The sequence below is a fragment of the Streptomyces sp. YIM 130001 genome (assembly GCF_003574445.1).
GTDB lineage: Bacteria > Actinomycetota > Actinomycetes > Streptomycetales > Streptomycetaceae > Streptomyces.
The window spans coordinates 1-115343 of sequence record NZ_KZ984553.1; the positions used below are offsets into that span (position 1 = coordinate 1).

Annotated in this window: 98 protein-coding genes and 2 pseudogenes (1 of these 100 running past the window's edge); 50 read left to right on the forward strand and 50 right to left on the reverse strand. The window is 71.2% G+C overall.

Annotated features, from left to right (window positions below; all coding sequences use genetic code 11):
* Positions 1–139: 139 nt before the first annotated feature.
* Entirely contained in the window at positions 140–712 is a 573-nt protein-coding gene (locus DSC45_RS11950) for a TetR/AcrR family transcriptional regulator (RefSeq protein WP_119289995.1), read from the reverse strand.
* Positions 713–779: 67 nt separating this feature from the next.
* The gene (locus DSC45_RS11955) at positions 780–1625 is read right to left on the reverse strand and encodes a helix-turn-helix transcriptional regulator (protein ID WP_119289997.1); all 846 of its coding nucleotides are present in this window, start codon (positions 1623–1625) and stop codon (positions 780–782) included.
* Between the two features lie 183 nt (positions 1626–1808).
* Here DSC45_RS11955 and DSC45_RS11960 point away from each other — a divergent pair, with 183 nt between their 5' ends.
* Positions 1809–3497 carry an AMP-binding protein gene (locus tag DSC45_RS11960; RefSeq protein WP_119289999.1) on the forward strand — a complete coding sequence of 563 codons (1689 nt, stop codon included), beginning with the start codon at positions 1809–1811 and terminating at the stop codon, positions 3495–3497.
* 222 nt (positions 3498–3719) lie between these two features.
* On the opposite strand, the gene DSC45_RS11965 is transcribed toward DSC45_RS11960, so the two are convergent.
* Entirely contained in the window at positions 3720–5261 is a 1542-nt protein-coding gene (locus DSC45_RS11965; RefSeq protein ID WP_119290001.1) for an AMP-binding protein, read from the reverse strand.
* A gap of 251 nt (positions 5262–5512) precedes the next feature.
* Between DSC45_RS11965 and DSC45_RS11970 the strand changes: the two genes are divergently transcribed.
* The 3 genes from DSC45_RS11970 to DSC45_RS11980 all read left to right on the forward strand — a co-directional run bounded on the left by DSC45_RS11970 (position 5513) and on the right by DSC45_RS11980 (position 7798).
* A complete protein-coding gene (locus DSC45_RS11970; protein WP_119290003.1) occupies positions 5513–6268 on the forward strand; it encodes a GNAT family N-acetyltransferase in 756 nt (251 codons plus the stop codon).
* Positions 6269–6339: 71 nt separating this feature from the next.
* Positions 6340–7143, forward strand: coding sequence for a lysophospholipid acyltransferase family protein (locus DSC45_RS11975; protein ID WP_240434593.1), 804 nt, complete (start codon positions 6340–6342; stop codon positions 7141–7143).
* Positions 7136–7798 (forward strand): DedA family protein, encoded by a 663-nt coding sequence (locus DSC45_RS11980; protein ID WP_119290007.1) that lies wholly within the window; start codon positions 7136–7138, stop codon positions 7796–7798. The genes DSC45_RS11975 and DSC45_RS11980 overlap by 8 nt, the downstream gene beginning before the upstream one ends.
* On the opposite strand, the gene DSC45_RS11985 is transcribed toward DSC45_RS11980, so the two are convergent.
* The gene (locus DSC45_RS11985) at positions 7762–8925 is read right to left on the reverse strand and encodes a winged helix DNA-binding domain-containing protein (RefSeq protein WP_119290009.1); all 1164 of its coding nucleotides are present in this window, start codon (positions 8923–8925) and stop codon (positions 7762–7764) included. The genes DSC45_RS11980 and DSC45_RS11985 overlap by 37 nt on opposite strands.
* A 76-nt stretch (positions 8926–9001) precedes the next feature.
* Positions 9002–9463, reverse strand: coding sequence for a hypothetical protein (locus DSC45_RS11990; RefSeq protein ID WP_346426656.1), 462 nt, complete (start codon positions 9461–9463; stop codon positions 9002–9004).
* Between the two features lie 113 nt (positions 9464–9576).
* On the opposite strand from DSC45_RS11990, the gene DSC45_RS11995 reads away from it, so the two are divergent.
* Positions 9577–10188 carry a TetR/AcrR family transcriptional regulator gene (locus DSC45_RS11995; RefSeq protein ID WP_119290013.1) on the forward strand — a complete coding sequence of 204 codons (612 nt, stop codon included), beginning with the start codon at positions 9577–9579 and terminating at the stop codon, positions 10186–10188.
* A gap of 16 nt (positions 10189–10204) precedes the next feature.
* Here DSC45_RS11995 and DSC45_RS12000 read toward each other — a convergent pair whose 3' ends face one another.
* Both DSC45_RS12000 and DSC45_RS12005 read right to left on the reverse strand, forming a co-directional pair.
* Positions 10205–11119 carry a universal stress protein gene (locus DSC45_RS12000; protein WP_162929198.1) on the reverse strand — a complete coding sequence of 305 codons (915 nt, stop codon included), beginning with the start codon at positions 11117–11119 and terminating at the stop codon, positions 10205–10207.
* Positions 11120–11446: 327 nt separating this feature from the next.
* The gene (locus DSC45_RS12005; protein WP_119290016.1) at positions 11447–12925 is read right to left on the reverse strand and encodes an NCS2 family permease; all 1479 of its coding nucleotides are present in this window, start codon (positions 12923–12925) and stop codon (positions 11447–11449) included.
* 686 nt (positions 12926–13611) lie between these two features.
* Here DSC45_RS12005 and DSC45_RS12010 point away from each other — a divergent pair.
* The 3 genes from DSC45_RS12010 to DSC45_RS12020 all read left to right on the forward strand — a co-directional run bounded on the left by DSC45_RS12010 (position 13612) and on the right by DSC45_RS12020 (position 17367).
* Positions 13612–15279: a PucR family transcriptional regulator gene (locus tag DSC45_RS12010; protein ID WP_119290018.1), complete on the forward strand. Its 1668-nt coding sequence runs from the start codon at positions 13612–13614 to the stop codon at positions 15277–15279.
* Between the two features lie 398 nt (positions 15280–15677).
* Positions 15678–16199, forward strand: a complete 522-nt coding sequence (locus tag DSC45_RS36800) for an FAD-dependent monooxygenase (RefSeq protein WP_276145454.1) — start codon at positions 15678–15680, stop codon at positions 16197–16199.
* A 400-nt stretch (positions 16200–16599) separates the two neighbouring features.
* Entirely contained in the window at positions 16600–17367 is a 768-nt protein-coding gene (locus DSC45_RS12020) for a hypothetical protein (protein WP_119290020.1), read from the forward strand.
* A gap of 119 nt (positions 17368–17486) precedes the next feature.
* Here the strand turns inward: DSC45_RS12020 and DSC45_RS12025 are convergent, their stop codons facing one another.
* Positions 17487–18341 (reverse strand): putative protein N(5)-glutamine methyltransferase, encoded by an 855-nt coding sequence (locus DSC45_RS12025; RefSeq protein ID WP_119290022.1) that lies wholly within the window; start codon positions 18339–18341, stop codon positions 17487–17489.
* Positions 18342–18546: 205 nt separating this feature from the next.
* A complete protein-coding gene (locus DSC45_RS12030; RefSeq protein ID WP_240434594.1) occupies positions 18547–19572 on the reverse strand; it encodes an FCD domain-containing protein in 1026 nt (341 codons plus the stop codon).
* Between the two features lie 98 nt (positions 19573–19670).
* Between DSC45_RS12030 and DSC45_RS12035 the strand changes: the two genes are divergently transcribed.
* Both DSC45_RS12035 and DSC45_RS12040 read left to right on the forward strand, forming a co-directional pair.
* Positions 19671–20534, forward strand: coding sequence for a (2Fe-2S)-binding protein (locus tag DSC45_RS12035; RefSeq protein WP_119290026.1), 864 nt, complete (start codon positions 19671–19673; stop codon positions 20532–20534).
* A gap of 198 nt (positions 20535–20732) precedes the next feature.
* Positions 20733–21791: a DUF2637 domain-containing protein gene (locus tag DSC45_RS12040; RefSeq protein ID WP_119290028.1), complete on the forward strand. Its 1059-nt coding sequence runs from the start codon at positions 20733–20735 to the stop codon at positions 21789–21791.
* Positions 21792–21890: 99 nt separating this feature from the next.
* Here the strand turns inward: DSC45_RS12040 and DSC45_RS12045 are convergent, their stop codons facing one another.
* Positions 21891–22364 (reverse strand): ATP-binding protein, encoded by a 474-nt coding sequence (locus DSC45_RS12045; protein ID WP_119290030.1) that lies wholly within the window; start codon positions 22362–22364, stop codon positions 21891–21893.
* A gap of 235 nt (positions 22365–22599) precedes the next feature.
* Between DSC45_RS12045 and DSC45_RS12050 the strand changes: the two genes are divergently transcribed.
* Complete coding sequence (locus DSC45_RS12050) at positions 22600–25656, forward strand: alpha-mannosidase (RefSeq protein WP_119290032.1); 3057 nt, start codon at positions 22600–22602, stop codon at positions 25654–25656.
* A 70-nt stretch (positions 25657–25726) separates the two neighbouring features.
* Here the strand turns inward: DSC45_RS12050 and DSC45_RS12055 are convergent, their stop codons facing one another.
* The 3 genes from DSC45_RS12055 to DSC45_RS12065 form a co-directional block, all read right to left on the reverse strand.
* A complete protein-coding gene (locus tag DSC45_RS12055) occupies positions 25727–27469 on the reverse strand; it encodes a pyruvate dehydrogenase (RefSeq protein ID WP_119290034.1) in 1743 nt (580 codons plus the stop codon).
* A 66-nt stretch (positions 27470–27535) separates the two neighbouring features.
* On the reverse strand, positions 27536–29566 hold the full coding sequence (locus DSC45_RS12060; RefSeq protein ID WP_119290036.1) for a protein phosphatase 2C domain-containing protein: 2031 nt from the start codon (positions 29564–29566) through the stop codon (positions 27536–27538).
* A gap of 173 nt (positions 29567–29739) precedes the next feature.
* Positions 29740–33501, reverse strand: coding sequence for a S8 family serine peptidase (locus DSC45_RS12065; RefSeq protein ID WP_119290038.1), 3762 nt, complete (start codon positions 33499–33501; stop codon positions 29740–29742).
* Between the two features lie 151 nt (positions 33502–33652).
* On the opposite strand from DSC45_RS12065, the gene DSC45_RS12070 reads away from it, so the two are divergent.
* The 3 genes from DSC45_RS12070 (at position 33653) to DSC45_RS12080 (ending at position 35723) form a co-directional block, all read left to right on the forward strand.
* Positions 33653–34639, forward strand: coding sequence for a helix-turn-helix transcriptional regulator (locus DSC45_RS12070; RefSeq protein WP_119290040.1), 987 nt, complete (start codon positions 33653–33655; stop codon positions 34637–34639).
* 72 nt (positions 34640–34711) lie between these two features.
* Positions 34712–35197, forward strand: coding sequence for a DUF456 domain-containing protein (locus tag DSC45_RS12075; RefSeq protein ID WP_119290042.1), 486 nt, complete (start codon positions 34712–34714; stop codon positions 35195–35197).
* A gap of 130 nt (positions 35198–35327) precedes the next feature.
* Positions 35328–35723: a PPOX class F420-dependent oxidoreductase gene (locus DSC45_RS12080; RefSeq protein ID WP_119290043.1), complete on the forward strand. Its 396-nt coding sequence runs from the start codon at positions 35328–35330 to the stop codon at positions 35721–35723.
* An 18-nt stretch (positions 35724–35741) separates the two neighbouring features.
* On the opposite strand, the gene DSC45_RS12085 is transcribed toward DSC45_RS12080, so the two are convergent.
* The 4 genes from DSC45_RS12085 to DSC45_RS12100 form a co-directional block, all read right to left on the reverse strand.
* Positions 35742–36293, reverse strand: a complete 552-nt coding sequence (locus DSC45_RS12085) for a methylated-DNA--[protein]-cysteine S-methyltransferase (protein WP_119290045.1) — start codon at positions 36291–36293, stop codon at positions 35742–35744.
* 120 nt (positions 36294–36413) lie between these two features.
* Positions 36414–37796 carry a bifunctional transcriptional activator/DNA repair enzyme AdaA gene (locus DSC45_RS12090; RefSeq protein ID WP_119290047.1) on the reverse strand — a complete coding sequence of 461 codons (1383 nt, stop codon included), beginning with the start codon at positions 37794–37796 and terminating at the stop codon, positions 36414–36416.
* 263 nt (positions 37797–38059) lie between these two features.
* Entirely contained in the window at positions 38060–39136 is a 1077-nt protein-coding gene (rsgA, locus tag DSC45_RS12095; protein WP_119290533.1) for a ribosome small subunit-dependent GTPase A, read from the reverse strand.
* 346 nt (positions 39137–39482) lie between these two features.
* Complete coding sequence (locus tag DSC45_RS12100; protein ID WP_119290049.1) at positions 39483–40538, reverse strand: PP2C family protein-serine/threonine phosphatase; 1056 nt, start codon at positions 40536–40538, stop codon at positions 39483–39485.
* Between the two features lie 197 nt (positions 40539–40735).
* Between DSC45_RS12100 and DSC45_RS12105 the strand changes: the two genes are divergently transcribed.
* Both DSC45_RS12105 and DSC45_RS12110 read left to right on the forward strand, forming a co-directional pair.
* Positions 40736–41155: an STAS domain-containing protein gene (locus DSC45_RS12105; protein WP_119290051.1), complete on the forward strand. Its 420-nt coding sequence runs from the start codon at positions 40736–40738 to the stop codon at positions 41153–41155.
* Between the two features lie 28 nt (positions 41156–41183).
* A complete protein-coding gene (locus DSC45_RS12110; protein WP_119290053.1) occupies positions 41184–42695 on the forward strand; it encodes a bifunctional phosphatase PAP2/diacylglycerol kinase family protein in 1512 nt (503 codons plus the stop codon).
* Between the two features lie 37 nt (positions 42696–42732).
* Here DSC45_RS12110 and DSC45_RS12115 read toward each other — a convergent pair whose 3' ends face one another.
* Positions 42733–43224 (reverse strand): zinc ribbon domain-containing protein, encoded by a 492-nt coding sequence (locus tag DSC45_RS12115; protein ID WP_119290055.1) that lies wholly within the window; start codon positions 43222–43224, stop codon positions 42733–42735.
* Positions 43225–43402: 178 nt separating this feature from the next.
* On the opposite strand from DSC45_RS12115, the gene DSC45_RS12120 reads away from it, so the two are divergent.
* Positions 43403–44827: a prenyltransferase/squalene oxidase repeat-containing protein gene (locus DSC45_RS12120; RefSeq protein ID WP_119290057.1), complete on the forward strand. Its 1425-nt coding sequence runs from the start codon at positions 43403–43405 to the stop codon at positions 44825–44827.
* Between the two features lie 42 nt (positions 44828–44869).
* Positions 44870–45619 (forward strand): hypothetical protein, encoded by a 750-nt coding sequence (locus DSC45_RS12125; protein WP_119290059.1) that lies wholly within the window; start codon positions 44870–44872, stop codon positions 45617–45619.
* An 18-nt stretch (positions 45620–45637) separates the two neighbouring features.
* On the opposite strand, the gene DSC45_RS12130 is transcribed toward DSC45_RS12125, so the two are convergent.
* Both DSC45_RS12130 and DSC45_RS12135 read right to left on the reverse strand, forming a co-directional pair.
* Complete coding sequence (locus DSC45_RS12130) at positions 45638–46060, reverse strand: NUDIX hydrolase (protein WP_119290061.1); 423 nt, start codon at positions 46058–46060, stop codon at positions 45638–45640.
* A 147-nt stretch (positions 46061–46207) separates the two neighbouring features.
* Positions 46208–46975, reverse strand: coding sequence for a 4'-phosphopantetheinyl transferase family protein (locus DSC45_RS12135; protein WP_119290063.1), 768 nt, complete (start codon positions 46973–46975; stop codon positions 46208–46210).
* A gap of 131 nt (positions 46976–47106) precedes the next feature.
* Between DSC45_RS12135 and DSC45_RS12140 the strand changes: the two genes are divergently transcribed.
* On the forward strand, positions 47107–47502 hold the full coding sequence (locus tag DSC45_RS12140) for a VOC family protein (RefSeq protein ID WP_119290065.1): 396 nt from the start codon (positions 47107–47109) through the stop codon (positions 47500–47502).
* Positions 47503–47537: 35 nt separating this feature from the next.
* On the opposite strand, the gene DSC45_RS12145 is transcribed toward DSC45_RS12140, so the two are convergent.
* The 3 genes from DSC45_RS12145 to DSC45_RS12155 are packed head-to-tail and all read right to left on the reverse strand — an operon-like array spanning position 47538 to position 50457.
* Complete coding sequence (locus DSC45_RS12145; protein WP_119290067.1) at positions 47538–48239, reverse strand: helix-turn-helix domain-containing protein; 702 nt, start codon at positions 48237–48239, stop codon at positions 47538–47540.
* Positions 48240–48248: 9 nt separating this feature from the next.
* Complete coding sequence (locus DSC45_RS12150) at positions 48249–49184, reverse strand: AraC family transcriptional regulator (RefSeq protein WP_119290069.1); 936 nt, start codon at positions 49182–49184, stop codon at positions 48249–48251.
* Between the two features lie 31 nt (positions 49185–49215).
* Positions 49216–50457, reverse strand: coding sequence for a YihY/virulence factor BrkB family protein (locus DSC45_RS12155; RefSeq protein ID WP_119290071.1), 1242 nt, complete (start codon positions 50455–50457; stop codon positions 49216–49218).
* 17 nt (positions 50458–50474) lie between these two features.
* On the opposite strand from DSC45_RS12155, the gene DSC45_RS12160 reads away from it, so the two are divergent.
* The 13 genes from DSC45_RS12160 to DSC45_RS12220 all read left to right on the forward strand — a co-directional run bounded on the left by DSC45_RS12160 (position 50475) and on the right by DSC45_RS12220 (position 64306).
* On the forward strand, positions 50475–52109 hold the full coding sequence (locus DSC45_RS12160; RefSeq protein WP_119290073.1) for an acyl-CoA dehydrogenase family protein: 1635 nt from the start codon (positions 50475–50477) through the stop codon (positions 52107–52109).
* Positions 52110–52364: 255 nt separating this feature from the next.
* The gene (locus tag DSC45_RS12165) at positions 52365–53660 is read left to right on the forward strand and encodes a GAF domain-containing protein (protein WP_119290074.1); all 1296 of its coding nucleotides are present in this window, start codon (positions 52365–52367) and stop codon (positions 53658–53660) included.
* A 96-nt stretch (positions 53661–53756) separates the two neighbouring features.
* The gene (locus DSC45_RS12170; RefSeq protein ID WP_119290076.1) at positions 53757–54323 is read left to right on the forward strand and encodes a GNAT family N-acetyltransferase; all 567 of its coding nucleotides are present in this window, start codon (positions 53757–53759) and stop codon (positions 54321–54323) included.
* A gap of 630 nt (positions 54324–54953) precedes the next feature.
* Positions 54954–56648, forward strand: a complete 1695-nt coding sequence (locus tag DSC45_RS12175) for a nitrite/sulfite reductase (RefSeq protein WP_119290078.1) — start codon at positions 54954–54956, stop codon at positions 56646–56648.
* On the forward strand, positions 56645–56824 hold the full coding sequence (locus DSC45_RS12180) for a hypothetical protein (RefSeq protein WP_119290080.1): 180 nt from the start codon (positions 56645–56647) through the stop codon (positions 56822–56824). Before DSC45_RS12175 ends, DSC45_RS12180 begins: the two co-directional genes overlap by 4 nt.
* Positions 56821–57534: a phosphoadenylyl-sulfate reductase gene (locus DSC45_RS12185; RefSeq protein ID WP_119290082.1), complete on the forward strand. Its 714-nt coding sequence runs from the start codon at positions 56821–56823 to the stop codon at positions 57532–57534. The genes DSC45_RS12180 and DSC45_RS12185 overlap by 4 nt, the downstream gene beginning before the upstream one ends.
* On the forward strand, positions 57534–58091 hold the full coding sequence (gene cysC / locus DSC45_RS12190; protein ID WP_205571310.1) for an adenylyl-sulfate kinase: 558 nt from the start codon (positions 57534–57536) through the stop codon (positions 58089–58091). Before DSC45_RS12185 ends, cysC begins: the two co-directional genes overlap by 1 nt.
* Positions 58088–59026 carry a sulfate adenylyltransferase subunit CysD gene (gene cysD / locus DSC45_RS12195; protein WP_119290084.1) on the forward strand — a complete coding sequence of 313 codons (939 nt, stop codon included), beginning with the start codon at positions 58088–58090 and terminating at the stop codon, positions 59024–59026. Before cysC ends, cysD begins: the two co-directional genes overlap by 4 nt.
* Entirely contained in the window at positions 59027–60379 is a 1353-nt protein-coding gene (locus tag DSC45_RS12200) for a sulfate adenylyltransferase subunit 1 (protein WP_119290085.1), read from the forward strand.
* Positions 60380–60607: 228 nt separating this feature from the next.
* Complete coding sequence (locus tag DSC45_RS12205; protein WP_240434595.1) at positions 60608–61726, forward strand: ABC transporter substrate-binding protein; 1119 nt, start codon at positions 60608–60610, stop codon at positions 61724–61726.
* A gap of 39 nt (positions 61727–61765) precedes the next feature.
* Positions 61766–62566, forward strand: a complete 801-nt coding sequence (locus tag DSC45_RS12210) for an ABC transporter ATP-binding protein (protein WP_119290090.1) — start codon at positions 61766–61768, stop codon at positions 62564–62566.
* Positions 62553–63539, forward strand: a complete 987-nt coding sequence (locus DSC45_RS12215) for an ABC transporter permease (RefSeq protein ID WP_119290092.1) — start codon at positions 62553–62555, stop codon at positions 63537–63539. The genes DSC45_RS12210 and DSC45_RS12215 overlap by 14 nt, the downstream gene beginning before the upstream one ends.
* Positions 63539–64306, forward strand: a complete 768-nt coding sequence (locus tag DSC45_RS12220; RefSeq protein ID WP_119290094.1) for a sirohydrochlorin chelatase — start codon at positions 63539–63541, stop codon at positions 64304–64306. The genes DSC45_RS12215 and DSC45_RS12220 overlap by 1 nt, the downstream gene beginning before the upstream one ends.
* 95 nt (positions 64307–64401) lie before the next feature.
* On the opposite strand, the gene DSC45_RS12225 is transcribed toward DSC45_RS12220, so the two are convergent.
* The 8 genes from DSC45_RS12225 to DSC45_RS12260 form a co-directional block, all read right to left on the reverse strand.
* Positions 64402–64965 (reverse strand): hypothetical protein, encoded by a 564-nt coding sequence (locus tag DSC45_RS12225; protein ID WP_205571311.1) that lies wholly within the window; start codon positions 64963–64965, stop codon positions 64402–64404.
* Between the two features lie 218 nt (positions 64966–65183).
* Positions 65184–66293: a glycosyltransferase family 2 protein gene (locus DSC45_RS12230; RefSeq protein ID WP_119290096.1), complete on the reverse strand. Its 1110-nt coding sequence runs from the start codon at positions 66291–66293 to the stop codon at positions 65184–65186.
* 338 nt (positions 66294–66631) lie between these two features.
* On the reverse strand, positions 66632–67006 hold the full coding sequence (locus tag DSC45_RS12235) for a nuclear transport factor 2 family protein (protein WP_119290097.1): 375 nt from the start codon (positions 67004–67006) through the stop codon (positions 66632–66634).
* Positions 66999–67577: a DUF1697 domain-containing protein gene (locus tag DSC45_RS12240; protein WP_119290099.1), complete on the reverse strand. Its 579-nt coding sequence runs from the start codon at positions 67575–67577 to the stop codon at positions 66999–67001. Before DSC45_RS12240 ends, DSC45_RS12235 begins: the two co-directional genes overlap by 8 nt.
* Before the next feature lie 123 nt (positions 67578–67700).
* Positions 67701–68909, reverse strand: coding sequence for a S8 family peptidase (locus tag DSC45_RS12245; RefSeq protein WP_119290101.1), 1209 nt, complete (start codon positions 68907–68909; stop codon positions 67701–67703).
* A 311-nt stretch (positions 68910–69220) separates the two neighbouring features.
* Positions 69221–70507, reverse strand: a complete 1287-nt coding sequence (locus DSC45_RS12250) for an ABC transporter substrate-binding protein (protein WP_119290103.1) — start codon at positions 70505–70507, stop codon at positions 69221–69223.
* The gene (locus tag DSC45_RS12255; protein WP_119290105.1) at positions 70507–71340 is read right to left on the reverse strand and encodes a carbohydrate ABC transporter permease; all 834 of its coding nucleotides are present in this window, start codon (positions 71338–71340) and stop codon (positions 70507–70509) included. The genes DSC45_RS12250 and DSC45_RS12255 overlap by 1 nt, the downstream gene beginning before the upstream one ends.
* Positions 71340–72263 carry a carbohydrate ABC transporter permease gene (locus DSC45_RS12260; RefSeq protein WP_119290107.1) on the reverse strand — a complete coding sequence of 308 codons (924 nt, stop codon included), beginning with the start codon at positions 72261–72263 and terminating at the stop codon, positions 71340–71342. The genes DSC45_RS12255 and DSC45_RS12260 overlap by 1 nt, the downstream gene beginning before the upstream one ends.
* 281 nt (positions 72264–72544) lie before the next feature.
* On the opposite strand from DSC45_RS12260, the gene DSC45_RS12265 reads away from it, so the two are divergent.
* Positions 72545–73399 (forward strand): phosphotransferase, encoded by an 855-nt coding sequence (locus tag DSC45_RS12265; protein ID WP_119290109.1) that lies wholly within the window; start codon positions 72545–72547, stop codon positions 73397–73399.
* A gap of 93 nt (positions 73400–73492) precedes the next feature.
* Here the strand turns inward: DSC45_RS12265 and DSC45_RS12270 are convergent, their stop codons facing one another.
* Together DSC45_RS12270 and DSC45_RS12275 are read right to left on the reverse strand one after the other, a co-directional pair.
* Positions 73493–74206, reverse strand: a complete 714-nt coding sequence (locus tag DSC45_RS12270; protein ID WP_119290111.1) for a 3'-5' exonuclease — start codon at positions 74204–74206, stop codon at positions 73493–73495.
* Positions 74207–74410: 204 nt separating this feature from the next.
* The gene (locus DSC45_RS12275; protein ID WP_119290113.1) at positions 74411–75658 is read right to left on the reverse strand and encodes an SAV2148 family HEPN domain-containing protein; all 1248 of its coding nucleotides are present in this window, start codon (positions 75656–75658) and stop codon (positions 74411–74413) included.
* A gap of 361 nt (positions 75659–76019) precedes the next feature.
* Between DSC45_RS12275 and glgX the strand changes: the two genes are divergently transcribed.
* Positions 76020–78146 carry a glycogen debranching protein GlgX gene (gene glgX / locus DSC45_RS12280; RefSeq protein WP_119290115.1) on the forward strand — a complete coding sequence of 709 codons (2127 nt, stop codon included), beginning with the start codon at positions 76020–76022 and terminating at the stop codon, positions 78144–78146.
* Positions 78147–78174: 28 nt separating this feature from the next.
* On the opposite strand, the gene DSC45_RS36805 is transcribed toward glgX, so the two are convergent.
* Complete coding sequence (locus DSC45_RS36805; protein ID WP_276145455.1) at positions 78175–78297, reverse strand: hypothetical protein; 123 nt, start codon at positions 78295–78297, stop codon at positions 78175–78177.
* Here DSC45_RS36805 and treY point away from each other — a divergent pair.
* Positions 78296–80857 carry a malto-oligosyltrehalose synthase gene (gene treY, locus DSC45_RS12290; RefSeq protein WP_119290119.1) on the forward strand — a complete coding sequence of 854 codons (2562 nt, stop codon included), beginning with the start codon at positions 78296–78298 and terminating at the stop codon, positions 80855–80857. The genes DSC45_RS36805 and treY overlap by 2 nt on opposite strands.
* Positions 80858–80932: 75 nt before the next feature.
* Entirely contained in the window at positions 80933–82243 is a 1311-nt protein-coding gene (locus tag DSC45_RS12295; protein ID WP_119290121.1) for a M14 family zinc carboxypeptidase, read from the forward strand.
* 54 nt (positions 82244–82297) lie between these two features.
* Here the strand turns inward: DSC45_RS12295 and DSC45_RS12300 are convergent, their stop codons facing one another.
* The gene (locus DSC45_RS12300) at positions 82298–82720 is read right to left on the reverse strand and encodes an SSI family serine proteinase inhibitor (protein ID WP_119290539.1); all 423 of its coding nucleotides are present in this window, start codon (positions 82718–82720) and stop codon (positions 82298–82300) included.
* A 358-nt stretch (positions 82721–83078) separates the two neighbouring features.
* Between DSC45_RS12300 and treZ the strand changes: the two genes are divergently transcribed.
* Positions 83079–84827 (forward strand): malto-oligosyltrehalose trehalohydrolase, encoded by a 1749-nt coding sequence (gene treZ / locus DSC45_RS12305; RefSeq protein WP_119290123.1) that lies wholly within the window; start codon positions 83079–83081, stop codon positions 84825–84827.
* Positions 84828–84899: 72 nt separating this feature from the next.
* Here the strand turns inward: treZ and DSC45_RS12310 are convergent, their stop codons facing one another.
* From DSC45_RS12310 to DSC45_RS12320, 3 genes are all read right to left on the reverse strand, one after another.
* Complete coding sequence (locus DSC45_RS12310; RefSeq protein ID WP_119290125.1) at positions 84900–85673, reverse strand: PDZ domain-containing protein; 774 nt, start codon at positions 85671–85673, stop codon at positions 84900–84902.
* A 159-nt stretch (positions 85674–85832) separates the two neighbouring features.
* The gene (locus tag DSC45_RS12315) at positions 85833–87227 is read right to left on the reverse strand and encodes a L,D-transpeptidase (protein WP_119290541.1); all 1395 of its coding nucleotides are present in this window, start codon (positions 87225–87227) and stop codon (positions 85833–85835) included.
* Positions 87228–87358: 131 nt separating this feature from the next.
* Positions 87359–87856: a pyridoxamine 5'-phosphate oxidase family protein gene (locus DSC45_RS12320; RefSeq protein ID WP_119290128.1), complete on the reverse strand. Its 498-nt coding sequence runs from the start codon at positions 87854–87856 to the stop codon at positions 87359–87361.
* A 186-nt stretch (positions 87857–88042) separates the two neighbouring features.
* Between DSC45_RS12320 and DSC45_RS12325 the strand changes: the two genes are divergently transcribed.
* The gene (locus DSC45_RS12325; protein ID WP_119290130.1) at positions 88043–88810 is read left to right on the forward strand and encodes a PIG-L deacetylase family protein; all 768 of its coding nucleotides are present in this window, start codon (positions 88043–88045) and stop codon (positions 88808–88810) included.
* 13 nt (positions 88811–88823) lie between these two features.
* On the opposite strand, the gene manD is transcribed toward DSC45_RS12325, so the two are convergent.
* From manD to DSC45_RS12370, 9 genes are all read right to left on the reverse strand, one after another.
* Positions 88824–90038, reverse strand: a complete 1215-nt coding sequence (gene manD / locus DSC45_RS12330) for a D-mannonate dehydratase ManD (RefSeq protein ID WP_119290132.1) — start codon at positions 90036–90038, stop codon at positions 88824–88826.
* A gap of 49 nt (positions 90039–90087) precedes the next feature.
* Positions 90088–90954 (reverse strand): carbohydrate ABC transporter permease, encoded by an 867-nt coding sequence (locus DSC45_RS12335; RefSeq protein ID WP_119290134.1) that lies wholly within the window; start codon positions 90952–90954, stop codon positions 90088–90090.
* Positions 90951–91916, reverse strand: a complete 966-nt coding sequence (locus DSC45_RS12340) for a carbohydrate ABC transporter permease (protein WP_119290135.1) — start codon at positions 91914–91916, stop codon at positions 90951–90953. The genes DSC45_RS12335 and DSC45_RS12340 overlap by 4 nt, the downstream gene beginning before the upstream one ends.
* On the reverse strand, positions 91916–93244 hold the full coding sequence (locus tag DSC45_RS12345; protein ID WP_119290137.1) for an ABC transporter substrate-binding protein: 1329 nt from the start codon (positions 93242–93244) through the stop codon (positions 91916–91918). The genes DSC45_RS12340 and DSC45_RS12345 overlap by 1 nt, the downstream gene beginning before the upstream one ends.
* 147 nt (positions 93245–93391) lie before the next feature.
* The gene (locus DSC45_RS12350; protein WP_119290139.1) at positions 93392–94189 is read right to left on the reverse strand and encodes a FadR/GntR family transcriptional regulator; all 798 of its coding nucleotides are present in this window, start codon (positions 94187–94189) and stop codon (positions 93392–93394) included.
* Positions 94190–94336: 147 nt separating this feature from the next.
* A complete protein-coding gene (locus tag DSC45_RS12355; RefSeq protein WP_119290141.1) occupies positions 94337–95860 on the reverse strand; it encodes an FG-GAP repeat domain-containing protein in 1524 nt (507 codons plus the stop codon).
* A 239-nt stretch (positions 95861–96099) separates the two neighbouring features.
* Positions 96100–98247, reverse strand: coding sequence for a DUF6351 family protein (locus DSC45_RS12360; protein ID WP_240434596.1), 2148 nt, complete (start codon positions 98245–98247; stop codon positions 96100–96102).
* A gap of 267 nt (positions 98248–98514) precedes the next feature.
* Entirely contained in the window at positions 98515–99660 is a 1146-nt protein-coding gene (gene dgoD, locus DSC45_RS12365) for a galactonate dehydratase (RefSeq protein ID WP_119290143.1), read from the reverse strand.
* A gap of 530 nt (positions 99661–100190) precedes the next feature.
* Positions 100191–101207, reverse strand: a complete 1017-nt coding sequence (locus tag DSC45_RS12370) for an AraC family transcriptional regulator (protein WP_119290145.1) — start codon at positions 101205–101207, stop codon at positions 100191–100193.
* Between the two features lie 325 nt (positions 101208–101532).
* Between DSC45_RS12370 and DSC45_RS12375 the strand changes: the two are divergent.
* From DSC45_RS12375 to DSC45_RS12400, 5 genes and pseudogenes are all read left to right on the forward strand, one after another.
* Positions 101533–102098 (forward strand): annotated as a pseudogene (locus DSC45_RS12375) (3'-5' exonuclease); the annotation flags it as partial.
* 203 nt (positions 102099–102301) lie between these two features.
* On the forward strand, positions 102302–102886 hold the full coding sequence (locus DSC45_RS12380) for a dienelactone hydrolase family protein (protein ID WP_119290147.1): 585 nt from the start codon (positions 102302–102304) through the stop codon (positions 102884–102886).
* Positions 102886–103902: a GrpB family protein gene (locus tag DSC45_RS36300; RefSeq protein ID WP_240434597.1), complete on the forward strand. Its 1017-nt coding sequence runs from the start codon at positions 102886–102888 to the stop codon at positions 103900–103902. Before DSC45_RS12380 ends, DSC45_RS36300 begins: the two co-directional genes overlap by 1 nt.
* A gap of 223 nt (positions 103903–104125) precedes the next feature.
* On the forward strand, positions 104126–104728 hold the full coding sequence (locus DSC45_RS12395; RefSeq protein WP_119290148.1) for a TetR/AcrR family transcriptional regulator: 603 nt from the start codon (positions 104126–104128) through the stop codon (positions 104726–104728).
* A 55-nt stretch (positions 104729–104783) separates the two neighbouring features.
* On the forward strand, positions 104784–105764 hold the full coding sequence (locus DSC45_RS12400; protein ID WP_119290150.1) for a helix-turn-helix domain-containing GNAT family N-acetyltransferase: 981 nt from the start codon (positions 104784–104786) through the stop codon (positions 105762–105764).
* Positions 105765–105810: 46 nt separating this feature from the next.
* On the opposite strand, the gene DSC45_RS12405 is transcribed toward DSC45_RS12400, so the two are convergent.
* Complete coding sequence (locus tag DSC45_RS12405; protein ID WP_119290152.1) at positions 105811–106467, reverse strand: histidine phosphatase family protein; 657 nt, start codon at positions 106465–106467, stop codon at positions 105811–105813.
* 136 nt (positions 106468–106603) lie between these two features.
* Entirely contained in the window at positions 106604–108199 is a 1596-nt protein-coding gene (locus tag DSC45_RS12410) for an MFS transporter (protein WP_119290154.1), read from the reverse strand.
* Between the two features lie 213 nt (positions 108200–108412).
* On the opposite strand from DSC45_RS12410, the gene DSC45_RS12415 reads away from it, so the two are divergent.
* The 7 genes and pseudogenes from DSC45_RS12415 (at position 108413) to DSC45_RS12445 (ending at position 114847) form a co-directional block, all read left to right on the forward strand.
* Complete coding sequence (locus DSC45_RS12415; RefSeq protein WP_205571312.1) at positions 108413–109006, forward strand: helix-turn-helix domain-containing protein; 594 nt, start codon at positions 108413–108415, stop codon at positions 109004–109006.
* 99 nt (positions 109007–109105) lie between these two features.
* A complete protein-coding gene (locus DSC45_RS12420) occupies positions 109106–110281 on the forward strand; it encodes an amidohydrolase family protein (RefSeq protein WP_119290158.1) in 1176 nt (391 codons plus the stop codon).
* Positions 110282–110807: 526 nt separating this feature from the next.
* Complete coding sequence (locus DSC45_RS36810) at positions 110808–110942, forward strand: hypothetical protein (protein WP_276145456.1); 135 nt, start codon at positions 110808–110810, stop codon at positions 110940–110942.
* A 119-nt stretch (positions 110943–111061) separates the two neighbouring features.
* The gene (locus tag DSC45_RS12430) at positions 111062–112213 is read left to right on the forward strand and encodes a serine hydrolase domain-containing protein (protein ID WP_119290160.1); all 1152 of its coding nucleotides are present in this window, start codon (positions 111062–111064) and stop codon (positions 112211–112213) included.
* Positions 112214–112999: 786 nt separating this feature from the next.
* A complete protein-coding gene (locus DSC45_RS12435) occupies positions 113000–113389 on the forward strand; it encodes a nuclear transport factor 2 family protein (RefSeq protein WP_119290162.1) in 390 nt (129 codons plus the stop codon).
* Positions 113389–113613: pseudogene (locus DSC45_RS36310) on the forward strand (nuclear transport factor 2 family protein); the annotation flags it as partial. The gene DSC45_RS12435 and the pseudogene DSC45_RS36310, both read left to right, overlap by 1 nt.
* A gap of 259 nt (positions 113614–113872) precedes the next feature.
* Entirely contained in the window at positions 113873–114847 is a 975-nt protein-coding gene (locus DSC45_RS12445) for a serine hydrolase domain-containing protein (protein WP_162929200.1), read from the forward strand.
* On the opposite strand, the gene DSC45_RS12450 is transcribed toward DSC45_RS12445, so the two are convergent.
* A protein-coding gene (locus tag DSC45_RS12450; protein WP_240434598.1) for a DUF6262 family protein crosses the window boundary here: on the reverse strand, positions 114758–115343 show its 3' portion. The gene runs 59 nt beyond the window's last position; 586 of the gene's 645 nt are visible here — the last part of the coding sequence; its start codon lies beyond the right edge, outside the window — the gene reads right to left on this strand; its stop codon occupies positions 114758–114760. The two genes, DSC45_RS12445 and DSC45_RS12450, sit on opposite strands and share 90 nt — an antisense overlap.

The window sequence follows — 115343 nt, forward strand, 5'->3', positions numbered from 1 at the left end:
TTAATCCGCCGGACTTCCGGGGCGGTGAGCCATAGCGACTGCGCGTTGCGGCCCTCCGTCCGGGGCGCGGGCTCGGGCGCCGCGCCTCAGGCGGCAGGCCCGGACTTCAGGCCCGGACTTCAGGCCCGGACTTCAGGTCTCAGGCCGAGACCGCGTGCACGATCAGGGAGGCGAGTTGGGCGTAGGCGTCGGAGTCGCTGAGGCCGGTGCGTTCGCCGAGTTCGCCGCGCTGGATCTGGCGCATGGTCGCCGCAGCCACTTCACCGACGAACGCCGCGTCCACCTCGCGGAACGTGCCGGCCGACACCCCCTCGGCGATCAGCTGACGCACCCGGTCCGCGGCGAGTTGGGTGTTGGACTCGTAGACCTGGCGGGCTGGCGGGAAGTCGGCCATGTCGTCGAGGAACTCGCGGGACAGCGGCCGCAGTTGCTCGGCCACCGCGTTCAGATAGGCGCGGACCCGGTCCGCCGGCGCGGACGTCTGGGCCACTCGCTTCTCCACGGCGGTCGTCGCGCCTCTGAAGTAGTGCTTGACCGCCTCGACCACCAGATCCTGCCTGCTGCCCGCCAGCTGGTAGAGCGTGGTCTTGGAGCAGCGCAGCCGCACCACGAGGTCGTCCAGGGTGAATGCGGAGAAGCCCTCCGCGAGGACCAGCGCCACCAGGCGTTCCATGAGGTCGGCCTGGCGTGCGGTGCGACGGCTGGAAGGCATGCGACCAGCGTAGTCGTGCGCCGCCCTGGTGCTTCCCGGTGATCGGGAGCAGGTGCGCCCCGGGCCGCTACGGCAGGAGTCCCGCCCGGCGTGCCGCCACCACGGCGGCCTGTCGGTTGTTCACGCCGAGCTTGCCCAGGGCGCTGGAGAGATGTGACTTGACGGTCTCCGGCTTCACTCCGAGCCGGTCCGCGGTCTCGGCGTTCGTACAGCCGAGGGCGACCTGTGCCAGCACATCGGTCTCGCGCGCCGTCAGGACCACCACCGGTGTCCCGTGCTGCGGCTGCAGGCGCCGGGCGATCAGCTGAAGGCGCTGCCTCAGCTCCGGATCGTCGACCGCCGCGCTGACGCTGCGCAGCTCGGCGTGCGCCTCACGCAGCCGCTCACTGACGCGCGCCTCCGCCGCCCCCCGGGCGGCTGCCAGCTGCTGTTCGATACGCCGCTCCACCTCGTGGCGTACGGTCAGCTCCCCCGCCAGGCGGCGGGCCACCCGTACCAGGCCCTCGGTGACCCGGTCGCCGAGCGCGACGCTCTCGCGGACAGCGCCGTAGAGCACGCCCTGCGCGGCGCCGCGGACGACCACCGGTACCGCGGTGACGGCGTAGATGCCCTCGGCGAGCACCGGACCGTCGTAGTCGTGCGTGATGGTGCCGGCCGATGCGTAGTCGTGGACCGTGCCGGGCCTCGCCTCGTCGAGGACGCGCCCGCCGAGGCCGAAGCCGCGTTCCACGAGCAGTCCGCTGAGTCCGTCGGTGCGGTTTCCGTTGAAGTACGAGAGCCGCAGCGTGGGCTGCGAGGCGTCACCGGCGAACGCGAAGGGCACCCCGACCTCGCGCCGCACCGAGCGCAGGGCGGTGCGGAAGGCGTCGGCATTGTCGCGCCGCTGTGGCGCGGGCGCACTCTGTTCGGCCACTTCCTCGCCATCCCTCCGTCGACGGCCCTCTCCCCCGTTCGGGGGTATCCGGCTGCGCCGTGCGCGGCCAGAATGCGAAAGATCGCCTGGCGGCGTCAATCCCTCGGACAAGTGGCGGTGCCTCCTTGGACGAAGAGACGAGGAAGCGACACCGTCACGCCCACTGCACGATGGGATGACCGCATGGACTACCGCGACGCACGCGACCTTCTCGTCGGCCTGGCCGGCGATTACGACCGGGCCGTGGCGACCTTCGAGTGGCCGGTGCTGCCGGAGCGCTTCAACTGGGCCACCGACTGGTTCGACTCCTTCGCGCGGGGCAACGACCGCACCGCGCTGTGGATCCTCGAGGAGGACGGCTCCGAGCAGCGGCACAGTTTCGCCGAGCTCGTCGACCGGTCGGACCGCATCGCGACCTGGCTGCGGTCCATCGGGGTCGGCAAGGGCGACCGCGTCCTGCTCATGCTGGGCAACCAGGTCGAGTTGTGGGAGACGATGCTGGCGGTCGCCAAGCTCGGCGCCGTCATCATGCCGACCACGGTCGCGCTCGGGCCCGCGGATCTGGCCGACCGGATCGACCGCGGACGGGCCGGGTTCGTGGTCGCCAACCACGCCGACACCGCGAAGTTCGCCGATGTCGCGGGCGAGTTCACCCGCATCGTGGTCGGCTCACCCGCCGCGGGCTGGCATCCGCTCGCCGACGCCTACGCCATGGAGTCGGCCGGCCCGTTCACCGCGACGACCACGCCGGACGATCCGCTGCTCGTGTACTTCACCTCGGGTACGACCAGCAAGCCGAAGCTGGTCGAGCACACCCACACCTCGTACCCCGTCGGCCATTTGACGACGATGTACTGGATCGGGCTGCGGCCGGGCGACGTGCATCTGACGATCAGTTCGCCGGGCTGGGCGAAGCACGCATGGAGTCTGTTCTTCGCGCCGTGGATCGCCGAGGCGACGGTGTTCGTGTACAACTACGCGCGTTTCGAAGCCAGTTCGCTCCTGGAGCAGATCCGTCGTGCGGGCGTGAACACCTTCTGCGCCCCGCCCACCGTGTGGCGGATGCTCATCCAGTCCGAACTCGGGCCGCGTCCCGAGTCGTTGCGCGAGATTCTCGGCGCCGGCGAGCCGCTCAACCCCGAGGTGATCGCACGGATCGAGGAGGCCTGGGGGCTGACGATCCGGGACGGCTTCGGACAGACGGAGACCACCGCGCAGATCGCCAACTCCCCCGGCCAGCCGGTCAAGCCCGGTTCGATGGGCCGGCCGCTGCCCGGCGTCCCGGTGCTTCTGGTCGACCCGGTGACCGGGGAGCCGGCCGATGACGAGGGCGAGATCTGTCTGGACCTGGCCCGGCGGCCGGTCAATCTGATGACGGGCTATCTGGATGACGCGGAGCGCAACTCCGATGCCATGCAAGGGGGTTACTACCACACGGGCGATGTCGCCTCGCGGGACGCCGACGGCTATCTGACGTACATCGGCCGAACCGACGACGTGTTCAAGTCCTCGGACTACAAGGTGTCCCCGTTCGAGCTGGAGAGCGTGCTCATCGAGCATCCGGCGGTGGTGGAGGCAGCGGTGGTGCCGCAGCCCGACCCGACCCGCCTCTCGGTGCCCAAGGCGTACGTGGCTCTCGCGGAGGGCTGGAAGCCGGACCGGGAGACCGCGCTGGCGATCCTCAGGCATGCCCGCGACACCCTGGCGCCGTTCCTGCGCGTGCGCCGGATCGAGTTCTACGAACTGCCGAAGACGATCTCCGGCAAGATCCGCCGCGTCGAGCTGCGCCGGCGCGAGAACGCGGCTGCCGCCGATGGCACGGGCCCCGCAACGGAGTTCAGGTACGAGGACTTCCCGGAGCTCCGGGCCTGACCGTGGACCCCGGCCGGCCGTACTCCCCCCGAAAGGCGGCCGGCCGGCCGTGCGCGGCGTGCGAGCCTCCTCCGCCCTGCATGCCGCGCACTCCAGGGGATGTCCGCGCCGCGCGCATGGACACCGCCTGGAGCACGGCCGCCGCCGAGGTGCCTCGACCGGGCACCTCGGGGGTGGCCGTCCGGACCCTGGAGGCCGGGTCCGAATCGCCTTCTGTGTAGGTCAGTTGACCTCGCGCTCGTGACCGGACCAGTACGGCTCACGGAGCTTGAACTTCTGGATCTTCCCGGTGGCGGTGCGCGGAATGGCCGGGCGGAACTCGACGGTGGTCGGCGCCTTGTAGCCGGCCATGCGCTTCTTGCAGTGGGCGATGATCTCCGCCTCGTCCGCCTCGGCACCCTCGGCGAGTACCACCAGGGCCTTGATGGTCTCGCCCCACTTCGCGTGCGGTACGCCGATGACCGCGACCTCGGCGACGGCCGGGTGGCTGAAGACCGCGTCCTCGACCTCGATCGACGAGACGTTCTCACCGCCGGTGATGATCACGTCCTTCTTGCGGTCCGAGATCGCCAGGTGGCCGTCGTCCGGGGCGACGGTGCCGCCGTCACCGGTGTGGAACCAGCCGTCCCGCAGAGCGGCCGCGGTCTCCTCCGGCTTGTCCCAGTAGCCGTCGAGGACCACGTTCGACCTGGCAAGGACCTCGCCGGACTCGCCCTCCTTCAGGCGCACTCCGAGGGCGGGCAGGCCGGCCCTGGAGAGTTTGCGGGCTCGTTCCTCGGCGGGCAGTGCGTCGTCCTCGGGGCGGGTGCGGTTGAAGGTCAGGACGGGGGAGGTCTCGGTGAGGCCGTAGATCTGGGTGAATTCCCAGCCCAGCTCCTCGCCGACGCGCTGGATCGTCCGGGACGGCGGGGGCGCGCCCGCGCAGACGATACGTACCGTGTCGCGGCCCGGGATGTCGCCGTCCCAGGTGGCGGCCGCGTTCAGGACCGCGTTCCACACGGCGGGCGCTCCGCACATCAGGGTGACGCCGTGCTCCTCGACCCTGCGCAGGATCTCCGTGCCGTCCACCTTGCGCAGCACCACTTGCTTGGCACCGAGTCCGGCCATCACGAACGGCATGCCCCAGCCGTTGCAGTGGAACATCGGCAAGGTGTGCAGGTAGACATCGCGCTCCCAGGCGCGGGTGTGCAGGCCGAAGGTCAGGGCGTTGACCCAGATATTGCGGTGGGTGAGCTGAACTCCCTTGGGGCGCGCGGTCGTTCCGGACGTGTAGTTGATCGTCGCGGTCGCGTCCTCGTCGGGCTCGGACCAGGGCCGCGGCTGCACTCCGAAGCGCATCAGTTCCGTCTCGGTCTGCTCGCCGAGCACGAAGCGGTGGCGTGCTTTGACATCCGCCAGTGCCTGGTCGATCTCCGGGTCGACGAGCAGCACGGACGCACCGCTCTGGCGGACGACGTAGTCCACCTCGTCGGGGCTCAGACGGAAGTTGACCGGCACGCAGATCCGGCCGCTGGTGGTGATCGCGAACAGCAGCTCGAGGAGGCGGGCGGAGTTGTGACTGACCACGGCGACCCGCTCGCCGACGCCGATGCCCAGGGCGTCGAATCCCGCCTGCCAGGCCCGCACCCGGTCGGCCAGCTGACCGTAGGTGGCGGTGGGCACCGAAGGTGCGGGCTGGTCCGGTTCGTCGACGACGCCGGTGGCGTCGCGGAAGCCGAGTTCCGCCCGGTCCAGGAAGTCGCTGACAGTCATGGGTACGCGCATGGGTCTCCCACTCTCCCGCTCTTCTTCGCAGGCCGCGACCGGAGGAACCCTGACGCGACCCTGACTTTCCCTCATCCTTCCCCGACAAGTGTCAGAAGTCTTTGACACGTTCATCGCGTCGCTGCACCGTGAAGTGGAACGGGCCGCCGAGCTGCAACTCGACGGCCCGGCAAGACAAGAGGCGACCCGCCCGGCTGCGCTGCTCACGGTGCCGTGCGGGGTCTGACACCCCAGTCGATGGAGGTCCACCCATGCCCAGTCCTGCCCTGCCCACTGTAACCGCGGATTCCCGCACCTATGCCGTGTCGATCGCCGATACTCCGGATCAAGTACGGGCGGCCCAGCGGCTGCGATTCGAGGTGTTCGGCGAGGAGTTGGGCGCCCGGCTGCACTCACCGCTGCCGGGTCTCGACGCCGACTCCTTCGACGCGGTGGCCGACCATCTGGTGGTGACCGAGACAGGCTCCGGCAAGGTCGTCGGAACGTACCGGCTGCTGCCGCCCGGGCGGTCCGAACTGCTCTACTCGGACGGCGAGTTCGTGCTGACATCGCTTGCGGGCATACGTCCGCAGCTGGTGGAGGCGGGGCGTTCCTGTGTGCATCCGGACCACCGCTCGGGCGCCGTGATCAACCTGATGTGGTCGGCGCTCGCGCGCTATGTGCTGCTCTCCGGGCACCGCTATCTGGGCGGCTGCGCCTCGGTGCCGCTGGCGGGCGGCGCCCGGGCCGCGACCAGTGCCTGGCTGCTCGGCACGGCCAAGCACGCGGCGCCGCCCGAGCTGCGCGTCCACCCGCGACGGGCCTGGCAGCCGGACGGTCCGCTCGCGGAGCCGGCCAAGTACACCGATCTGCCGCCGCTGTTGCGCGGGTATCTGCGGCTCGGCGCGTGGATCTGCGGAGCACCCGCGTACGACCCGGAGTTCGGGGTCGCCGACTTCTACGTGCTGCTCGACATGGACCGCATCGGCGACCGGTACCGCCGCTATTTCCTCGGGGAGGCGGGGTGAGCGCCTGGACACCGGTCTCGCCGTGCACACCGCGGTGTGCGGTACACCGGGCGCCGCCGGTGCGGACTTCGGTGGCGGTTCGACGGTGCGTCGACTTCCTTGCGGTGGCGGCGGATTCACTGGCCGCGGGTGACTCGCTGGCCGAGCCGGCGGCGATACGTGAGCGCAGCCGGAGGTTCCTGGAGGTCCTCGGGATACGGCTCGAGGGCGCGGACGCGCCGTTGAGCGTGCCGGCCGGCGGGGGCCGGAGGGTGGGGACGCTGATCGCGGCGGACCATGTGTCGTGGCTGGACGTGGTGGCCCTGCTGGCCCGGGAACCGGCGGTGCTGGTCGCGAAGCGCGAGGTCGGGACGTGGCCGCTGATCGGGCGGCTGGCGCACCGCGCCGGCACCTGCTTCCTGGACCGGGATCGTCTCCGGGCTCTGCCGGGGGCCGTGGCCGCCGTGCGTGACCGGCTGACCGCGGGGCAGTCCGTGATGGTGTTCCCGCAGGCGACGACCTGGTGCACGGAGTCGGGCGGTTCGTTCCGCCGGGCGTTGTTCCAGTCGGCGATCGACGCGGGTGCGCCGGTGCGGCCGGTGACGATCAGCTACCGGCAGCACGGCACACCCAGCACCGTGGCGGCGTTCGTCGGTGACGACGGGTTCACCACCTCGCTGCGGCGGGTGGCGCGGGCCGACGGGCTCACCGTCCGGATCGAGGCGCACGAGGCGCTCCGGCCGGGCGAGGGGCTGGACCGCAGGGCCCTTGCCGCCGCCGCTCAGCACTCCTCGCTCGTCGGTTCCCGCACCTCCACGGAGCGCGACGAACCGTCGCAACTCGCCTACCCCACAGGCACGTTGGGGCCGGAGTCGGTGACGGGGCGACATGCTTGAGTGGCTCGACGGGTACGTGCGGCTGCTCCAGGGCGTGGTGGACTCGCCGTGGCTGTGGCTGGTCGTCTTCACGACGGCCGGCCTGGACGCGCTGCTGCCCTTCATGCCCAGCGAGACGACGGTGGTCACGGCGGCGGTCCTGATCGGCCCCGACCCGCAACGGCTCGCCCTGCTGACCCTGCTCGCCGCCACGGGCGCGCTGGCCGGGGACGTGGGCGGGCATGTTCTGGGTCGTCGGGCCGGTCCGCGGGTGCTGCGGCTGCTGTTGCGGGGCGAGCGGGGCCTTGCACGTCAGGAGTGGGCGCGTGCCCAGGTGGAGCGGCATGCCGCGGTGCTGATCGTCGCCGGACGCTACCTGCCGGGCGGCCGGGTGGTGTCCGCGCTGTGCACCGGAAGCATGGGCTACCCCCTACGGCGTTTCGTCGCCTTCGACGCGGTCGGTACGGCGATATGGGCGGTGATGGCGGTGACCATCGGCGCGCTGGGCGGCGCCGCCTTCGCCGAACAGCCGGTGCACGGACTGCTGTTGTCGTCCGCCGTGGTGCTGCTCGTCTCGGTCTCCGTGGAGTGGGGCAGGCGGTACCGGACAGGGCGGCAGGGCGCCGATGAGCTGCCCGCTCAGGTGCCCACGACCGGCCCGAAGCGGATGTCGTAGGCGGACCAGGGGCTGTCGGCGTGCAGCGGCCCCTCCAGGAGCGCGGCCGCCTCCGCCGTCAGCTCGGCCTTCTGCGAGCGGGTCGGGGTACCGAACGCCTCGATGGTCATGACGGCCGTGTCGCCGTCCTCCCGCAGCCGCCACACGCCGGCCAGGAACCCGTCGAGGAGGAACACGCTGTACGCGTAATTCCCTTGCCAGGTACGGCCCTTGTACTCGGCCGGCACGACTCGCGTGCGGTCCGCGTGGGACAGCAGAAGGTTGTCGAACTCGGGCAGGAAGCGGGCCGGGGCCGGGGTGTCCGGGTCGGGCCGCGGGGCGTCCGGCAGGTCGTACAGCAGCGTGCCGCTCTCGTCGTGGAAGGTACGCAGCCGGGGCGCGAGCCGCCCGAAGGCCTCACTCAGACGGGTGAGCCGTGCCCAGGTCTGCATGTCCTTGACGGAGGCGGGCCCGAACGCGGCGAGATAGCGCAGGATCACGTCTTCGGCACGGACCGGGTCCGACTGCGCCGCGCCGTCGGCGCCACGGGATCCCTCGGCGCCGGACGCGGCTGGGGCGACCCACTCGTCGAGGGGCGTGAGCGCCACCTGCCCGCTGCGGCGCCACAGTCCTCGCGGGGTGGCCTGGACCAGAGGCAGCAGACAACGGGCCGCGACGCCGAGCGCCCGGGGGTCGGCGTCCGGCCAGGTGCCCGCCAACTCTTCGCGGAGCTGCCGCAGCGTACGCGGCTCCTTCGCCGCGAACTCCCGGCTGAGCTCGGCCAGTCGGTCCAGATCGACGCCGACGAGCCCCTTGCGGAACTGTCGCAGTTCGCTCTCGATCGCCGGCTGGGTGAACCCGCGCAGAGTGCGCGCGTCGTCGGCCAGGTGCAGGTGGATGGTGGAGCGCATGGTGACCATGCGCACCGCCCGCCGGGACTCGAGCGCGCCGGACAGATCCGCCGGGTCGAAGTCCGCCAGGCGGGCCGCGAGCGCGTAGTAGGGAGGTTTGACGTTCTGCGCCTGGAGGCCGACGAGGTGGCCCACGGCCTCCGCGGCGCCCATCGACGACCGGCCGAGGAGCAGCTGGCGGCTGAGGGTGGCCCGGTTCAGGGCGCGCGGGCCGAGTACCTGCGGAGTGTTCGTCATACCCGGAACGCTAACGGGAGTTGAGGACAATCACGGTCCGCATGTCTGCTCGGGCCGTACGCAGGTGGGCCGTTGTTCACACCGCGGAGCGTGGCGCGTCGGGCCGCGGCGCCGGCGCAGTCCGCATCGGCCCGGACGCCAGGAGCAGCCCGGCGAACACGAGCGGCGCCACCACCTGGTAGCCGGTCCACAACTCGCCCCCGGCGGTGCCGCCGAGCCAGGCGGTGAGCAGCCCGGCCGCGGCCGCCAGCGCCCAGCCACTGTCGTAGGCGATCATCAGCCGGGTGAAGTGGCGCTGCGACCGGCTCCGCACGCAGGCGAGTTCGACGACGCCGCCGACCAGGAGCGCCGCGGCCGACGACCACATAAGCAGGCTGGAGACCCCGATCAGGTCACCGACCCACGAGGCGCAGGCCGCGAAGACCACCCCGAGCAGCACCTTCATCGCACCGTCGGCAGTGGCACCGACGCGCCGGAACGCGGGCGCCTCGGCCATGGCCCGGTCCGCACCCGCGCCCCGGGCCTGTCCTCGCGTCATGAGCAAGCCCTCCCGTGCGCTGCCCGCGCGGGTGCGTGCGAGCCGTCGCACGACGCGTGACTCAGCACCCGCAATTTCCGTAATCTCATTACTAGAATAACGGCATTATGAGAATGACGAGAGCGGAAACCAAGGAGCGCAACCGCCGGGCACTGCTCGACGCCGCACTCGCGGTCGTCTCGCGGGACGGCCCGCGCGCCAGGCTCGAGGAGATCGCCGACCTGGCCGGCCTGTCGACCGGCGCCGTCTATTCACTGTTCGACAGCAAGGGCGGTCTGGTGGCCGCTCTGGTATCGGACACGCTGCAGTCCCAGTACGCGGGGTTCGAAGCGGCCCTTCCCGCGGAAGGGGACCTGCTGGACGCGGTCGACGCCCTCGCGCGGCACAGCCGGCGCGAGTGGGACGCCCCCCAGGCGCGGGCCGGGTTCTCGCTGCAGATCGCGCTGTTCGAGATGGCGCTGCACGATCGCGAGCTCGGGGCGCGGCTCGCCGAGTCCGTACGGGCACAGGAGAGCCGGCTCGTCGAACTGCTGACGGGCCGCAGCCACGACGGGAGCCCCGTCACGGCGGATCAGGCGCGGCGGCTCACCACCGCACTTCGGGCGCTGCTGACCGGACTCGGCCAAGGCACCGCTCTCGGCCTCGCCCCGGGAGCCGACGAACAGTACTTCGCGGACGCCGCCCGCGCGCTGACCCCGGCACTGGTCGCGGACGAGGCGGACTGAGGCTCGGGCCCGCGGTCTACTCCGCCCGCTCTCCCGGCGGGACGATCGCGACCGGTCCGTGGGCATGGGCCACGACCGCGTTGGTGACCGAGCCCATCACCATCGTGTCGGCGCGCAGCCGTCGGCGATGCCGGCCGACCACCACCAGGTCCGCGTTGACCGACGCGTCCACCAGCTGCCCGGCCGGGTCGACGGCCCGCACCACCGGCTGCACGGCGACATCGGGGTAGCGCGCGCGGAACGGCTCGAGGCGGGTGGCCTGCAGGTCGCCGAGCTCGGAGATCGCACTCGGCGCCTCGGGGTCGTTCGTGTCCACGACGGCGAGTTCGCCGACGACCGCGAGAGCGGTGAGCGGGACCAGGAAGGTGGAGACCGTCTGCAGCCGGGCGCCGCGCCGCTGCGCCTCGGCAAAGGCGAACTCGACGACGTCGTCGTCCGTCTCGTCGGGCTCCACACCGAGGACGACCAGCCCGTGCCCACCGGGTGGTACCGGCTCGGCGGCCCGGTCGTCGCCCGGCACGATCACCACCGGGCAGGGCGCGTGCGCCGCGCTCTTGCGTCCGACCGAGCCGAGCAACAGGCTGCGGAAGCCGCCGAGCCCGCGGGAGCCGAGTACGAGCAGGGTGGCGTTCTGTGCGACCTCGGCGAGCGTCCCGGCCACCGGGCCGTTGACCGCCGTATAGCTCAGTGGCGGGAGTCCCGTACGTCCGTCGATGTGCTCACTGATCCGCCGCCGCACCAGATCGCGGTCGAACGCCGGGGACACGGATGCGGGATGGACGGTGGCGGGGGCGGCGGTGTCCCCGGAACCCACGTGCACGGCGAGCACCTCGGTCCCGCGGAACTGCGCTGCCGCCAGGGCCCAGTCGAGGGCCTTCAGGCTGTGGTCGGAGCCGTCAACTGCTGCGATTACCAGGTCGTCGCTGCTCATACGTCCAGGGTGCGCCACGAGTACCGCCTCCCGCAGCCAGGAATGTCCCGTACCGCCCGGTGCGGCGACCCTCCGCACCGGGCCGGACCGGGAGCGAACGCCGAGGCTGCGGACGTACAGTGCCGCGCCGTCCGGCCGGCTCGCCGCGTACCCACGACGGGGCCATCCGGGGGCCGGCACCTCGCCACGGGACAGACCGAAGGGCCCGGCCGAGGCCGAGCCCTTCACAGCACGCGTCGGCTGCCGCCGCCTCCCCCGAGGCCGCGGCAGCCGACGCGGTCGCGGGCACTTCCCGTCCCGAAGTGCCCGCGAGTCCGGAGCGACGTGCTAGTTCACGCCCAGCCAGCCCTCGATGGCGTGCAGGGAGAAGAAGGCCACGAAGATCAGGGCCAGCACCCACATCAGCCAGCCGATGTCCCGGATCCGGCCGGTCACGACCTTGATCAGGACGTGGGCGATGACACCGGCCGCGATACCGACGGTGATCGAGTACGTGAACGGCATCAGCACGGTCGTCAGGAACACCGGGATCGAGGTCGCCGGGTCGTTCCAGTCGATGTGCTTGGCGTTGGTGAGCATCATCGCGCCGATGACCACCAGGGCGGCGGAGGCGACCTGGGTGGGGATCACCTGCGCGAGCGGGGTGAAGAAGAGGCAGAGCGTGAAGGCGAGCCCGGTGATGACGGAGGCGAATCCGGTGCGCGCACCGTCGCCGACGCCGGCGGTCGACTCGACGAACACGGTCTGGCCGGAGGCGCCGGCGAAGCCGCCGATCGCACCGCCGGCACCGTCGACGGCGAGGGCCTTGTTGAGCCCCGGCATCTTGCCGTTCTTGTCGGCGAGGTTGGCCTGCTGGCCGATGCCGATGATGGTGCCCATCGCGTCGAAGAAACCCGCGAGGACCAGGGTGAAGACGATGACACCGACGGTGATGGTGCTGATGTCTCCGAACCCGCTGAAGGAGACGGAGCCGAGTAGCCCGAAGTCGGGACTGGAGACGATCGAGCCGTCCAGGACGGGCGCGTTGAGACCCCAGGCATCCTTGCCGAGGCCCGCGATCTGGTGGACGAGGGCGGCGAAGACGGTGCCTCCGACGATGCCGATGAGCAGCGCGCCGGGGACCTTGCGCACCTGCAGCGCGAAGATCAGCAGCAGTGTGACGGCGAAGCAGACGACGGGCCAGCCGATGAGCTTGTCGTCGATGCCCAGCTGGATGGGCTTGCTGCCCATGTCCCCGTGCTTGCTGGGCATCGAGGTGACGAAACCGGCCTGCACGAAGCCGATGAGCGCGACGAACATGCCGATGCCCATGGTGATGGCGTGCTTGAGGGCCAGCGGGATGGCGTTCATGATCATTTCCCGCAGCCCGGTGACCACGAGCAGGATGATGATGAGGCCGTAGATGACACACATGGCCATCGCGTTGCCCCAGGTCATCTCCGGTGCGACCTGGAAGGCGAGTACCGCGGAGACGCTGAGGCCCGCGGCGAGGGCGAGCGGCACATTGCCGATCAGGCCCATGACGATGGTGGTGGCAGCGGCGGCGAACGCCGTCGCCGTCGTGAGCTGATCGCCGTCGAGCTTGGCTCCGGTGGCGTCGGGCACCGAGAGGATGACCGGGTTCAGAAGGATGATGTACGCCATCGCCATGAAGGTGGTGACGCCGCCACGCACCTCCCGGCCGACGGTCGACCCGCGCTGCGTTATGTGGAAGTACCGGTCGAGCCAGGACCTGCCGGCCGGGACGCGAGATCCGTCACCCGCGTCGTCGGCGACTGCCCTGGGCTCCATGGACTGCTGGGTCATGGTGCCTCTCCCAAGGTTCATAGGGGCACCCGCGCCAGGGCTCCGGGAGTCGTCCGGCGCGGGTTTTGGGATGTTGCATGGCTGCACGACCCGGGGGACGGCCCGAGACGAACGGAAGGGGTACTGCGGGGTGCCGCGACCGCGAGCGGCGGCCGGGCATCCGGCGGAGCCGGAGCTCCGGACGGAAGAGCCGGTGAAGTGTGACGTTCCCGGGGCTCCCGTCCGGAGAGCTGTAGGGACTCGCGTCCCGGACGTAGGTCAGGTTCCGGTGGAGTGCCCGGCCTGCACGGCCGGCGCCTGGTTCCGCCTCGCGGAGCGAAGGAAGTCCATGGACGGCTCTCTATCTCTGTGTCGTTCGTACGAGGTACTGCGGGGGCCGGGTGGCCGGTGAGCCTCGGCCCTGGCGAGCATCGGGACGGCGCCCGGTTCTCCGCGCCCGGCCTCGATCTCGTTCATTCGGTGTTCATATGGAGTGGGCCCAGTACACCCGCCCGGCAGCGCCAGAGTCAGTCACCGAAACCATGAAGGAGTTGGCTGGCAGCAGCGGTGGTCTTGTAGATTCGTATGAACGGCGGGCTCCGTAACCCGTCGCGCCTCGGCTGCAACCACCACATCGGCCCCACAACGGTCCGCGCGGTGACCAGCAGGGTGAGTTACGTACACGACAAAGGATCGGCGGCGACACCATGCGGCTGCGCGCACTGCTCGACACGGACGCGCTGGGGCTGCGGCTGCTCGGCGGGACCGACGAACTGGACCGGGCGGTCCGCGGTGTGATGACCACCGATCTCAAGGACCCGAGCCGCTATCTGTCCGGCGGTGAACTGGTGCTCACCGGCCTCGCCTGGCGGCACGACCCCGCGGACACCGAGCCGTTCGTGCGCATCCTGGCCACCGCGGGTGTCGCTGCGCTCGCGGCCGGTGAGGCGGAGCTCGCCTCGGTGCCGGACGATCTGGTCGAGGCCTGCGCCAAGCACCGGCTGCCGCTCTTCGCGGTGAACGAGCAGGTGGCGTTCGCCAAGATCACCGAACATGTGGTCCGGCAGGTCTCGGGCGAGCGGGCGGGGGATCTCGCGGCGGTCGTGGACCGGCACCGGCGGCTGATGACCTCCGGCCCGACCGGCGGCGGCCCCGATGTGGTCCTCGATCTGCTCGGCTCCGACCTCGACCTGCGGGCCTGGGTCCTGTCCCCGACCGGACGCCCCGTCGCGGGCCGGGCAGGCGAGTTGACCGCGCCCGTCGCCGCGGCGCTCGCGGCCGAGCATCTCGCCGCGGCGCGCACCGACCGGCGCGCTCCGCACCGCGTCGCGGTCGGTGGTACGACGTACTCGCTGTTCCCGGTCCGCAGCAGCGGACGCGGCGCGGGGCAGGCGCCCCGCGACATACGGGAGAGCGTCCTGTCCGACTGGGTACTGGCGGTCGACGCGGATGCCGGCGACTGGCCGGAGGAGCGCCTCGACCTGCTGCGCGGCGTCACCCAGCTCATCGCCGTCGAACGCGACCGCCGCGACGCGGCCCGCACGGTGCGTCGCAGGCTCGCCCAGGAAGTACTCGAACTCGTCCAGGCCGGTGCGGCGCCCGCCGAGATCGCGGCCCGGCTCAGGGTCGCCGCCCCCGTACTCCTGCCGGGTCTCGGATCGGCACCACACTGGCAGGTCGTGGTGGCCCGGGTCGAGTGGGAGGGCGGGGACGTGGACGCCGGTCCCGTCACCCAGTCGCTGCTCGAGGAGATCCTGGTGGACCCGAGCGCCTCGGGCGCCGAACCGTCGGACCGTATCGCCGTCGCGCACGCGGGCGGCGAGGCGATCGCCCTGGTCCCCCTGCCCTCGGTACCCGCGGACGACGACGAGGGCGAGCAGGGTCTGCACGCCGACTCGCTCCTGGAGACGGTGCGCGATCCGCTCTCCGCCGGGCTCTCCGACGACGGTCGGCTCACCCTCGGCGTCAGCGCCGCCGTGCACTCCGCGGAGGGGCTGCGCGGCGCACTGGAGGAGGCCCGGCACGCCCGCCGAGTGGCGGCGGCCCGGCCGGGCCGGGTGTGCGCGGCGGGACATCAGGAGCTGGCGTCGCACGTCCTGCTGCTGCCGTTCGTCCCGGACGACGTACGCCGTGCGTTCACCGCGCGACTCCTCGACCCGCTGCGGGACTACGACCTGCGCCACCGCGCCGAGTTGATCCCGACCCTCGAGGCGTTCCTGGACTGCGACGGCTCCTGGACGCGCTGCGCCGCCCGCCTCCACCTGCACGTCAACACCCTGCGCTACCGCGTCGGCCGCATCGAACAGCTCACCGGCCGCGACCTCTCCCGCCTCGAGGACAAGCTCGACTTCTTCCTGGCCCTGCGCATGAGCTGACTGACCACCGCTGCGAGTGCGGCCTCGGGGAACGTCGGTACGGCGGTTGGCGCGGAGCCGTCGATCTCGGTCGCTGAGCACAGTGGGGCGGTCCGTCGGCAGGTTCCGGCCTGATGACCCGGTGGATGTGCCGTGGACGGTGCTCGGGCACGTCGCCCCGCACAGCAACTCGGCATCGAGGCTGCCTCTGCGTGAGCCGGCACACCGCACGAAGCAACTCGGCATCGAGGCTGCCTCTGCGCGAACCGGCACACCGCACGCAAGCCGACGGCGTACGAGCGACGGCGATCAGGTCCAACAAGTCGCCCAGGGCGTCATCTGGGCGTCCGGAACCGCGCGTTGGGCGAGGAACCGCAGCGGGAACGGCGCCGCGGTCCCGGCTGTGATCCTCTCCGGGAGTGCCGGGCAGCCCGGCCGGTGTCCGGGAGGCTCTCGGCCCGGTGGGCGGCTTCCCGCACGTCGGCGCCGCGCGGGCGTGGGCGGGGATGAACGCGACGGTGCCGGGCGGCAGATGGCCCTCGACGGTGCCGTCCACGGCCAGTGGGACGCGGGCGCGGCCGCGCAGTGAAGACGCGGGCGCGCGGCGCAACGATCTGTACGACCTCGCCGCACCACTGCCGAGCTATGTCAGCGGTCGCGTCGCACTGATCGGCGACGCCGCGCACGCGATGACACCCGATCTCGGCCGGGGCGCCTGTGAAGCGCTGGTCGACGGGGTAACCGTGGCCCGCGAACTCACCGGCCGCGCACGGGTCGAGGACGCCCTGGCCGCCTACGACGCCTCCCGCCGCCGGCCCACCCGGCGCCTGGCCCGCGCTGCCCGGATCATGAACCGGGCAGTACACACCCCGCGCCATATCGCTCCGGTCCGGAACTCGGCGATGCGGCTGTTCTTGGCTGTGGGCAGACCACCGGCCTGACCGCGCCGGGAAGCCGAGTGCCCAGCGGCACCCGCAGACCGGCTGCGGACGGCCGCCGCGATCAAGGCACCGACGCGACCCGACGCCTTGATCAACCGCTTGACGTCAACGACCGCTTGCCGTCAACAACCGCTTGCCGTCAACCGCTGTACCGAAGCCCCCAGGGCAGAAGTCCTGAGCGGCCCCTGGGCCCGACCGCCATCGCCGAGTCGGCCCGGCACATGAAGCCCTTCCGGCGATCGAGAACGGCGCTTACAGCACACCCCTGCCGCCGGTCAACCCCCGTACTCGTTTGTGAATTCCTTCACCCACCCCCTTGGCGGGTCGCCGGAATTCATGCTGAGATGCGGGCCACAGCTCAATGACGCGCTCCGGGGAGGGGAATGTGGCGGATACCGCCATGTCTGATTCAGGTCCCGTGTCCGATTCCAGGACGTCCGCTCTCCAGACCGCGGTATGGCGGCTGCGCTCACGCGGCTGCTGGACCGACGCGGCGGCGTTGCTCGAGCGGGACCACAGTCCCGGCGCCGCGGTGCAGCGCGTCTCCCTTCTCGTGGAGCGCTGTCTGTTCACCGAGCGCGGCTGGAGTGACGCCGAGGACGCCCTGCGCACCGCGGAGGCCATGGCGAAGAACGACGACGAGCGCGGCGCCGCAGCCTGCGAACGCGGCCAACTCGCCTACGCGGCAACGGTCCTGGGTGTGCGTGACCGCGCCGACGAAGCAAGCGCCGCACTCGGCAGAGCGGCCGCCCTGCTCGCACCGAACGCCGCCGGCCGACCCCTGCTCGACTTCCGCCGCGGTCTGATCGCCGAACACATCGCGGACTCACCGCAGTCCGCCCGCGCCGCATACCGCCGCGCACACGCAGGTGCCACTGCCGTACAGGACCCGCTGCTGCTGTCCTTCACCTGGCGGCACCTGGCCGGACTGGCCCTGCGCGAAGGCGAGTTGGCGGAGGCACGGCACGGTTTCGCGGAATCCCTGCGCATCCGGGAGGAACTCGGCTATCTGGTGGGCACGGCTCCGGCCCTCGCCGCACTCGCCGACGCGGAGCCGGACCCCGAGGCGGGGCGGCTGCGCGCGGAGGCGGCCCGCCTGTTCCGACTGCTCGGTGGCGTACCCACGTGGCTGGCGGCCCAGTTGACCCCGCCGGCGCCGGTCGTCTGACTCTGCGGCGGGTTCGAGTGAACTCCAGCCGTACGGGTCGTAGTTGACGATGCGTGAGCCCTGGAGCAAGGCAGGGGGTGCTTTCCCTCGGCGCCCCCTGCCGCTCCGTCACCCCCTGCCTACGACTGTTCGTCCGCTCCCCCGGCCGTCCCGACGAGCACTGTCGCCCACAGCTCCTCGCAGTACTCGACACGGGAGTCGAAACCGGCCGCGGTCATCGCTGCCAGCGTGTGTTCGGCCTGACGTTCGCCGGTCTCGATCAGCAGACTGCCGCCGGGAGCAAGCCAGTTCGGCGCTTCGGCCGTGACCCTGCGCTGTACGTCGAGCCCGTCCACGCCGCCGTCGAGCGCCACCCGTGGCTCGTGGTCGCGGGCCTCGGGAGGCATCAGGCCGATCGAACCGGTCGGCACATAGGGCGCGTTGACGACCAGTACGTCGATCCGTCCGCGCAACTCCACGGGGAGCGCGGCATAGAGATCACCCTCGTGGACGTGACCGCCGCGCGCCGCCACGTTGTGCCGCGCCCACCGGACGGCCTCGGGTTCCACGTCGGCCGCGTGCAGTACGACACCGGGTACGGCCTCGGCGACCGCGGCCGCCACGGCGCCGGAACCGCAGCACAGGTCGACGACGACCGAGCCGGGCCGCGCGAGCCGCCCGCCCAGTTCGGCGAGGAACTCGGTGCGACGCCTCGGCACGAACACGCCGGGCCCTACGGCGATCCGCAGACCGCAGAACTCGGCCCAGCCGAGCAGATGTTCCAGCGGGAGGCCGTCGACGCGGCGACGGACCAGCGCCCCGAGCCGGTCGGGGGTATCCGCGGCGGCGATCAGCAGTCGAGCCTCGTCCTCGGCGAACACACAGCCCCCGGCGCGCAGTTCGGCGACAACCGCGCCGAAGGTGGCGGACGGGTCACCGGACGCGGGAGCGGAGGAAGAGGTCGAACCGGACGAAGCAGAAGATGAAACGGGCATGGAAGCCTTCCGGAAACCGAAGGGCGCCCTCACGAACCGCACCGCCGCATCAGACGGATCGAACGGCTCCACGAGGAGAGCACCCTGCCAACACCTCGGAAATGGGTCTCACCTCCCCGGTCGTCTCCGTGTTCGGACGCCTCACCCTACATCCCGGCCGCGCCTCCCACCTGCGGGGTCCCGCTGCGGCTCGCGTCCCGCCGGGCTAATTCGTACGGCTGAAGTGCCGGCGTACGACGGACTCTGCGGTGGGCAGGTCCGCGGCAGCAAGGGCGTCGACGAGCGCCGTGTGTTCCGCGGCGTCGGCGACCAGATCCGCGCGCCGGACCACCGGGCTGACCTGGCTCGGCCACTGTGCGCGCCGGTGCAGGTCGTCGGCGACGGCGACGAGCTGGCGATTGCCCGCGAGGGAGAGGACCGCGCGATGGAAGGCCCGGTCCGCCTCCAGGTAGCGCCCCACGTCGCCGCAGACCGCAGCGGTCTCGGTCGCCTCGGCGAGCGGACGAAGGGCCGCCCAGCGCTCGGCGGGCTCCGACCGTGCGAGCTCCAGCACCACCGGAACCTCCAACAGGGCCCGCACCTCGGTCAGTTCGGCGATGTCCCGGGCACTGCGTTCGGCGATCCGGAAGCCGCGGTTGGGCACCACTTCGACGGCGCCGTCGTGAGCCAGTCGCTGCATGGCCTCGCGTACAGGCGTCGCGGAAACCCCGAATCGGGCACCGAGTGCGGGGGCCGAGTAGACCTCGCCGGGGACGAACTCACCGGCCGCGATGGCCGCCCTCAGCGCTTCGAGCACCTGCCCGCGTACCGAGTGCCGCTGGACCGGTACCGCCGCCGTGCGCCGCTCCCCGGCGTCGTGGTCGGGGCGGTCACCGCGGGTGGTGGCGTCTCGGGGTGCCTCGTACGCGGGGCCGTGATCGGAGCAGCTCGAGGCACCGGGCACGAGCCCCTGGGCGGGGTGGTCACCCGGATGGTCCCGCCAGGCGTTCCGAGTCGCTTGCGGGTCGCGCGGCGTGGGCACGTCGGTCCGAGCCGGCAGCGCGGACGCGGGACGCGGGGCCACCTGCGCGCGTTCGGCCGCCGTGCGCTGCGTTTCCGCGGCGGGCGCGGCGTCGGGCCGCGAGGCGTCAGGCCGTTCGTCACCGTGCGTAGCGCCGGTGCGACGCGCTCCGGGCTGCTCCACTCGGTCCTCCTCCCGGCGCTCCGGCGCCCGGCATGTCAGGCCGGGCACGACGTGCACGATAGGCGCAGAGTGCTCGAGTTCAAACATCAGAAGCCTCGGGTAAGGTAAGGCTTACCTGCCAACGATCTCGATTCGGTGGTCCCCGGATGTCAGTTCCCACCCTGGTCACAGGCGTCGCCAGGACGGCCCCCTCGGCCGTCTCGGAGGCGTACGCACGCGTGGCCGAGGTCTTCCCCTCGCTCTCCGTCCGAGAGCTCGGCGCGGGCGAGCGGGTTCCGCACGGGGACGGCTGGGTGGCCGCTTCCCGGCTGGCCGAGGGTGGCGCGGACCTGGAGACGTTCCTCGCCTGGGACGAGGCGCAGGTATTGCGCGACTACGGACAGCAGGCCCGGCCCGACGTGATCGCCGGCTTCGGCCTGCACCGCTACGCATGGCCCGCCTGCCTGCTGATCACTCTCCCCTGGTTCCTGCTGCGCCGGGTCCCGCGGCTGCCGGTGAGCGATGTCACCTTCCAGCGCACCCTCGGCAGGATGGCCGTGCGGGTGGATTCCTTCGCCTGCCTGCCCGACGACCCCGCCGCCACGATGCCGGGCGCCCGCGTGGTCGCGGACGAGGAGGCACTGCGGGCCGAGGTGCGTGACGCGGTCGCCGCCCACCTGCAGCCCGTACTCGACGGCTTTCGGCCGCGGATGCGGCGCGGACCACGCGCGCTGTGGGGCATGGCGACCGACGAGATCGTCGAGGGCCTGTGGTATCTCGCGCACCTCCTCGGCGAGGAGCAGCGCGCGATGACCGAGCTGGAGCAGCTGCTCCCCGGCACCACCGAGCCGTACGTCGACTCCGCCGCATTCCGTGAACTGACCGGGCCGAACGGGGAGTCGCTGCCGACCCGGGACCGTGCGAGCTGCTGCATGTTCTACACACTGCGCCCCGCGGACACCTGCGTGACCTGCCCGCGCACCTGCGACGCCGACCGCATCAGCCGGCTCGGCGCGACGACCACCGGCTGACCCGCCGCACCGCACTCCCGCACCGCCACGAATTCGAACCCAATTCGCCTGCCCCGTACGGCGGTTCGAGCAGGAACGCGCTATCCGGTGGCGCCCGCACCTCCATGGCGTGCTCTTGCACCGAAACCCTCTAAGGGCTCGTCCCGCTGCGCAACTATGGCGGCCGAAACGCCGTCATGCGAGGCAAAGGGACCCCTGATGAGAATGACCGATATATCGCTGGACTGGCTGCTTCCCGGCTGCGTACTGCTCCTGGGCATCCTGGCTGCGGTAACGGTGCTCGCGCGCGGCAAGCGCTCGGGGGACAAGGTCGTGCCCGAGGATTCCTGGGAGCGCAGCGAGGAGCGCCGCAGGCGCAAGGAGGCGCTCTACGCCACCGTGTCCTACCTGTTGTTGTTCTGCTGCGCGGCGGTCGCCGCCGCCCTGTCGTTCCACGGCCTGGTCGGGTTCGGCCGGCAGAACCTGAATCTGTCGGGCGGCTGGGAGTACCTGGTGCCGTTCGGGCTCGACGGGGCCGCGATGTTCTGTTCGGTGCTCGCGGTGCGCGAGGCCAGCCACGGTGACGCGGCGCTCGGCTCACGGCTCCTGGTGTGGACGTTCGCCGGGGCCGCGGCCTGGTTCAACTGGGTGCACGCGCCGCGCGGTCTCGGGCACGCGGGTGCTCCGCAGTTCTTCGCGGGCATGTCGCTGTCGGCCGCGGTGCTCTTCGACCGCGCCCTGAAGCAGACCCGTCGCGCCGCCCTGCGTGAACAGGGCCTGGTGCCACGGCCGTTGCCGCAGATCCGGATCGTGCGGTGGCTGCGCGCTCCCCGGGAGACCTTCGGAGCCTGGTCGCTGATGCTCCTCGAGGGCGTACGCAGCCTGGACGAGGCCGTCGAGGAAGTACGGGACGACCGTCGTCAGAAGAGCGAGAGCAAGTTGCGCAGGCGCGAGCAGCAGAAGCTGGAGAGGGCGCATCTGAAGGCGGTGAGCCGCGGCCACAGCGTGCTCCCGGGACGGGGCAGGCAGCCGAGGGCTCAGCTCGACGCCCCCGCCGCGGCCGGCGTCCCGGCGCCGTCGCCCGGCCCGGACTCCGTCATAGGCGGCGAACCGGAACAGCTGCCCGTGCGTCCGAGACCCCCACTGCAGGCGGTGACCGCGCCGGACGGCGCCGCGCCGGTCACCGTCGACCTCACCACGGAGGACGACACCCAGACGCTGCCCCGGCTCGACTCCCTCGAGCAGAAGCTCAAGGACCTGGAGCAGCAGTTCGGATGAACCCGCCGTTCGGTGCGGCGTGCACTGTCCCGGTCGCCCCTGCGGTGGCCGGGACGGTGTGCGTCCGGGCGACCGCGGTACGACGGAGGTGCGGACCGGTCAACTCGCCGGTGCCGGGGCCAGATCGAACCACACCGATTTGCCGACCTCGTGCGCCCGTATGCCCCAGGCGTCGGCGAGGGACTGCACCAGGAAGAGACCTCGGCCGCTCGTGCCCGGCTCGTCGTCGGCAGCCGGGAGCCGGCCCTGACCGCCGCGGCGGTTCGTGTCGGGCGTCCGTGGGGCGCCTGCGCTGAAGTCGCGGACCTCTACATGGAGTCCGCGCGGCCCGACCGTGGCCGTGATCTCGGCGTCGTCGTCCGAGTGCACCAGTGCGTTGGTGACGAGCTCGCAGGTGAGCAGTTCGGCGCTGTCACGGAGGTCACCGGTCCCCCAGCCGTGGAGCAACACGCGCAGCGCGTGGCGCACTTCGGGCACGGCGCGCAACTCCGCCCCGGCGAGCCGTCTGCTGAGGAAGGCCCCGCCGCCGTTTCGTGCGGCGGCCGTCGCTCTCGCGAGGCCACCTATTTCCATCCGCTGTCTCATGGCCCCCGCCCACATGACCGAATCGCCGTCCCTTCTCCCCGTACCGTCTCGAACAGCTACACGGGAATGCATGCCCCCTCGGACAAAGCGCACGCATGCCACGGGGCGACAGCTTCGGATTCGGGCGCGTGGGTGTGAACCGTGTGTGCGGGGAAGGGAAGCGGGGAACGTCGCGCCCGCGCCCGTCCGCCCGCGGTGGAGGGGCCCGTACCGAGGAGCCGTGATGCACGACGACCGCACATTGGTGGAGGGCCGCCTGGAGCGAGCACTGCGCCAGTTCGTCCGCCCCGCCCAGTACTCCGCACGTACGCCGTTGCGCCTGGCCGTCTGGCACGCTCCGGGCGAACCGCTTCCCGTGTCCGAGGCGTTGAAGGCCGAGTACGAGCCGTTCGCCGTCGGAACGGACTGGGGCAGTCCGTGGTCGACGAGCTGGTTCCGGATCGAGGGGGTGGTGCCCGACGAGTGGGCGGGACGGCATGTCGAGGTGGTCGTGGATCCCGGATTCTCCGGCGAGGGGCCGGGATTCCAGGCGGAGGGGATGCTCTACGATCCGGCCGGCGTACCGATCAAGGGAATTCACCCGCGGAACCGGCATCTGACCGTCGCCGCGCGGGCCGCGGGCGGGGAGCCCGTCCAGCTGCTCCTGGAGGCGGCCGCCAACCCCGCGGTGCTGAACGACTTCGAGCCGACCCTGCTCGGTGACGTCCTGACCGCCGGCGACCGGCCGCTGTACCGCTTCGCCTCCGCCGATCTGGCCGTGCTCGACGAGGAGGTGTGGCATCTCGTCCTGGACATCGAGGTGTTGTCGGAGCTGATGCAGGAACTGCCCGTGGACCGGCCACGCCGGCACGAGATCCTGCGCGCCCTCGAGGACATGCTCGACGCCCTCGATCTGCACGACGTGGCGGGGACCGCGGCGGCGGGCCGCGCCGCGCTCGCCGAGGTGCTGGCGAGCCCGGCCGCGCCGAGCGCGCACCGGGTGTCGGCGGCCGGGCACGCGCACATCGACTCCGCGTGGTTGTGGCCGCTGCGCGAGACCGTACGCAAGGCATCGCGGACGTTCGCCAACGTCACGGCGCTCGCGCAGGACTACCCGGAGCTGGTGTTCGCCTGTTCGCAGGCCCAGCAGTACGCCTGGGTGAAGGAACACCAGCCGCATGTCTTCGACCGCATCAAACAGGCGGTGGCGGACGGCACTTGGGCGCCGGTGGGTTCGATGTGGGTGGAGTCGGACGCGAACATGCCGGGGGGTGAGGCGCTCGCGCGGCAGATCGTGCACGGAAAGCGGTTCTTCCAGGAGGAATTCGGCATCGACACCGAGGAGATCTGGCTGCCCGACTCCTTCGGATACACCGCCGCCTTCCCGCAGTTGGCGAAGCTGGCGGGGGTGCGCTGGTTCCTCACCCAGAAGCTGTCGTGGAACCAGAGCAACAAGATGCCGCACCACACCTTCTGGTGGGAGGGCATCGACGGCACCCGGGTCTTCACGCACTTCCCGCCCGTCGACACCTACAACTCGCAGTTCCACGCCTCCGAACTGGCCCATGCCGAGCGGAACTTCGCGGACAAGGGGCGGGCCACCCGCTCCCTGGTGCCGTTCGGCTGGGGCGACGGGGGTGGCGGTCCCACCCGGGAGATGCTGGAGAAGGCGCGGCGTCTGCGGTCGCTGGAAGGATCGCCACGGGTCGCGGTCGAGCACCCGGATGCGTTCTTCGCCGCGGCCGAGGAGGAGTACGGCGAGCGGGCGCCGGTCTGGTCGGGCGAGCTGTATCTGGAGCTGCACCGGGCGACGTACACGACTCAGGCCAAGACGAAGCAGGGCAACCGGCGCAGTGAACACGCGCTGCGTGAGGCCGAGTTGTGGGTGACGGCAGCGGCGGTACGAGTGCCGGGCTACCAGGCTCCCCACGATGCGCTGGACCGGCTGTGGAAGACGGTGCTGCTGCACCAGTTCCACGACATCCTGCCCGGCTCGTCGATCGCCTGGGTGCATCGCGAGGCCCGCGACACCTATCGGGAAGTCCTCGACGAGGTGGCGGAGCTGACGGCCGACGCGGTGTCGGCGCTCGGCGGCGGGCAGCCGGCGGCGTTCAACGCCTCGCCGTACGAACGGCGCGAGGTCGTCCCGTCCGCGTCCGGTCTCTCACTGGTCACCGTGCCCGGCCTGGGCGCGGCCCCGCTGCCCGCCCCGCAGGACACGGACGGTCCCGATGTCGTGCGCGTCGGTGCCGAGGACGGCTCGTACGTCCTGGAGAACGAGCACCTGCGGGTGACCGTCGACGGGGACGGCCTGCTGACCTCGGTCTTCGACCGGGACGCGGGACGTGAGGCACTCGCCCCGGGAGCTCGGGGGAACCTCCTGCAACTGCACCCCGACCACCCCAACCAGTGGGACGCCTGGGACATCGACAAGCACTACCGGCGCAAGCACACGGACCTGACGAAGGCCGATGCGGTCGAGCTCACGGAGTCCGGCCCACTGCGGGCCGCGGTACGCGTGGTGCGGACCTTCGGCCGCTCCCGGATCACCCAGGAGCTGCGGCTCTCCGCGGCCGCCCGCCGGCTCGACGTGGTCACGGACGTCGACTGGCAGGAGTCGGAGAAGGTCCTCAAGGCCGCCTTCCCGTTCGACCTGCAGGCCGAACGGTCCGCCGCCGAGATCCAGTTCGGCCATGTGCAGCGGCCCACCCACACCAACACCGGCTGGGACGCTGCCCGTTTCGAGATCTGCGCCCACCGGTGGCTGAGGGTCGCGGAGGACGAGTACGGGGTGGCGGTGCTCAACGACTCGACGTACGGCCACGATGTGACGCGTACGCCGCACGAGGAGGGGCTCGGCACGACGGTGCGGCTCACGCTGCTGCGGGCCCCGCACTCGCCGGATCCGGAAGCGGATCTGGGGCACCATCGCTTCACGTACGCGGTGTGTCCGGGGGCTTCGACGGGGGACGCGGTGGCCGAGGGGCTGGCGCTCAATCTGCCGCTGCGCACGGCGTCGGGGCCGGCTCTCCCTGCACTGGTCGACGTGGACGATCCGGCCGTGACCGTCGAGTCGGTGAAGCTCGCCGAGGACCGTAGCGGCGACGTGATCGTCCGGCTCTACGAATCGCGCGGCGGGCGCGCGGCCGGGGTCGTCTCCACCTCGTTTCCCGTTGCGCGGGCCTCGGTGGTGGATCTGCTGGAGCGGCGGCTCGGGGACGCGTCTGCCGTATCCGGGGGATTTCGGGTCTCGTTGCGGCCGTTCCAGATTCTTACGCTGCGGCTGACTCCGGCTCGGTAGGCGGAGGTCCGCAGGCGCCGGGCAGGCCTGAAGGAACAGGACTGCCCGGCGGCCGGGTCGGCACGAGGCCTCAGGGCCTGGGCACGTTCCGGAGGTTGGAGCGGGCCATCTGGACCATCCGGCCCACTCCGCCGTCGAGGACGATCTTGCTGGCGGAGAGGGCGAAGCCGGTGACCATGTCGGCGCTGATCTTCGGCGGGATCGACAGCGCGTTGGGGTCGGTCACGATGTCGACCAGGGCCGGCCCCTTGTGGCTGAACGCCTCCTTCAGCGCTCCGGCGAGATGCTTGGGCTTCTCCACCCGCACCCCGTACGCCCCGGCCGCCCGGGCGATCGCCGCGAAGTCCGTGTTCTGGTAGCCCGTGCCGAACGACGGCAGGCCCGCGACCAGCATCTCCAGGTCGACCATGCCGAGCGAGGAGTTGTTGAACAGAACGACCTTCACCGGCAGGTCGTGCTGCACCAAGGTGAGGAAGTCACCCATCAGCATGGAGAATCCGCCGTCGCCCGACATCGACACGACCTGCCGGTCGCGGTCCACGAACTGGGCGCCGATCGCCTGCGGCAGTGCGTTCGCCATCGAGCCGTGCGAGAACGAACCGATCACGCGCCGCTTGCCGTTGGGCGTGAGATAGCGCGCCGCCCAGACGTTGCACATCCCGGTGTCGACGGTGAACACGGCGTCGTCCGCGGCCAGTTCGTCCAGCACGGAGGCCACGTACTCGGGGTGGATCGGCACATGCTTGTCCACCTTGCGGGTGTAGGCCTTGATCACACCCTCGAGGGCGTCGGCATGCTTCTTCAGCATCCGGTCGAGGAACTTGCGGTCCTTCTTCTCCCGCACCTTGGGGATCAGACAGCGCAGCGTCTCGCGCACGTCACCCCAGACGGCGAGGTCGAGCTTGGAGCGCCGGCCCAGATGCTCGGGGCGCACGTCGACCTGCACGATCTTCACGTCGTCCGGCAGGAAGGCGTTGTACGGGAAGTCGGTGCCGAGCAGGATCAGCAGATCGCACTCGTTCGTGGCCTCGTACGCCGCCCCGTAGCCGAGCAGTCCGCTCATGCCGACGTCGTAGGGGTTGTCGTACTGGATCCACTCCTTGCCGCGCAGGGCGTGGCCGACCGGGGACTTGACCCGTTCGGCGAGCTGCATGACCTCGGTGTGCGCACCGGCCGTACCGCTGCCGCAGAACAGCGTCACGCGCTTCGCCCCGTCGATCAGTTCGGCGAGGCTGTCGATCTCCGCGTCGCCCGGGCGGACGGTGGGCCGCGCGGTGACGAGGGCGTGCTCCACCGCGCGCTCCGGTGCGGTCTGCGCGGCGATGTCGCCGGGCAGTGTGACGACGCTGACGCCGCCCTGGCCGACGGCGTGCTGGATCGCGGTCTGCAGCAGCCGCGGCATCTGCTGCGGGTTGGAGATCATCTCGCTGTAGTGACTGCACTCGCGGAACAGCTGGTCGGGATGGGTCTCCTGGAAGTAGTTGAGTCCGATCTCGCTGGACGGGATCTGGGCGGCGAGGGCGAGGACCGGTGCCATCGAGCGGTGGGCGTCGTACAGGCCGTTGATCAGGTGCAGGTTCCCCGGGCCGCAGGAGCCGGCGCAGGCCGCCATCCGGCCCGTGACCTGCGCTTCGGCGCCCGCGGCGAAGGCGGCGGTCTCCTCGTGCCTGACCTGGACCCACTCGATCCCCTTGGTGCGCCGGATCGCGTCCACCACGGGGTTGAGACTGTCGCCGACCACGCCGTACAGGCGCTGGACGCCCGCGCGCGCGAGGATGTCGACGAACTGCTCGGCGACGTTCTGCTTGGCCATGGAAAAGCACCCCTTGGATCCGACGCTCATCGAGTCTTCGGACCCATCCATTCACGTACCGGCCGGTTACGCCTCCCAGATGGCGCAAGCCGTACGGTCGTCGGCGTAGCCCTTGACCCGGATCTGGGTGTCCGCGAGGAACTCGGTGAGTCCGGGCGGCTCGCCCTCGGCCCAGCGCTCGCCGAGCAGTCCGGACAGCGCGGGCTCGCCGCGCAGCGGTTCGGCGAGACCTGCCGTGCACAGCAGCAGGGCGTCACCCGGGCGGGCTACCGAGGCGCGGAAGCGGAACGGCTCACGCGGGCGCTCCTGGGCCACCGTCCCGTACGGGGTGACCGGTGTGGTGATGCCCAGATCCATGGTGAGGCGGTCGCCTTCCGGGGTCTCGCTCGGCGGGTCCCCGATGATGCCGCCGAAGCCGACGACCGGCTCACCGGTGGCCTCGGCGACCGCCGGTTCGATGTCCTGCCAGTCGCCGTCCCGCAGCCGGAACAGACCGCCGCCGCCGACGCCGAAGAACACCCGTGTCCGGCACTCCGGATCCGCGGGCAGCAGGAGGCAGCGCAGGCTGGTCGCCGCGTACTCCTCGGGCTCCAGGCCGAGTTCGGCTGCGCCGGCGCGGAGTTTGCCGAGGCTGTGGTCGGTGAGCCGGTGCAGTCCGGACTTGAGGTCGGCTCGGCGGGCGGCCCTGAGGTCCTCGGCGAGGCGCAGGTGGCTGCGGCCGACGGCACGCCCTATCCAGCGGCAGGCCTCGGCGGCGGCGCGGTGCGCTCCGGCGGTGGCCCGTGCGCCGGTCGCCATGGCGACCAGGATCAGGGCGCCGTCGTCGGTGCCGAAGCGGGCGGTGAGCAGGGAGTCGCGGCGGGGTTCGCCGCGGTAGCGGGCCGAGTCGCCGCGGGCTGATGCGGCGCGCAGGGTCCAGGGGCCGTAGGTCGCGCCGTCCAGGACGGTGTCGGCGACCAGGTCGCCGAGCGCGTCGGGCTCGGTGGCGGGCAGTGCGGTGGGCTCGGGGGCGTAGGTGGGCGGGCGGTCGCCGACGTGGCCGACGGCGGGCCGGCCGGGCGGGGCCTGCGGGATCTCGCTGGTGACGGCGTCCTTCGTGGCCGCGTCCGACGGCGGTCGCGAGGCGGGTACGTCGTTGCCGCGGCGCTCGGTGGACGCGGTGTCACGCGCGGGGGCGTCGACGGGTGCGGCGGCGAGGGGGTGACGGCGGCGGGGCGGGGCCTCGGTGCCGGCTGCTGCCGATTCGGCGGGCGGGGGTGCGTAGTCGCCCGTGGCCGCTGCCGTACTGCCCGGGGTTGCCGGGTCCGTCTCGGCCAGTGGTGGGCCGAAGGGGGCGGAAGCGTCGTCGGCGGAACGAGGGCCGAGCGCTGTTCGCTCGGGGGCGGGAGCGGAGGACGGTGGCCCGAACCGCGGCGGGGGTGTCGCGTCCTGCCGGCCGGAGGGGGTGCCGGGCTCGGGCGTGCCGGTCGAATCGTCGGCGGCCGGTGCGGGTGCTGGCGCTGCTGCTGATGCGGGCGCCGGTGCAGGTTCAGGCGCGGGCGCGGTAGGTCCGAAGGTGGTCGGGTGATGGTCCCCGTCCGGGGATGCCCACGGAGCGCGTGGCGCGTAGGGGGCACGTGGCGGTGCCGAATCCCCCTGTGCAGCAGGTGACTTGGGTGTCCGCGGTGACGGCGTCCCGGTGGCCCTGGGGTCCTGCGGCCGCTCCGGCACACCGTCCTCGTACGGCTCCGCGCGGGCCGGCCCCGCCGCCTCGTTCACGCCATCGGGTGCGGACTCCCCCGTGGCAGCCGGGCTTTCGGCGGGCGCGGCGGATCCCAGGGGCGGCCACGGCTGCCGCTGGGAGGAGGGAGTGGACGTCCCGGAGGACTCGGGTACGGGCTGCTCCGGCACCGACCGCCCCCGCGTGGCCCGATCGGGTGAAGCCGCCGGTCCGCCGTGCCCCGCCTCCGCGATGTCCGCCGCGGCTGCGTACCGGTCGTCGATGGTGTCCCGTGTGCCGGCCGGCCCTGTGTCCTCGGCCGACCCGTCGTACAACTGCAGCCACCAGTCGTCCCCTTGGTCCGAGGTGCCGGTGTGCCTGTCCCCCTGCTGACTCATGCCCCTATTGTCCACCGTCGGCGGCGCGCGAAAACGGGGCATCCCCAAAATGCCCTCGCACGGCAGCGCCCGGCGACCGGCAAAGGTCCGCCGGACGGCCCCACCCCCCACGGGAGGAACGCCCGGCGGACCGCTCGTCGGCGCGCGAGTCAGCGCGCGCCATATGACCGTGACTACCGCACGTCGTACGCACGCGCCACGGTCTGGCGCACCGAATTGCCGTCCGTGTCGGTCAGTTCGGTCCGCAGCCACACCTGCAAGCCCGAGGCTCCGGCGTGGTTCACGGTGGCCGTCGCGCCCCTGCCGTCGACGGACACAGCGGCATCGGTCCAGGTCTTGCCCTCGTCGTAGGAGTAGGCGAGGGACGCGGACTTGACCGCCTCGGGTGTGTATCCCGCATGCCCCGTGGCCGTGAGGCGAATCCGCTGACCGTTCTTCGCCGCCAGGGTCTTGAGACCGTCCTCGGGCAGCGCACAGCGCGGGAAGAGGATCGGCAGGGGCTGCGAGTACTGCGTGGGATCGGCCTTCGAGCGGAACGTCCAGGCCGTCTCGACCGAGGTGGACCGCTGCCAGACCTCCGCGGGCGCACCGGTCTTGGTGATGCTCTGGCGCAGTTCGTAGGCTCCGTCGTCGGCCGGTACGTCGAAGACGCCGGACGGGTAGCCGCTGGTGCCTATCTCCTTGCCGTCCCGGTACAGCTTCAGGTTCCCGATGTCACCGAACGAACCGGGCTCCGCGTGGTGCGCACCGTCGCCCCACATGGCGGCGGAGAAGCCGATCAGATTCGCCTGGCGCTCGGCGGCCAGGAGCGGTTCGCCCTCGGTGTCGCGCGGAGCGGTGGGCGCGATCACGGAGTCGTACCAGCTCTCCTTGCGCTCCTTGCCGGGGCGGTGGGTGCGCTGCTGGTCGATCATGAACTCGCCGAACGGGAAGCTGCTCGAGACGACGTGGTCCCAGGCCGTGCTGCCCGGCGTGTAGTACTCGGTGCGCTCGCCGGGGACCGGCGCCGGCTCGGCGGAGCCGAGGTACACGCTGCTGCCGTCGGGGCGGTAGGCCGCCGTGCTGTCGAGGTAGTCGGCGCTCGCCCCCATCGCGTGGTACGTCGAATCGACCCTGCCCAGGCGGCTGTCGCGGTCGCGGTAGGTGCGGTCGGTGCGGATGGTGCCGTCCTCGGTGTGGCCCAGGTTGTAGACGTACGGGCTCGCCGACTCGGCCTTCCAGCGGAGGGTCACGGGGCCCTGCCCGAGGCGGTCGGTGAGCTCTCGGGCCTCCGTCTTCTCCACCGCAAGGACGGGTAGCGGTGCGCCGGTGAGGCCGGCCGCCGGCTGCCAGCGGCCGGGCGTGGCACGGTGCAGGACGAGGCCCTCGGCGCCGGCCTCCTTCGCGTCCTGGGCGATGGTGGAGACCGAGCTGTCCGCACCGACCTCGACCAGCGCGAGCTTGGACTCGACGCCGGCGTCCGCCAGTTCGTCCGCCGAGCCGCTGCCCGCGTCGACGAGCGGGGCCCTGCCGGTGCCGTCCAGGTTCGCGGATCCGGTGCCGGAGGAGACGGGGTGCAGCGTCGGGCCGCCGACGACCGCGAACTCGTCGATCAGCGGGGCGTACTGGCGCCAGTAGCTGCCGAATTCGAAGTCGCCGTCAGCGGCCCGCCCTTCGACCGAGGCGTAGTACGACGCGACGGTGGATCCGGCCGCCAGCGACCCGGCGTGCAGCCAGGTGTCGTCCCAGGTGCGGGAGAACGCGAGGGTGGCGGCGCGGGTCTCGGTGGGCCGGTCGGTGGCGACCGCCAGGCGGTGGGCCGCGCGCGCGTCGAGGACGACCGTGGTGTCCTTCTTCAACTCCAGTTGCGGGCGGCCGAGATACGTGACGGAGTCGGTCAGCGTCGCGCCTTCGCCCGCGTCCGGTGTGGTGACGAAGCTGGACAGGAAGTAGTTGCCGGGGCGCAGTCGGTAGGTCTGGTCGGTGGCGCCGTCGTTGAAGCGGCGCTCCCCGTCGGCCGTGTCGGTGCTGATGACGTCGAGCGACGAACTTCCCGCGGCCGCGTCCCCGGCCCGGTCGACGAGTTTGACCCGCAGCGTCACCGTCTCGGGCTGCACGTACAGGGCGAAGGGCGTGGAGAGGGTGACTCCCTTCGCGGTGGCCCGGATCCGTCCGGTGACATCGCCGTACTGGGAGCGCTCCAGGCGGGCCGTCGGGTCGACGGCGAGGGGTACGCGGACGGTCTCGCCGGCCGCGACCGTCACCTTGCGGTCGCCGAGCTTCGCCGGCTTCGAGCGGACCCGGGAACCGTCGTTGCCGGTGACGTCCTCGACGCTCAGCGAGAGCGTGACGGGCCTGTCGCCGGTGTTGGTGTACGGCATCTCGACGGTGGTGCGGTCGCTGGGATCCTGCGGCCAGTTGAAGGTGCCGCCCTGGACCGCGGGCGCGCCGAGCACCGTGGCTTCGGTAGCGGCTGCCACGTCGAGGCGGCCGGCGCCGGTCTCCCGGACGTCGCCGGGGAGCCCGGACTCGGCGGAGCCGACGAGCGCCGCCTTGAGCTGCTGCGGCGAGTAGTCGGGGTGACGCTGTTTCAGGATCGCTGCCGCGCCCGCGACATGGGGCGCGGCCATCGACGTACCGGACATCGACCGGTACGCCTGCGCGTCCCGTCCGCCGGCGGCCGCGGCGGAGATCCCGACGCCGGGGGCGGCGATCTCGGGCTTGAGGGTGTGGGTGGCGACGGCCGGTCCGCGGCTGGAGAAGGGGGCGGTGGAGTCGTCACGGTCCACGGCGCCGACGGTGAGTACGCCGGGGGTGCAGCCCGGCGAGGAGACGGTGTTGTGCGAGGGGCCGGTGTTTCCGGCCGCGACGACGAACAACGTGCCGGAATCGGCAGCCAGTTGCTCGGCGGCCGTACTCATCGGGTCGGTGCAGTCGGTGGGTTCGGGGCTGCCGAGGCTCATGGACACCACGTCGGCCTGCTGCTCGACGGCCCACTGCATACCGGCGATGATCCACGAATCCTGGCCGAAGCCCTGGTCGTTGAGGACCTTGCCGTTGAGCAGGTCGGTGCCGGGCGCCACTCCCTTCTTGGCGCCGTCGCTCGCCGCTCCGGAGCCGCCGACGGTGGAGATGGTGTGGGTGCCGTGGCCCTGGTTGTCCTCGGTGCCGCCGGAGTCGGTGAAGTTCTTCTCGGCGGTGATCCGGCCGTCCAGGTCCGGGTGTCGGGCGTCGGCGCCGGTGTCGAGGACGGCGACCTCGGTGCCCTTGCCGTCGTAGCCGGACTGCCAGGCCTCGGGCGCGTGCACCTGCCGGGTGGAGCGGTCGAGATTCGTCTCCACCCTGCCGTCCAGCCAGAGCTTCTTCAGACCCGCGGTGGCACGGGACGTGGCGCGGGTCACGTCGGACCAGAAGTCGGTGGCCTTCTTCTTGTCGGCCTCGAGGGCGACGCCGTCGACGGGCGCGAGGACCAGGGTCCGGGTGGCGCCGCGCGGTGCGGCGGGCGCGGAGCGGGCCACCTCGACGGATTCGTCGTAGAGCGCGATGAGCGGCAGGGACTTCGCGTGGGCGTCGTCGTAGCCCTGTCTCACCAGGCCCGTGACATTGAAGAGTTGCTCGTCGACCAGGTCGTCGGCGACGGCGCCCGCGGCACCCTCCGGGTAGACGTACAGGTCGTCGCCCGACTGCCGGGTCTGCAGCAGCGGCCGGCTGCCGTCGGCGCGCGGGAGCGCGGCGGCCGTGCTCCGGCCGTCGGAGTCGGTGGTCACCAGGACGCGGTCGCCGGTGACGAGCGTGACGGTGGAACGCTGCCCGGCCACGTCCGCGGCCTCGCTGCCCACCAGGGGCCTGGATTCCGGTGCGTCCCCGCCCGGTGCTGCGGCGGAGGGCATGGCGAGGGTGATCGCCAAGGCGGCGGCTGTGGCCGCGCCCAGGGCAGTCCGTGATGACGCGCGCATCGGTCTCCCCAACTCGAGTGTGCGGTGGCGACACATTGGCAGAGAGGCGGTGGGTGCAGGGATGATGTACGGAGGCGGGTTTGCGCCGTGGCTGTTTCCCGCCACGGCGGGCGCCTGCAGGGGCGGGCGGAACTGGGGAGGGACGCGCTTCATGCTGGGGGCCATAGGTCTGGACGAGGTACAGGAATCGGCATACCGGACGCTGGTGTCGCTGGGCGCGGCAGACGTGCCCGATCTGGCGCACCGGCTCGCGCTCGCCGAGCCCGAGGCGGTACGGACGCTGCGGCGTCTCGAACACCACGGCCTGGCCGCGCAGTCGACGGCCCGGCCCGGCCGCTGGGTGGCCGCGCCGCCCGGTGTCGCGCTCGGCGCTCTGCTGACCCAGCAGCGCCACGAACTGGACAAGGCCGAACTCGCGGCGGCGCTTCTGGCCGAGGACTACCGGGCCCAGGCCACCGAACCCGCGGTGCACGACCTGGTGGAGGTGGTGACCGGCCAGGGCGCGGTGGCCCGCCGCTTCCTGCAACTGCAGCTCGGTGCGTCGGTCGAGGTGTGCGCCCTGGTCACAGGAAGGCCCACGGTGGTCTCCGGTGTGGAGAACGAGGCCGAGGAGCAGGCCGCGGGCCGCGGAGTGCGCTACCGCGTGGTGGTGGAGCGGGAGGTGCTCGCGCTGCCGGCGGGTTTCACCGAGATGACCGCGGCGCTGGGCCGGAACGAGGAGCTCCGCATGGTGGACGCGGTGCCGACGAAACTGGTGATCGCCGACCGTTCGCTCGCCATGGTCCCGCTGACCTCCCGCAAGTCGGACCCGGCCGCGCTCGTGGTGCACGCGAGCGGCCTGCTCGAATCGCTCAGCGGTCTCTTCGAGGCGGTATGGCGCGATGCGCTGCCGCTGCGGATAGGCGAGGACGGAGGGCTCCGCGAGGACGCCGAGGCGGGCCCCGACGGCACAGATCTGGAGATCCTCTCGCTGCTGCTCGCCGGGCTCACGGACGCGAGCGTCGCCAAGCAGCTCGACCTCGGCCTGCGGACCGTGCAACGCCGGGTGAAGCGGCTGATGGAACTGACGGATGTGACGACCCGGCTCCAGCTGGGCTGGCATGCGTACGAGCGGGGCTGGGTGGCACGGGGAGCGTGACCGCGGCGGCCCTGCGAGCCCTGCCCACCCCCTTGACCTGCACAAGTCACTCATATCGGGCAGTCTTGGCAGATGAACGCCTGGGAGCTCGCGCTGGTCGCGCTCGTGCTGCTGCTCGGCGTGTGCGGAGTGCTGCTGCCCGGCGTACCGGGGCCCTGGCTGGTCTGGGCGGCGATCCTGTGGTGGTCGCTGACCACCCGGACCGCGGTGGCCTGGGGCGTACTGGTCGGTGTGACGGCGCTGCTCCTGGTGAGCCAGGTGGTCCGCTGGCTGCTGCCACCGCGCCGGCTGCGCGAGGCCGGCATCACCCGGACCATGGCTCTCTGGGCGGGCGGCGGCGCGTTCGCGGGCTTCTGCGTACTGCCCGTCATCGGCGCGATACCCGGCTTCATCGGCGGCATCTACGCCTCGGAACGCCTCCGGCTCGGCCGGCACGGGGCGGCCAAGGCGGCCACCCGGACCGCGATGCGCGAGGCAGGCACCAGCATCCTGGTCGAACTCTTCAGCTGCCTGCTCGCGGCGGGGGCCTGGTTGGGGGCGGTGATCTGGGGGCGGTGATCCGGGGCGTCGATCCGGCGACTGCCATCGGTGGACCCACGTCTGTCGCTGGACCCAGGTCTGCGGACCGAGGCCCGCCCTGCGTCCATGGACCGATGCGCACACCCCTCCCGCGTGGCAGCCTCGTGGCATGACGGCATCCAGCGCATTCACCGGATTCACCGCGGCCGAACGCGAGTACCTCGCCTCGCAGCGTCTGGGCCGACTCGCCACGGTCGACGCCGAGGGGCAGCCTCAGGCGAACCCCGTCGGCTTCTATCCGCAGGACGACGGCACCATCCTGATCGGCGGTTACGCCCTCGGCACCACCAAGAAGTGGCGCAATCTCCGCGGGAACCCGAAAGTCGCACTGGTCGTGGACGACCTCGTCAGCGTCCGGCCCTGGCGGGTCCGCGGCATGGACATCAGGGGCGAGGCCGAACTCCACACCGGACCGCACGACCTCGGCGCGCACTTCAGCGAGGAACTCATCCGCATCCACCCCCGCAAGGTGCACAGCTGGGGCCTCGACGAACCGGCCGGCTGAGCGGCCGTACGGCCCCGGTCAGGCCACGGCCGGCAGCGTTCCCTCGAGGGTCAGCAGCTGACGCTTGCGGGGCAGCCCGCCCGCGTAGCCGCCGAGCGCCTCCGCGCCCGCTCCGACGACCCGGTGGCAGGGGCGCACCACCAGGAGCGGGTTGGCGCCGACCGCCCCGCCGATCGCGCGGGCCGCCGACCGCGGGGCTCCGATCCGCGCGGCCAGTTCGCCGTAACTGGTCGTCGTCCCGTACGGCAGCGCGTCGAGGGCGGCCCACACGCGTTCCCTGAAGTCCGTGCCGCGGGCGCGCAGGTCGAGGTCGAACTCCCGCAGCTCCCCCGCGAAGTACGCCGCCAACTGCTCCGTGGCCGCACGGAACGCCGCCGGGTCGCGATGCCATTCGGGGCGCGGCGTGAGCCCGCCCTTCTGGCCCGGTACGGAGAGCGAGGCCAGCGCGCCGGATCCGTCGCCGGTGAGCAGCAGGTCGCCGAGCGGGCTGTCCACGGTGGTGAAGTAGGTGGCCGGGCGCGCGGTGGCGCGAGGGCCCGCGTGCGCTGCACCGGTCGCTGTCGTACTCATCAGTGGTTCTCCTCTGCTGGTTCTGACGCTGCTGGTCCTGAAGCCGCTGGTCCTGTGTCGGTTCTCAAGCAGCCGATCCTCAAGCCGCTGGTCCTGTGTCGGTTCTCAAGCAGCCGATCCTCAAGCCGCTGGTCCTGAAGCTGTTGTTTCCTGCCTGCAGGCCGTCCCGAGGTGATGGGCCGCGTACGAGCGCCACGGCCGCCAGGCGTCGTCGGTCCGCTCCCCCGGCACCGCGACATCCGGGTCACCGAGCGCACGCCGGCGGATCAGGGCCGCCTCCGCGGGCCGCACCCCGGGCACCGCGAGCAGCGCCTGCTCCGCGTCGTCCCGGTCGGCGCCCGCGTCCAGTCGTACGGAACCGTCCTCCAGGGCCGCGGCCAGCGGCAGGTGAGCGGCGAGCGCCTTGGGCTCGGGGAAGAGGTGGGTGAGCGATCCGCACGGCACGTCGAGCGGCGCACCGAACTCGGCCACGAGATCGGCGGCCGCGGCCTGCCCGACCACGGCACGCACCGCGAACTCGTCGGCGTCGGCCGCACCGGGCGAGCGCAGTCCGGGACGCTCGGCGACCAGCGCCGTGAGCGCCGGTTGCGCACCGAGCCGCTGGTCCACGGCGATCGGGTCGGCGTCCAGGTCGAAGAGCCGGCGCAACCGGTGCACGGCCGTGGACAGGTCACGCGGGTCGGTGAGGTGGATACGGGCGTCGAGCCACGGGCCGGCATCCCGTTCGTCGACCGAGGCGAACCCCGTCCCGTACGGCAGGCGCAGAGTGCGCCGATAGGTGCGTGACCCCGCGGCACCGGTCATCTCCTCGACCCCGGGCAGCGCCTCGAGCGCGAGGAGGTCGAAGACGGAGGCGTGGTGGTACGGCCCGCGCAGGGCGAGCCGCAGCGGCACGCCGGCGGTGCGCGCGGACCCGGAACTGGCGCCGCGTGCCGTGCCGTTGCCCGTCCGTGACTCCGCGCGCAGGCCGCTCGGGGTGCGGGCGTAGATCTGCCGGATCGTGTCGTTGAACTGGCGCACGCTGGCGAACCCGGAGGCGAACGCGATGTCGGTGACCGGGAGCGGAGTGGTCTGCAACAGGATCCGCGCGGTGTGGGCGCGCTGGGCGCGGGCGAGGGCGACCGGGCCCGCGCCGAGTTCCGCGGTGAGCTGACGCTGCACTTGGCGTGCGCTGTAGCCGAGGCGGTCGGCCAGCCCGGTGACGCCGTCGCGGTCCACCACTCCGTCGCCGATCATGCGCATGGCGCGGCCCACGACGTCGGCGCGGGCGTTCCAGTCGGCCGAGCCGGGTACGGCGTCGGGGCGGCAGCGCCGGCAGGCGCGAAAGCCCGCGCGCTGGGCCCCGGCGGCGGTCGGGAAGAAGCGCACATTGCGCCGTTTCGGCGTGACGGCGGGGCAGCTGGGCCGACAGTAGATACCGGTCGTCGACACCGCGAAGAAGAACGCGCCGTCGAAGCGGGCGTCGCGGCTGCACACCGCCTCGTACCTGGTCTCTTCATCCATCACTCGTCCAGTCTGCGGGACGGGCGGGAGGTCGGCTGGCGGAAATCGGACGCGACGTTCACGACCGGGCGGGCCCTTCACGCCGTACGCGAGAGAGTGCCCGGAACGCCGGAAAGGGCTCGTCGGACAGGCCGCCACAGCCGGCCGACGAGCCCTCTCCCGGTGCCCGGCCAGGCACCTGGCCCCCGGGTGCGGGGCCTTCGAAGGCCCCGCACCCGGAAGTTCTCGATGAGCCCTGCGGGAGCGGCCCGGGACGACAGGCCCTAGCGGACGCGGCCGCGCTTGGCCTCCATCGCGGCCCGTCCCTGCGCCTGCTTGAGGCGCCATTCGCGGCGGATCCCGGCGCGTAGTCGGGCGTCCGTCTTGGCGATGATGCGTTCGTTCTCGCGCAGCAGCTTGCGGTAGCTGTCGAGCCTGCGCTCCGGCAGCGTGCCGTCGGCCACCGCGCCGAGCACCGCGCAGCCCGGCTCCGCCCCGTGGGCGCAGTCGTGGAAGCGGCAGTCCTCGGCCAGCGCCTCGATCTCGGCGAAGACCTGACCGACGCCGTTCCCGGCGTCCCAGAGGCCCACGCCGCGCAGCCCCGGGGTGTCGATGAGGACTCCCCCGCCGGGCAGGGCGAGCAGGTTGCGGGTGGTCGTGGTGTGACGCCCCTTGCCGTCGACGTCACGGGCCTCCTGGACGTCCATCACGTCCTCGCCGAGCAGGGCGTTGGCCAGCGTGGACTTGCCGGCGCCCGACTGACCGAGCAGCACGCTGGTGCCGTCGGCGACCACCGCCGCGAGCACTTCGGTGCCCTCGCCCGAGGTCGCACAGACGGGCAGCACCTGGACGCCCGGTGCCGAGGTCTCGACGTCCTGCACGAGATGCGCGAGCGTGACCGGATCCTCCACCAGGTCGGCCTTGGTCAGGACGACGAGGGGCTGCGCCCCCGACTCCCAGGCGAGTGCCAGGAAGCGTTCGATACGCCCGAGATCGAGTTCCAGGGCGAGAGAGATCGCGACGATCGCGAAGTCGACGTTGGCCGCGAGGATCTGCCCCTCGGAGCGCTTGGAGCTGGTGTTGCGGACGAATGCGGTGCGCCGCGGCAGATACGTCCGTACGAGCGGAGGGTCGCCGTAGGGGTCGACGGCGGCCCAGTCGCCGGTGCAGATGACGCGGAGCGGATCGTGCGGGGTGACGAGTGCGGTGTCGGCACGGATGACGCCGTCGGCCGTGTGTACGTCGCACAAACCGCGGTCGACGCGCAGGACGCGGCCGGGGACCAGGCCCTGCTCGGCGTACGGAGCGAAAGCGGCGGCCCAGGCGTCGTCCCAGCCGTAGGAGGTCAGCGGGTCGGGCACGGCCGGAGCGGCCGCGCGGGTGGAGGCATGGGATGCCGAGGAATCGGACGGGAGATTCAAAGCGGGCCCTTCTCAGGGGTGGCCCGGCTGCGCCCCGGTGTGAAGGGCGGTGCTACGTGAAGAGTGGGTCAGCCGGCGACCACGGAGCTTGCGGTGATGGTCTGCTGAGTGCGGGCGATCCCCGCGGCGACGACAGTCATCAGTCACACCTCCTGGTTCTGCACGGCTCGTCCCGGCGGGCCCCGATGGCCGCCGGATGGAACGAGCCGACCATAGCCGCGCCCGCTCGTGGGGCGCCAACTCTTTTTCCGACGGGGCCGCAGGCGGGGGTCCGTGTCGGGCGCGGTCAGTCCTGGTAGCGCAGCAGGAGCATCGCGGCGTCGTCGTGCAGCGGGCCCTGGACGTGCTCGACGAGGTCCTCGCGGAGCCGTTCGAGCGCCGCCTCCGGGTCCGGGTCCTTGAGCAGGTCCAGGCGGTCGGCGAGCGGATAGAAGCTGCGGTTCGCGTCGCGCGCCTCGGACACACCATCGGTGTACAGCAGCAGTTGCTCGCCCGGGGCGAAGCCGACCGCGTAGGGCTCCGGCGCCTCGGTGCCGTGCACGCCGAGGCCGAGCGGCAGGGCGTAGCGGGGCGGCTCGGCGAAGCGTGCGGTGCCGTCCGGACCGATCACCACCGGTGCGGGATGGCCGTAGTTGAGGAGCGTCACGAAATGTCCGTCGCGCACCTCGGCGAGTACGGCGGTGACGAACTTCTCGCCCTGCAGCTCCCGGTCGGCCACGCGCTCGAGCCGGGCACCGACGCTCGGCAGATCGGCCTCGTCGTGCGCGGCCTCGCGGAAGGCGCCGAGCACCAGGGCCGCGGTCTCCACCGCGTCGAGCCCCTTGCCCTGCACATCGCCGACGATGACGCGTACGCCGCCGGGCGAGGCCACCACCTCGTAGAGATCGCCACCGATCCGCGCCTCGGCGACGGCGGAGGTGTAGGAGACGGCGGCACGCAGGTGACCGGCCCGCCGCGGCACCGGGCGCAGGAGCACTCGCTGGGCCACCTCGGCGATGGAACGCACGCTCGCGAGCTCCGACTCCCGGCGCTGGCGCATCACCGCGGCGAGCAGTCCCGCGGCGGTGACTCCGGCCACGGAGACGAGTGCGGTGAATCCGCGGCGATCGTCGAACAGGCCGTTGTACAGGCCGAGTGCGCTGCACAGCAGCAGCGCGATCCCCCCGACGACGGCGGTGCGCCGCCAGCCGCCGACCAGACCGGAGAAGGCGGGACCGAGTGACACCAGGGGCATGACGCCGACGCCGGGTCCCTCACTGAGGTCGACCGCGGCGACCACGGCCATCACGGCGAAAGGCAGAACGTCCAGGATGCTGATGCGCCGTGGTGTCTGCTCCGCCACTGCTCACTCCCACCCCCGGACAGGCGGTGTACAGGGCGCGGACCGGCGCCTGTTCACCGCAACCACTCGAAGCCTTACCCTATGCAAAACTTTCACAGCTGAAGCATCGGACGCCGGGCACTGTTACCGAACCGCAAGCCCGTGATTGCGGGCCGTGCGTGGTCCGGAGTTCCGTACGATGGCCGGATGGAGGTGCGATGTCGACACAGATCCACCGCCTGACCATCACCGAACTCGCAGGTTGCGAAGACAGCGCGGTGTTGCGGGTGAGCGGTGAACTCGACCAGTCCTGCGAGGACTTCTTCCTGACGACGCTTGGGGCGTCGGTGGAGGCCGGGCACCGGTTCCTGGTGCTGGATGTGACAGCCTTGGTGTTCTGCGACTCCCGGGGTCTGAACTGCCTGCTCGCGATGCACTGGCTGCTCGGCCGCCGGGACGGGCGGCTGCTGCTCGCCGGTTCGGGCCGACGGCTCAACGAACTGCTCGAGCAGACCGGCAGTACGGACCTGCTGCCCTCGTACACGACGGTCGGACAGGCCCTGAACACGCTCCCCGAATCCCAGCGTCCTGCCTGGCCGCCGGCGGAACCGGCCCAATCTCCGGGGGCGGCGCGCTGATCCGTCGGGTTCGGTGTAGACAGGGCGCATGGACGACAAGAGCCGGCCGCTGCGCCGGATACTGCGTGGCGTGGACCACGGCGTGTTCCGGCAGGTGGCCACGCGATCGTGGCCGGGCGCGGAACCAGTACTGCCACGACTGAGCCGCGCGGCGAATCACGGAGGACTGTGGGTCGGCCTCGCGGCGGGTATGTGGGCCTTCGGCGGGGCGCGCAGTCGGCGCGCGGCCGTGCGCGGCGCCGCCTCCCTCGCGGTCGCCTCGTTGACGGTGAACACCCTCGCCAAGAGCGCGGTGCGCAGGAACCGTCCGGTTCTGGCCACGGTGCCGGTGATGCGGCATCTGCCGCGCCAGCCGGTGACCAGCTCCTTCCCTTCGGGGCACGCGGCATCGGCGGCGGCGTTCACCGCCGGGGCCGCCCTGGAGTCGCGCGAGTGGGGCGCGGTTCTCGCGCCGGTCGCCGCCTCGGTGGCGTTCTCCCGGATCTACACGGGGGTGCACTACCCCAGTGACGTCCTGGTGGGCGCGGGACTCGGCATCGGGGCTGCGCTCGCGGTGCGTGGCCTGGTGCCGTCGCGCTCCCAACTGCCGCCGCCCGCACGTCCCCGGACGGACGCCCCGGCGCTGCCGAAGGGCGAGGGTCTGCGCATCGTCGTCAACCCTTCGTCCGGGGCGCAGCCCCATGTCGTCGATCCGGTACGGCAGTTGCGCACCGAGCTGCCGCAGGCCGAGCTGATCCTCTACGACTCGGACGCGGGGCCGCTGCCGCAGGTTCTGGAGACGGAGGCGGCCGAGGCGGCGCGGCAGGGCGGCGCGCTCGGCGTGCTCGGCGGGGACGGCACGGTCAACGCGGCAGTGGCACCGGCCCTCGCCTACGGGGTGCCGCTGGTGGTGATGCCCGGAGGCACGTTCAACCACTTCGCCGCGGACCTGGGCGTGGACACCCTCGCGGAGGTCTGCGCGGCGGTGACCGAGGGCAGCGCGGTGCGGGCGGATGTCGGGCGGATCACGGCGCTGCCGGGTCCGGGCGGCAGGACGGGAGCCGCCGAGCCCGTCTACTTCCTCAACACCTTCAGTCTGGGCGTGTATCCGGAGCTGGTGCGGCTGCGCGAGAAGTGGTCGCCGCGCATCGGCGGTCCGCTCGCGACGCTGTTCGGAGTGGGTCATGTGTTGCGCACGGCCCGTCCGCTGCGGGCCGAGGTGAACGGCCGGCGGCGTTCGCTGTGGATGCTCTTCGCGGGCAACGGGACGTACCGCAGTATCGGCATCGCGCCGGTGCGCCGGCACGACCTGGCCGACGGACTGCTGGACGTGCGGATCGCGCACGGCGGTCCGTTCGCCAGGACCCGGCTCTTCGGAGCCGCGCTCGCGGGTGGCCTCGGCCGCAGTCCGTTCTACGCGGCCGCCCGGCCCGAACGGCTTGTGGTGTCCGGGCTCCCAACCGATGCGGACATGGCGTACGACGGTGAAGTGGTCGCGGCACCCGATTCGTTCGTGCTCGACAAGCTGCCGGAGGCCCTGACGGTGTACCGGCCGGTCTGAGGCATGGAGGGGCGCCGGACGAGTCCCGGCGGCGCACTCAGGGCAGTTCGGTGCCGCACCGGACGCAGAAGCGGGCGTCACGTTCGGTGGCCAGGCGGCCGCACTCGGGGCAGACGCGGTCGAGCAGGCAGGCCGCTTCGCCTCCCTCGCTCGCCGCGGCGGTGACCGTGCCGCCGATCTGCAGACCCTCGCGCCGTCGGTGCGCCGTCAGGTAGACCAGGCCTTCGTCGCCCGCCTGCAGCCGGCGACGCGATCCGCGCGGGAGCCAGGCGACGGTGTGCGGACGCAGCTCCTCGGTCCCCTCGGTGCTGCCGAGGGTGCCGCTTCCTTCGAGTACGACGAGCAGGACGTCGAGTACGTCGTCGCTGTGTTCACCCACCGTGGCGCCGGGGTTGAGCCGTACCAGGTTGGCGTCGAGGCCGCGTCCCTGCTCGGCGAGCCGCCACACCGCTCCCTGCCGGTCCGCGGGCAACGGCGCCAGACAGTCGTCGAGCACGGCCAGCACCTTGGCGGCGGGGGTCGGGGACATGGGGCCTCCAGGAACACACGAGACGGACGAATCGAGCCTACCGGGGCGGTGATCCACAGCCGCCGAAGGTTTGCGTGACTCGGGCAGCACGCTCTGTCACCACTCAGGACTAGACTGGAGACATCCACGACTCACCCACGACTCATCTGTTCGCCCTGGAACGGGAAGGGGGCACGCTGTGTCACAACAACGCCTGGGGCGCGGCCCGTTGCGCCCACCCCCGAACCGAGGCCCCGGCGACCCCGCGGGCGGGCGGCCCGCCGCGCCCACCCGGTTCGTCCGCTGGCTCGGCGGATTCGGCTGCCTGGCCGCCGGATACGCGGTGTTCCAGTCGCTGGTGGGCGTGCTGCCGGACGGCATCTCACCGGACACCGCGCGCTACGCCCTTGCCACGGTGGCCGGTTGTGCCACCGCCGGCGCGGTGTGGCTGTCGACCGCACTACTGCGCGCCCGGGCCGCGACGCCCGCACCGGGCCTGCCATCGCCGCGTCCTGCACCGGGTCAACTCCCCGCAGGGCCAGGTGAGTTGGGCCCGGGAGCGTTCACCGAGCTGGCCCGGGAGACGTACGCGACCCTGGTCACCGGGCTCACCGAGACCGACGACCCGCAGGCGGGCCGACTGACCGGCTGGCCGCACGGCCTCGACGAGCCGACCACCCCGCTGCGCCCGACTTCGGTGGGCACGGCGTACGGACTGCACACGGTGCTGGATCTGGGGCTGCCGGACGGCCGTATACGCACCGGCGAACTTGTCGACACACTCTGGCGGTTGCGGCTTGCGGACGGCGGCTGGGCCGCCCGTTCGCAGGGTTCCGTTCCCCGCCCCGAGGTGACCGCGCTGGTCCTCGGCGCGCTGGCCCGTGCGGGCGCGGATCCCGTCCGGGTCGCCGACGAGGCCGAGTACTGCGTGTCACGTCTCACCCGTGAACTCGAGCCGTCCGGGCTCGAGATGACCCACGTGGTGACCACGGTGCTGCGGGGTCTGCTGCGCGCCGCACCGGAGTCGGCGGCGCTGCCGCAGTTGCGGGAGGCGCTGGTCGACGCCGCGTTCGCGGATCCGCTGCGGCAGCATCAGCGGTGCTGGGGCCCGCGGTTCTCGCCCGTGGTGGGCCGGCCGGTGCTGCCGTCGCCCGTGCACACCGCGCAGGCCGTCCTCGCACTCGACCGGGCAGCCGCCGTCCTCGGCGAGACCCCGCACGTGCGCGACGCCCGCCGCGAAGGCATCCGCTGGCTGCTCGCCTGCCCGGGCCCCCTGCACGACGGCTGCCCCGACCTGCGGAACGTGCACGAGGTGGTCCGCCGCCCGAGCCTGTCGGACCTCAGTCACCACGAGGTCCTGCCCGTACGGCACTTCACCGCTTCCTGGGTGCTGCGGGCACTGCTGACCACCGGCTCGGCACGGACCGCGGCCGAGGACGGCCTGGAGCGCGAGTGGCGGGAACTGACGGCGGGTGCGGCCGCCGCGGTGTGGCGCCAGCAGACGGACGGCGTCTGGACCTGGGAGGGCGACGGGGACGATCTCGGCCATCCCATGTGGATGACCTATCAAGGCCTTTCGGCGCTGCGCACCCATGCCCTATGGATGTATCAGCCGCACGTCTGAGACCGAGGACGGGCGGCTCGTGGTGCGCGACCTGGAGGGTGCATGGGTGGACGGCAGGTCCGAGAGGCACGGCAACTTCTCACCGGAGCGCTGGACGGGCGGCCCGCAGCGGAACTGCCGGGTGCGGCCCACGACGCCGTCGCCCGACTGGGCGCGCCGGCCCGGCTCGTGGCGCTCCTGCGGGAACTGGCGGCGGGGGCGGGTGATCCGGCCGGCTGCGCCCGCCTCTCGTACCGGCATGTGCTCGGCTTCGACAAGCTCCTGCTGTTCGACGGCGGCCCGCAGCACATGCTGCGGGCCCACGTCTGGCACCCGCGCGGCCGGCGCGGCGCCCCCGAGGACATCCACAACCACCGTTCGGCGCTGGCGTCCCAGGTGGTGCGCGGCAGCCTCGGGATGGAGCTGTACGAGGAGACGGACGGGACCACGGAGCCGCCGGCCGGCACGGGGTCCGACGGCGGCCTCACGACCGTGCGCTACCAGGAGTCCCTCGCCGAGGGCGGCGACTGGCTGCTCGCCGAGCGGGGGCGGGCGCAGCTGCGGCTCACCCATGTCGCGCGGTACGCGGCGGGCAGCGGGTACGCGCTCGCGCCGCACGCCCTGCACCGTGCCTGGTGCTCGGCCGACGAGCCGACGGTGACGTTGTTCCTGGAGGCCGGGACCCACCGACGCCCGCACACCGACGTGTTCTCCGGGCCGGGGCGGCGCGAGACGGCAACGGCCAAGCACCCGCTGCCGGTTGAGGACTATCTGTCCGAACTCACCGCGCTGGCGCGGCTGGTCGAAGGGTGAAGCGGCGGCACGCGGCGTTCAGCTGCCGACCGAGTTCAGCGCCTGGCGGACCACGTCGAGGTTGTAGTCGTCGATGCGTACGCCGTCGAGTGCGGACGGTTCCCGCCAGTCGAAGGCCTGGTCGCGGTGCGGGAGCCGGACGTCGAAGGTCAGCGGCTCGACCAGGAAATTGTCCTGGTAGTTCTTGATCTCGCGCCCCTGGTACTCACTGACGAAGGACGACTCGCCCACCTTGCGCACCACCCGCCCGAGCAGCGCGGTCTCCTCCCGCAGCTCGCGCAGCACGGCGTGCTCGGAGCGCTCACCGAGGTCGAGCTTGCCGCAGGGCACGCCCCAGACACCGGGCAGGAAGCGCTCGGTCTCGCTGCGCCGCACCAGCAGGACGCGACCGCGGTGCACGACGACGGCGGCGGCCAGTCGGTTCTCGCCCGGGATATCCATGCCGTCACGGTAGCGCGTGGCGCACGGCCCGGCACCTGTTGGCAACTCCCTTTCGAGGGCCACCGACCGGGATGGTTGAACGGCTCGGGCACGGTTGTGCGGAGGGTCGTACGACCGTCCGTATCCGGCGTGCGAGGCGCCGGAGGCTCAGTCCCGCACGGCGTACGCGGCGGCGTACCCGGCAGGCACTTCAGGGATGTCGGCGAGCGTCCAGCCGGGCACGGGGTGCGGTTCGCCGCCGGTGCCGACCAGGAGGGTGGCGACGCCTCCGCCGCCGAGTCCCTCGCCGGTCCCCTTGAGGACGGCCTCCTTACGCGCCCAGCAGCGGGCGAAGGCGTCGGGGGCGGACTCCGGTCCGAGCATCGCCAGTTGGTCCCGCTCGCTCGGGTGCAGCGCGCGGGCGACGTCGGTCACCAGAGCGGGCTCCGGGACCAGCTCGATGTCGACACCGACAGGGCGGTCGCTCACGGCGATCAGGGCGTGGCGGCCGGCGTGGGAGAGGGAGAAGTGGACGGGCACGCCGGACAGCGCGGGGCGGCCGTGGGGTCCGTCGCAGTGCGGACAGGGCTCCCGCACGAAGGCCAGCTCGGCGGGAGCCGTGTCCAGACGGCGGCCCAGCACTCTGCGCAGGGCGGTGTGCGCCGTGATGTAGAGGTCGCGGTCCTGCGGACGGCGCATTGCCGTCGCCCGCTCCCGCTCCGCCGTGTCCAGGACCGCCAGGTCCTCGTCCGCGGGGTGTCCGACGCGAACCAGCCAGAGTTCCGGCGTCCCGCCGTCGCCCGGCGTCGCGTCGCCGTCCGCGTGCCGTCCCGGGCAGACGCGCCACGGCGTGCCGTCCTGCGCCGGAGCCGCGGACTGTGCGGCCTCCGGTGCCCCCTGGTTCCGTGGAGAGGGCTGATGTCGTGTCGCCGTCATGGTGCTCAGCGTGCCACGCGAGGCGGCCGGCGCGGGGCCGGCCCGATCACCGCCCGGCCGCGCTGATCCGCACGGGTGGCCTGTCCGAAACGTTCAAGACGACGCCTCGCACCGTCTCCTACGCTCGCCGTATGACTCCACGAATTGACGCATTGTCCCTGGTCGTCAGCGATATGGCGGCCTCCGTCGCCTTCTACCGCCGGCTCGGCCTGGACTTCCCCGAGGGCTCGGAGACCGAGGGGCATGCGGAGGCCCCGATGCCGGGTGGTCTCCGCTTCATGCTGGACTCCGAGGCCGCCATCCGCTCGTTCGCCCCCGATTTCGTACCGCGCTCGGCCCACGGCCGTGCCGGCTTCGCCTTCAAGTGCGAGAGCCCGGCCCAAGTGGACGCCACATACAGCGAGTTGACGGACGCCGGCTACAAGGGGGCGGCCGAGCCGTGGGACGCGGGCTGGGGCCAGCGCTATGCCCAGATCGAGGACCCCGACGGCCAGACGGTGGACCTGTTCGCACCGCTCGCCGGCTGACGCCCGGCCTTCTCCTGGCCCGGTGAGACCGTCGCCTACGGCTCGAGGTCGAGCAGCCGGCGCAGTGGCATCCCGGCCAGGTCCCGCACGTCACGAGACATGTGTGCCTGGTCGGCGAATCCGGCCGCGGCCGCGGTCTCGGCGAACGAGGTTCCGGTACGGGCCAGGGCGAGGGCCCGCTGCAGACGCAGGATGCGGGCCAGCGTCTTCGGGCCGTATCCGAAGGCGTCCAGCGAGCTGCGGTGCAGCCGTCGGGCACCGACCCCGAGCGCGTCCGCGGTCGCCGCGACCCCGTGCCCGGCCTGCAGTTGCCCGGCGACCAGGCGGGGCAGCGGATCGGCCGGGGCGGAGTCCGCGGCCCGCTCCAGGGCGACCGATTCGAGCGCGGTGGCCGCGTCCTCGGCCGCCGCCACCCGGGCGGCGAGTCCGCGCACCTCGGCGGCCGGCCAGAGGTCGGCCAGCTCCACCCGGCGGTCCCGCAGTTCCCGCGCCGGCACCCCGAGCACCGAGTACGCGGTGCCGGGAGCGAAGCGGAGGCCGGCCACGGTGCCGTCCCCGCCCGCCGCCCCAGGTGTGTGGGCGGTGACGTCGGGCCCCGCCACGTACAGCCGGCCGTGCATCCACAGCAGGTCCATGCAGCCGTCCGGCAGTACGGGGTAGGTCGGCTCGTGCGCGCGCCGGGAGGTCCGGCTCCAGACGACTGCGCCCTCGTGCCGCGATGCGCGTTCCTGGTACACGGTTCGAGGCTACGCCGCGCCGGCCCGGTGCTGTTGCGGGCTGACTCCGTAGGCCCGCTTGAAGGCGCTGGACAGGGCGAACGCGCTGCCGTAGCCGACCTGTCCCGCGATCGCGCCGACCGTGAGGTCGGTGTCGCGCAACCGGTCGGCGGCGAGCGCGAGGCGCCAGGCGGTCAGGTACGCCATGGGCGGCTCACCGACCAGTTCGCCGAAGCGGCGGGCGAGTGCCGCCCGCGAGACACCCGCCTTCGCCGCGAGCGAGGCGACCGTCCACGGGTGCGCGGGATCGTCGTGCAGGAGGCGTAGCGCCCGTCCGACGACCGGGTCGCCGAGCGCCGCGTACCAGGCGGGCGGGTCGGCCTCCGGCCGCGAGAACCAGGTGCGCAGCACGGCGATGAGGAGCAGGTCGAGCAGCCGGTCGAGGACGACCTCCTGGCCGGGTTCGTCCCGCACGATCTCCTGGTCGAGCAGCGGCACGATCAGGCCGTCCCAGTCCTCACGGGCGAGGACGAGGAGCGGCGGCAGCGCGCCGAGCAGCCGGTCGCTGATCTCACCGCGCATCTGGTACGTCCCGACGAGCATGACCGCGTCGCCGTCCGCCCGGCCGCCCCAGGTACGAGTACCGAGGTCTATGTAGTCCGGCATCTCCCGGCCGTCCGGCGCCGCGCACCGGCCACCGGGGTGGATGACGGCGCCGGGAGCGGTCTCCGGGGAGTCCGCGCAGGTGTACGGGTCGGGGCCGCGGGCGATCGCGATGTCGCCCGGGCGCAGGTGGAGCGGCTCACCGGAGTCCGGCACGAGCCAGGCGTCGCCCTGGGTCATGGCCATCACCGACAGGGGTGCCCGGTCCTCGATGCGTACGGCCCAGGGCGGGTCGAAGCAGGCGCGGATCAGGAAGGCGCCGCGGGCGCGCGGCCCGTCGAGGAGTCCTGCGAGTGCGTCCATGGGGTGAGGGTAGCCAGCGGCGGGGGCCGGTTCACCTGCTCCCGGGTGGATCTTCCGGCTTGCCGGGCGGGGGCGGCTCCGCGGGGCCCGGCGGCTGCTGCACGGGCGGGTGGCTCTCCGGCGCGGCGGGCGCCGGACCGGGCGAGGGCGGGGTCGTGCCGTTGCGCTTCGGGTGGGTGCGGAGCCGGGAGGTGACGTCGTCCGGCGGCAGGAACTGGGCCCAGCGCTCCGGGAATTCGGACGGCATGTCCGGGTCCTCCGGGTCCTCGATGGCGGCCCGGGCCGCGGCCGCACGGGCGACGACCTCGGCGGCGCGCGCCTCGCGCACCCGCTCGTTCGCGGCGCGCGCCGCGGCCGTGGTGACGGACGGCCAGACCCGGTCCACCGCCGCGTTGACGGCCGCGCCGACCAGGACCGCGAAGGCCGAGACGCCGATCCACAGGAGGACGGCGACGGGGGCGGCGAGCGAGCCGTAGATCGTCGGACCCTCCACGGTGCTGGTGAGGTAGACGCGCAGCAGGGCGCTGCCGAGGATCCACATGGCGAGGGCGACGAGCGCGCCCGGCACGTCCTCGATCCAGGGCGAACGCACCGGTACCGACACGTGGTAGAGCGTCGTCAGGAAGACGATGCCGAGCAGTACGACGACCGGCCAGTACAGGAAATGGACGACGTTCTCGCTCCACGGCACGACCTTGAGGACGGCGTCCGGGCCCGCCACCATCAGCGGCAGCGCGACGGAGCCGATCAGCAGCGCGACGACGAAGAGCAGGAACGCGAGCAGCCGGGTGCTGACGATCCCGCGCACTCCGTCGAGCCCGTACATCACGGTGATGGTGTCGATGAAGACCGTCACCGCCCGCGAGCCGGACCACAGGGCGATCACGAAGCCGATCGAGATGACGTCGGGGCGGCCGCCCTTCATCACGTCGTCGATGATCGGCTGGGCGATGTCGTGCACGCCGCGGTCCGAGAGCACGGTGCGTGCCGCTTCGAGGATGTTGTCCTCGACGGACTGCATGGTGTCGGCTCCGGTCCACCCGTCCACGTAGCCGAGGAGTCCCGCGAGGCTCAGCAGCAGGGGCGGTACGGACAACAGGGTGAAAAAGGCCGCTTCGGCCGCAAGGCCCAGAATCCGGTATTCCACACAGGAGTTGACGGTGTCCTTGAGGAGCAACCAGGCGGTCCTGCGTTTGGAGACGTTCCGGTAGAGCGCGCGGGCGCGGTGGAGTCGGCCCGAGGCGGGCCCGGGAGTTTCTTTTGCCTGGTGCACCTCCTTACCGTAGCGGCATGACCGTCCCCACCCACACCGTGACCAACCAGCCTCCGCCGCTGGTGGGATACAACGTGTTCACCGCCGACCGGGCGCTCACCGAGGCGGTGGTGCGCCATGTGCCGGACGAACTGGCCGACACCGCACGGGCGGAGCTGACCTCGCTCGGCGCGACGGCCGGTTCCGCGGAGGCTCTCGAGTGGGGTGTCCAGGCGAACAGGTACGAGCCGCAGCTGCGCACCCACGACCGTTACGGCCACCGCATCGACGAGGTGGAATCCCACCCGTCCTGGCACCGGCTCCTCGACACCGCTGTGTCATCGGGTCTGACCGCCGCCTGGACCAGGCCGTCCGGTCATGTGCGCCGGGCGGCCGGGTTCCTGGTCTGGACTCAGGCGGAGGCGGGGCACGGCTGCCCCGTGTCGATGACGCACGCTGCGGTGCCGGCGCTGCGCGCGGACGCGGAGCTCGCCGCCGAGTGGGAGCCGCGGCTCACCTCCACGGTGTACGAACCGGGCCTGCGGCCCGCGGCCGAGAAGGCCGGTGCTCTCTTCGGGATGGGCATGACGGAGAAGCAGGGCGGCAGTGACGTCCGCGCGAACACCACACGGGCCGAACCCCTGGCCGAGTCCGGCACCTACCGCCTCACCGGCCACAAATGGTTCTGTTCGGCGCCGATGTCGGACGGATTCCTGGTGCTCGCGCAGGCACCGGAGGGGCTGACCTGCTTTCTGGTGCCGCGGGTCCTGCCGGACGGTACGCGCAACCCGTTCGCCATCCAGCGACTGAAGGACAAGCTGGGCAACCGCTCGAACGCGTCGAGCGAGGTGGAGTTCGCGGGGACTTGGGCACGCCGGGTCGGAGACGAGGGACGCGGGGTGCCGACCATCATCGAGATGGTGGCGGCGACGCGCCTCGACTGTGTGCTCGGTTCGGCCGCGCTGATGCGGCAGGCGGTGGCGCAGGCGGTCCACCACACCGCGTACCGCAGTGCGTTCGGCGGCCCGCTGATCGACAAGCCGCTGATGCGGAACGTCCTCGCGGATCTGGCCCTGGAGTCGGAGGCGGCGACGACGCTCGCACTCCGGCTGGCCGCGGCGTACGACGACGGGGGCGAGGCCGAGCGGGCCTTCCTGCGGCTCGCGGTGCCGGCCGCCAAGTACTGGGTGACCAAACGCTGTACGCCGGTCGCGGTGGAGGCACTCGAGTGCCTGGGCGGGAACGGCTACGTGGAGGAGTCGGTGATGCCTCGGCTGCTGCGCGAGTCGCCGCTCAACTCGATCTGGGAGGGCGCCGGGAACGTCCAGGCCCTCGACGTACTGCGGGCGCTGCAGCGGGAACCGGACGCGCTGAACGCGTTCCTGGCGGAGGTCGGGCGGACCCGGGGCGCCGATCACCGCCTGGACCGTGCGATCAAGGACCTGCTGACCGAACTGGCCGATCTGGACGGGATCGAGGCGCGGGCGCGCCGCGTGGTCGAGCGGATCGCCCTGGTACTGCAGGGGTCGCTGCTGGTGCGCCACGCTCCGTCCGAGGTGTCGGACGCCTTCTGCGCCTCGCGGCTCGGCGGGGACGGGGGCGCGGCGTTCGGCACGCTGCCGCACAGTCTGGATCTGGGTGCGGTCGTCGCGCGGGCGCGCGCCGAGGTCTGAAGTGGTCCGCGCGGGGCGTCGCTGTGTGACGCGGAGGTGGTGCTGCGCCGACACGGCACCACCCCCGCCCCCATGGCCCCGTAGAACAGGAACATGAGCGCCGCACAGCGGCGCAACCACCACCTTCGGTCAGTTGCTCGACCGGCGCGAGGGTTGCAGAGAGTTGCATCGGGTCGGCCAACTCCTCTCCACAAGAGGCGTCCACGAGGGACGATGGAGTCGACTCGCACCGGTCGGGCTTTCGGGGAGGGACCGATGACGAACGCGACGATCGACCTGACGAAGCTGGCGGCCGTCGACTCCCGGCGCGCCGCCAGGCTGTTGCAGGGGGTGCGCGCCGCGACGCTGTCCGGCGAGGCACCACCGGTGGAGCCTCGGCCGGTCATCGAGGAGTCCTGGGGGCGGATGCTCCGCGGCGGCGTCGATCCGGAACACGACGTACGGGCGGGCCTGTTGTCACTCGCGGACCTGGAGCGGCGACGGCGGAACTCGACGCTCCAGGAGATCCTGCCCGTGCTGCGCGAGGGCCTGGTCTCCATCGCGGACGCGGCGCACCACATCATGGTCGTCGGCGACGCGGACGCGCGCGTCCTGTGGCGCGAGGGTCATCCGACCGTGCTGCACAAGGCCGACGAACTGGGCTTCGAACTCGGCGCGGACTGGCGGGAGTCCACCGTCGGCACCAATGGCGTGGGCACTCCCCTGGTGGCCCGCAGGCCCGTGCAGGTCTTCTCGGCCGAGCACTTCGTGCGCAGTCACCACGCGTGGACCTGCGCGGGGGCGCCGGTCACCGACCCGCGCAACGGCCGGCTGATCGGTGTGGTCGACGTCAGCGGCCCGTTCGACACGATGCACCCCTCGACGCTCGCCCTGGTCCGTTCCGTGGCCCGGCTCGCCGAGGCCGAGCTGCGCAACCGGCATCTGGCCGCCCTCGACCGGCTGCGGACGGTGGCGGTTCCGCTGCTCTCGCGGACGGGTGGACGCGCCCTGGTGGTGGACTCCAACGGCTGGCCGGCGGCGGTCCACGGCATGTCCCCGGTCGACCGGGTAGTGCTGCCCAAGGGCTTCGGCCCGGGCGACACCTCGGTTCCAGGGCTGGGCGAGTGTGCCGTCGAGCCGCTGCCCGGCGGCTGGCTGCTGAGGCTGGGCACCGGGTCGTCGGCACACGCGGGAGCGTCCCGGGTCGTCCTGGACCTGGGCACGCGGCGCACCTGGACGATCACCGTCTCGGGGGCGTCCGGCAGCTGGACGCACGAGCTGTCCCCGCGCCACGCGGAGCTGCTGTACCTGCTGGCGGCGGATCCCTCGGGCCGTACGGCGGCGGGGCTCGCGGAGGATGTGTTCGGTGATCCGAGCCGGGCGGTGACGGTGCGCGCGGAGCTGTCGCGGGTGCGGCGCTATCTGGCGGGTGTCCTTGCGCACCGGCCGTACCGGTTCCACGAGGATGCCCGGGTCGAGGTCGTGCTGCCGGGCGATCCGGCGGCGCTGCTGCCGCACTCGACGGCGCCGGCGGTGGTCCGGGCCCGTGCGGGCGGAGGGTCCCCGCGGTGAGCGGGAGTCGCGGTGAGCCGGAGTCCCTGATGAGCGGGTACGGGACCGTCTCGTGGGGCTTTGTCGTGGACGTACGGGCCGTGGTTCGCTGACCGTATGAGCATCACTGTGACCACCTGGTCCCTCGAGCAGACCTCCCCCGACGACCTCGTTCCGGCGGCCGTGCCGCCGGGGGACGTCCGTGTCGTGCGCGCGGAGGTCCCGTCGCCCGAGTTCAGCCGCTTTCTGTACACCGCGGTGGGCGGGGACATCCGCTGGACCGACCGGCTCGCGCTGTCCTACGCGGACTGGAGCGCCGAACTGGAGCGTCCGGGTGTCGAGACGTGGGTGGCGTACGAGAAGGGGACTCCGGCCGGATACCTGGAGCTGGCCGGCCGCGAGGAGGGGGTCGTGGAGGTGGTCTACTTCGGCCTGATCCCGGCGTTCCGCGGCCGCCGCATCGGCGGCCATCTCCTCTCGTACGGCACGGCGCGCGCCTGGGACCTGGCGGAACGCTGGCCGGGACGCGCTCCGACGAAGCGCGTGTGGCTGCACACGTGCAGCAAGGACGGCCCGCACGCGAGGCCCAATTACGAGCGCCGCGGCTTCCGCCTCTTCGAGACGAAGACGGAGGAGGAGCCGGACGTGACCACACCGGGCCCGTGGCCGGGAGCCACCGGCTGACGCTCTTTCCAGGGGCCGGCACAGAACGGGTCGGCCCCGAGCCCCTCCGGCTCTCCGGCTCTCCGGCTCTCCGGCTCTCCGGCTCTCCGGCTCTCCGGCTCTCCAAAGCCTCGCCGACGCTTGGGGAGACCCGCCGGCAGGAGTCTCGGAATGAGGCGGGACCGGGAGCCCATAAACCAGGCATAGCCGCACAAACCACCATCCTGCCAGGCGTGACCACCCCCACACCGTCCCAGCAAACGAGACCAACCCGTCCGCATCGCGGACAACGGTGGACTGCCCAAAGACCCACGTGCCACGCTTCCGTCATGTCTCGAGCCGGAATTGCCTTGGTGAGTCGACGTCACGTCGACCTCGGACGCGTGTTCAGCGCCATCTGTCCGGCGAACTGACGCTGCACCCAGCGGGCCCGTCGCGGCCCCCGTCAGTTGTCCCGCCGCCCGCACCTCCTGCTTCTCCAGCTCAGAGCCCCACTGCGTCGGCCGCCCGCCACCACCGGCTGCCGATGGTCTTTTCTCCCTGACCCGCTGCGCAACGACGCGCGCGTACGTCTGCCCACCGTTCGCCTCGTGATCGTGCCCGCATACGCAGGTCAGAGCCGCTTTCCTGCTGCCTTGAAGGACGTAACCCATGCCCGCCACACCCGAGAAACCGCCCGTCACGCCCCGCCGCAAGGCGAGCCGTCACCGTGGTGAGGGCCAGTGGGCCGTAGGGCACTTCACCCCGCTGAACGGGAACGAGCAGTTCAAGAAGGACGACGACGGTCTCAATGTGCGGACACGCATTGAGACGATCTACTCGAAGTCCGGATTCGACTCGATCGACCCCAACGACCTGCGCGGGCGCATGCGCTGGTGGGGCCTGTACACCCAGCGCAAGCCCGGGATCGACGGCGGCAAGACGGCCGTCCTCGAGCCCGAGGAGCTGGACGACAAGTACTTCATGCTGCGGGTCCGCATCGACGGCGGCCGGCTGACCACCGAGCAGTTGCGGGTCGTCGGCCAGATCTCCGAGGAGTTCGCCCGCGGTACGGCGGACATCACCGACCGGCAGAACATCCAGTACCACTGGATCCGGATCGAGGACGTGCCGGAGATCTGGCGCCGGCTCGAAGAGGTCGGGCTCTCCACCACCGAGGCCTGCGGCGACACCCCGCGCGTCATCCTCGGCTCGCCGGTCGCCGGAATCGCCGCGGACGAGATCATCGACGGCACACCGGCGATCGACGAGATCAACCGGCGCTTCATCGGCAATCCGGCCTTCTCGAACCTGCCGCGCAAGTTCAAGACCGCCGTCTCCGGTTCGCCGCTGCTCGACGTCGCCCACGAGATCAACGACGTGGCCTTCGTCGGCGTCGAACACCCCGAGCACGGGCCCGGATTCGACGTCTGGGTCGGTGGCGGCCTGTCCACCAACCCGAAGCTGGGCCAGCGCCTCGGCGCCTGGGTGCCGCTCGACGAGGTGCCGGAGGTCTTCGAGGGAGTCATCTCGATCTTCCGCGACTACGGCTACCGGCGGCTGCGCACCCGTGCCCGGCTGAAGTTCCTGCTCGCCGACTGGGGCGTGGAGAAGTTCCGCCAGATCCTCCAGGACGAGTACCTGAAGCGCGAGCTCATCGACGGGCCCGCACCCGCCGAGCCGGCATCGCGCTGGCGCGACCACGTCGGCGTGCACCGGCAGCGTGACGGCCGCTTCTACGTGGGCTTCGCACCGCGCGTCGGCCGGGTGGACGGCGCCACGCTCACCAAGATCGCCGAAACCGCGGCGGAGCACGGATCGGGCCGTCTGCGTACCACCGCCGAGCAGAAGATGATCGTGCTCGACGTCGAGGAGCAGCAGGTCGACTCGCTGGTGTCCGCGCTCGAGGCCCTGGATCTGACGGTCCGCCCCTCTCCGTTCCGGCGCGGCACGATGGCCTGCACCGGCATCGAGTTCTGCAAGCTCGCGATCGTGGAGACCAAGGCCCGCGGCTCCTGGCTGATCGACGAACTCGAGCGCCGCATCCCGCAGTTCGAAGAGCCCATCACCATCAACATCAACGGCTGCCCGAACGCCTGCGCCCGTATCCAGGTCGCCGACATCGGTCTCAAGGGCCAACTGGTCCTGAACGACGACGGCAACCAGGTCGAGGGCTACCAGGTCCACCTCGGCGGAGCTCTGGGGCTCGAGGCCGGGTTCGGCCGCAAGGTCCGCGGGCTCAAGGTCACGGCCGACGAACTGCCGGACTACATCGAGCGCGTCCTGAAGCGGTTCGAGGCCGAGCGCGAGGAGGGCGAGCGGTTCGCCTCCTGGACCGCCCGTGCCGACGACAAGGCCCTGTCATGAGCGAGCGTGCCGCGCCCTTCCACTGCCCGTACTGCGGCGACGAGGACCTGCGTCCGAACGAGACGGGGCACGGCGCCTGGGAATGCGCAGCCTGCAACCGGGCCTTCCAGCTGAAGTTCCTCGGGCTGCTGGCCCGTGGAGTTCAGCGCAACGACAGTGGAGGGGACGAGATATGACGGTGGCTCAGAACTCTGCACGTACCGAGGCCGAGACTCGGGCGCTCGCCGAGCAGGCGGGGCGCGATCTGGAGGACGCCTCACCGCTCGAGATCCTCCGGTGGGCGGCCGAGACCTTCGGCGGCCGTTTCTGCGTGACCTCCTCGATGGAGGACGCCGTGGTGGCTCATCTGGCCTCGCGTGCGTTCCCCGGAGTGGATGTGGTGTTCCTCGACACCGGCTACCACTTCCCCGAGACGCTCGGCACCGCCGATGCGGTCGGCGCGGTGATGGACGTCAACCTGATCACCCTGACCCCGCGGCAGTCCGTCGCCGAACAGGACGCGGAGCACGGCCCGCAGTTGCACGACCGCGATCCCGACCTGTGCTGCGCACTGCGTAAGGTCAAGCCGCTCGAAGAGGGCCTGACCGGCTACGACGCCTGGGCGACGGGCCTGCGCAGGGACGAGTCCCCGACCCGGGCGAACACCCCGGTGGTCGGCTGGGACGAGAAGCGCCGCAAGGTCAAGATCGCCCCGATCGCCCGCTGGACACAGCGGGACGTGGATGCCTACGTCGCCGAACACGGCGTCCTGACCAACCCCCTTCTGGAAGACGGCTACCCCTCCATCGGCTGCGCCCCCTGCACCCGCCGGGTCCTCGAGGGCGAGGACGCCCGCGCCGGCCGCTGGGCCGGAAGCTCGAAGACGGAATGCGGGCTGCACGGCTGATGACAACTCTGGGAGACACGTACGTGACCGGTGCCACGATCTGGCTCACGGGACTGCCGAGCGCCGGCAAGACCACCCTCGCCCATGTGGCGGCGGACCGGCTGCGCGAGGCCGGACATCGCGTGGAGGTACTCGACGGCGACGAGATCCGGGAGTTCCTCTCGGCCGGTCTCGGCTTCACCCGCGAGGACCGGGACACCAATGTGCAGCGCATCGGCTTCGTCGCCGAACTCCTCGCGAGCCAGGGCGTGAAGGTCCTGGTCCCGGTGATCGCGCCGTACGCCGACAGCCGCGAGGCCGTGCGCAAGCGGCACCAGCGCGAGGGCACCGGATACGTCGAGGTGCACATCGCCACTCCGGTCGAGGTGTGCAGCGAGCGTGACGTGAAGGGCCTGTACGCCAAGCAGGCCGCGGGTGAGATCTCCGGTCTGACCGGTGTCGACGACCCGTACGAGGAGCCCGAGTCGCCCGATCTGCGGATCGAGGCGCACCAGCAGTCCGTACAGGAGTCCGCGGCCGCGCTGCACGCGCTGCTCGGTGAGAGGGGTCTGGCATGACCACGAGTGCCACGGTGCTTGGCGAGGGCACCGACAGTCCGTACGCCCTGTCGCACCTCGACGCGCTCGAGTCCGAGGCGGTGCACATCTTCCGTGAGGTGGCGGGGGAATTCGAGCGGCCGGTGATCCTGTTCTCCGGCGGCAAGGATTCGATCCTCATGCTGCATCTGGCGCTCAAGGCCTTCGCGCCGGCGACGGTGCCGTTCTCGCTGCTGCATGTGGACACCGGGCACAACTTCCCCGAGGTCCTCGAGTACCGCGACCGGGTGGTGGCCCGGCACGGGCTGCGCCTGCACGTGGCCTCGGTGCAGGACTACATCGACCGCGGTGCGCTGCGTGAACGGCCCGACGGGACCCGCAACCCGCTGCAGACCGTGCCGCTGACCGAGAAGATCCAGCAGGAGAGGTTCGACGCGGTCTTCGGCGGCGGACGGCGCGACGAGGAGAAGGCGCGCGCCAAGGAGCGGGTCTTCTCGCTGCGTGACGAGTTCTCCCAGTGGGACCCGCGCCGCCAGCGCCCCGAGCTGTGGCAGCTGTACAACGGCCGGCACGCACCGGGCGAACACGTACGGGTCTTCCCGCTGTCCAACTGGACCGAACTGGACGTGTGGCAGTACATCGCCCGTGAGGAGATCGAACTCCCGGGGATCTACTTCGCCCATGAGCGGGACGTGTTCCAGCGTTCCGGCATGTGGCTGACCGCCGGCGAGTGGGGCGGACCGCGCGAGGACGAGCCGGTGGTCAGGCGGCAGGTCCGCTACCGCACCGTCGGCGACATGTCCTGCACCGGTGCCGTCGACTCGGACGCCACCACGCTGGAAGCCGTGATCACCGAGATCGCCGCCTCCCGGCTCACCGAGCGCGGCGCCACCCGGGCCGACGACAAGCTCTCCGAGGCCGCGATGGAAGACCGCAAGCGCGAGGGGTACTTCTAAATGACCACCATCAGCGGCCAGTTGGCCGACCTGTCGGCGACCACACTGCTGCGGTTCGCCACTGCGGGGTCCGTCGACGACGGCAAGTCCACTCTGGTGGGGCGGCTCCTGCACGACTCGAAGTCGGTGCTCACCGACCAGCTCGAGGCCGTCGAGCGGGTCTCGCTCGGCCGCGGCCAGGAGACGCCCGACCTGGCGTTGCTCACGGACGGGCTGCGGGCCGAGCGGGAGCAGGGCATCACGATCGACGTGGCGTACCGCTACTTCGCCACACCCCGCCGCCGGTTCATCCTCGCCGACACCCCCGGCCATGTGCAGTACACCCGGAACATGGTCACCGGCGCCTCCACCGCCGAACTGACGGTGATCCTGGTCGACGCGCGCAACGGTGTCGTCGAGCAGACCCGCCGGCACGCCGCCCTCGCGGCACTGCTGCGCGTCCCGCACGTCGTCCTCGCGGTCAACAAGATGGACCTCGTCGACTACGCGGAGCCGGTCTTCGCGAAGATCGCCGAGGAGTTCACCGCCTACGCCCTGGACCTCGGCGTCCCCGAGGTCACCACCGTCCCGATCTCCGCTCTGGCCGGGGACAACGTGGTGGAGCCGTCGGCGAACATGGACTGGTACGGCGGCCCGACCGTCCTCGAGCACCTGGAGACCGTGCCGGTCAGCCACGACCTGGCCGACTGCCACGCCCGCTTCCCCGTGCAGTACGTGATTCGGCCGCAGAGCGCCGAGCACCCCGACTACCGGGGTTATGCGGGCCAGATCGCGGCGGGCAGCTTCCGGGTCGGCGAGCAGGTGGCCGTACTGCCCTCCGGGAAGACCTCCAAGGTCGTCGGGATCGACCTGCTCGGTACGCCCGTCGACGTGGCCTGGACCCCGCAGTCGGTGACGCTGCTGCTCGAGGACGACATCGACATCCCGCGCGGCGATCTGATCGTGCCGGCCGGCGACGTCCCCGCGGTGGGCCAGGACATCGAGGCGACCGTGTGCCACGTCGCGGACCGGCCCCTCACCGTCGGCCAGCGGGTGCTGCTCAAGCACACCACGCGCACGGTCAAGGCCATCGTCAAGGAGATCCCCTCGCGGCTGACCCTCGACGACCTGTCCCAGCACCCGGATCCGGGCAGCCTGGTGGCCAACGACATCGGCCGGGTGCGGGTGCGCACCGCCGAGCCGCTTGCCCTCGACGACTACGCGCATTCGCGGCGCACCGGCTCGTTCCTGCTGATCGACCCGGCGGACGGCACGACGCTGACCGCGGGCATGGCCGGCGAGGCCTTCGCCCCGTCCGACGGCGACGGCGACTCCTCTGCTCCCGAACCGGACGACGAGGGCTGGGACTTCTGATGACCATCGATGTGTTCGCGACCTTCGCGAAGGAGGGCGGCCGGGTAGGCAGCGGCCAGCTCGGCGCAGGGACCGGGGGTGTCGCGCGATGTGTGTGATGACGTACGCGCACCGCTCGCGCGCCCTCACCCCCCACCACCCGTACCGACGAAGACCTGCCGTTTCCCCGGCCACGTACCCGTAACCGAACGGGACGTGAGCGCCGGGCCTACGAGGGGATTGCCTCCCGTGTCTGCCCACCGTTCCACCCGTACCACCCTGCGCCGCACTGTCGCCTTGGCCGCCGCCCTGCCCGTGCTCGCCCTGACCGCCACCGCGTGCGGGTACGGATCCGAAGGCTCGGACGACAAGGAGAAGGTGGCCGCCGAGGGCAAGAAGGTCGACGGTCTCGACGAGATCAACGTCGGCTACTTCCCCAACGTCACCCACTCCACCGCGCTCGCGGGCCTTCAGGAAGGCCTCTTCCAGAAGGAACTGGGCGGCACGAAGATCAAGACCCAGACCTTCAACGCCGGTCCGTCCGCGATCGAGGCGCTCAACGCCAAGTCCGTGGACGTCACCTGGATCGGCCCGTCGCCCTCGATCAACGGCTACACCAAGTCCAAGGGCCAGAACCTGCGCATCATCGCCGGCTCCGGATCCGGCGGCGTCTCCCTGGTCGTGAACCCCAAGAAGGTCAAGTCCCTGGCCGACCTCAAGGGCAAGCGGATCGCCACCCCGCAGCTCGGCAACACCCAGGACGTGGCGCTGCTCAACTACCTGTCGGAGAAGGGCCTCAAGGTCGACGCGAACACGGGCAAGGGCGATGTGACCGTGGTCCGGCAGGACAACAAGGAGATCCCGGCGTCCCTCGAGTCCGGTTCCCTCGACGGCGCCTGGGTGCCCGAGCCGACCGCCTCCAAGCTGGTCTCGGGCGGCGGCAAGGTACTGCTCGACGAGAAGAAGCTGTGGAAGGACGGCAAGTTCGTCATCACGAACCTGATCGTCCGCCAGCAGTTCCTCAAGGAGCACCCGAAGGCCGTCGAGGCGCTGCTGCGCGGCACGGTGAAGACCAACGCGTGGATCGCCGACAACCCCGAGGACGCCAAAGCCGCGGTCAACGCCCGGCTCAAGAAGGACTCCGGCCAGGCGCTGCCCGCCGAGGTGCTCGACCCCGCGTTCAAGAACGTCGAGACGCTGAACGACCCGCTGGCCTCGACCCTGCGCGACCAGGCCGACCACGCCGTCAAGGCAGGTCTGCTGGAGGACCCGCTGCTCGAGGGCATCTACGATCTGCGTCCGCTGAACAAGGTCCTGAAGGCAGAGGGCGAGCCGACCGTCGACGACGCCGGTCTCGGCGCCAAGTAACCGACCCGCAGACCGGAACGCCCTCAGGAGGTGAGGCCCATGGCCACCGCACTCGTCAAGCAGGCCGACGCGCAGGACGCCGCCGGCACGGCGCCGTTCGCCGCCCGGATCGACCACGTGTCCAAGTCGTTCGGCCGGGGTGGTGCCCAGCAGCTCGTCCTCGACGACATCGCACTCGATGTCGCGCCCGGCGAGTTCGTGACGCTGCTGGGGGCTTCCGGCTGCGGCAAGTCCACCCTCCTGAACCTGGTCGCAGGACTCGACAAGCCGTCCGCCGGTGCCATCGAGGTGCCCGGCGGGCGGCCGGCCCTGATGTTCCAGGAGCATGCGCTGTTCCCCTGGCTGACGGCCGGCAAGAACATCGAACTCGCCCTCAAGATGCGGGGGATGCCCAAGCAGGAGCGTCCCGACGAGGCGGAGCGTCTCCTCGAGACGGTCCGTCTCAAGGGGGCCCACGGCAAGCGGGTGCACGAGCTGTCGGGCGGTATGCGGCAGCGCGTCGCGCTTGCCCGTGCCCTCGCCCAGGACAGTCAACTGCTCCTGATGGACGAGCCGTTCGCCGCGCTCGACGCCATCACCCGGGACGTGCTCCACGACGAGCTCACCCGTATCTGGTCCGAGACGGACGTCTCGGTCCTCTTCGTCACCCACAACGTCCGCGAGGCGGTTCGGCTCGCTCAACGTGTCGTCCTCCTTTCGTCCCGTCCTGGACGTATCGCCCGTGAGTGGCAGGTCGACATCCCGCACCCGCGCCGGATCGAGGATTCCCAAGTGGCCGACCTGTCCGTAGAGATCACCGAGCAGCTGCGGGGGGAGATCCGCCGTCATGGCCAGCACTGAGACACGGACCGGGGAGAACCCCGGTCCCCCGGACGACACCGAAGCCGGAACGCCGGCTGCCGACGCCGCCTCCGCCACGGACGTGAAGTCCGACGGCGGCAGGGCTCCCCGAACGGGTTCCGACGACGGGCTCGAGGCCGGCCTCGACGCTCTGGAGACCAAGACGTCCGAACGTGTGCCGTTCGGCCGCATCCTGCTGTCCAAGGCGGTGCCGCCGCTGGTGGCGGTGATCCTGGTGATCACGATCTGGCAGCTGGCCGCGATCTCCGACGTGAAGCCGGACTACGTGCTTCCTGGACCGCTCGACGTGGCCGGGTCCATCAAGGACATGTGGCTCGAGGGCACGTTGCTCGGCTACATCTGGACCTCCGTCTCTCGTGGCGCTCTCGGATTCCTGGTGTCGGTGGCGGTCGGTACCCCGCTGGGTCTGCTCGTGGCCCGGGTCAAGCCCGTGCGGGCCGCGATCGGACCGATCCTGTCCGGTCTGCAGTCCCTGCCCTCGGTGGCCTGGGTGCCTGCGGCGATCATCTGGTTCGGTCTGACCGACGCGACGATCTACGCGGTGGTCCTGCTCGGCGCAGTCCCCTCGATCGCGAACGGTCTGGTGGCCGGCGTCGACCAGATCCCGCCGCTGTATCTGCGGGCGGGCCGGGTGATCGGCGCGACCGGGATCCAGGGCGTACGGCACGTCCTGTTGCCGGCGGCCCTGCCGGGCTATCTGGCAGGCCTGAAGCAGGGCTGGGCGTTCTCCTGGCGCTCGCTGATGGCAGCCGAACTGATCGCCAACTCCCCAGATCTGGGCACCGGACTCGGTCAGCTGATGGAGAACTTCCGCACCTACAGCGACATGTCCGGCGTCCTGGCCACCATCCTGCTGATCCTGATCGTCGGCATCGGCATCGACCTCCTCTTCTTCTCTCCCCTGGAACGCCGTGTACTGCGCAGCAGGGGCCTGCTCACCCGGAACTTCTGATGCCCTTCTCCTCCCCCGTACTCCTCGTCGTCGCCCACGGCAGCCGCGATCCCCGGCATGCCGCAACCGTGCACGCCCTGGTGCGGCGGGTCCGGGCCGAACGCCCGCATCTGCGCGTGGAGACCGCGTTCCTGGAGTTCAACGCACCGTCCGTGCCGCGTGCCCTGGAGGCGATCGCCGCGGACGGTGTGCGGGACGTGGTGGCTCTCCCGCTGCTGCTCACCCGCGCCTTCCACGCGAAGACGGATATTCCTGCCGTCCTGCACGAGGCCGTGTCCCGACTGCCGCAGCTCACGGTGCGCCAAGCCGAGGTGCTGGGGCCCTCGCCGCTGCTGCAGTCGGCCCTGGACCGCCGCCTCGCCGAGGCCGGCGTGCGGGCCGGCGACAAGAGCACGACCGGGGTGGTACTCGCCTCGGCCGGCTCCTCCGACCCGGAGGCGATCGCAGTGATCGCAGAAATCGCGCGGGAGTGGCGGCGCACCGGTTGGTGTGCCGTGCGGCCTGCGTTCGCCTCCGCATCTCTGCCCCGCACCGAGGACGCCGTGCGGGCCCTGCGGGCCGAGGGGGTGCGCCGGGTGGCGGTGGCCCCGTATGTGATCGCCCCGGGCTTCCTGCCGGATCGCATCGTGCGCGGCGCACGGGAGGCCGGGGCGGACGTCCTGGCCGATGTGCTCGGCCCCGCACCGGAGTTGGCCCGGCTGCTGCTCGAGCGTTACGACGCCTGCGCGCCGGTACACACCCGGCTCCTCACGCCGCTCTCGGCCTGAACCGCTCGGCCCGCGGCCACCCGCCCTGGGCCTGACCGCCGCCGCACCGGGCCGAGGCATGCGGCGGCGGTCAGGTCAGGTCAGGTCAGGTCAGGTCAGCCGGCGGCCTGCTCCGCAGCTATGCACCCGCCGCAGTTGTGGTAGGTCACGTCCCAGTGGTTGCCCTCCTTGTAGTAGATGTTGCCGCTGCCCGACTGCCACTTCGAGCCGCCGATCGACGTGAAGGTGCCCTGGATGTAGTTGTTCAGGCACTCGGAGAGGCCGAAGTCGACCTTGTAGCCGTTCCAGTGGCTGTAGGTGCCGTCCGCGTGGCCGGTCTCGGTTCCGCCGGTGAGACGGATGCCGCAGCCGCTTGCCGACTTGAGCGTGATCACGCCGTCCACGGTGGCGGAGTTGACCTGGTCGAACGAGGTGCAGTTGGGCTTGTTCCGGTCCGAACAGCCGCCGCTGGACGACCAGGTGATGCCGGCGGACTCGAACTTGGCGGTGGCCTGGGAGTGGCTGAGCTTCGCCCGGACTCCGACGCCTTCCCCGTCTTCCTGGACGGCGTGGCCGATACCGGGCGCCGCGAGGGCGAGCGCGGCACCGGCGGCCACGGTCACCGCCGCGATGCGCGAGCGTCTGCTGCGTATGGAGGACGGCCTGTGGGGGGTCTTCATGGGGTGGTCTCCCTGGTACGGATCTTCGAGTGAACGAACAGAGACAGACACGGGCACAGATGAACAGAGACACGGACGGACGCAGTGCGAGCGACGATCCGGACGCGACCTCCCTCCCCTCCCGTGTCGCGAAACGCACCGAGAGTCGCACCGTTTACAGGTACACGTCAACGGTGTCGGATCTCGCCACTTCCGAGGCCATGAGCACGGGCGTCCTGTCACCCCGCACCCCCGAGAGCCGGCCTCCCCTTCTCGTACACGGTGAGCCCGTCGGTCAGGCGTAGCGGCACCAGGATCAGTTCGACGACCAGGGCCTTCCACGCGTAGTAGACGTTGACCGCCTTGGTGGCGTAGACACAGGGAACGTTCAACAGGACTGATCTCAGGCGCAGTCGGCGTCGGCGGGCCGCGTAGAACAGCGGTGGCAGGGTCAGCAGCGTCTCGGCCGCGACCCACCAGGCGAGTGCCGCTCCGACGGTCTGTCCCGTGGTCGCAGCCACCAGGAACGGGGTCGCCCACCACAGCGGTGCCGTGACGATCTCGAAGAGCGCGAGCAGGATCCAGAGAGCCAGTATCGGCTTCGCGGTGACCAGGCTGCGGGTGTGCAGCCTGACGTTCTGACAGAAGCCGGCCATCCAGCGCCAGACCTGCTTGCGCAGGTAGGTGAGGGTCTCGGGGTCGGCCGCCCAGGCAACCGCGTCCGAGACGTAGAGCGCGCGCCGGCCCGCGATCTGCTGGGACCAGGTGTAGTCCATGTCCTCGACGATGGTGCGCTCGGGAAATCCACCGAAGGCGACCAGATCGGCCCGGCGGAAGACCGAGCAGCAGCCGGAGCAGACCATGGGGCTCCCGGCGCGGTGCTGGATCGGCCGGTGCCAGTGGAAGCCGAAGAGATACTCCACCGAACGGCCCCGCTCCCAGAGCGTTCTGGTGTGTCTCGTCTGGACGTTCCCCGCGGCGACCACCACTTCCGGATCGTCGAAGACCGCGGCCGTGCGCTCGATGTAGTCCGGCGCGAGGACGGTGTCCGCGTCGACCGCCAGGACCAGGTCCGTGGTGCAGTACGGCAGTGCGTAGTTCTGCGCCTTGGCCTTGCTGCCCAGGTTGTGGGGCGGGCGCAGGACGGTCACGCCGTGCGCCGCGGCCACTTCCCCGGTGCGGTCGCACGAGGCGTCGTCGACCACGATGACGCGCTCCGCCGGCAGCGACTGCTGCGCCAGGGACTCGAGGGTGGCGGGCAGGCCCGCCTCCTCGTTGTGGGCGGGCACGATCACCGTGACGCCCGAACCGATGTCGCTCACCCGGGTCTTCTCGTGCACCCCGGTCATCGCGGCAGTCCGCCGATCCTGCCCAGCAGGTTCGCGAGCAGGCCGGTGAGACCGACCAGGCCGTAGACCAACGTACTGAGGCCGATGAACGGCAGGCCTCCATGCATGGTGTTCCCCCGTAGTCGATTCGCGTGCGGATCGCGGTCGTGCGGTCCGGACGGCGATCACATTACGACGGTCGAGACCCTTATAACCGGAACCGGATACTTCTGTGGATAACCCGGAAAAGACCGGGTTCGGCCCGAAGGCAAGGGTCGGATACCGGAATCCGGGCACCCGGATCAGGAACGAAGCCAGAAACAAGCCAGGAACGAAGCCGGAGGCGAATCCGGAGTCGACTATTCCTGTGGATTACTGAAGGGCGTCGCCTGGTGGAACCACAGAAGCCAGCCCTCGTCCGTATGCCGCCACAGTGAACTTCGGTGCGCCAGGCGCCCATTGTGGTCGGTGTCGAACGTGAGGTGCACGAGATCGTCGGCCAGTTGCACCCCTTGCATGCCCCTCGTGGTGACCGGCCTGATGGCAGGTCCCGGACGCCCCGTCAGCTCGGCGATGATCGAATCCCGGTCCCAACGCCTGCCGGAGTAGCCGAACTCCGTGAACTCCGGATGCAGCAGGGACCCGAGCAGTTCCGGCGACCGGCGCATCTCAGGTGTCAGCAGCCGCAGTTCGCATTCGATGGCCTCGCGCACGGCCTCGGTGATCTCAGACACCGGTCATCTCCACCAGTTTGGTCACGGTGTTCCAGTTACGGCTCGTCGCCACCACGCCCTTGAACAGGCTCGGCCTCGACAGCGCCGCCGCCAACCTGGAGTTCCCGAGGCCGTCCTGTGCGTAGAGGTAGAGAACCCGGTCGCCCACCCGGTAGTCGTCGGGAGCGTAGGTCGCAGCGTCGACGGCGGCCGCGAGGCCCTGCGCGTCGACGGGTCCGGAGAGGTACGTCGCGTGCAGTTGGCGGCCTTCGAGGGTCGCGGCCGGGAACGGACACTGCTCGACCACCGCCGCGAGGTAGGCATGGTCACGCACCAGGCAGTCCACAGCGAAGCCGAAGCGCTCCTCGAGCGCCGCAGCGAGGGAGAACGCCAACTCCTCCTCGCGGGCCCGGCGGTCCACCACAGCGGTGCTGTCCGGTCCTTCGGCCGTGAACACGGCGTTGCCGCTCTGGAGGTTGGTCCTGATGTCCCGATGGCCGAGCCCACTGATCAGTTCGCGCAGATCAGCCATCGGAACGCGTCTGTTGCCACCTACGTTGATGCCCCGGAGCAGCGCCGCGTACGTCGTCATGCGCTCAACATAGACAGCGCGGGGGTCGGGACCAAACAGCCGGTCGCCGCCCGGCGGTGCAAACGAGAGGCGGCCGTCGCGCCCCGTGGGGGAAAGCGCGACGGCCGCCGGTTCAGCGGATGCTTACTCGGTGACCTTGAGCAGCAGGTTCGGGGTGCCCGGGGACGCGTTGGTGATCGCGTCCGGGGTGGCACCCTCGGTCAGGGCCTTGGCCACCGCGTCCGGCGCGGCGTCCTGGTTGGCGCCCAGGTAGACGGCCGCGGCACCGACGACGTGCGGCGTCGCCATCGACGTACCGGAGATGGTGTCCGTGGCGGTGTCGTCGGTGTTCCAGGCCGAGGTGATGTCCGAGCCCGGGGCGTAGATGTCGACGATCTCGCCGTAGTTGGAGAAGTCGGACTGCTCGTCGGCGTCGGTGGAGGAGGCCACCGTGATGGCCTCCGGCACGCGGGCCGGCGAGCTCTGGCCGGCGTCCGAGGACTCGTTGCCGGCCGCGACACCGTAGGTGACGCCCGCGGCGATCGACTTCTCGACGGCCGCGTCGAGCGCCTCGTCCGCGCCGCCGCCGAGGCTCATGTTGGCGACGGACGGGCCCTCGTGGTTCTCGGTCACCCAGTCGATGCCCGCGACGACCTGCTCGGTGGTGCCCGAGCCGTTGTCGTCGAGGACGCGGACGGCGACGACGTTCGCCTTCTTGGCGACACCGTGCGCGGCACCCGCGATGGTGCCGGCGACGTGCGTGCCGTGACCGTTGCCGTCGTCGGCGGAGTCGTCGCCGTCGACCGCGTCGTAGCCGTGCTTGGCGCGACCCTCGAAGTCCTCGTGGGTGATGCGGACACCGGTGTCGATCACGTACGCGGTGACGCCCTCGCCGGCGGAGTCCGGGTAGGTGTACGCGTCGTCACCGGCGGTCTCGGTCTGGTCGATGCGGTCCAGGCCCCACGACGGCGGGTTGTCCTGGGTGGCGTCGATGGTGAACTTCTTGTTCTGGACGACCTTGTCGACCGTGGGGTCGGCGGCGAGGCGCTTGGCCTCGGTCTCGGACAGGCCCGAGGCCGAGAAGCCGTTGATCGCGGAGGAGTAGTTCTTCTTCAGCTTGCCGCCGTACTCCTTGGCGAGGTCCTGCTTGCCGCTCTTGTCGGCCTTGCCGTCCAGCATGACGATGTAGCTGCCCGAGACCGCGCCCTTGGCGTCGGCACCGTAGATCTTGCCCTCGGCCGGAGCCGCGGCACCCGCGAACGGGCTGGCGAAGATCGTGACGCCGACCGCCGTCGCGGCGGTGGCTATCGCGGCGGTGAGCTTCATCGAACGAGAACGCTTGTTACGTGCCATGAAGAGTGAGCTCCTCGTGGTGTGGGGGGAGTTGTGGGGGGTTGCATAAAGTTGTCGAATCAACCCCCGTAGACCCGGAAGATATCCGGGGGTTGAGACGAAACCCTGACCGATTGACGCGCGCAGATCAATACCTACATACACCTGTGACTTGATCAACAAGTTTTCGCAACAAACATTCGGGCGCTTTGCCCAAATCGTGAAGCGCGCAGGCCTGTTGGCAGCCTCCGCGCTCCGAATTTCGCGATCTGGGTTTAGATATGGGCAAGTTGGGAGAAGGACGGCCGACTCGACTGGTATGGACCTGGGATTCAGCGCTGATAGCGCGCGAGCACCAGATTGCCGTCCTCGACCAGCCGCCTGCGCAGCTCCGGCCCGTCGATCGCGCCGCTGTAGTACTCCTGCAGCGCGGGCGTGGCCACCTTGTCCTTCCACTCCGGATAGCCGCGTACGGATTGGGCGGGCGCGGTCCTCAACTCCCCGGCGAGCGCCGCCCCGACGTCCCAGCCGTCCTTCTCGCGGCGCAGCGCCGGAGCTTTCAGCGCCTCGGACCCGGTGGGCAGCATCCAGTCGCCCTCCGCGAGCCGCACCACATTGTCCGGCTGCAGCAGGAAGTCGATGAACTCCATCGCCTCCTTCTTGTGCCCACTGTCCTCGGCGATGGACAACGTCTGCGGGGAGACGCCCTGCTGGAGCCCCTGCGCGCCGGCCGGAGCCGGCAGCACCCGCCAGTCGAAGCCCTTCGGTGCCTGCTGCGCGACCTGCTGGCGGTACGAGAAGCCCAGCGGGACCATGGCGTACTTGCCGCCGAAGAACCCCGGCAGAGTGTCGGAGCCGCCCATGCCGAGGGTCGAACTCGACGCGCTGCCATCGGTGTTGACCTGGTCTCGGACGGTACGGGGCACGACCTGGTCCGCTGCGTCGAAGCGGACGTCCACCTTGCCGTCCGCGCCGCGGTGGAAGACCTGGCCGCCGGTGGCCAGCGAGAGGTTCAACGTGGCCGAAACCGGCTCCTTGAGCGGCCAGGCGACTCCGTACTTGCCGTCACCGCTGAGCTTCTTCGTGATGCGGCGGAACTCCGGCCAGCTCCAGGGCTTCTCGGTGGTGGGGATGCGGACGCCGGACTTCTTCAGCCACGTCGCGTTGGCGATCAGAACCCGCGGCTCCTGCAGGAAGGGCACCCCGTACACCCCCTTGCCGAACGTCGTCGTCTCCCAGGAGGTTCCGGGGATGTCGGAGGTGAGCCGGGACGGCAGCAGTTCGCGGAGATCGGCGAGGTAGCCGCCGTAGGCGAAGTCGGCGAGGTCGTCGGAGGCGTCGTGGATGATGTCCGGCGCCTCGCCGCCCTCGAAGGAGGTCAGGAGTTGGTCGTGGACACTGTCCCAACTGCCCTGGATGTACTTCACCTGGACATCGGGGTGGCGCGCGTTCCACTCCTTCACCAGCTGCTTGTTCGCGTCGACGGACTCCTTCTGCCAGGCCAGTGACTGGAATTCGAGGGTGATGCGGCCGTCGTCGCTCTCCTGCGACCCGCTGCACCCGGACAGCAGCAGGGCGAGGGCGGCCGCGGCTGCCGTCAGGATCCGGGGGCGGCGCATCAGTGCTTCACCGCCCCGGCGAGCATGCCTCCGGTGATCCGCTTCTGGATCAGCGCGAAGATCACGAGAGAGGGGATGGTGGCGAGGAAGGCTGCCGCGGCGAGCGGGCCGAGATCGGCGACGCCCTCGGTGCCGATGAAGCGGTTCAGGATGACGGGCAAGGTCTGCTTCTCCGGTGTCTTCAGCAGGACGAGGGCGAAGAAGAACTCGTTCCACGCGGTGATGAAGGAGAACATCGCGGTCGCGACGATTCCCGGCGCGAGCAGCGGCGCCGTGATCGAGACCAGGATGCGCAACCGGCCGGCACCGTCCACGGCGGCGGCCTGCTCCAGTTCGGGCGGCACGGCCCGTACGTAGCCGACCAGCATCCACAGGGCGAACGGCAGGGCCCAGACCACGTACACCATGATCAGGCCGGCCAGGGAATTGATCAGGTGGAATTTCTTCAGAATCATGAAGAGCGGGATGATGATCAGGACGAACGGGAAGGCCTGGCTGATCACCACCCACCCGGTGGCCGCCTTCGCGAGCCGGTTGCGGTGGCGCGCCATCACGTACGCCATCGGGGTCGCGATCACCACGGCCACCAGGGCCGCACTCACCGCCACGATCAGGGAGTTGGCGGTGGCCTGGAGCAGCGGCTGCTCGTCGAAGGCCTGCCGGAAGTTCCCCAGAGTGGGGTTCTCGGGGATCCAGGTGGGATGCAGGCTGCCCAGTTCCCTGGCCGGTTTGAAGGCGGTGGAGATCAGCCAGGCGAACGGGAAGGCCAGGAAGACGAGATACGCCGCCAGGGCCACGTACTGCGCCGCGCGTGCGGACTTCGAGGTACGCATCAGCTCTCGTCGCCTCCCTTCAACCGTCCGACCAGGTAGAACGCGAGGATCACCGAGATCACCGCGACCATCACACAGCCCATCGCCGCCGCGTATCCGAACTGCCCGTAGCGGAAGGCCTCTTCGTAGGCGAAGAGCATCGGCAGCCGGGTGCGGCCGCCCGGCCCTCCCTGAGTCAGCACGTAGACCAGGGCGAAGGAGTTGAAGTTCCAGATGAAGTTCAGGGCCGAGATGGCGAGGGCGACCGGCTTGATGGCGGGCCAGGTGACGGTCCTGAAGCGCCGCCAGGCTCCGGCGCCGTCCATCGCAGCCGCCTCGTGCAGTTCGCGGGGTGTGTTCTGCAGGCCGGCGAGCAGGGCGACCGTCGTCTGGGGCATGCCCGCCCAGATGCCGACGACGATGACGGCGAACAGCGCGGTGGCGGTGCCGGTCAGCCAGTCGCGGCCGCCGCCGAGACCGAGGTTGGACAGGGTTTCGTTGAGTACGCCCGCGTCGGGGTGGTAGACGAGGCGCCACATGATGCCGACGACCACCTCGGGCATTGCCCAGGGGATGATCGCGAGCGCCCTCGCCAGCCATCGGAACCGCAGATTCTGGTTCAGCAGCAGGGCAAGGCCCAGTGCGAGCAGGAACTGCGGGACCGTCACCCCGACCGCCCACAGCAGACCGATGCGGAACGAGTCCCAGAAAAGGGTGTCGTGCACCAGGTCCTGGAAGTTCAGCAGTCCGATCCACTGGGTCGCGGAAGTACGTCCCGACTGGGCGTCCGTGAACGACAGCGCGATGCCGTACAGCAGCGGACCGACACTCAGCACCAGGATGGGGATCAGGGCCGGCAGGACCAGGAACCAGGCGCCGTAGTCCGCCGGTCCGCGGACCGGCCCGCCCTTCTCCGGCCGCTGTGTCGCGGTCGACGGTGTCACGGGAGCGGCTCCTTCGGGCGGTGTGTGGGAGGGGGCGCCCGCCCGTCACCCGCCGTGTCACTCCGGGCCGGGGCGCGCCCTCGAGGGAGACACCGCCTGGACCTGGAGAGCGTTACGCGCCGTGTTCGCCCGGGTGGGCCCCGTCATGGTGCTGACGTGACCCGCAAACGTCAAGCGGCCGCGCGCGCCTCGTGGCCTGTACGAATGCGAGACTGAACCGGGTCGACGGCCGCGTCGCCGGCGCCCGGAACAGTTCGACGCGTGGCCGTGGGAGGCAACTGATGGACGAGGCTCGGGCTCGCGAGCTCCTGGACGGGGCGGGCCTCGACCCCGGCGCCGAGCTGCTCTCGCTCGGTGAGAACGCGGTCTTCACCGACGGTGCCGTGGTCGTCAAGGTCGGCCGCGCCGCCCCCGAACTCCTGGAGCGCGCCACTCGCGAGCTGCTCGTGGCGGACTGGCTGGAGCAGTGCGGGGTCCCGGCGGTACGGGCCGCCGAGCCCAAGCCTCGCCTGGTCGACAGCCATCCGCTGACGCTCTGGCACGGCATCGGACCCGCGGTCAGGCCGGTCGAGCCGCGCGATCTCGCGCTTCTGCTCCGCCGAGTGCACGCGCTGCCCGCTCCGCCCTTCGCGCTGCCGCGCCGGGAGTTGCTGGGCGGTGTGGAGCGGTGGCTACGGCTCGCAGGGGACACCGTCGATCCGGCGGACGCCGCGTATCTGCGCGAGCGCCGGGACGGCTTCGCCGCCGCGGCCGCGGCGCTCACCGCGCATCTCGAACCCGGCCCGATCCACGGTGACGCGCTGCCGCGCAACGTCCATGTCGGCCCCGACGGTCCGGTCCTGGTGGACCTGGAGACCTTCGCCACCGATCTGCGTGAGCACGACCTCGTGGTGATGGCCCTGTCCGCCGACCGCTACGGCCTGCCGGCCGCGTCCTACGACTCGTTCGTCACGGCCTACGGCTGGGACGTGCGCGGGTGGGACGGGTGTGCGGTACTGCGCGGGGCACGGGAGACGGCGAGCTGCGCGTGGGTGGCGCAGCATGCGCCGAGCAACCCCAAGGCGCTGGTCGAGTTCCGGCGCCGGGTGGCCTCACTGCGGGACGGGGACACCGGGGTGCGCTGGTACCCGTTCTGATCGTCCGCCGCTTCGTACGCAGGCCCGTTGGTCCGGCACACGGTGCTGCTTGCGCGCCGGCCGCACGGGCCTGGGTACGAAGCGGTGAATGCCTCAGCGTTGGTGCGGGATGACCGGCCAGGCGTGCTCGACCGTCGCCTGCGGATTCGACGTGCGACGCAGATACTTCTGCAGTGACGCCGCCTGATCGGCCGCCGCACGGACCTGGAGGTCGTGCAGATCCGTCGGCGCCAACGCCCCTATGTCCGCGTGCTTCGCGCCCATCCGACGGGCCGCCCGGGCCGCGGCCACCGCGTCCGCGACCGCGTCGTGCGCTTCGCTGAGCTGCACGCCGTAGTGCTCGCAGAGCGCCTGGAGGTTCCGCTTGCCCTTCCGGTAGCGGTCGACGTGCTTGTCGAGGACCAACGGGTCGATCACCGGAGTCGCCTGTCCACGCACGCGCTCGGCCAGCGGTGCTGTCCCGTGGCGGCGGCACTCGCGGTCGAGCAGCGAGAGGTCGTACCGCGCGTTCATCACCACCAGGGGTGTGCCGGATGTCAGCGCCTCGGCGATCGTGGATGTGATCTCGTCGATCGCGGGGGCCGCCGATGTGCCGTGCAGGCGGGCGTGCTCCGTGGAGATGCCGTGGATCGCCGTGGCCTCGGCAGGGATCGCGACGCCCGGGTCGAGCAGCCATGTCCGGGTCCCCGGGCTCTGCTCGTCCGGACCGACGGTCACCACCGCGGCGGTGACGATCCGGTCGGTCTCGATGTCGGTGCCCGTCGTCTCCAGATCGAACGCCACGAGCGGTCCGCTGTACCAACTCATCGCAGGACCCCGCCCGTCGCCTCCGCGCCGAAGACCGACCACTCGCGATGCCAGCTCATCCTGCCCCTCCTTCGTGAAGCTCCCCCATGTGCCGTTCACACTCCCATGCGCCACTGACAATCCGACGGGCGAGTTCCGCTTGCCCTCGGAGCACGGCCGCAGGAGGCGGTCCGGACCAACGGACTACGACACCAAGAACGACCTTCAGGACACCGGGCGCGAATCCACCCAGACCGACTCGAACTCCTCGCGATATGTCTCGAAGAGCCCCTCGCCCCCCGCATCACCGTCACCGGACCTGACCACCCGTCGACCGCCCCGCAGCACCAGTACGGGCCCCTCCATCCCGCGAGTGCGCCGCAGATACGACTGGATCAGGGCGATGCCGTCCGGGCCGTCGCCGTCCACCAGGTAGGCGGTGAAGCGCGGCGTCTCGTCGAAGACATGGATCTCGAAGGCGCCGGGGTCGCGCAACCGGGACCTCACCCGCCGCATATGGAGGATGTTCATCTCCACGGAGCGGCTCAATTCGCCCTTCTTCAGGCCGAGTTCCCGCTCGCGCCGCTTGACCGCGCTGCTGGCCGGGTTGAGGAAGAGCAGCCGGACCCTGCAGCCGGACTCGGCGAGCCGCACCAGGCGGCGGCCGGAGAAGTTCTGCACGAGGAGGTTGAGCCCTATGCCGACCACGTCGAGCCGGCGGGCGCCGCCGAAGATGTCCTCGGCAGGGAACTGCCGCAGCAGGCGCACCCGGTCGGAGTGCACACCGACCACGTCCGCATAGCGGTCGCCGACTATGTCCTCGACGGCGTCGACCGGCAGCCGGCGCGCAGAGGGAAGGTCGGAGTCCGCGCCGAGTATGTCGAGGAGGCGGGTCGAGGCGCGTTCGGCCTGGGCCAGGACCGTCTCGGACAGCGCGCGGTTGCGCGAGACGACGTTGCGGGTCACCTCGAGCTCGTCCAGGGCCAGCTCGACATCGCGGCGGTCGTCGAAGTACGGCTCGAAGCACGGCCAGTGCTGGACCATCAGCTCGCGCAACTGCGGAAGGGTGAGGAAGCTCAGCACGTTGTCGTCCGCCGGGTCGAGCAGATAGCCCTTGCGTCGGCTCACCTCGCGGACGGCGACCGCCCGCTGCACCCACTCCTGGCCGGCGGGACCGGCCGCGGCCACCACCCAGTCGTCCCCGTGCACCGGTTCGTAGATCGGCCGCAGTACGGCCGCGACGACGGCGCGCAGACGCTGTTCGACCAGATTCAGCCAGATGTAGGCGCGCCCGGCCCGTTGTGCGCGAGTACGCACCTCGCTCCAGGCGTCGACACCCCAGTCCAGTTCGGGTCCGATCTGCGATCCCGCGTCCACCGGCCGCGCCAGGGACACCGTCGAGGGCGGAGCGTCCGTGGAACTCCCCTCGCGACCCTCGTCGCCAGGGGGCAGCTCCAGCCCTCCCGAGCCCACCCACGCACCGCCTTCCGTTCCCCCCCGGGGGCCGGACGACATGCCTGTGCCGCGCCCTGAAATCCCCTGTTCAACGATCAAGGAAGGGTACTCCGCGAGCGGCGGGCGGTGCAGCCGGATGCGCAGGCTCCTTGCCCCAACTCCGTTGTTCCGCTTCGCCGTTCTGCCGAACGGGACAGGTGGGAGTGAGCGGAGTCATAGCCCGGGCGGCCATCTGGACACCGCATCGCCGCCCGGCCGAACCGCCGAGCACCCCGGAACCCGCCACCAAGTGGGGCATTCCGTCAACCGACGCACTTTCGGGGGGAGTCTCGGCGAACCGGCACCCGATCCGGGGCCTGTCCATGGAAGAGTCCCTTCCATGCAGGTCTGGCCTGGACAGGCGTATCCACTCGGTGCCACGTACGACGGCGCCGGCACCAATTTCGCGGTCTTCTCGGAGGCCGCCCACCGAATCGAACTGTGTCTGCTGCACGACGACGGGTCCGAGACCGCCGTCGAACTGCGCGAGGCGGACGCCTTCGTGCGGCACGCCTACCTGCCCGGCGTGATGCCCGGGCAGCGCTACGGCTTCCGGGTGCACGGCCCGTACGCCCCGGAACGCGGACAGCGGTGCAATTCCGCCAAGCTGCTGCTCGACCCCTACGCGCGCGCAGTGAGCGGCAGCATCCAGTGGGGCGAGGAGGTGTACGGCTACCACTTCGGCGCCCCCGACCGGCGCAACGACCTCGACTCGGCTCCCCACACGATGACTTCGGTCGTGGTCAACCCGTACTTCGACTGGGGCGACGACCGCGCGCCGCGCACCCCGTACCACGAGACCGTGCTCTACGAGGCCCACGTCAAGGGCCTGTCGATGCTCCACCCGGCGCTGCCCGAGGAGCAGCGCGGCACGTACGCCGCCCTGGCTCACCCGGCGGTGATCGAGCATCTGACGGAACTCGGGGTGACCGCGATCGAACTGATGCCCGTGCATCAGTTCGTCAACGACCACCGGCTGACCGACATCGGTCTGGCCAACTACTGGGGCTACAACACGATCGGCTTCTTCGCCCCGCACAACGGCTACGCCTCCTGGGGCGACCGCGGCCAGCAGGTCCTCGAGTTCAAGTCCGCCGTACGCGCCCTGCACCAGGCCGGAATCGAGGTCATCCTCGACGTGGTCTACAACCACACGGCCGAGGGCAATCACCTCGGCCCCACGCTCTCCTTCCGCGGCCTGGACAACGCCTCCTACTACCGGCTCTCCGCGGACCAGCGCTACTACACGGACACCACGGGGACCGGGAACTCGCTGCTCATGCGGTCCCCGCACGTCCTGCAGATGATCATGGACTCGTTGCGCTACTGGGTCACCGAGATGCACGTGGACGGCTTCCGCTTCGATCTCGCGGCCACCCTGGCCCGGCAGTTCCACGAGGTGGACCGGCTCTCCTCGTTCTTCGACCTGGTGCAGCAGGACCCTGTGGTGTCGCGGGTCAAGCTGATCGCGGAGCCCTGGGACGTCGGCGAGGGCGGCTACCAGGTGGGCAACTTCCCTCCGCTGTGGACGGAGTGGAACGGCATGTACCGGGACACGGTGCGGGACCTGTGGCGCGGTGAGCCTCGCACGCTCGCGGAATTCGCCTCGCGGCTCACCGGCTCGTCGGACCTGTACCAGGACGACGGACGGCGACCGCTCGCCTCGATCAACTTCGTCACCTGCCACGACGGTTTCACCCTGCGCGATCTCGTGTCGTACAACGACAAGCACAACGAGGCGAACGGCGAGGACAACCGCGACGGCGAGAACCACAACCGCTCCTGGAACTGTGGCGCGGAGGGCGACTGCGACGACCCGGACGTCCTCGCGCTGCGCGAGCGGCAGGCACGCAACTTCATCGCGACCCTGATGCTGTCCCAGGGCGTGCCCATGCTCAGCCACGGCGACGAACTGGCCCGCACCCAGCAGGGCAACAACAACGCCTACTGCCAGGACGGACCGCTGTCCTGGGTGCACTGGCCCGACCCGGTCGAGGAAGGCGGCGAGGAGGACGCGCTGCTCGCCTTCACCCGGGCCATGACGTGGCTGCGCCGGGACCATCCGGTCTTCCGCCGCAGGCGGTTCTTCCACGGCCGTCCGGTGCAGGGGACGCACGACGACCTCACGGACATCGCCTGGTTCACGCCTCAGGGGCAGGAGATGGCTCAGGACGACTGGAAGCGGGCGCACACGCGCGCGCTGAGCGTGTTCCTGAACGGGAACTCGATCTCGGAACCAGGTCAGCGCGGCGAGCCCATCCACGACGACTCGTTCCTGCTGATGTTCAACGCCTCCAACGAACCCATCGAGTTCGTGGTTCCCACGGACCACGGGCGGCAGTGGCAGGTGGTCGTCGACACCGCGCGCAGTGAGCCGGTGCCGCCGATGCGTGGCGCCAAACTGCAGGCCGGTGAGCGCGTGACACTCGTGGACCGCAGCCTGACCGTGCTGCAGCGGCCGGCCTGACGGCGGCCCGCTGAGGTCATCGGCGCTGTCAGCGGCCGCCCGCCTGCAGGGCCGCGGCGCGGGCGGCCGCGGCGGCGGCGCTGCTGACGGCGCAGGCGGTCCGCGCGTGCGGTGACAGGAATCCGTTCGACGCGGGTACGTAGCTTCGCATGAGCCCTGTGCCGCCGAGCAGCCCCGCCGACCCGACCGCGACGCCCGTCCGGCCCACGCCCGCCGGACGGGCCGACGCGGCACACGTCCCGGCCCTCGCCGATCCACCGGCCGCGACCTACCGGCTGCAGCTCCAGCCACGGTTCCCGTTCGCCGCCGCGGAGGCCGCGGTCCCCCGTCTGGCCGCACTCGGCGTATCGCATCTCCACCTGTCGCCGATTCTGGAGTCGGTGCCCGGCTCCACCCACGGTTACGACGTCGTCGACCACGCGCGCGTGCGTGCCGAGATCGGCGGCGAGGAAGGCCTCCGTGCCTTGTCCGCGACAGCTCGGGCCCACGGGCTCGGCCTGATCGTGGACATCGTCCCCAACCACATGGCCGCCCTGCCGGACACCAACCACGCCCTGTGGGAGGTGCTGCGCGAGGGCCCGCAGTCGCCCTACGCGCGCTGGTTCGACATCGACTGGGACCTGCACGACGGCGTCCTGCTCCTGCCCGTGCTCCCCCACCGCCGCGAAGCGGAGCTCGACGTATTCCGGGTGGACGGTCGGGTACTGCGCCACGGACAGCAGTCCTTCCCGCTGCGGCCGGGCACCGAGGAACGCCCTCTCGAGGCGCTCCTCGACGAGCAGTGGTACCGCCTCGCCTGGTGGCGACTGGCCCGTACCGACCTCAACTACCGGCGCTTCTTCACCATTTCGGACCTGATCGCGGTACGGGTGGAGGATCCCGAGGTCTTCGAGGCCACCCACCGCACCGTTCTGCGTCTGCTCGGCTCCGGCGTCGTGGACGGGCTGCGGATCGATCATCCGGACGGGCTCACCGACCCGGGGGCGTACCTGGAGGCCCTGCACGGTGCCGGCGGTGGGTGCTGGACCGTCGTCGAGAAGATCCTCGCGGACGGCGAACGGCTGCCGCAGGCATGGCCCGTCGCGGGGACCACGGGCTACGACGCGCTGCGGCACATCGACGGCCTCTTCGTGGACCCCGTCGGCGCGGAGGAGCTCCTCGCCCTGTACCGGAGGTTCGCCAGGCCCGCGGACGATCTCGGCGGGGACTGGCGGCAGACGGTGCGACGGGCGGCCCGGCAGGTCGTGACCCACGAGCTCGCCGCCGAGGTCGACCGCCTGGTCCGCTCGGCTGCCTCCTGCGCCGCCGCGGCCGGTCACCCCGACCACGCCCCGTGGGCTCTCCGCACGGCCCTGCAGGAGCTCCTCGTGCGTGTCCCGGTCTACCGCCCGTACGGCACCGGAGAGGCCGCCGGTGCCGTCCTGCGGGCACAGGACGCCCAGGAGGCCCGGGAGGCGTTCGCAGTGGCCGAGGAAGCCCGCGCGGTCGATGTGGTGCGTGCGCTCCTCATCGGTACGGAAGGCGGCGACGGCCCCGAGCTCCGGGCCTTCAGGGCCCGTTTCGCGCAGACGTCGTCCGCGCTCCGCGCCAAGGCGGTCGAGGACACCGCCTGCTACCGCCATGTGCCCCTGCTCTCGGCCTGCGAGGTGGGCGGCGACCCCGGCAGACCGGCGCTGCCTCCCACGGACTTCCACGCCTACTGCGCGCGGATGCAGCGGGACTGGCCGGACTCCGGAACGGTGCTCTCCACCCACGACACCAAGCGCAGCGCCGACGTCCGGGCCGCGATCGCCGTCCTGACCGAATGCCCGGGCCGCTGGGCCGAGTTGCTCGACCGGGTCGGCCGCGCCAGGGACGGGCGGTCCGCGGCGAGTGCCGGGGCTGTCGATCCGCAGTTGGTGTGGGCGGCGTGGCAGACCGCGTTCGGGCTCGGGCCGGCTACGGACGGGCGGCTGCGCGACGCGCTGCTGAAGCACGCGCGCGAGGCGGGTCTGCACACCACCTGGACCGAGCCGGACGCCGCATACGAGGACGCGGTACGGGAGTTCGCGGACGCGGGCCCCGGAAGCCCGGCGGGAATCGACGCCGTCGCCGAGCTCGCCGGAACGCTGGGCCCGCACATCCTGGCCAATGTCCTGGGCGGAACGCTGCTGCACCTGACCATGCCCGGCGTGCCCGACCTCTATCAGGGCTCGGAGCGGCACCACCGGGTCCTCGTCGACCCGGACAACCGACGGCCCGTCACCTTCCCGGCGGCCGGCCGGTCCGGAGCCGATTCCGAGGGCACTGGGGCCGACGACCCGGACGACCCCGTGGGCGCACTCGTCGACGCTCACAAGTTGGCCGTCACCCGCGCGGCGTTGCGACTGCGGCGGGACGACCCGGCGGCGTTCGCAGGCTCCGGCAGCTATCGCGCCCTGGCCGCCCGCGGCCCGGCGGCCGAGCGTTGTGTGGCATTCACCCGCAGCGAGCGCGTGGTGAGCGCCGTGACCCGGCTTTCGCTGCGCCTCGCCGAGGACGGCGGCTGGCAGGACACCGAACTACCGCTCCCGGAGGGCACGTTCGTGGACGCGATCGCGCTCCGCGCGCGCGGGGAGTCTCGTCGGGAGGCAGCGGACGGGCCTACCGCAGCGGTACGGGAATTCCGGGGCCACGCGCGCGTGGCGGACCTGTTCGCGGACCGTCCCGTGGCCCTGCTCGTACGCCGGTGAACGTACACCCTTGAAAGTCGGCAAAGGACCTGCCGCAAGCGCTTGACACGTGGTCCGGCGCGTGGCGTACTGCGGATGCGCACGTCGGCGGACCTTACGGGGGTGAGTCACCTGACGGGCCAGCGCTACCTCACCGAGCGGGAACTCTTCGCATCCGCAAGGGCGTTGAGTGAGAGTCGGCCTGACCTGTGCACGCTGCGGCGGGTCGGTTCGTCACGCGCCGGCCGTCCGATCAGCCTCCTGACGGTGGGACACGCGCCGCAGGGCGTACTGGTCGTCGCGGGGGCGCATGCGAACGAACCGGTGGGCGGACCCACCACGTTGAGTCTTGCCGAGCGCGTCGTGCAGGACGTCCGGCTGCGTACGGCCACGTCGTGGCACTTCCTGTTGTGTGCCGACCCGGACGGGGCGCATCTGCACCGCAGCGTCGCGCCCACCTCGCTGTACGACTACCACCGGCAGTTCTTCCGCCCGGCGGGCCCCGAACAGCCCGAGTGGGCCCCTTCGGTGCTGCCGCCGGAGAAATTGCCGCCCGAGACCCTCGCACTGCTCCGGGTCATCGACGAGGTGCGCCCGTACCTCCAGGTGTCGCTGCACGGCACGGACATGGGCGGCAGCTGGGTGCAGCTGACCCGCGACATCCCGGGGCTCGCCGAACCGTTCGCCAAGTCCGCGGCCCAGCTGCACATTCCGGTGGAGACGAACACCTCGGACGCGGCGGGCTGGCCGGTGGCGGGCCCCGGCGTCCATGTGATGCCGGAGCCGGGCAGGGACACTTCGTTCCCCAGCCTGCCGGACGACGTGACCCGGTCCACCTGGCACCACGCGCACCGCTACGGCGGGCTCACGGCGATCGTCGAGGTACCGATGTGGGCCAGTGACCTGGTGGACGATCCTGCACGGCACCCGGCCGCGCTCGCCGCCATGGGACGGATATCGCGGCGGCTCGGTGAACAGGCCCTGCAGGTCCATGAGTTCCTGAGCCGCGCGAGGCTCGGCGCGGACGATGACGACGATACGGGCGACCTGGCCGTGCCCGAGAGTGTGGCGCCGCTGCTGCGGGCCTCGCGGTGGGCGCTCGGACTGGCTCCCGGCCTGGCCCGCGACTGGACGGTCCCACCGCCCCCCGACGCCTCGATGACCTATGTGAGCAGCATCGACGCCTTCGGCCGGCGGATACCGCTCAGGGCGGCGGCGATGCTGCTGCGCGTGCTGCGCGAGACGGACCACCCGAGCGCCCCCCACCTCGATGCTCTGGTCGCCCACTGGTCGGAGGCGTTCGCCGGTCACTTCCGGGCCCGCTGGGTGCCGGTCGAGCACCAGGTCGAGCACCAGGCCCGCACCGTGATCGCGGCCGCCCGGCACGCACGCAGAACCGCGCTGTGAACGAGCACGCGCGCGTAGCGGCCGCTACGCGCGCGTACACCCCGGGCGCTCCGGTCAGCTGGACAGCTGGAAGACCGATCCGGTCTTCCCGTGCATCACGCAGCTGTTGGAGAACGTCTCGCCGTACTGCACCCGCCGGCCCTCCCACATGCCGGACGCCTTCGCGGTGACGGGCCGGTAGATCATCGGGCAGGCTCCGTCACGGTCCGGGATCCGGTTGATGTCGCCGTGGGCCAGGCGCAGTTCCCAGCAGGCCTTCCAGCGGTCCGGGTGCTCGGAACGCGAGCTCGGACAGCGCAGCAGCTCTCGCTCCGTCGGGCCGGAATCGTCGGTTCCCTGCGTGACGGACAGCATCAGCCAGTTGCCCCGGGCACTGCTCTCCTGGTGCGACTCGGCCTGGGCAGTGCCTGCTCCCGCCGCGAGCAGCAGGCCCGCAGCGGCGGCCGCGAGAAATCCGTTCCGTACCGTCTTGACCATGAACGTCACCGTTCCTCCGTGCTCAGAAATGCGCCTCGGCAATGCCCGCCGGCCACGAACCTCGGCCCAGACACTCCAGACGCGTTCGGACACGCGCTCTGGGTCGAGCGCGGACTTCCGCGCGGTGGGATTCGCCCGCGCCTTGGGGGAATCGGCAGGTCCCGGCGCGATGATCAACAAACTCACTCGAACGAGAAGTGCGCAGAGTGTGGGCATCGGCTGCCTGGCCCACCACTCGGCACCGCGCGGATCACGTACCGATTGCGGCACCGGTTCGGCCGAATTCCCGGCAATTCGATCATCGGTGGCGCACCATGGACGCCGGTGTGGCCGACAGCCAGGCGAGGGGGAACCGTCCGTGCAGTTCGAAGTGTGGGCACCGCAGTCCGAACGTGTCGCGCTCCTACTTGAGGGCACCACGCGCGCGTCGACACCGGATCCGGAACGTCCCGGCTGGTGGACGACGGAGGCGGAGGCGGCCGACGGAGCCCGGTACGGCTTCGTCCTGGACGACGACGAGGTCAGGCCCGATCCGCGGTCGGCGAGGCAGCCCGACGGCCCGGACGGCCTCAGCGCCGTCGTGGACCACTCCGCGTACGAGTGGCGGCAGGACGCGCCTGCGCACAGACTTCGCGACGCCGTGCTCTACGAGCTGCATGTGGGGACGTTCACGGAAGAAGGCACGTTCGACGCCGCGGGCGACCGGCTCGGGCACCTGGCGCGACTCGGTGTGACACACGTGGAGTTGATGCCGGTCTGCCCCTTCCCCGGCCGCCACGGCTGGGGCTACGAGGGCGTCTCCCCGTGGGCCGTGCACGAGCCCTACGGCGGCCCCGCAGGCCTCAAGCGCTTCGTGGAGCGGGCACACGAGCTGCGGATCGGCGTGATCCTGGACGTCGTGCACAACCACCTCGGCCCTTCGGGCAATCATCTGCCCGCCTACGGGCCGTACTTCACCGACACCCATCACACGCCCTGGGGCTCGGCCGTGAACCTGGACGCGGCGGGATCCGACGAAGTGCGGGCGTACTTCATCGGCAGCGCCCTGGCCTGGCTGCGCGACTACCGCGTCGACGGTCTGCGTCTCGACGCGGTGCACGCCCTGCGGGACACGCGCGCGTACCCGTTCATCGAGGAGCTGTCCCACGCCGTCGACGCGCTGGCCGAGGAGACCGGGCGTCCGCTGTTCCTGATCGCCGAGTCCGATCTCAACGACCCGCGTCTCATCACCCCGCGCGAGCGCAGCGGACTCGGCATCCAGGCCCAGTGGAACGACGACTTCCACCACGCCCTGCACACCGCCCTGACCGGCGAATCACAGGGCTACTACGCGGACTTCGCGGCGGCGCCGCTGTCCGCGCTCGCCAAGACCCTCACCGACGGGTTCTTCCACGACGGTACGTACTCGAGCTTCCGCGGCCGCTCGCACGGCAGGCCCGTGGACCGGGTACGCACCCCCGCCCACCGCTTCCTGGGCTACTCCCAGACGCACGACCAGATCGGCAACCGCGCCCTCGGCGACCGTCTTTCGGCGACGCTCTCGCCCGGGCTGCAGGCCTGTGCCGCGGCGTTGACCCTCACGTCACCGTTCACGCCGATGCTCTTCATGGGCGAGGAGTGGGGCGCCGGCACACCCTGGCAGTTCTTCACCGATCACACGGACCCCGAGCTCGCGGAGGCCGTACGCACGGGCCGCAGGCGGGAGTTCGCGGCGCACGGCTGGGACGCGGAGGACATCCCCGATCCGCAGGACCCGGCCACCAGGAACCGTTCCTGTCTCGACTGGGACGAGCCGGCTGCCGAGCCCCACGCGCGCGTGCTCGCCTGGTACCGACGCCTCGTGGCGCTGCGCCGCGAGACGGCCGACCTGACCGACCCCGACCTGGCCGCGGTCCGCGTCGCGTACGACGAGGTCAGGCGTTGGCTGGTCTTCCGGCGGGGGGACCTCCGTGTCGCCGTCAACCTGAGCAAGGACCGCGCCGAGATTCCGCTGCAGGGCGACAGCACGCGTGTGCTGGCCTCCTGGGACGAGGTGGAGGCCCCCGGCGCCGACGGTGTCCTCACCCTGCCGCCGGAGTCCTGCGCGCTGCTGACACCCGTGCGCTGAAGCTGCGTCAGGGGTACGCGCACGGCGGCGCGGCCGGCCGTGCGCGTACTCGTCGGATGCCGGACCTGCGCGTCAGGTCACCACGCCCGGCGTGATCGTCAACGTCTGCCGTTCACCGCCCGCATGACGGACATGCAGGCCGATCGGGGTGCCCGGGCGCGCCTCCTTCACCGCTTCGGCGAAGTCGGCGGCGCTCTTGATGCGGGTGTCGCCCAGTGCGAGCAGGACGTCGCCGCGGACCAGCCCCGCGGAGTGGCCGGGACCGGGGATGTGGACGCCGACCACCTGTGCGCCCGCGCCCCCGGACGCGTCCACCGCCTCCACTCCGACGGTGGCGCGGGCCGCCGAAGCCGGTGCCCGGCCCTTGCCGCCCTGAGGTTGGGTCTGCGACGGGTCGGCGTCGCCCTTGCCGGTGGCGTCCGGTGCCTGCGCCTTGTCCTGCGCCTTGTCCTGCGCCGGTTGTTGCGCCTTGTCGGGCCCGCCCTGTGCGCTGCCGGCCCCACCGGGCGGTGCGCCGGGCGGGGCTTGCTTCTGCAGGTCGGCGAGCTTGCTCAGGCCGATCACCGAGGCGCCGAGCGTGCCCAGGCCGACCCCGGCGAGTACCAGGACGACGGCGACGAACACGCTGAACAGGGCGGTGACCAGGCGCCGTCCGCGACGCCTCGCCTTGTGCGGCCGACGCCGCGGATCGGGCTCGGACCGGGCGCCTGATCCGAGCCCGGGACCGCCCTCCGCGGCAGCTTCGGCTTCGGCTTCGGCTTCGATGTCGGGACCGGGGTCAAATCCTGTCGGATGCCCCGTCGTACGACCGGGCATCGGCTTGGGACGCAACACTGTCTGTTCCATGCGGGCCTCCGCGTCACGGTCTACCCGGCCGGACACGGCGCCACGATTCACGAACGGGTGACTCTCCGGGAGAACGCACAACGGCCGGCCCGCCGCCTCTACCCTGACGGCCGCCGCCACTCACGAGCAGCCCGGGGATGCCCGAACTGCCCTGCTCCGTCACGCCATCGGCCGCAACCGCCCCGCATCGGGCCGGGCCGACTCGTCCTGTTCCCCCGCAGCCGACAGCGCGCTCCCCTTGCGCCAGCTCCCCCAGGACACGTTCCAGTCCCCGTAGCCGTTGTCGAACGGAGTCATCCGCTCCCCGCCGCTGTTGACGACCTCGACGATGTCGCCCTGCCGCACGGCGTCGAAGAACCAGGCGGCGTCCTCGGTACTCATCCCGACGCAGCCGTGACTGACGTTGGCGACACCCTGCGATCCGACGGACCAGGGTGCCGCGTGCACGTACTCCCCGCTCCAGGTGACCCGCGTCGCGTAACGCACCGGCAGGTCGTAGTTGTCGCCGCTGCCGCGCGCGATACCGATGGACTCGCCGCGCATCCGCACGGACGACTCCTTGCCGAGGACCACCTTGATGCCGTCGCGGGTGCGGAATCCGGCCTTGCCGGTGGTCACCGGGATCTCGCGGACCTGTTCCCCGTCCCTCAGTACGGTCATGGTGTGGGTGGCCGAGTCGGTGATGGCCTCCACGCGCGCGCCGATGGACAGGGTCAGCGGTTTCGAGGCAGCCCCGTAGACGCCATCAGCGATCCGGGCTCCGTCCAGGGCGCTGCGTACGGTGATCCGGGAGTGCGCCGGCCAGTAGGTGCGCGGGCGGTAGTGCAGCGTGGTGGCGTCGACCCAGTGCCAGGCGCCCTCGACGCGCGGCTGCGCGTCGACCCGCAGACCGCGCTCGACGGCGGCGCGGGCCGCGGGGTCCTTGGCCGGCACCGGACGGCTGAGGTTCGCGACGATCGGCTGGCCCACCCCGTAGGAGCCGGGCCCGGGACCGAACCGGGCCTTCAGCCGGCCGCTGCCACCGGCAGGTTCCCCGGTACGGAAGGCCAGTCGGGCCCGTACGGTACGGCCGTCGCCGTCCTCGGTGGTGACCCGCATCGCGTAGCGCTGAGCTGCGCCGAGCGGGACGGCGCTGTGCCAGGAGCGGCCGTCCGGCGCGAGTTCGCCGTCGACCCCGCGCGCGTGGTCGGTGCCGTAGACCACGTCGACGTCGACGATGCGGTGATCCTCACGGCCCGCGGTCACCCGCAGCAGGCCGTCGGGGCCGGCCGCCCGGCGTACGGTGCGGCGGCCGTCGGTGAGCGGAACCTGCCAACGCGCCGGCAGCGCACGCCCCGTCAGACAGAGGCCACCCGCCCCGGCCCTGCCGCAGCCAGGACCCGGTGTCGCGGCGTCCTCCTCCGCAGCAGCGGTGGACACCGTGACGAGCGGCGCCGGACTGGACGGGCTCTCCGCCTCGGAAGCACGGTCGTCGGCGGACTGGCCTGCGGCGGCGATCAGGAGCAGTCCGGCGAGAGCGCCGAACGCGCCCACGGACTTGATAGGTGACGTCATCTGCCGCATCAGAACATGAGGATCAGCTTGTCCTACGGAACGGCGTGCGCATGATCACAGGATGCGCCGGATCGGCCGTACGCGGCAGTGGGAGACGGTCCGCGCGGCGCCCGACTCCCACCCGGCGTCGGCTACTCCTGGCCGCCGGCCTGCCGGTCCAGCCACACGCCGTCGCGCATCAGTTCGCGCCCGGCGATCTCGTCGGCCTCCCGCCACGCCTGGATCCGCTCGGGTCGCATCCAGAAGTAGTGGTGAGACTTCTCGAGCCTGCGCGGGTCGAAGCCCGTCCGCCCGGCGAACGCGTCGCCCGTCTCCGGGGCGATCTCCGCCGCGGGCACCGCACGCACCGATCCGTCCACCATGACGACGTCCCGGGTCGGGCCGATGCCCACCCGGGCCCGGCCCGAGGCCAGCAGGTTCCGCCCGGTCGGGCTGTTCGTGGGCGTCGCGAAGAGCAGCTCCGCGCCGTCCCAGTGGAACGACAGCGGGACGAGGTACGGTCCCGCGTCCTCGGCTCCGGCCGAGGCCACCCAGGCGTCGACGTCCTCGTCCAGCCGCCTGCGGGTGTCCTGCAGCCGCTGCTCCAGGCTCCGGGGTCCCCGCTCGGGTCCTGCGGGCTGTTCCGTCATGTTCGAGGCCTCCTGTGATCTTGGTCCGTACGACCGACCAGTCTGCGGCGTGCGTACCTCCCTTGTCTGCAGGCGGCTCGCGGTCGCTGTCGCTGTCGCTGTCGGGTGGTTCCGTACAGGTGCCGACTCTTGATTGAGTACGCGCGACGTCCGCCGTCCGTACTCACCTGGAAAGGGACCCGAAGCGTGACCCTGCCGAGCCTGCTGGCCGTCTTTGCCCATCCCGACGACGAATCGCTCGCCGCAGGCGGCGTCGTCGCACGGCACGCCGCGTCCGGGGCCCGGACCGCCATCGTGACCGCGACCTGGGCCGAAGGCACCCCGCGTGCCGCCGAACTGGCCGACGCCGTACGCCTCCTGGGCGCCGGACACCCGAGACTGCTCGGCTACGCCGATGCCCGCGTCCCCGAGTCCGCGCCGGGCCGCCCGCGGCTGTGCGAGGCGCCCCTCGACGAGGCGGTGTGCGCCCTCGTCGCCCACATCCGGGAGGTCCGCCCGCGGATCGTGGTCACCCATGACGCACTGGGCGGCCTCACCGGCCACCCGGACCACGTACATACCCATCGGGTCTGCCTGATCGCCGCCCGGGCCGCCGGGCTCGCGGAGCTGTACCCGCAGGCGGGTGAGCCGTGGCAGCCGGACGCGTTGTACGCCGCCACCCATCCGCGGTCGGCCGTCGGGGCGTTGGGGGCGAAAGTGCCGCGTGCGGCCGAGCGGGAGCTGCGCACCGTGCCGGACGAGTGGATCACCGCGACCGTGGACGTCCGCCCCTGGCTGGAGGCGAAGTACGCGGCGATCCTCGCGCACCGCTCCGAGGTGACACGCGGTGCGGCGCCCGGGATCCTCGCCGCGATGCCGGAGGCCGACCGCTCCGCGTTCCTGTCGACCGAGTACTACATCCGCCACGACCTCGACCCGGCGGCCCGGTCGCAGCGGACCGGCCTGACCGGGTGAGGCCGCAGCGTGCTCACCAGTCGTGCACGGAGCCGTCCTGCAGCCGGTTGACCGGCAGATACGCCGCCTCGTAGGGGTGCGCGGCGGCCAGCTCCTCGTCCAGCTCGACACCGATGCCGGGAGCCTCGCCCGGGTGCAGATGCCCGTCGGCGAAGGTGTACGCGTGCCGGAACACCTCCTCGGTGAGCGGCGTGTGGCCCGAGTACTCCTGGATGCCGAAGTTGTGCACGGCGAGGTCGAGATGGACGGCGGCGGCCATGCCCACCGGCGAGATGTCCTCGGGCCCGTGCACGGCGGCCTTGATCTGGTACTGGGCCGCGAAGTCGAAGAGCTTGCGCAGCGGGGTGACACCGCCGAAGTGCGTGACGGCGGAACGCACGTAGTCGACCAACTGCTCGGTGATCAGGGTCTGGTAGTCGAAGACGGTGTTGAAGACCTCGCCGATCGCCAGCGGCGTGGTGGTGTGCCGGCGCACCAGGCGAAGCGCCTCCTGGTTCTCGGCCGGAGTGCAGTCCTCGAGCCAGAACAGGCGGTACGGCTCGAGGTCCTTGCCGAGGCGGGCCGCCTGCAGCGGGGTGAGCCGGTGGTGCGCGTCGTGGAGCAGCGGGAGTTCGGGCCCGAACTCCGCGCGTACGGCCTCCAGGACGGCGGGCATGTGGCGCAGATAGGCGTCGGTGTCCCAGTCCTCGACGAGGGGGCGCGCCTGCTGGTGGAGTACGGGCGCGCCGCTGTCGTCGGTGTCGGAGACGCCGTAGACGGCCTTGAGGCCGGGGATGCCGGACTGGACGCGGATGGCGGGGTACCCCTCGGCGAGCCTGGCCCGCACGGAGTCGAGGAGTTCGGGGATGTCGCGGCCGCCTGCGTGGCCGTAGGTGCGGACACGGTCCCGGCTGGCGCCGCCGAGGAGCTGGTAGAGCGGGAGCCCGGCGGCCTTCGCCTTGATGTCCCACAGGGCGACGTCGACGGCGGCGATGGCGGCCATCGTCACCGGTCCGCGCCGCCAGTAGGCGCCTCGGTAGAGGGACTGCCAGGTGTCCTCGATGCGGTGCGGGTCGAGGCCGAGGAGCAGCGGGGCCACGTGGTCCTCGAGGTAGCTGACGACGGCGCGTTCGCGTCCGTTCAGCGTGGCGTCGCCGAGTCCGGTGAGTCCCTCGTCGGTGGTGATCCTGAGGGTGACGAAGTTGCGGCCGGGGCTGGTGACGACGACCTTCGCGTCGACGATCTTCATGTGCTGCTCTTTCCGAACGGTGCGGTGGGGACAGGGATACGGGGCGCGCTCACCCCTTGGTTGCGCCCGAGGTCAGGCCGGCCACCAGGTACTTCTGTCCGATCACGGCGGCCAGGAGTACGGGCACGGTGATGAGCGTGGTGGCGGCCATCAGGCCGCCCCAGTCGGTGCTCGCGTAGGAGATGAAGTTGAAGAGGGTGACCGGCACGGTCTGGGTGCTCTCGTCGGCGAAGACCAGGGCGAACATGAAGTTGTTCCAGCTGAAGACGAAGGCGAGGAGCGAGGCGGTCGCGGTGCCGGGTGCCGCGAGCGGCAGCGAGATCCGCCAGAACGCTCCGAACGCGCTCAACCCGTCGGTCCGTGCGGCCTCTTCGAGTTCCACGGGCAGGCCCGCGAAGAAGCCGATCATGATCCAGAGGATGAGCGGCACGGAGACGAACATATGGCTCAGGACGAGCACGGTGTACGAGCCGACCAGGCCCATCTGTGCGAACAGGTAGTACCAGGGCACGAGGAGCGAGATCGCCGGGACGATCCGAGCGACGAGGATGACCGATCCGGTGCGGTGCATGCCGAACCGGCCCACGGCCCAGGCGGCCGGCACCGCGATGACGGCCGACAGAGCCGTCGAAATCACTCCCACGAGCAGCGAGTTGCCCATCGAGCGGACGATCTGCCCGGCCTCGATCACGGACCGGAAGTTGTCGAGGGTCGGCCGGAACCAGAGCCCCACGGACGGGTCGGTCACCTGGACGTTCGTCTTGAAGGCGGCGGCGATCATCCACACGAGGGGCAGCGCGAAGACCAGCGATACGAAGGTGATGGCGGCGCCGCGCACCAGCGAGCGGATCCGGCGCCTGCGGAGCGCCGCGGTCCGGGCGGCCGACGCGGGTGCGGTGGTGACGGTGGCACTCATGCGTTCTTCCTTCCGCCCCTGCGACGCAGCACGACCACGACGCCGACGATGAAGAGGGTGAACAGGACCAGGACGGCCGCGGCGAGTCCGTACTCCTGGTAGTCGAAGGTGAGTCCGTAGGCGTAGACGTTGAGGGTCTCGACCTCGAAGTCGGAACCGCCGCCGGGCCCCTTGGCGGCGTAGAGGATGTCGAAGGTCTTCAGGGCGTCGACGGCGCGCAGTACCAGGGCGGTGGCGAGCGTGGGGCCGAGCATCGGCAGGATCACGAACCGGAAGCGCTGCCACGCTCCGGCGCCGTCCATCAGGGCGGCCTCCTCCGGCTCCTCGGGCAGCGTGGTGAGGCCGGCGAGCAGCAGCAGGGTCATCATCGGGGTCCACTGCCATACGTCGATCAGCATCAGGGTGGGCAGTGACTGGCTGACCGATCCGAGGAACTCCTGCGGGGGCAGTCCGATTCCGGTGAGCAGGTGGTTGGCGATGCCGTTCGTCGGGTCGAGGATCAGGAGCCAGAGGATGCCGATCGCGACCGGTGTGGTCAGCAGCGGGATGATCAGGACGGTCCGCACCCAGCGCATGCCGCGGAAGGGCTTGCGCATCAGCATCGCCAGGGCGAGGCCGAGCACGGTCTCCAGGATCACCGCGCCGACGGTGAACACGACGGTGCGCTGGACGGCGGGCCAGAAGCGGCGGCTGTCGCCGAGCGCGTCGGTGAAGTTGCGCAGGCCCACGTGTTCCTTGCCGGCGTTCACCGCACCGAAGGCGTCGGTGAGGCTGAGGTCGGCGGTGAAGACCAGCGGGAAGACGATCATCAGGCCGACGAACAGCAGGGCGGGAGCCAACATGGCCCATTTGAGGCGGCGGTTGGCCTGCTCGAAGGTCCGTGGGCGCCGGGTGCCGACGGGTGGGCCGGAGGCCGTGCGGGCGACGGTTCGGGCCGGGGCGGCGGCCTCGTTGGTCGGCATCAGGACTCCTTGTGGCGGTTGTCGCGGACCAGGAACTCGGCGAACTCGGCGTCCGCGTCGCGGGCGACGGGCCCCACTCGCTCGCCGAGAATGCCCGCGACCAGCGGCCGGCCGACGATGTCCCTGGCCCGGCCGACCTGCAGGACCTGCGGACGGTCGTGGCCGAGACCGCGTTCGGCATTGATCCGCATGGCTCGGGCGAGGTCCTGGGGGAAGGACTTGAGCGTCTCCGGATCGGCCCAGACGGAGGTACGGGCGCCGGGGATGCCAGCGGACTGCAGGGTGGTGGACATCCGCGGTCCCGCCGCCCACCTGATGAATTCCCAGGCGTCGTCGCGCAGTCGGGAGAACGTGTTGATGCCGAGGCTCCAGGACGGGATGTTGTGCGGCTTGGCCCCGGCGGGTCCGGCGGGGAACGGCGCGAAGCCGATCTTCTTCTGCACCGTCGACACCTTGGGATCGAGAAAGCTGCTGTATACGGCGTCGGCGTCCACGTAGAACGCCGCCTTGCCCTGGGCGAAGACCGGCATCGCCTGTTCCAGGCTCATGTTGGTGGCGCCGGGCGGGCCGGTCCGCTCCAGCAGACCGCCGTAGTACTGGTACGCGGCGAGTGCCTCGGGACTGCCGATCCCCGACCGCCCGTTCACGACGAAGTCGCCGCCGTACGAGTAGAGGAAGCTCGACCACTGGGATACGGCGCCGCTGCGCTGACCGCGGCCGACGAAGCCGTAGAGGCCCTTGTGGCGTCCGTGCAGTTCCTCGGCCGCGTCCCGCAGGGCGTCAAGGGTGCGGGGCGGTCCGCCGAGATCCGCCACCAGGTCCTTGCGGTAGTAGAGCACCGGCCGTTCGGTGACTACGGGGACGCTGAGCACCCGGCCGTCCGTCACGGAGGCGTCGCGGGGCGCCTTCTGGAAGTCCGCCCAGTCGAAGCGGCGGTCGCCCTTCACCCGGTCACTGAGGTCGGCGAGCCAGCCGTTGTGGGCGAAGAGGAGTTGCTCCTGGAGAGCGCGGACCATCATCACGTCGACGTCGGTGCCGGAGGCGTTGAGTTTGACGTTGTAGCTGCTGGCGAGCTGGTCGGCGGTGAGCAGGGTCATCGACACCCGCCGGCCGATGCGCTCCTCGAACTCCTCGAGCCGGCTCCGGATCGCCTGGGACCACACGTGGTTGATGGCCATGATCCGCAGTGGAGTGTCGGCGCCTGTCCGGCCCGGGGAGCCGCCCGGTGCCGAACATGCGCCGAGTGCGCCCGTACCGACGGCCGCCGCTGCTCCTGCGGTCAGTCTTCCGAAGGCGCGCCGGCTGAGGAGGTGGCTGCTCGTGGACATCCGTGGCCTCGTCTCTGTGCGCTGTCGTCGTACCGCGTGGTCCAACTGGTAGGACCAGTTGAACCAGATGGGACGTTAACATCGGATGTCCTTGCCGAACAGCCCTGTTACCCGACCGAGTCCGGACGGGCCGGCGCCGGGAAGGTGCTACGCACTCCCCCGCCGGTTCTCCGCGTCACCGAGCAGTGCCTCGATGTGATTGCGGGCCATGACGTCCACCTGTACATCCAGGTCCGGTCCGTAGGTGCGCAGTCCGAGCATCAGATGCTCTCGCATCCGCGCACAGGCCAGTTCGACGTCACGCGCCTCGACGGCCTCGAAGATCTCGGGGTGGTGCGGTACGCCCTCCTCGCCGATCGCCGGGTCCGAGTTCGAACGCAGCATCATCTCGAACATCATCCCGCTGATCGACGAGAGCATGATCCGCAGCACCGGATTCCCGCTCGCCACCGCGATGGCGTCGTGGAAGTCCATGTCGGCCCGCGCCTTGACGACGACATCGGTCGCGGACTCCAGGGTGTCGCGTGCGGCGCGCATCACCGCGATGTCCTCGTCGGTCGCCCGCTGGGTGGCGAGGCGGACCGTCTCGATCTCCAACGGCAGCCGCGCCTCGATGAGTTGGCGCACCGTGGGCCGTCCGGCCCGGTACAGCGCGTCGTAGCCGCGCGCCTGCCCCGAGGTCTGCTCGCACACGAACGAGCCGCGGCCCGGGGCGACCTCGATCAAGTGCTGCGCCTCGAGCCGGCGCAGGACTTCCCGTACGACGTTGCGGCTGGCCCCGAACTGGGTGGCCAGTTCACGCTCCGAGGGCAGCTTGGTCCCCACCTCGATGGTTCCCGACCTGATGTCGTGCTCGAGGTCGCGCGCGATGCGCTCCGTCAGCAGACCGCGCTGACCTGGGCCGACGGCGGAACTCGACTGCGAGGGGGAGGTGGGCGGACGCATCCCCGCAGAGTACAGGCGACGCGATACGGCCTGCCGGCCGTGTCCCTGGAGGGACACGGCCGGCAGGCCGGGGTGATCAGGCCGGTCGCACGGACCGGACGGGCGAGGTGGCCGGTCCGGTCCGTGCGTCGGCCGCGCGCGTGGTGCTCAGCGCAGGTAGCGCCCGAACTCGGCCTTCGTGACCGGCGCACCGAGGTCGACCGGTGCGAAGGAGGTCGCGTTGTCCGTGGTCAGGCCGTCCGCGGACCCGCCGAGGGACCACACGGCACCCGCGGACTCGTTCTCCGCGACGGCGGCCGCGGCCAGGTCGCGGTGGCCGTCACCGTCGACGTCCTGGAGCGAGCAGGCCTCGCCGAACTTGTCGCCCTTCTCGGCGGCTCCGGGCACACCCGCGGTGTTCTGGTGCACGACCTTGCTGCCCTCGCCGACCACACCGTCGGCGCTGCCGTGCAGCAGAGCGACGGAGCCCGCGTCGGTGAGGCCGCTGAAGTCCTCGCCGGCGATGCCGACGGCGACGTCCGCGTGACCGTCGCCGGTCACGTCCTCCACGGCGATGCAGGATCCGACCCGGTCACCGGCCTCCTGCGCGCCGTAGAAGCCCGGCAGCGTCTGGTCGAAGGTCTGCGTGCGGTCGGCGTCGGGCCCGTCGGCGGAGCCGTGCACCACCTTGACCTCGCCGCCGCCCTTGCCGCTGCCGAGGACCACGTCGTCGTAGCCGTCGGCATCGATGTCACCGATGTCCACGGAGCTCTCGTCGCCGCTGTCGGCGAAGTTCTCGAGCGGGGCCGACACCTTGAAGCCCTTGGCGCCGCCGAGCAGCACGTGGTTGGCCCACACGCCGTCGCCGCTGTAGGTCCAGACAGCGATGTCATCGTGCTTGTCGCCGTTGACGTCACCGACGGCCTTGGGCAGGACGGGGCCGCTGATGGACTCCGGGCCGTCGACGCACGAGTCGGTGTCGGCGCAGGCCTCACCGTCGTCGTCGTAACCCCACCACTCGGACGGGTCGAGGAAGTCGAGCTTCTCGGTGGGCTTGCCGTCCCGCGAGATCGGCCCCTTGAAGAGGTTCGCGGACTGGGTGACCGGGTCGTCGCCCTCGACGTCGGCAGCGCCGAAGAGTGCCAGGTCGGCCTTGCCGTCGGCGTCGAAGTCGCCCACCTGCGGCGCGCGTTCGAAGCCGGGCAGAGCGGTGCCGCCGGTGAGGCCGTCGGCCGAGCCCCAGAGCACGACCGCGCCCGCTCCGCCGTCGGCGGTGCCGATCACCAGGTCGCTGAAGCCGTCACCGTCCAGGTCTCCCTTGGAGAAGGTCTCGCCGAAGCGCTCCTTGGCCGCGGCAGCGCCGGGCACGGAGGCCGTGGAGCGGCTCACCACGGTCTTGTTCCCCGGGTCGATGCCGTCCGCGGAGCCGTACGTCACGGCCACGTATCCCGCGCCGGCCTTGCCGGAGACGGTGCCGCCGGGGGCGCCCGAGACCAGGTCGGCGAAGCCGTCGCCGTTGAAGTCGTCCTTCGCGGCGGCCTTGCCCTCCGCGGCGCTCGCCTCGTCCGGTGCGAATGACCAGACGGTCAGTCCGCCGGCCACCAGGACCGCCGCCGCGAGCGGAGCTGCCGCACGCCGGCCGAGGCCGGCCCGTGCATGCCGGGCGCCGGGTCCTTCAGGGTGCTGTTTCACGCGATGTCCTTTGGTCGTAAAGCTCTGTACATCCAACCCCGTTCGCCCCAGTGGACGACTCGGGCACCAGGATGGTTGTACAGCCTCGGCATTCCAGTGGGCCCAAATCCGGTACGGCGACTCGGCCGTGGTAGCTACGTCCGGTCAAGTCCGCCGATGGTGTCGAATGACTCCGATCGACCGATTCCGCAGGTGCCGTGCGGCCGCCCCGCGAGCACGAGGGCGGCCGCACGGACTCGTCAGCCGGAGCCGAAGGACTGCCAGGTGCCTGCCAGGCCCTGCTGACCGACACCCCGCTTCGACCAGTCGCACACCCCGCCGCGGAAGATCTTCTTCAGTGCGGCGAACTGGCTGTCGGTGACCGGGACTTGGTAATCCGAGCGGTCCACCGGACGCTTCCGGCACACGACGATGTCGTTCGCCACGTCCGCCCCGGCGACCATCCTGGGCGAGGTCCACACCGGGTAGATGGTGTTGCACTCGGTGTTGTCGATGCCCTCCACCTGCGGTTCGGTGATCTTCTTCGGGTCGTCGCCGCGGGTCCAGCAGGCGTCGGTGAGGTCCGCCGGCTTGTTGCGGACGATCTTGTCGATGGGGGCTCCGTCACCGGAGTCGCCCTTGATACCGGTCAGCCAGGCGTCCATGTCGGCGAGCATCCCGGCCGTGGTGAAGCCCCTGCCGTCGTGGGTGATCATGACCTGGTTGGCATGGGTTCCGTTGGCCTTGTCCAGCCGTGCCCGGGTGGAGAAGGAGTGGAAGCGCATGTGGATGTCGCCGCCCGCGGCGTCGTCCGTGTAGTCGCGGTAGTCGATGATCGGCACGTCGGCCAGGCCTGCGCCGCCGTTGAGCATGCGGCCGGTGCGGTAGGCGGTGCGTACCGCCTTCGGGTCGGCGACGGTGCGCTCCGCGACAGGCTTGGCGTCGTCGTCGAACCCGCCGATGTTCCGGTTCAGGTCGATGAACTGGTCGACATCGATGGTCTTCTTGTTCAGCGCCTGAAGGCCGTACTGGATGCCGGTGTTGTCGAGCGGCCTGCGGGCCTTGCCGGTCTTCGGATCCTTGCCGTACGCGTTCACCGTGTGGCTGTAGACGTCGCAGCGGGCACCGTCGGGGTTGTCCTCGGGGTGATAGCGCTGCGCCTCGGGCAGCTGGTCGGGGCAGAACACCGTGGGGTCGATTCGGCCGCCGCCGTCACCGAGGTTGGCGATGCTCTCCCACTTGCCGAATCCGGAGATCGCCCGTTGCTGCTCCTTGGTCAGGGCGTCCGGCGCCGTCTGTGCGAAGTAGTGGTCGAGCAGCCGGGCGTCGCTGATCGTCTGGACCGTGCCGAAGCCGACGTCGGGGAAACTGCAGCCGGAGAGGATGCCGTCCAGCAGTCCGGGGTAATTGTCGGCGATCTGGTGGTTCTGGTACGAGCCCCCGGAGCAGCCGATACCGACGGTGAACTCCGGGCGGCCGTACGTCTCCACGTACCGCTCCTTGACCATGGCCATGGTCTCGGCGGCGAGCAGATCGTTGCAGTTGTTGCCGAACACGTTGAGCGTGGACGAGGCGACCGAGTAGCCCTTGCTGAGGTAGTCGTCCTTCATCACCCCGTCGGTGTTGCGGCCCTGGATGTACCAGCCGCTCGAGCAGCCGCCGCCGAATCCGTAGACGAGGCGCCCGTTCCAACCGGGTCCGCGCGTCACGGGCGCGGGGGCACCCGATGCGGGGTCGTGCAGGACCGCCGTCTCGTAGATGGCGCGGTTGATGGTGCCCGTCTCCACACGGACGATGTACGGCACCTCCTCGCCGGCGCTGGTCGTGGTGGTGGCGAGGTCGGCGGGGCGCTCGTCCTTGTCCGGCAGCGCCGCGAACTCTCCGCCCGTGGTGCGGTACATGTAGTCGATACGCGTCTTGACCGAGCAGTCCTTGTCGAGCGGCTTCCCGAGGGTGTCGCCGGTGACGGTCTTGAACTGCTCGGTGTCGCAGACGAACGGCTGCTCGTGCGGGCCGGAGAACACCGGTCCGGAGACCGGGTGGTTCACCAGGGTCAGCCGCCCGCCGGCCGCGCCGGGGGCGGAGGCGGTGAGCCTGTTCCGGCCGTCGTCCAGACCGTCCACGACACCGGTGAGCGAACCGTCGGCGGCCTCCTCGAAGCCGTCCGTCACGTCCCGGCCGTCGGCCAGGACCCGGACCTTGTCGGCCGATACGGACCCGGGCACGTCGACGCGGACGAGTGCGTCGCCGCCGGAGACCGCATCGGGCCGCGAGGACACGGAGGTCACCCGCAGCTCGGGCCGCTCCTGACTGCCTGCCGGGGTCGCCAGTGTGCCGACCAGTACGCCCATGAACGCCATGCCCGCCAGGCCCAGCCTGACCGGCCTCGCGGCACCTCTTCTTGACACGACGGAACTCGCCTCGCTCTCCGGAGTAGCGGTTCGTGCTCGGTGTGCGGACGCGACCCGCCGGGACGGACGCGTGCTGTCAACTGCCCCACATCTGCCACGCGTTGCTGCCGCTCCTCCCGGCCCACGGCCATGCCGCCCGTGGGCCGGGAGGAGGCGCCGCTTCAGCGTACGAGCCGACAGATCACCGGGGCAGGGACCGGAAGTACCGGTCGGCTCCCGGGCGGGGCCTGCTGAGCGAGGCGGCCCGGGCACGATCGCGCCGGCTCACCATTCGCGCAGTGCACCGTCCGGGCCACGCCAGACCGGGTTGCGCCAGCGGTGGCCGCGCTCGGCCGCACGGCGTACGGCGGCCTCGTCGATGTCGACGCCGAGGCCGGGCGCGGTGAGCCGCTCGATGTGTCCGTCCTGGAGGGCGAACGGGGCCGGGTCCACCAGGTAGTCGAGCAGGTCGCCGTCGACGTTGTAGTGGATGCCCAGGGACGACTCCTGTACCAGGGCGTTCGGGACGGACAGATCGAGTTGCAGACAGGCGGCGAGCGCGATCGGGCCGAGCGGGCAGTGCGGCGCCACCGTGACTCCGTACGTCTCGGCCGCGGCGGCGATCCGGCGGCATTCGGAGATGCCGCCGGCGTGCGAGAGGTCGGGCTGGGCGACGGCGATGCCGGAGGCGAGTACCTCGCGGAAGTCCCAGCGGGAGTAGAGGCGTTCACCGGTCGCGATCGGAATGGTGGTGGACGAGCAGATGCGCGGCAGCTCGAAGGAGAGCTCCGGCACGACGGGCTCCTCCACGAACATCGGCCGCAGCGGCTCCAGTTCGCGGCAGAGCGAACGCGCCGCGGCGGGCGAGAGCCGGCCGTGGAAGTCGACCGCGGTGCCGCCGGGGCCGCCGAGCGCGTCGTTGACCACGCCCACCCGCTCGACCACACCGTCGAGTTCGGCCGCGGTGGGCAGGGCGCCGACCGCCGCGGTGGCGTTCATCTTGACCGCGGTGAAGCCTTGTTGACGGCGGGCGTGGGCCTGTTCGGCCGCCTGGTCCGGCTCGTCGCCCGCGATCCACGCGTACATCTGGACACGGTCGCGGACCGGGCCGCCGAACAGTTCGTGGACCGGCACCCCGCGTGCCTTTCCGGCGATGTCCCACAGGGCCTGGTCGATACCGGCCACCGCGCTCGACAGGACGGGCCCGCCGCGGTAGAAGCCGCCCTTGCTGAGCGTCTGCCAGTGGTCCTCGATACGCAGCGGGTCTGCACCCAGGAGGTGGTCGGAGAGTTCGTCGACCGCGGCGGCCACGGTGTGCGCCCGGCCCTCGACGACCGGCTCGCCCCAGCCGACGATGCCGTCGTCGGTCTCGATCCTGAGGAACAGCCAGCGCGGCGGAACCAGGAAGGTCTCCATGCGTACGATCTTCACCGGTCACTCCCGTGGTAGGCGGTCAACGTGTGAGCATCTGCGGCACTCGTGCCGTCCCGCGGCACGAGCGAGCCTGCATGCTGACAACGGTGTCACCACCCCCACCGCAGATCAACTCGCTTGTCACGGTCATTTCCTGCGGATTCCGCCCACCGGGCGACAGCCCTGCCGACGCCTCGCTCGTGGACGGGATGCAGCGCGTGGCCGGCCGCCCCACGCGCTGCATCCCGCCCCTCCCGCGAGTACGGCGGCGCACTGCCCGACCCGTCGCTCGCCCTCTCCGTCCCACGCCCGAGGTTCACCCCGTCACGCCGCGGCCCGCGCCGCCTCGAAGTACGCCGACGCCTCCTCGGCCCTGCGGACGGATGTCGAGTGGGGCGCGCTCGGGCTCGCGGAAGTGCAGCGGCTTCGGGAGGTATGACGTCCACCGACGCTTCCAGCCCTTCCCGCCCCCTCGTCTCCGCGGCCGAGCGGGCTGCGGACTGCGGGCTGCGGGCTGCGGGCTGCGGGCTGCGGGCTGCGGGCTGCGACTACCTGTCGGGGTGCAGCATCTGCCGCCGGTAGTCCCCCGGCGGAAGTCCGTAGGCGGCGCGGAAGGCCCGGCTGAACGCGGCCGCGTGCGCGAAACCCCAGCGGGCGGCGATCCGGTGCACCGGCGTAGCGCGCAGCGCGGAGTCGGTCAGGTCACGGCGCGTGCGCGCGAGGCGCTGTTCACGGATCCAGCGGGCGACAGTGGCCTCGCTGCCCGGAGTGTGCGCCTGGAAGATCCGGTGCAGATAGCTGACCGAGATGTGGTGCGCCTCCGCCACCGCGCGCGGGGTCAGGTCCGGGTCGTGCAGATTCCGGCGTATGAAGTCCATGATCCGCATCAGCAGGACACGTTGGCGGGTCTCGGGCTCCAACTCCCCTGCCGCGCCCTCGGTTTCGAGCAGGTGGGCCAGGTGTGCGTGCACCAGATCGAGCACGGTCGCCCCGAGCCGCGGCCCGTCGGAGGCCCGGTAGGTGTCGGCGTGGGTGATCAGCCTGGTGACGAGGCCGGCGAGCAGACCCCCGAACGCGTCGGCCCCCGCGAGGCGTTGCCCGAGCAGCCGTTCCACGCTGTGGGTGGGCAGCGGCAGCAGGTCCTTGGGCACGTGGACCGTCGCCGTGTGGAACGTGCCGAGTTCGTCGGGGGCGCGGCAGCCGAACGCGTTCAGGCGCGCCTCGTCGTGCACGTACAGGCTGCCGGGGCCGGAGGCGCTGGCGGTGCCGTCCCAGTCGGCGAGCAGGGTGCCCTCCAGCGGGACGAGCAGCTGGTACCCCTCGCCCTGCAGATCGCGGTTCCCGGACCGGCGGTTGATGTCCACGGGGGCGAACCTCAGGGACGCCACGTGCACCGGCCCGAGGGCCAGTTCGCGTTCCTCGGCGAAGAATCCGGGCTCTTCCGCTCGCCGGCCTGCGGGTTCCTGGACGTAGAAGCCGGACATCCGCTCGCCCATGCGGTCGCCCCAGCACTCGAACTGCTCGGCCGCGGGCAGTTCGTCGCTGCGGAATACGGTTGCGATCACCCGGTCAGCGTACGACGCGTCCCGGCGCAGGTAGCAGGGCTCGGCAGAAGAGGCGTGGACGCATCGTCAAGAGACAGTCGATTCTCGGTCAACGACAAGGCCTCGCCCCGGGTGGAAGAGTCTGAGAGGCGGGACGCAGCTGCGATTCCCGAGCCGGGGCGCCCGTCCCCTTCCGTGGTTCGAAGTGCGGACGAGGCCCCGGGAGACCGCACGCGGGTGCGCGCCGTCGGGGGAGACGCGCACCCGCGTGGGTTCCTCGCGTGAGGCTCGCGGCCCACGGAAATCCCGGTGCCGGTCCGGGAGTCGGTCCCGTACGCTCGCCGCCATGACCGACGCATCCGGCCTGCTGAACGTCATCGACGTCGTCGCCACTTGCCGGCAGGCGCAGCCGCCGCCGGGGTCGGTGAGCGAGATCATCGAGATCGGTCTCACGGTCGTCGATCCGGTGTCGCGGCGTCGCCTCTGACGGCACCGCATCCCGGTCCGGCCCGTACGGTCGGAAGTCAGCGCCTTCTGCACGGAACCGACCTCTCTGACGTCGCGCGAGGTGGGGCGGGGCGTGCTCTTCGGGGACGCCTGCCGGCAGTCGACCGACACATTCGGCGCCGGGGAGCGCCCGTGGGCGAGCTGGGGGACTAGGACCGGCTGCAGGTCCTACGGCAGGGCGGACCGGGTGGCGTATTCCGTTCGGACATCCGGCGGAGGCGCTGCACACGAACGCCGAGGCCGTATTCGCCGCGACGCGAGCGATGCGCCGGAGGCCGGGCACGGCCCAGGCACTGGACATCGCGGGCGGGCCTGCCGCTCGAGGGACGGCATCACAGCGGCGAGGACGATGCGTGGAACATCGCCACGCTGGTCATCGGGCTGGTGGAGCGCGACGCGTGGCCCTGCCGATCCGGTCCACGAGCGCCTGGTCCCAGCTGTGGACCGAGTCCGCACGCCCGCACGGCGCCCGCGGGCGCCGTACCGGCCCGCGCCTCGATGTCAGTGCCGGGATCCATACTCGTCCCCGTGTCACGGTCGTGGACGGCCGCGGGCAGGCGGACGGCGAGGCGGCCGGCCCGCCAGGACCGAGGAACGAGGAGGTCAGCGTGGCCGAGGTGCTGCTGTTCCATCATCTGTACGGACTGACGGACGGGGTACGGGAGTTCGCGGACCGGTTGCGCGGCGCCGGGCACACGGTGCACGTCCCGGATCTGTACGAGGGGCGGGTCTTCGACCGGTTCGAGGACGGTCTGGCCCACGCGGAGCTGACCGGTTTCGACACGCTCACCGCTCGCGGAGTGGCCGCGGCGGAGACGCTGCCCGCGAGGATCGTCCCGGCCGGGTTCTCGCTCGGTGTGCTGCCGGCCCAGACTCTGGCCCAGACACGGGCCGGTGTCCGGGGCGCGCTGTTCCTCGAATCCTGCCTGCCGTACGCGGAGTTGGGTCCCTGGCCGGCCGGCGTGCCGGTGCAGATCCATGGCGGACAGTCGGATCCGGTGTTCGCCGGTGAGGGGGACCTGGAAGCCGCGCGTGCGCTGGTGGCGGCGGTGCCGGAGGCGGAGTTGTTTCTGTATCCGGTCGACCGCCACCTGTTCACCGACTCCGGTCTTGCCTCTCATCATCCGGAGTCGGCGGACCTGGTCGCCGCGCGCGCCCTCGCCTTCCTCGACCGGCTCGCCGGGACGCCGTGATGCCGGCGATCGACCTGGACGAGGCGGCCACGGAGGTGCGGCGGCGACTTCCTGGCTGGGCCGCGGCCGGAATCGTCGCCGGCCCCGTGACCTGGCGGGACGCGAACGCGCCATGGCCACAGCCGCTGGAGACCGAACGCTCTCGGGCCGCCGACCCGGACTCCACCGGGATCATGCTCCACGGTCCGTCGAGCACCGAACTCCAGGTCGTCCTGTTCCGCGGCGGCTGGGCCGACGTCCTCTATCTGGCGTCACCCGAGGACGCGGGCGCGCTGCCGGCCTCCGGCATCGCCTCCGTCACGGACTTCGCCGCCAGGCTCGACGGCTGGGTCGCCCGGGCCTTCGGTGTCGCGTCGACTCCTGGGCCGCGCACCTCACCGGTGCGGGAGGGCGAGTACAGGGCCGCCGCCACGATCGCCTCCATAACCGCCTCCGAGATCGAGGATGCCCAGGTGGGCGGGGCATCGAGACTCGACGACCCGGTCGCGCTCCGGGAGTACGACCCTCGCTGGCCGGGCGTCTTCGAGCGGGAAGCCGTGTCGATCCGTGCGGCCCTGGCGGGCCTCGACCATCGGGTCGAACACGTCGGCTCGACCTCGGTGCCGGGTCTGCCCGCCAAGCCGATAGTCGACATCCTGCTCACCCTGCAGGACCCGGCCGACGAGCCGGATTACGTACCGGCCCTGGAGGCACTCGGCTACACGCTCGTCATCCGCGAACCCGACCGGTGCGCGCACCGCGTCCTGCGCAGACACGACCCCGGCCCGGCCGCCGAGCGGGCCGACCTGCATGTCCTGCCCGCCGGTTGCGAAGAGGCCGGCCGTATGACGCGGTTCCGTGACCGACTGCGGGCGCACCGCGGGGACCGCGTGCGCTACGCGGACACCAAGCACGCTCTGGCCGGGCGGAGCCGGGAGTACCTGCAGCACTACGCCGACGCCAAGTCGGAGGTGGTCGAGGACATCCTGCGCAGGGCGGAGTCGCCGTCGCCGTCGCCGTCGCCGGTGAACGAGTAGCGGGGGCGTTTCCGCGGGAGTGCCGGGGAGACCCGAGGGGATCCGTCCGGCGGGGAGCGCTGCCGCTTGCGGTGGAGGGCCCGGGCGACGACGTGGGCGGCGACGGCACCACCACCCGCAGCCGTAACGGAACACGGGTCCCGATACAGTGTGTCCAGTACCGCAGCACCGCAGCCCTCCAGCACGCCCACCCGTCTTCAGCCCGCCGACAAGGAGCCCGCACATGCCCACCTCCCCGCAGCCCGGCACCGTCCGCCCCGGCGGGCGCACCGCTCGCGTACGCGAAGCCGTCCTGCGGGCCGCGGGCGACGCCCTGGCCGAGAGCGGCTTCGCAGCGCTGGACCTCGCCGAGATCGCCCAGCGGGCCGGCGTCGGCAAGACCACCGTCTACCGCCGCTGGGGAACACCCGGCGCGCTCGCCGCCGACCTCCTCGACGACATGGCCGAACAGTCCCTGCCACGCGCAGACACCGGCGACGTGGCCCAAGACCTACGCGAGAACGCCCGGTTGGTCCAGCGAACCCTCACCGACGAACGCCAGGGCCGCCTCTTCAAGGCCCTGATCGCGGCCTCGTTGTGCAACGAGCCGGCGGCCGCCGCCCTGCACCGCTTCTACGCCACCCGCATCGACGCCTGGGCAGGCTGCGTCACCGACGCCGTCACGCGCGGCGAACTGCCTTCCGGCACCGACCCTCGACGCGTCATCGCAGCCGTCTCCGCGCCGCTCTATTACGCCCTGCTCAACACCGGCGAACCCCTCACCCAGGACTCCGCCGACCGCGCAGCCGCGGCAGCCCTGGCCGCCGCCCGAGCCGGCGTCGCCTGACCCACGCCCCACCCCGTCACTCCCCCGGACAGGCTTCTCTGACTAGAGTCAGAGAATGACTGACGCAGGGACCACCGGCCCGGCGGACGACACCGCACGCACGCCGCCGGACCGCGCGCGGCAAGACCTCGCGCCCCGGCACGGGACCCAGATCGACCGAGTACGGCACTTCAACCGCACCGTCACCGAACGCGTCGGCGCGCTGCACGATCACTACCTCGGCCGCGACCGCCCCGTCGGCGAGGCCCGGCTGCTCTGGGAGATCAGCGAGCAGCCCCAGGACGTGCGCCGGCTGCGCGGGCGCCTGGGCCTCGACTCGGGATACCTGAGCCGGCTGCTGCGCTCCCTGGAGTCCGCCGGCCTGATCACCGTCGACCAGCAGCCGCGCGACCGCCGGGTGCGCACGGTCCGGCTCACCGCGGCGGGCCGCGCCGAGCACGCCGTACTCGACGAGCGCAGCGACGAACTGGCCGGATCGCTCCTCCGCCCTCTCAACACAGGCCAGCGAGTCCGGCTCGTGGCCGCGATGGCCGAGGTGGACCGGCTCCTGACGGCCGCGACCGTGACCCTCGACGTCGTCGACCCGGACCACACGGACGCGCGGTGGTGTCTGGAGTCCTACTTCACGGAGTTGCAGGAGTCGTTCGACACCGGCTTCGAGCCCGGCCGCAGCCTGCTGCCCGATGCGGGCGAACTCCGGCCGCCGAAGGGCCTGTTCCTGGTCGCCCGGCTGCGCGGCGAGCCCGTCGGCTGCGCCGGGCTGAAGCTGCCGCCGCGCGCCCCGGCGGAGGTCAAGCGGATGTGGGTGGCGCCCGGCGCTCGGGGACTCGGCCTCGCGCGCCGCTTCCTCGCCGAGCTGGAATCACAGGCCGCGCGGCACGGACGCGACCTGCTCCGCCTGGACACCAACAAGGAGCTCGACAGCGCGATCGGCCTGTACCGCTCCTCCGGTTTCCGGGAGGTACCGGCTTTCAACGACGAGCCGTACGCCCATCACTGGTTCGAGAAGCGGATCACGGATCCGACCCCGCAGTGACGCACACCCCGGACACGCGCCGGAGCCCCCTCACGCCGGAACCACATCAGTCCACCGCTTCGCCCGTAGGTCCGCTGTCCTCGGACGTGCCGCCCGCCGGACCCAGCGACCGGCCCGCCCACTGTTCGACGTGCCAGCCTTCACCGGGTGAACCGGTGACGACGACGACACCGGTGTTCTGCAGTTCGTGCGTGGTCGCGAACTCCAGGTCGACATTCGCGGCGCGAGCCGCTGACCACATACGGATGGCCGCGCCGTGACTGACCATGGCCACCGTCGCCACCCCGGCGTGCGAGGCCTCCTCCACGACCGCGTCGAACCGGCCCAGAGCCTCCACGCCGCTCTCGCCGCCCGGCATCCGGAGCTCGGTGTCGCCCGCGGCCCAGGCGAAGGCGGTGGTCATGTACGTCTTGATCGCACCGTCGTCCCCGCGCATCTCCAGGTCGCCCGCGGCGAGCTCCCGGATGCCGTCCCGCACGCGCACCTCGAGTCCTGTCCGGACCGCCAGCGGTGCGGCGGTCAGCTGTGTCCGCACCAGGGTCGAGGCGTAGAGGGCCCCGATCCGTTCGTCCGCCAGTGCGGTCGGGAGCGCCTGGGCCTGCTGCTCTCCCAGCGGCGTAAGCCCTGGTCCAGGCACCGCTGTGTCCAGCAGGTGCTGGAGGTTGGACGGGGTCTGGCCGTGACGGATGAGCAGCAGGCGCATACGAGGGGGTCCTTCTGAGGAAGAGCGGTCCGGGAACCGGGGGGCGTGAACCTCCACTGTGGCACCTCGGCGCCGTGGACCGCGGCGCGCGCCGGCTCCCCGCCCCCGTCGGACGGGGAGCCGCGCCGCCGCCTTCCTACGCGCCGACGGGCTCGGCGGCCTTCTCCTCTGCCACGTCAGCGCGGACGGCGTCCTTCGGCCCTCGGAACGCGACGTAGAGGAAGAGAGCGCCCATGACGGCGACGCCCGCCCACATGGCCTGCTGCCAGCCGTCGACGAAGGACTGCTGGGCGGCGTGGACGAGGTCCTGCGCGTGCGAGCCCGTGCCGTCGGCGACCTCCACCGCGTTGGCGATGCCCTCCCGTGCGGTGTCCGCGGCACCCTCGGGGATGCCGTGCAACCGGTCGTCGATGGCGCTGCGGTAGCCGGCGGCCAGGAGCGCGCCGAGCATGGCGACACCGAGCGCGGTGCCGAACTCGCGGGTGACGTCGTTGAGCGCGGAGGCCACGCCCTGCTTCGCACGCGGCAGCGATCCGGTGATCGCCTCGGTCGAGGGCGTCATGGACAGGCCCATGCCGACGCCCATGGCGAGCATGCCCGGCAGGACGGTCGGGTAGCCGCCGTCGACCGAGACGAAGAGGGCCATGAGGGCAAGACCGGTCCCGGCCAGGGCGATGCCCGTGGCCATGGTCGAGTGGGAGCCGATCCGCGCGGCCAGCTTCGGAGCCAGGCCGGACGTCATCATCATCATGACGGCCATGGGCATCAGCGCGACGGTGGACAGCAGCCCCGACCAACCGAGCACGGCCTGGAAGAACGGGTAGAGCACCACGGCGATGCCGGCCTGGACACCGAAGACCACGAGCAACGTGACGGACCCGCCGGCCAGGCCCCGCTCACGGAACAGTCGTACGTCCAGGAGGGCCGCGTCCCGGCGGCGCAGCTCCCAGGCGACGAAGGCGACCGCCGCGATGACGCCTACGGTCAGGCCGGTCAGTGTGACGGGCGCGGTCCAGCCGCGCTCGGGGCCCTCCTGCAGGACGAAGATGAGGCCCACCACGGCGACCGTGGACACCAGCGCGCCGACGGTGTCGAACCCGTGGTCCGACCGCTCCCGGGAGTCGGGTACGGCTTTCAGGGTCAGGGCGAGCGCCGCGACGACCAGCACCACGGGCAGGACGAACAGCCCGCGCCAGTCCGCCACATCGACAAGAAGGGCGGAGAGGAACATGCCGATGATGCCGCCGCCCCCGGCGACACCGGTCCACACTCCGATCGCCTTCCCGCGCTGCTCGTCGGGAAAGGTGGAGGTGATGACGGCCAGGGTGATCGGCATGATCATCGCAGCGCCGACACCACTGCCCACGCGCGCGGCGATCATCACCTCCGCCGTCGGAGCCAGCCCCCCGGCCACGCTCGCGGCACCGAAGACGCCGAGCCCGGCGAGCAGCATGGGCTTGCGCCCCAGGCGGTCCCCCACGGCGCCGAGCGGCAGCAGCAGCGCGGCCAGGGCGAGGGTGTAGATGTTGATGATCCACAGGACGGTGCTCTGCGAGGCGTCGAACTCGACGGCCATGTGGGTCTGGGCGACGTTCAGGCTGGACACGGAGGCGACGACTGCCATCAGGGCGACGGAGACCGCGACCAGAATCGTGCGCAACTGACGCGCATCCGGCGCGCCCCCGCCGTCCGCTTCCGTGGCTGCCCCCTGTGCGGAGTGGTTGGTACTCATGGGTTCCTCTCGAAAAGCGCGTGCGGCGCCGGCTCCGGGGCGGATCCGGTGGTCGCCGGTGACGGGGCGCGAGCGGCCTGGCCGCCGCGCACATCAGGTCGGAAGTCGCCCGGTCACAGCCCGTACCCGGCGCTGGCGCGGGCCCCGGGCGTTCCGGACGATCTGAGACACGACGCTAACCTCGACTTGCACCTGAGGCATACCATGTTGCCTATGACGCAAGAAGATGAAGGGCTCGACGGCCTCGTACGCAAACGGATCCGCGCGCTGCGCGTCGCGCAGGGCTGGTCCCTGGACGAGCTGGCCACCCGCGCGAACCTCAGCCAGTCCTCGCTGAGCCGCATCGAGAACGGCCGGCGCCGCCTCGCACTCGACCAGCTCGTCACCCTCGCCCGCGCCCTGGACACGACGCTCGACCAACTCGTCGAGACCGCGGCGGACGACGTCGTCTCCAGCCCGATGATCGACGGCACGCACGGCGTGATGCGCTGGCCCGTGAAGGGCGACCCGGGCATGACCGTCATGCGTCAGCGGATGACGGAACCGCCGCCCGACAATCCCTCGCGCATGCGTGCCCATCCCGGCCGGGAGTGGCTCGTGGTGCTGTCCGGCACCGCGGTCCTGATGCTCGGCCACCGCCGCTTCCGCGTCGAGACCAACCAGGCCGCAGAGTTCCCCACGATGATGCCGCACGCCATCGGCGCCGAGGGCGGCCCGTGCGAGATCCTGGGCATCTTCGACCGCGACGCGCGCCGCGGCCACCAGCGCGACGACGGCGCCGACGACACGCAGGACAACGGCAGTTGACCGGCCGACGGCGCGGGCGGCGGTGCCGGTGATCCCGACACCCCCTGCACGGAGCCACACTTGGAGCCGGGCACACCGCAACGAGCAGGAGGAGACAAGATGCTGATCACCGGTGACCGGGTACTGGTCGGCTCGGGGACCTACCTCGAGGACGGTGCCGTACTCGTCGAGGGCGAGTCGATCGTCGCGGTCGGCCCGCGGGGGCAGCTCGCGGAGCGGACGCCGGAGGACGTTGCCCGGTTCGAGACGTCCGGGACGATCGTCCCGGGACTGATCGACGCCCATGTGCACCTCTGCTTCGACGGCGGGACGGACCCGGTCGCCACGCTCCGTGCAACCTCGGACGAGGCACTCCTCACCGACATGCGCGGTCGCGCGGAACAGCTCCTGCGCACGGGCGTCACCACGGTCCGCGACCTCGGCGACCGCCACGGCCTCGCCCTCCGCCTCGACGCGGAGATCGCGGCAGGCCGTGCGACGGGTCCTCGGATCGTCTCCGCAGGCACCCCCGTGACCACGGTCGGCGGCCACTGCCACTTCCTCGGTGGCGAGGTCTCGGGTGAAGCGGAGGTACGCCGTCTAGTGCGCGGCAATCTCGCGGCCGGCGCCCGGGTCATCAAGGCCATGGTCACGGGCGGCGGCCTGACGAAGGACGGTCCGCGGAGCTTCGAGAGCCAGTTCTCCGCCGAGGAACTCGATGCCCTGGTGGACGAAGCGCACCGGGCGGGCGTACCGGTGGCCGCGCACGCACACGGAGCGGACGGCATCGAGGCCGCCGTGGACGCCGGCGTGGACAGCATCGAGCACTGCACATGGATGACGGCCACAGGCTTCGAGCTCCGCAAAGACGTGCTGCGGCGGATCGTCGACCGGTCCGTCAAGGTCTGCCCGACGGTCAGCCCGCACTGGCCCATGCTGCCGAAGTTCTTCGGCGAGGAGCAGGCCGAGGCGATGACCGACCTGATCCGGCAGATGGCCGAGGCCGGCGTACCGCTCGTCGCCGGCACCGACGCCGGTGTCCAACGCGCGGGCTTCGACGGGCTGGTGACCGCGCTGGGCTTCTACGTCCACCTCGGACTGCCGAACAGCACGATCATCGACATGGCCACCTCCCGCGCGGCCGACGCACTGGGTCTCGCCGACACCACGGGCCGGCTCGCACCGGGATACCGCGCCGACCTCCTCGTGGTGGACGGCGACCCGATCGCGGATCTCAACGCCTTGAACGCGGTCACGGCGGTCTTCGCCTCAGGGCGCAGGCTCGAGGCAAGCTGAGCACCCCTAACCCGCCACCCCTCACAGCCAGTTGACCTACCGACGCCGAGCAGCCGTGCCCGCTGCTGCTTCAGAGCTGCGAACCCACGTCGCCCGCACGCGCCCAGTTCCTCACCAGGAAAGGGCACAACGTGACAAGCGCCGGTCGAACCTCCCCTGCCCCCACCGGGCGGCGCTGATCACGCAACCGGATACGTGCGCCCAGAACCTGCGCGCACGACCTGCGCGCACCGCTTGCGTGCACAACTGAAGCAGGATCGGCGGCATCCCCGATTCGTTCAAGGCACGCAGGGCGACCTGCCGCCCGGACGGACATGGCGCTCCGCGAACGCACCGAAGACGCGGCTGCCGGCTTCCGTGAGAGCGAACAACGCCCCGTAGACATCGTCGAGTTGACGATTCAGGCGGGTACGAAACACTCTTGACACTCCGTCAGGCGCGCGCCGCCGACGCAGGTGACCGGACGACCGGCGAACGCCAGCGCAATGGTGACGACCAGGGTGACCGTGAGAGGCGCTGTTGATTCGTGGGCGCCGATGAATTCTTCGCCCCGCTCTTGTCGTCCTCGATGCAGTTGCTGCCCGGGAACCTCGCATACGTTCCCGTGGTGACCGAGGACGGCCTGACGGCGGGAGCCCGCAAGGCGTTGGTCCGCGCGTGACTGCGCCGTGCCGTCCGTACGCGAGTCGAATCCTGCTCAACGAACTGAAGGGCCGGTCAACCGCCTTGCTCTGCAGTGCGGTTGTGCCCGCCGAGTGCAGTGACGGAGAGGAGTTTCAGATGGCAGCGCGCACGATACGGACCGGAGCGGTGGGCCTGGCGGCGGCAGCCGCCTTGGTCGCGGCGTCCTTCACCTCGTCAGCCGCGGCCGGCGGCGCCGGCGACCACCAGCAGACCCAGGCAGCCATGGACGCCGCCGTGGACAGCGGGGTGCCCGGCGTATCCGGACAGGTCAAGGACAACAACTCGATCTGGATGGGGACTTCGGGCGTAGGAGACGTGAAGACGGGCGAGCCGCGTTCGGGCGTCGACCGCTACCGCATCGGCAGCATGACCAAGACGTTCGTGGCGACAGTGCTGCTCCAGCTGGAGTCGGAAGGCAAGCTCGACCTCGACGACAAGGTCGACACATGGCTGCCCGGCGTGGTGGAGGGGAACGGCCACGACGGCCGGCAGATCACGGTGCGCCAACTGCTCAACCACACCAGCGGGATCTTCAGTTACACCGGAGATGCCGAGTTCCTGGACCTGAACTTCACCGAGAAGTTCCTCGAGCACCGCTACGACACCTACACACCCCAGCAGTTGGTCGACATGGCGATGCGTCACGAGCCGACCTTCGAGCCGGGCGCCGGCTGGAGCTACTCGAACACGAACTACGTACTGGCCGGAATGATCATCGAGAAGGTGTCGGGCCACTCGTACGAGACCGAGATCGAACGGCGCATCATCGGACCGCTCGACCTCACCGCCACCTCCGTGCCGCGCACAGGCACTTCGCTGCCGGAGCCGAGCTCCCGCGCGTACTCCAAGCTCTCCCTAGCCCCCCAGCCGACGGACCCGACGCACGACATCACGGAACTCAATCCGTCGGTCGCGGGAGCGGCGGGAGCGATCATCTCCGACTCCGGCGATCTGAACCGCTTCTACTCGGCCCTGTTCGGCGGGAAGTTGCTGCCGGCCGCACAACTCGAGGCGATGAAGACCACCGTCCCAGTCGAAGGTGCCCCGTTCCAGGCCTACGGCCTCGGCCTGATGAAGTCCGACCTGTCGTGCGGTACTTCGGTGTGGGGGCACGGCGGCAACATCCAAGGCTCCGCGTCCCAGGCCGTGGCCACGGCGGACGGCAAGCACGCGCTCGCCTTCAACTTCAACGGCGACTGGGCCGGCGACAGTCAGGCCGTCATCGAGGCGGAGTACTGCCCACAGTGAACGCAAGCCGGCGGGCCCAGGTTTCCACCGGTGCCCGCCGGCGCCCCCACGGCACCACCGCGTGTTCAGGCTTTCTCGACGAGAAGAACGAAGTCGTCCGTGTTGGGCTTGTTCGGAAAGTCCCAGCTGCCGGAGAACTCCTGCTCCTACCTGCCGAGTTCCTCGAAAAAGCCGAGCCGACAGTTATTGAGCCGACCCCCTCGAGAATCCACAGAAACAGCCCGCTGACCCTCAGGACATAGACCAGAGCGGCACCGTAAGCAACCGTTCCGCCTATTCGCATGATGCGCGGCAGCGATCGCCATGGGCGAACAGTGCCCTCTCGTTCCCGCCATTCCACGCCACCTCGGCCTTGCCCGCCCCCTCCCCCACCGTCGCCTGCCCTGCAGTCTCGGCGGCTCTCAGTTCGGCCGGGGCCGCCCCACCCGGGCTCCAGGGGCGAGCTGGGCACCTCGTCTCCGTCCAGCTCAGACAGTCGCCGACAAACAGTCGCCGCCAAAGGTCCCACCCGACGAGGACCTTTGCCGGATCGCTTCGCGCCGCGGAACCCGCTATGTTTCTTGTGCGACGAGAAATCGCCTCACACGTTGAGGTAGATCTTGCCGTACGGTCACCGCACGGTGATCGGCAAGGGAAAGTAGTACCAGCGTCAGGCGTGCCCGCCCGGCCCGCCCGAAAAGACGCGCGGGCGAACCCAGTGAATAAATTCCTGGGTTCCCGGTACCGCTATCCCATCAGACAGCTCCGTTTCCGGGAATCCAGTCCCTCCCGAATCGGAGTTTTCTTATGTCTGACATCGAGCGCAACAAGCAGGTCGTCGTGGACTACTACCAGACCGCTTTCGGCGGCGATCCGGAGCGGGCCGTCGCCGACCACTTCGGACCGGTCTACGTCCAGCACAACCCGGACGCGGAGGACGGCCCCGAAGCATTCGTCGGCTTCGTGCGGTGGCTTCGCAGCGAGTACCCGGAGCTGAAGCTCGACATCAAGCGTGTCATCGCCGAGGGCGACATGGTCGCCACCCACTCCCACCTGGATCTCGAGCCGAACAACCCGGACAACCCCGGCCGCGCCCTGGCGGACTACTTCCGCCTGGAGAACGGCAAGGTCGTCGAGCACTGGGACGTCATCCAGGACGTGCCCGTCGAGGCCGCCAACTCCAACGGGATGTTCTGATGGAGACAAGTCCCGCTGCGTCGAGCCCTGTTGAGGTCGTGCGACGCCAGTACCTGGCAGCAGCCACCGGCGATCTCGACGCCTGGCGCGAGGTCGTGGCCGACGACGTCGAGTGGACCGAGACGGCGGGTTTCCCGCTCGCCGGTACTTACCGAACTCCGGACGGAGTGATCGCCGGAGTCTTCGACCGGCTCGCCGCGGCTTGGGACGGCTGGACCACCCACTGCCTTTCTCTTGGGGTGGATCAGCGAGGGCGTTCAGGAAGCGCGATGACTGTCGAGCTCAGCGGTGTGCGCCCGCTACCGCCTAGGTGTGCGACACGTGTCGCACGTAGCGGCCTGATTGCACCAGGAGGATTCCGTGTCCGCGCGATCTCCTGTGCGTTTCCTCCTGCAGTCCCTCAGCGCCCGTCTCGCCGGTGTGCTTCCCCGGCCGGTGTCACCGCGCCCGAGGGTCCGGAACGCCGTCAATACGATGCCCACTGTGAATCTTCATGAGCTGATGGAAGAACAGACGAGTTTTCACGATGTCCCGGCGGTAGCGGTGGGTTCATCGGTGGCGGGTGCACGCACGACGGCGACCCAGGGAACGGTCAAGGTGACGGCGGAATCGTGTTTCCGTATCGCGTCGCTGACGAAGGTTTTCACCTCCGCGGCGCTGGTCCGCGTGCTGCGGGGCAACGGTGTCCCGTTGGGCGCACCAGTCATCGAACTGCTTCCCGGCCTTGCGCCGGACTGGCGGGCCGACGAGAGCCTCACCATCGAGCAGATCCTGGGGCAGGTCTCTGGCCTGCGTGAATCGGTGGACGCGGCAACCGTGAAGGCTTTGGGCGATGGGGACGGCGCGCCGCTGGAAGCCGCCCGGCTCGTGGTCCGCGCCGGGAATGAGCGGGAGCCCGGCGAGCGGTGGTCCTACTACAACGGCAACTACTTCCTGGCTGGCTCGATCCTTGCGGCCCTGAGCGGCACGACGTTCGAGAGTGCGTTGGAGGGGGCCCTCCTCGTCGGCCGGGGCCTTGAACGGACAGGTTTCGAGACCCCGGAGGCGTCCGTCACCGGGTGGAACGGCACAACTGAACTCCCACTGCTCGGCTATCCGCGCACCCGTCGGCCCAGCGGGGGCCTGTGGTCGTCGGTGTCGGAGCTCCTGGCCGTCGGTGAGGAGCTGCTCGCCGACCAGGCTCTCCTGGAGGAGATCCGTCGTCCGCGCACCCGGTCCGACGATCCCATGGCCTACGGGTTGGGGTGGGCCCTGGGGCCCTCGGGCCAGATGTACCTCAACGGACGGCTACCCGGCTACCGGGCTGCCATGGTCCTGATCCCGGACCGGGACTACGTGAGCGTGGCCCTCGCCAACCAGGAGACTTCCCTACCCGCCTTGGCGCGACTGCTCAGCGACATGCAGCAGCCCCTGACCGGGGACGACATTGCCAAGGCGGTCAACGACTTCGCTGCCTGAGACCTCGGTGCTGAGCTCTGAGTGCCGCGATAAGCGGTTGACCTGGGCCATCAGCTCGCGGCTGGCCGCCCGCGCGGCAGTGAGGTCCTCGTCCCGTTCGGCGAGTTCCGCACGCAGGTCGAGGATCTGCTGCTCCAACTCGGTGACCCGGCGGGTAAGCGTTTCGACGTCTGCCGGGGCGCCGAGGCCGGAGGCTTCCCAAGCCGCTTGCCCCAGCGCCTCGGAGAGGCGTCGCTCGAGGCGGGTGATGTGCGTGGACAGGCGGCTGTTGCGGGCCGTGAGGTTCGCGACGTCGGCCAGCAGCGACCGCCTGCTGACCTGCGTGCCCGTCGTTGCGCCGGGCGGGGGCTCGCCCGCGCGAGCGAGAACGGCCGCATGCAGGTCGCCGTGACGGTGAATCAGGCTTCGGTGAACGCCGGCGGCGCGGGCGACCGCGGAGACGCTGATCTCCTCGCCGCTGGCCGCAAGCTGGTCAAGGGCCTTGAGGACTCGGGAC

Coding starts and splice junctions, on each gene's coding strand:
- DSC45_RS11950 (WP_119289995.1), bottom strand. CDS start 712: ATGCCTTCCAGCCGTCGCACCGCACGCCAGGCCGACCTCATGGAACGC.
- DSC45_RS11960 (WP_119289999.1), top strand. CDS start 1,809: ATGGACTACCGCGACGCACGCGACCTTCTCGTCGGCCTGGCCGGCGAT.
- DSC45_RS11965 (WP_119290001.1), bottom strand. CDS start 5,261: ATGCGCGTACCCATGACTGTCAGCGACTTCCTGGACCGGGCGGAACTC.
- DSC45_RS11970 (WP_119290003.1), top strand. CDS start 5,513: ATGCCCAGTCCTGCCCTGCCCACTGTAACCGCGGATTCCCGCACCTAT.
- DSC45_RS11980 (WP_119290007.1), top strand. CDS start 7,136: ATGCTTGAGTGGCTCGACGGGTACGTGCGGCTGCTCCAGGGCGTGGTG.
- DSC45_RS11985 (WP_119290009.1), bottom strand. CDS start 8,925: ATGACGAACACTCCGCAGGTACTCGGCCCGCGCGCCCTGAACCGGGCC.
- DSC45_RS11990 (WP_346426656.1), bottom strand. CDS start 9,463: ATGACGCGAGGACAGGCCCGGGGCGCGGGTGCGGACCGGGCCATGGCC.
- DSC45_RS11995 (WP_119290013.1), top strand. CDS start 9,577: ATGACGAGAGCGGAAACCAAGGAGCGCAACCGCCGGGCACTGCTCGAC.
- DSC45_RS12000 (WP_162929198.1), bottom strand. CDS start 11,119: ATGAGCAGCGACGACCTGGTAATCGCAGCAGTTGACGGCTCCGACCAC.
- DSC45_RS12005 (WP_119290016.1), bottom strand. CDS start 12,925: ATGACCCAGCAGTCCATGGAGCCCAGGGCAGTCGCCGACGACGCGGGT.
- DSC45_RS12010 (WP_119290018.1), top strand. CDS start 13,612: ATGCGGCTGCGCGCACTGCTCGACACGGACGCGCTGGGGCTGCGGCTG.
- DSC45_RS12020 (WP_119290020.1), top strand. CDS start 16,600: ATGTCTGATTCAGGTCCCGTGTCCGATTCCAGGACGTCCGCTCTCCAG.
- DSC45_RS12025 (WP_119290022.1), bottom strand. CDS start 18,341: ATGCCCGTTTCATCTTCTGCTTCGTCCGGTTCGACCTCTTCCTCCGCT.
- DSC45_RS12035 (WP_119290026.1), top strand. CDS start 19,671: ATGTCAGTTCCCACCCTGGTCACAGGCGTCGCCAGGACGGCCCCCTCG.
- DSC45_RS12040 (WP_119290028.1), top strand. CDS start 20,733: ATGAGAATGACCGATATATCGCTGGACTGGCTGCTTCCCGGCTGCGTA.
- DSC45_RS12045 (WP_119290030.1), bottom strand. CDS start 22,364: ATGGAAATAGGTGGCCTCGCGAGAGCGACGGCCGCCGCACGAAACGGC.
- DSC45_RS12050 (WP_119290032.1), top strand. CDS start 22,600: ATGCACGACGACCGCACATTGGTGGAGGGCCGCCTGGAGCGAGCACTG.
- DSC45_RS12055 (WP_119290034.1), bottom strand. CDS start 27,469: ATGGCCAAGCAGAACGTCGCCGAGCAGTTCGTCGACATCCTCGCGCGC.
- DSC45_RS12060 (WP_119290036.1), bottom strand. CDS start 29,566: ATGAGTCAGCAGGGGGACAGGCACACCGGCACCTCGGACCAAGGGGAC.
- DSC45_RS12065 (WP_119290038.1), bottom strand. CDS start 33,501: ATGCGCGCGTCATCACGGACTGCCCTGGGCGCGGCCACAGCCGCCGCC.
- DSC45_RS12070 (WP_119290040.1), top strand. CDS start 33,653: ATGCTGGGGGCCATAGGTCTGGACGAGGTACAGGAATCGGCATACCGG.
- DSC45_RS12075 (WP_119290042.1), top strand. CDS start 34,712: ATGAACGCCTGGGAGCTCGCGCTGGTCGCGCTCGTGCTGCTGCTCGGC.
- DSC45_RS12080 (WP_119290043.1), top strand. CDS start 35,328: ATGACGGCATCCAGCGCATTCACCGGATTCACCGCGGCCGAACGCGAG.
- DSC45_RS12085 (WP_119290045.1), bottom strand. CDS start 36,293: ATGAGTACGACAGCGACCGGTGCAGCGCACGCGGGCCCTCGCGCCACC.
- DSC45_RS12090 (WP_119290047.1), bottom strand. CDS start 37,796: ATGGATGAAGAGACCAGGTACGAGGCGGTGTGCAGCCGCGACGCCCGC.
- DSC45_RS12105 (WP_119290051.1), top strand. CDS start 40,736: ATGTCGACACAGATCCACCGCCTGACCATCACCGAACTCGCAGGTTGC.
- DSC45_RS12110 (WP_119290053.1), top strand. CDS start 41,184: ATGGACGACAAGAGCCGGCCGCTGCGCCGGATACTGCGTGGCGTGGAC.
- DSC45_RS12115 (WP_119290055.1), bottom strand. CDS start 43,224: ATGTCCCCGACCCCCGCCGCCAAGGTGCTGGCCGTGCTCGACGACTGT.
- DSC45_RS12125 (WP_119290059.1), top strand. CDS start 44,870: ATGGGTGGACGGCAGGTCCGAGAGGCACGGCAACTTCTCACCGGAGCG.
- DSC45_RS12130 (WP_119290061.1), bottom strand. CDS start 46,060: ATGGATATCCCGGGCGAGAACCGACTGGCCGCCGCCGTCGTCGTGCAC.
- DSC45_RS12135 (WP_119290063.1), bottom strand. CDS start 46,975: ATGACGGCGACACGACATCAGCCCTCTCCACGGAACCAGGGGGCACCG.
- DSC45_RS12140 (WP_119290065.1), top strand. CDS start 47,107: ATGACTCCACGAATTGACGCATTGTCCCTGGTCGTCAGCGATATGGCG.
- DSC45_RS12150 (WP_119290069.1), bottom strand. CDS start 49,184: ATGGACGCACTCGCAGGACTCCTCGACGGGCCGCGCGCCCGCGGCGCC.
- DSC45_RS12160 (WP_119290073.1), top strand. CDS start 50,475: ATGACCGTCCCCACCCACACCGTGACCAACCAGCCTCCGCCGCTGGTG.
- DSC45_RS12165 (WP_119290074.1), top strand. CDS start 52,365: ATGACGAACGCGACGATCGACCTGACGAAGCTGGCGGCCGTCGACTCC.
- DSC45_RS12170 (WP_119290076.1), top strand. CDS start 53,757: ATGAGCATCACTGTGACCACCTGGTCCCTCGAGCAGACCTCCCCCGAC.
- DSC45_RS12175 (WP_119290078.1), top strand. CDS start 54,954: ATGCCCGCCACACCCGAGAAACCGCCCGTCACGCCCCGCCGCAAGGCG.
- DSC45_RS12180 (WP_119290080.1), top strand. CDS start 56,645: ATGAGCGAGCGTGCCGCGCCCTTCCACTGCCCGTACTGCGGCGACGAG.
- DSC45_RS12185 (WP_119290082.1), top strand. CDS start 56,821: ATGACGGTGGCTCAGAACTCTGCACGTACCGAGGCCGAGACTCGGGCG.
- cysC (WP_205571310.1), top strand. CDS start 57,534: ATGACAACTCTGGGAGACACGTACGTGACCGGTGCCACGATCTGGCTC.
- cysD (WP_119290084.1), top strand. CDS start 58,088: ATGACCACGAGTGCCACGGTGCTTGGCGAGGGCACCGACAGTCCGTAC.
- DSC45_RS12200 (WP_119290085.1), top strand. CDS start 59,027: ATGACCACCATCAGCGGCCAGTTGGCCGACCTGTCGGCGACCACACTG.
- DSC45_RS12210 (WP_119290090.1), top strand. CDS start 61,766: ATGGCCACCGCACTCGTCAAGCAGGCCGACGCGCAGGACGCCGCCGGC.
- DSC45_RS12215 (WP_119290092.1), top strand. CDS start 62,553: ATGGCCAGCACTGAGACACGGACCGGGGAGAACCCCGGTCCCCCGGAC.
- DSC45_RS12220 (WP_119290094.1), top strand. CDS start 63,539: ATGCCCTTCTCCTCCCCCGTACTCCTCGTCGTCGCCCACGGCAGCCGC.
- DSC45_RS12225 (WP_205571311.1), bottom strand. CDS start 64,965: ATGAAGACCCCCCACAGGCCGTCCTCCATACGCAGCAGACGCTCGCGC.
- DSC45_RS12230 (WP_119290096.1), bottom strand. CDS start 66,293: ATGACCGGGGTGCACGAGAAGACCCGGGTGAGCGACATCGGTTCGGGC.
- DSC45_RS12240 (WP_119290099.1), bottom strand. CDS start 67,577: ATGACGACGTACGCGGCGCTGCTCCGGGGCATCAACGTAGGTGGCAAC.
- DSC45_RS12245 (WP_119290101.1), bottom strand. CDS start 68,909: ATGGCACGTAACAAGCGTTCTCGTTCGATGAAGCTCACCGCCGCGATA.
- DSC45_RS12250 (WP_119290103.1), bottom strand. CDS start 70,507: ATGCGCCGCCCCCGGATCCTGACGGCAGCCGCGGCCGCCCTCGCCCTG.
- DSC45_RS12255 (WP_119290105.1), bottom strand. CDS start 71,340: ATGCGTACCTCGAAGTCCGCACGCGCGGCGCAGTACGTGGCCCTGGCG.
- DSC45_RS12265 (WP_119290109.1), top strand. CDS start 72,545: ATGGACGAGGCTCGGGCTCGCGAGCTCCTGGACGGGGCGGGCCTCGAC.
- DSC45_RS12270 (WP_119290111.1), bottom strand. CDS start 74,206: ATGAGTTGGTACAGCGGACCGCTCGTGGCGTTCGATCTGGAGACGACG.
- glgX (WP_119290115.1), top strand. CDS start 76,020: ATGCAGGTCTGGCCTGGACAGGCGTATCCACTCGGTGCCACGTACGAC.
- treY (WP_119290119.1), top strand. CDS start 78,296: ATGAGCCCTGTGCCGCCGAGCAGCCCCGCCGACCCGACCGCGACGCCC.
- DSC45_RS36805 (WP_276145455.1), bottom strand. CDS start 78,297: ATGCGAAGCTACGTACCCGCGTCGAACGGATTCCTGTCACCGCACGCG.
- DSC45_RS12295 (WP_119290121.1), top strand. CDS start 80,933: ATGCGCACGTCGGCGGACCTTACGGGGGTGAGTCACCTGACGGGCCAG.
- DSC45_RS12300 (WP_119290539.1), bottom strand. CDS start 82,720: ATGGTCAAGACGGTACGGAACGGATTTCTCGCGGCCGCCGCTGCGGGC.
- DSC45_RS12310 (WP_119290125.1), bottom strand. CDS start 85,673: ATGGAACAGACAGTGTTGCGTCCCAAGCCGATGCCCGGTCGTACGACG.
- DSC45_RS12315 (WP_119290541.1), bottom strand. CDS start 87,227: ATGACGTCACCTATCAAGTCCGTGGGCGCGTTCGGCGCTCTCGCCGGA.
- DSC45_RS12320 (WP_119290128.1), bottom strand. CDS start 87,856: ATGACGGAACAGCCCGCAGGACCCGAGCGGGGACCCCGGAGCCTGGAG.
- manD (WP_119290132.1), bottom strand. CDS start 90,038: ATGAAGATCGTCGACGCGAAGGTCGTCGTCACCAGCCCCGGCCGCAAC.
- DSC45_RS12335 (WP_119290134.1), bottom strand. CDS start 90,954: ATGAGTGCCACCGTCACCACCGCACCCGCGTCGGCCGCCCGGACCGCG.
- DSC45_RS12340 (WP_119290135.1), bottom strand. CDS start 91,916: ATGCCGACCAACGAGGCCGCCGCCCCGGCCCGAACCGTCGCCCGCACG.
- DSC45_RS12345 (WP_119290137.1), bottom strand. CDS start 93,244: ATGTCCACGAGCAGCCACCTCCTCAGCCGGCGCGCCTTCGGAAGACTG.
- DSC45_RS12350 (WP_119290139.1), bottom strand. CDS start 94,189: ATGCGTCCGCCCACCTCCCCCTCGCAGTCGAGTTCCGCCGTCGGCCCA.
- DSC45_RS36300 (WP_240434597.1), top strand. CDS start 102,886: ATGCCGGCGATCGACCTGGACGAGGCGGCCACGGAGGTGCGGCGGCGA.
- DSC45_RS12395 (WP_119290148.1), top strand. CDS start 104,126: ATGCCCACCTCCCCGCAGCCCGGCACCGTCCGCCCCGGCGGGCGCACC.
- DSC45_RS12400 (WP_119290150.1), top strand. CDS start 104,784: ATGACTGACGCAGGGACCACCGGCCCGGCGGACGACACCGCACGCACG.
- DSC45_RS12405 (WP_119290152.1), bottom strand. CDS start 106,467: ATGCGCCTGCTGCTCATCCGTCACGGCCAGACCCCGTCCAACCTCCAG.
- DSC45_RS12410 (WP_119290154.1), bottom strand. CDS start 108,199: ATGAGTACCAACCACTCCGCACAGGGGGCAGCCACGGAAGCGGACGGC.
- DSC45_RS12415 (WP_205571312.1), top strand. CDS start 108,413: ATGACGCAAGAAGATGAAGGGCTCGACGGCCTCGTACGCAAACGGATC.
- DSC45_RS12420 (WP_119290158.1), top strand. CDS start 109,106: ATGCTGATCACCGGTGACCGGGTACTGGTCGGCTCGGGGACCTACCTC.
- DSC45_RS12430 (WP_119290160.1), top strand. CDS start 111,062: ATGGCAGCGCGCACGATACGGACCGGAGCGGTGGGCCTGGCGGCGGCA.
- DSC45_RS12435 (WP_119290162.1), top strand. CDS start 113,000: ATGTCTGACATCGAGCGCAACAAGCAGGTCGTCGTGGACTACTACCAG.